Source organism: Paraburkholderia aromaticivorans (genome assembly GCF_002278075.1).
Taxonomy (GTDB): Bacteria; Pseudomonadota; Gammaproteobacteria; order Burkholderiales; family Burkholderiaceae; genus Paraburkholderia; species Paraburkholderia aromaticivorans.
Window position 1 is genome coordinate 918971 of record NZ_CP022990.1, and the last position, 114175, is coordinate 1033145.

Annotated in this window: 104 protein-coding genes and 4 pseudogenes (2 of these 108 cut by a window edge); 56 read left to right on the plus strand and 52 right to left on the minus strand. The window is 64.1% G+C overall.

The genetic code is table 11. The annotated features are described in order from the left end of the window. The 5 genes in view from CJU94_RS23830 to rhaM are tightly spaced (at most 39 nt apart) and all read right to left on the minus strand, a layout consistent with a single transcriptional unit that may run on beyond the window. Positions 1-185, minus strand: the 5' end (the start) of a protein-coding gene (locus CJU94_RS23830; RefSeq protein ID WP_095421134.1) for an ABC transporter permease. Its footprint begins 832 nt before the window's first position; only the first 185 of its 1017 coding nucleotides appear in the window; its start codon is at positions 183-185; its stop codon lies off the left edge, out of view. Further along, a complete protein-coding gene (locus CJU94_RS23835; protein WP_095421135.1) occupies positions 178-1236 on the minus strand; it encodes an ABC transporter permease in 1059 nt (352 codons plus the stop codon). Before CJU94_RS23835 ends, CJU94_RS23830 begins: the two co-directional genes overlap by 8 nt. Beyond that, positions 1233-2792, minus strand: coding sequence for a sugar ABC transporter ATP-binding protein (locus tag CJU94_RS23840; protein WP_095421136.1), 1560 nt, complete (start codon positions 2790-2792; stop codon positions 1233-1235). The genes CJU94_RS23835 and CJU94_RS23840 overlap by 4 nt, the downstream gene beginning before the upstream one ends. A gap of 35 nt (positions 2793-2827) precedes the next feature. After that, positions 2828-3721: an amidohydrolase family protein gene (locus tag CJU94_RS23845; protein WP_095421137.1), complete on the minus strand. Its 894-nt coding sequence runs from the start codon at positions 3719-3721 to the stop codon at positions 2828-2830. Between the two features lie 39 nt (positions 3722-3760). Next, entirely contained in the window at positions 3761-4084 is a 324-nt protein-coding gene (rhaM, locus tag CJU94_RS23850) for an L-rhamnose mutarotase (protein ID WP_095421138.1), read from the minus strand. Between the two features lie 131 nt (positions 4085-4215). On the opposite strand from rhaM, the gene CJU94_RS23855 reads away from it, so the two are divergent. Beyond that, positions 4216-5214, plus strand: a complete 999-nt coding sequence (locus CJU94_RS23855) for a LysR family transcriptional regulator (RefSeq protein ID WP_095421139.1) — start codon at positions 4216-4218, stop codon at positions 5212-5214. A 15-nt stretch (positions 5215-5229) separates the two neighbouring features. On the opposite strand, the gene lra1 is transcribed toward CJU94_RS23855, so the two are convergent. The 4 genes from lra1 to CJU94_RS23875 all read right to left on the minus strand — a co-directional run bounded on the left by lra1 (position 5230) and on the right by CJU94_RS23875 (position 9470). Further along, a complete protein-coding gene (gene lra1 / locus CJU94_RS23860) occupies positions 5230-6012 on the minus strand; it encodes an L-rhamnose 1-dehydrogenase Lra1 (protein WP_095421140.1) in 783 nt (260 codons plus the stop codon). 67 nt (positions 6013-6079) lie between these two features. Further along, positions 6080-7258: an L-rhamnonate dehydratase gene (rhmD, locus tag CJU94_RS23865; protein WP_095421141.1), complete on the minus strand. Its 1179-nt coding sequence runs from the start codon at positions 7256-7258 to the stop codon at positions 6080-6082. 34 nt (positions 7259-7292) lie between these two features. Further along, positions 7293-8621: an MFS transporter gene (locus CJU94_RS23870; protein ID WP_095421142.1), complete on the minus strand. Its 1329-nt coding sequence runs from the start codon at positions 8619-8621 to the stop codon at positions 7293-7295. A gap of 96 nt (positions 8622-8717) precedes the next feature. After that, on the minus strand, positions 8718-9470 hold the full coding sequence (locus CJU94_RS23875; protein ID WP_095421143.1) for an SDR family NAD(P)-dependent oxidoreductase: 753 nt from the start codon (positions 9468-9470) through the stop codon (positions 8718-8720). A 411-nt stretch (positions 9471-9881) separates the two neighbouring features. Between CJU94_RS23875 and CJU94_RS23880 the strand changes: the two genes are divergently transcribed. Continuing rightward, entirely contained in the window at positions 9882-10091 is a 210-nt protein-coding gene (locus CJU94_RS23880) for a hypothetical protein (RefSeq protein WP_095421144.1), read from the plus strand. A 26-nt stretch (positions 10092-10117) separates the two neighbouring features. Here CJU94_RS23880 and lhpH read toward each other — a convergent pair whose 3' ends face one another. Both lhpH and CJU94_RS23890 read right to left on the minus strand, forming a co-directional pair. Further along, positions 10118-11125, minus strand: coding sequence for a trans-3-hydroxy-L-proline dehydratase (gene lhpH, locus CJU94_RS23885; RefSeq protein ID WP_095421145.1), 1008 nt, complete (start codon positions 11123-11125; stop codon positions 10118-10120). A 32-nt stretch (positions 11126-11157) separates the two neighbouring features. Beyond that, positions 11158-12279: a branched-chain amino acid ABC transporter substrate-binding protein gene (locus CJU94_RS23890; RefSeq protein ID WP_095421146.1), complete on the minus strand. Its 1122-nt coding sequence runs from the start codon at positions 12277-12279 to the stop codon at positions 11158-11160. A gap of 388 nt (positions 12280-12667) precedes the next feature. Between CJU94_RS23890 and CJU94_RS23900 the strand changes: the two genes are divergently transcribed. Then, positions 12668-12952 carry a hypothetical protein gene (locus CJU94_RS23900; protein WP_095421148.1) on the plus strand — a complete coding sequence of 95 codons (285 nt, stop codon included), beginning with the start codon at positions 12668-12670 and terminating at the stop codon, positions 12950-12952. Between the two features lie 96 nt (positions 12953-13048). On the opposite strand, the gene CJU94_RS23905 is transcribed toward CJU94_RS23900, so the two are convergent. From CJU94_RS23905 to CJU94_RS23915, 3 genes are all read right to left on the minus strand, one after another. Continuing rightward, positions 13049-13759 carry a lysophospholipid acyltransferase family protein gene (locus tag CJU94_RS23905; RefSeq protein ID WP_095421149.1) on the minus strand — a complete coding sequence of 237 codons (711 nt, stop codon included), beginning with the start codon at positions 13757-13759 and terminating at the stop codon, positions 13049-13051. A gap of 125 nt (positions 13760-13884) precedes the next feature. Further along, the gene (locus CJU94_RS23910) at positions 13885-14259 is read right to left on the minus strand and encodes a lysozyme inhibitor LprI family protein (protein WP_244221062.1); all 375 of its coding nucleotides are present in this window, start codon (positions 14257-14259) and stop codon (positions 13885-13887) included. A gap of 67 nt (positions 14260-14326) precedes the next feature. Further along, on the minus strand, positions 14327-15574 hold the full coding sequence (locus CJU94_RS23915; RefSeq protein WP_095421150.1) for an MFS transporter: 1248 nt from the start codon (positions 15572-15574) through the stop codon (positions 14327-14329). Between the two features lie 405 nt (positions 15575-15979). Between CJU94_RS23915 and CJU94_RS23920 the strand changes: the two genes are divergently transcribed. Beyond that, positions 15980-16252 carry a hypothetical protein gene (locus CJU94_RS23920; RefSeq protein ID WP_095421151.1) on the plus strand — a complete coding sequence of 91 codons (273 nt, stop codon included), beginning with the start codon at positions 15980-15982 and terminating at the stop codon, positions 16250-16252. Positions 16253-16346: 94 nt separating this feature from the next. Here CJU94_RS23920 and CJU94_RS23925 read toward each other — a convergent pair whose 3' ends face one another. Then, positions 16347-16667 (minus strand): hypothetical protein, encoded by a 321-nt coding sequence (locus tag CJU94_RS23925; protein ID WP_095421152.1) that lies wholly within the window; start codon positions 16665-16667, stop codon positions 16347-16349. Positions 16668-17105: 438 nt separating this feature from the next. Between CJU94_RS23925 and CJU94_RS42290 the strand changes: the two genes are divergently transcribed. Further along, positions 17106-17234 (plus strand): hypothetical protein, encoded by a 129-nt coding sequence (locus tag CJU94_RS42290; RefSeq protein ID WP_279636657.1) that lies wholly within the window; start codon positions 17106-17108, stop codon positions 17232-17234. 195 nt (positions 17235-17429) lie between these two features. Further along, the gene (locus CJU94_RS23930) at positions 17430-17762 is read left to right on the plus strand and encodes an H-NS histone family protein (protein WP_095421153.1); all 333 of its coding nucleotides are present in this window, start codon (positions 17430-17432) and stop codon (positions 17760-17762) included. A gap of 189 nt (positions 17763-17951) precedes the next feature. Here CJU94_RS23930 and CJU94_RS23935 read toward each other — a convergent pair whose 3' ends face one another. From CJU94_RS23935 to CJU94_RS23945, 3 genes are all read right to left on the minus strand, one after another. After that, complete coding sequence (locus tag CJU94_RS23935; RefSeq protein ID WP_095422766.1) at positions 17952-18476, minus strand: arsenate reductase ArsC; 525 nt, start codon at positions 18474-18476, stop codon at positions 17952-17954. Between the two features lie 221 nt (positions 18477-18697). Continuing rightward, positions 18698-18898 (minus strand): hypothetical protein, encoded by a 201-nt coding sequence (locus tag CJU94_RS23940; protein WP_095421154.1) that lies wholly within the window; start codon positions 18896-18898, stop codon positions 18698-18700. A gap of 327 nt (positions 18899-19225) precedes the next feature. Then, positions 19226-19915 (minus strand): J domain-containing protein, encoded by a 690-nt coding sequence (locus tag CJU94_RS23945; protein WP_095422767.1) that lies wholly within the window; start codon positions 19913-19915, stop codon positions 19226-19228. A 448-nt stretch (positions 19916-20363) separates the two neighbouring features. On the opposite strand from CJU94_RS23945, the gene CJU94_RS23950 reads away from it, so the two are divergent. From CJU94_RS23950 to CJU94_RS23975, 7 genes and pseudogenes are all read left to right on the plus strand, one after another. After that, the gene (locus tag CJU94_RS23950; protein ID WP_095421155.1) at positions 20364-21023 is read left to right on the plus strand and encodes an NADPH-dependent FMN reductase; all 660 of its coding nucleotides are present in this window, start codon (positions 20364-20366) and stop codon (positions 21021-21023) included. A gap of 328 nt (positions 21024-21351) precedes the next feature. Then, positions 21352-21567 (plus strand): transcriptional regulator, encoded by a 216-nt coding sequence (locus CJU94_RS23955; RefSeq protein ID WP_095421156.1) that lies wholly within the window; start codon positions 21352-21354, stop codon positions 21565-21567. A gap of 140 nt (positions 21568-21707) precedes the next feature. Then, a pseudogene (locus CJU94_RS42550) lies at positions 21708-22016 on the plus strand (ferritin-like domain-containing protein); the annotation flags it as partial. 5 nt (positions 22017-22021) lie between these two features. After that, complete coding sequence (locus tag CJU94_RS42555; RefSeq protein ID WP_425272225.1) at positions 22022-22204, plus strand: hypothetical protein; 183 nt, start codon at positions 22022-22024, stop codon at positions 22202-22204. Further along, positions 22188-23642, plus strand: a complete 1455-nt coding sequence (iaaH, locus tag CJU94_RS23965; RefSeq protein WP_095421157.1) for an indoleacetamide hydrolase — start codon at positions 22188-22190, stop codon at positions 23640-23642. The genes CJU94_RS42555 and iaaH overlap by 17 nt, the downstream gene beginning before the upstream one ends. 55 nt (positions 23643-23697) lie before the next feature. Continuing rightward, the gene (locus CJU94_RS23970; RefSeq protein WP_095421158.1) at positions 23698-24486 is read left to right on the plus strand and encodes a CDP-diacylglycerol diphosphatase; all 789 of its coding nucleotides are present in this window, start codon (positions 23698-23700) and stop codon (positions 24484-24486) included. Between the two features lie 171 nt (positions 24487-24657). After that, entirely contained in the window at positions 24658-25656 is a 999-nt protein-coding gene (locus CJU94_RS23975; protein WP_095421159.1) for a fatty acid desaturase, read from the plus strand. 167 nt (positions 25657-25823) lie between these two features. Here the strand turns inward: CJU94_RS23975 and CJU94_RS23980 are convergent, their stop codons facing one another. From CJU94_RS23980 to CJU94_RS24055, 16 genes and pseudogenes are all read right to left on the minus strand, one after another. Further along, positions 25824-26492 carry a GntR family transcriptional regulator gene (locus CJU94_RS23980; RefSeq protein ID WP_095421160.1) on the minus strand — a complete coding sequence of 223 codons (669 nt, stop codon included), beginning with the start codon at positions 26490-26492 and terminating at the stop codon, positions 25824-25826. Positions 26493-26600: 108 nt separating this feature from the next. Beyond that, positions 26601-27323 (minus strand): 2,3-bisphosphoglycerate-dependent phosphoglycerate mutase, encoded by a 723-nt coding sequence (locus CJU94_RS23985; protein WP_095421161.1) that lies wholly within the window; start codon positions 27321-27323, stop codon positions 26601-26603. Between the two features lie 15 nt (positions 27324-27338). Beyond that, complete coding sequence (locus CJU94_RS23990; protein WP_157763801.1) at positions 27339-27554, minus strand: hypothetical protein; 216 nt, start codon at positions 27552-27554, stop codon at positions 27339-27341. Then, positions 27547-28335 (minus strand): carboxymuconolactone decarboxylase family protein, encoded by a 789-nt coding sequence (locus tag CJU94_RS23995; protein ID WP_095422768.1) that lies wholly within the window; start codon positions 28333-28335, stop codon positions 27547-27549. The genes CJU94_RS23990 and CJU94_RS23995 overlap by 8 nt, the downstream gene beginning before the upstream one ends. Positions 28336-28437: 102 nt before the next feature. Beyond that, positions 28438-28830, minus strand: coding sequence for a cupin domain-containing protein (locus CJU94_RS24000; RefSeq protein WP_095421163.1), 393 nt, complete (start codon positions 28828-28830; stop codon positions 28438-28440). Beyond that, positions 28827-29741 carry an NAD(P)-dependent oxidoreductase gene (locus CJU94_RS24005; protein ID WP_095422769.1) on the minus strand — a complete coding sequence of 305 codons (915 nt, stop codon included), beginning with the start codon at positions 29739-29741 and terminating at the stop codon, positions 28827-28829. The genes CJU94_RS24000 and CJU94_RS24005 overlap by 4 nt, the downstream gene beginning before the upstream one ends. A 22-nt stretch (positions 29742-29763) precedes the next feature. Continuing rightward, on the minus strand, positions 29764-31113 hold the full coding sequence (locus CJU94_RS24010; protein ID WP_095421164.1) for an MFS transporter: 1350 nt from the start codon (positions 31111-31113) through the stop codon (positions 29764-29766). 97 nt (positions 31114-31210) lie between these two features. Then, positions 31211-31606 (minus strand): carboxymuconolactone decarboxylase family protein, encoded by a 396-nt coding sequence (locus CJU94_RS24015; protein WP_095421165.1) that lies wholly within the window; start codon positions 31604-31606, stop codon positions 31211-31213. Positions 31607-31710: 104 nt separating this feature from the next. After that, positions 31711-33140: pseudogene (locus tag CJU94_RS24020) on the minus strand (aldehyde dehydrogenase family protein). A 35-nt stretch (positions 33141-33175) separates the two neighbouring features. Then, positions 33176-34066 (minus strand): NAD(P)-dependent oxidoreductase, encoded by an 891-nt coding sequence (locus tag CJU94_RS24025; protein ID WP_095421166.1) that lies wholly within the window; start codon positions 34064-34066, stop codon positions 33176-33178. A 12-nt stretch (positions 34067-34078) separates the two neighbouring features. After that, complete coding sequence (locus tag CJU94_RS24030) at positions 34079-34405, minus strand: NIPSNAP family protein (protein ID WP_095421167.1); 327 nt, start codon at positions 34403-34405, stop codon at positions 34079-34081. Positions 34406-34468: 63 nt separating this feature from the next. Further along, positions 34469-35380 (minus strand): NAD(P)-dependent oxidoreductase, encoded by a 912-nt coding sequence (locus CJU94_RS24035; RefSeq protein WP_095421168.1) that lies wholly within the window; start codon positions 35378-35380, stop codon positions 34469-34471. A 41-nt stretch (positions 35381-35421) separates the two neighbouring features. Continuing rightward, complete coding sequence (locus tag CJU94_RS24040; RefSeq protein WP_095421169.1) at positions 35422-36837, minus strand: MmgE/PrpD family protein; 1416 nt, start codon at positions 36835-36837, stop codon at positions 35422-35424. Between the two features lie 79 nt (positions 36838-36916). Beyond that, entirely contained in the window at positions 36917-38329 is a 1413-nt protein-coding gene (locus tag CJU94_RS24045; protein WP_095421170.1) for an MFS transporter, read from the minus strand. A 383-nt stretch (positions 38330-38712) separates the two neighbouring features. Beyond that, positions 38713-39492, minus strand: a complete 780-nt coding sequence (locus CJU94_RS24050; RefSeq protein WP_095421171.1) for an SDR family oxidoreductase — start codon at positions 39490-39492, stop codon at positions 38713-38715. 273 nt (positions 39493-39765) lie between these two features. Then, complete coding sequence (locus CJU94_RS24055; protein ID WP_095421172.1) at positions 39766-40905, minus strand: LacI family DNA-binding transcriptional regulator; 1140 nt, start codon at positions 40903-40905, stop codon at positions 39766-39768. A 183-nt stretch (positions 40906-41088) separates the two neighbouring features. Here CJU94_RS24055 and CJU94_RS24060 point away from each other — a divergent pair, with 183 nt between their 5' ends. The 4 genes from CJU94_RS24060 (at position 41089) to CJU94_RS24075 (ending at position 46647) form a co-directional block, all read left to right on the plus strand. Then, a complete protein-coding gene (locus tag CJU94_RS24060; protein WP_095421173.1) occupies positions 41089-41889 on the plus strand; it encodes an N-acyl homoserine lactonase family protein in 801 nt (266 codons plus the stop codon). A gap of 284 nt (positions 41890-42173) precedes the next feature. Continuing rightward, the gene (locus CJU94_RS24065) at positions 42174-45353 is read left to right on the plus strand and encodes an EAL domain-containing protein (protein ID WP_095421174.1); all 3180 of its coding nucleotides are present in this window, start codon (positions 42174-42176) and stop codon (positions 45351-45353) included. Positions 45354-45551: 198 nt separating this feature from the next. Continuing rightward, positions 45552-45830 carry a DUF1488 family protein gene (locus CJU94_RS24070; protein WP_095421175.1) on the plus strand — a complete coding sequence of 93 codons (279 nt, stop codon included), beginning with the start codon at positions 45552-45554 and terminating at the stop codon, positions 45828-45830. A gap of 25 nt (positions 45831-45855) precedes the next feature. Then, positions 45856-46647, plus strand: a complete 792-nt coding sequence (locus CJU94_RS24075; RefSeq protein WP_095421176.1) for a phosphate/phosphite/phosphonate ABC transporter substrate-binding protein — start codon at positions 45856-45858, stop codon at positions 46645-46647. Positions 46648-46656: 9 nt separating this feature from the next. Here CJU94_RS24075 and CJU94_RS24080 read toward each other — a convergent pair whose 3' ends face one another. From CJU94_RS24080 to CJU94_RS24095, 4 genes are all read right to left on the minus strand, one after another. Then, positions 46657-48711 carry an acetyl/propionyl/methylcrotonyl-CoA carboxylase subunit alpha gene (locus CJU94_RS24080; RefSeq protein ID WP_095421177.1) on the minus strand — a complete coding sequence of 685 codons (2055 nt, stop codon included), beginning with the start codon at positions 48709-48711 and terminating at the stop codon, positions 46657-46659. A gap of 78 nt (positions 48712-48789) precedes the next feature. Next, positions 48790-49575 carry an enoyl-CoA hydratase/isomerase family protein gene (locus CJU94_RS24085; RefSeq protein WP_095422770.1) on the minus strand — a complete coding sequence of 262 codons (786 nt, stop codon included), beginning with the start codon at positions 49573-49575 and terminating at the stop codon, positions 48790-48792. Positions 49576-49607: 32 nt separating this feature from the next. Next, positions 49608-51215: a carboxyl transferase domain-containing protein gene (locus tag CJU94_RS24090; protein ID WP_095421178.1), complete on the minus strand. Its 1608-nt coding sequence runs from the start codon at positions 51213-51215 to the stop codon at positions 49608-49610. A gap of 14 nt (positions 51216-51229) precedes the next feature. After that, positions 51230-52411, minus strand: a complete 1182-nt coding sequence (locus CJU94_RS24095; RefSeq protein WP_095421179.1) for an isovaleryl-CoA dehydrogenase — start codon at positions 52409-52411, stop codon at positions 51230-51232. 296 nt (positions 52412-52707) lie between these two features. Here CJU94_RS24095 and CJU94_RS24100 point away from each other — a divergent pair, with 296 nt between their 5' ends. The 3 genes from CJU94_RS24100 (at position 52708) to CJU94_RS24110 (ending at position 55633) form a co-directional block, all read left to right on the plus strand. Beyond that, the gene (locus tag CJU94_RS24100; RefSeq protein WP_095421180.1) at positions 52708-53454 is read left to right on the plus strand and encodes a TetR/AcrR family transcriptional regulator; all 747 of its coding nucleotides are present in this window, start codon (positions 52708-52710) and stop codon (positions 53452-53454) included. Positions 53455-53546: 92 nt separating this feature from the next. Then, entirely contained in the window at positions 53547-54386 is an 840-nt protein-coding gene (locus CJU94_RS24105; protein ID WP_095421181.1) for a DUF72 domain-containing protein, read from the plus strand. Positions 54387-54514: 128 nt separating this feature from the next. Next, complete coding sequence (locus tag CJU94_RS24110) at positions 54515-55633, plus strand: 3-deoxy-7-phosphoheptulonate synthase (RefSeq protein ID WP_095421182.1); 1119 nt, start codon at positions 54515-54517, stop codon at positions 55631-55633. 204 nt (positions 55634-55837) lie between these two features. Here CJU94_RS24110 and CJU94_RS24115 read toward each other — a convergent pair whose 3' ends face one another. Beyond that, positions 55838-56116, minus strand: a complete 279-nt coding sequence (locus CJU94_RS24115; protein ID WP_006049832.1) for an HU family DNA-binding protein — start codon at positions 56114-56116, stop codon at positions 55838-55840. A gap of 350 nt (positions 56117-56466) precedes the next feature. On the opposite strand from CJU94_RS24115, the gene CJU94_RS24120 reads away from it, so the two are divergent. After that, complete coding sequence (locus CJU94_RS24120; protein ID WP_095421183.1) at positions 56467-56850, plus strand: hypothetical protein; 384 nt, start codon at positions 56467-56469, stop codon at positions 56848-56850. A 182-nt stretch (positions 56851-57032) separates the two neighbouring features. Beyond that, positions 57033-59006 carry a putative bifunctional diguanylate cyclase/phosphodiesterase gene (locus CJU94_RS24125; RefSeq protein ID WP_095421184.1) on the plus strand — a complete coding sequence of 658 codons (1974 nt, stop codon included), beginning with the start codon at positions 57033-57035 and terminating at the stop codon, positions 59004-59006. A 157-nt stretch (positions 59007-59163) separates the two neighbouring features. Here the strand turns inward: CJU94_RS24125 and CJU94_RS40970 are convergent. From CJU94_RS40970 to CJU94_RS24135, 3 genes and pseudogenes are all read right to left on the minus strand, one after another. Further along, positions 59164-59275: pseudogene (locus tag CJU94_RS40970) on the minus strand (electron transfer flavoprotein subunit beta/FixA family protein); the annotation flags it as partial. A 30-nt stretch (positions 59276-59305) separates the two neighbouring features. Further along, the gene (locus CJU94_RS24130; RefSeq protein WP_208645404.1) at positions 59306-60445 is read right to left on the minus strand and encodes an acyl-CoA dehydrogenase family protein; all 1140 of its coding nucleotides are present in this window, start codon (positions 60443-60445) and stop codon (positions 59306-59308) included. After that, positions 60438-61721: a CaiB/BaiF CoA transferase family protein gene (locus tag CJU94_RS24135; RefSeq protein WP_244221064.1), complete on the minus strand. Its 1284-nt coding sequence runs from the start codon at positions 61719-61721 to the stop codon at positions 60438-60440. Before CJU94_RS24135 ends, CJU94_RS24130 begins: the two co-directional genes overlap by 8 nt. A gap of 93 nt (positions 61722-61814) precedes the next feature. Here CJU94_RS24135 and CJU94_RS24140 point away from each other — a divergent pair, with 93 nt between their 5' ends. Next, positions 61815-62762 carry a LysR family transcriptional regulator gene (locus tag CJU94_RS24140; protein WP_095421185.1) on the plus strand — a complete coding sequence of 316 codons (948 nt, stop codon included), beginning with the start codon at positions 61815-61817 and terminating at the stop codon, positions 62760-62762. A gap of 7 nt (positions 62763-62769) precedes the next feature. Here CJU94_RS24140 and CJU94_RS24145 read toward each other — a convergent pair whose 3' ends face one another. Further along, the gene (locus CJU94_RS24145) at positions 62770-63498 is read right to left on the minus strand and encodes a DUF899 domain-containing protein (RefSeq protein ID WP_095421186.1); all 729 of its coding nucleotides are present in this window, start codon (positions 63496-63498) and stop codon (positions 62770-62772) included. 238 nt (positions 63499-63736) lie between these two features. Here CJU94_RS24145 and CJU94_RS24150 point away from each other — a divergent pair, with 238 nt between their 5' ends. Beyond that, a complete protein-coding gene (locus tag CJU94_RS24150; RefSeq protein ID WP_095421187.1) occupies positions 63737-64675 on the plus strand; it encodes a LysR substrate-binding domain-containing protein in 939 nt (312 codons plus the stop codon). Positions 64676-64784: 109 nt separating this feature from the next. Continuing rightward, positions 64785-66041, plus strand: a complete 1257-nt coding sequence (locus tag CJU94_RS24155; RefSeq protein WP_095421188.1) for an MFS transporter — start codon at positions 64785-64787, stop codon at positions 66039-66041. 96 nt (positions 66042-66137) lie between these two features. Here CJU94_RS24155 and CJU94_RS24160 read toward each other — a convergent pair whose 3' ends face one another. Continuing rightward, positions 66138-66743: a peroxidase-related enzyme gene (locus CJU94_RS24160; protein WP_095421189.1), complete on the minus strand. Its 606-nt coding sequence runs from the start codon at positions 66741-66743 to the stop codon at positions 66138-66140. A 180-nt stretch (positions 66744-66923) separates the two neighbouring features. Here CJU94_RS24160 and CJU94_RS24165 point away from each other — a divergent pair, with 180 nt between their 5' ends. The 4 genes from CJU94_RS24165 to CJU94_RS24180 all read left to right on the plus strand — a co-directional run bounded on the left by CJU94_RS24165 (position 66924) and on the right by CJU94_RS24180 (position 70507). Beyond that, positions 66924-67340: a cupin domain-containing protein gene (locus CJU94_RS24165; RefSeq protein WP_095421190.1), complete on the plus strand. Its 417-nt coding sequence runs from the start codon at positions 66924-66926 to the stop codon at positions 67338-67340. 311 nt (positions 67341-67651) lie between these two features. Beyond that, positions 67652-68671 (plus strand): VTT domain-containing protein, encoded by a 1020-nt coding sequence (locus CJU94_RS24170; protein ID WP_095421191.1) that lies wholly within the window; start codon positions 67652-67654, stop codon positions 68669-68671. 109 nt (positions 68672-68780) lie between these two features. Then, positions 68781-69314, plus strand: a complete 534-nt coding sequence (locus tag CJU94_RS24175; protein WP_095421192.1) for a MarR family winged helix-turn-helix transcriptional regulator — start codon at positions 68781-68783, stop codon at positions 69312-69314. After that, positions 69311-70507, plus strand: a complete 1197-nt coding sequence (locus CJU94_RS24180) for an MFS transporter (RefSeq protein ID WP_208645405.1) — start codon at positions 69311-69313, stop codon at positions 70505-70507. The genes CJU94_RS24175 and CJU94_RS24180 overlap by 4 nt, the downstream gene beginning before the upstream one ends. 298 nt (positions 70508-70805) lie before the next feature. Here the strand turns inward: CJU94_RS24180 and CJU94_RS24185 are convergent, their stop codons facing one another. Together CJU94_RS24185 and CJU94_RS24190 are read right to left on the minus strand one after the other, a co-directional pair. Continuing rightward, a complete protein-coding gene (locus CJU94_RS24185; RefSeq protein WP_095421194.1) occupies positions 70806-72299 on the minus strand; it encodes an aldehyde dehydrogenase in 1494 nt (497 codons plus the stop codon). Between the two features lie 102 nt (positions 72300-72401). Then, complete coding sequence (locus CJU94_RS24190) at positions 72402-72953, minus strand: cupin domain-containing protein (RefSeq protein ID WP_095421195.1); 552 nt, start codon at positions 72951-72953, stop codon at positions 72402-72404. A gap of 429 nt (positions 72954-73382) precedes the next feature. Here CJU94_RS24190 and CJU94_RS42560 point away from each other — a divergent pair, with 429 nt between their 5' ends. The 14 genes from CJU94_RS42560 to CJU94_RS24260 all read left to right on the plus strand — a co-directional run bounded on the left by CJU94_RS42560 (position 73383) and on the right by CJU94_RS24260 (position 89279). Beyond that, positions 73383-73604 (plus strand): hypothetical protein, encoded by a 222-nt coding sequence (locus CJU94_RS42560; RefSeq protein WP_171983793.1) that lies wholly within the window; start codon positions 73383-73385, stop codon positions 73602-73604. A 305-nt stretch (positions 73605-73909) separates the two neighbouring features. Next, a complete protein-coding gene (locus CJU94_RS24200) occupies positions 73910-74704 on the plus strand; it encodes a gamma-glutamyl-gamma-aminobutyrate hydrolase family protein (protein WP_095421196.1) in 795 nt (264 codons plus the stop codon). 32 nt (positions 74705-74736) lie between these two features. Further along, complete coding sequence (locus CJU94_RS24205; protein WP_095421197.1) at positions 74737-76071, plus strand: glutamine synthetase family protein; 1335 nt, start codon at positions 74737-74739, stop codon at positions 76069-76071. Positions 76072-76098: 27 nt separating this feature from the next. Then, complete coding sequence (locus CJU94_RS24210) at positions 76099-77538, plus strand: aspartate aminotransferase family protein (protein WP_095421198.1); 1440 nt, start codon at positions 76099-76101, stop codon at positions 77536-77538. A 73-nt stretch (positions 77539-77611) separates the two neighbouring features. After that, positions 77612-78733 carry a polyamine ABC transporter substrate-binding protein gene (locus CJU94_RS24215; protein ID WP_095421199.1) on the plus strand — a complete coding sequence of 374 codons (1122 nt, stop codon included), beginning with the start codon at positions 77612-77614 and terminating at the stop codon, positions 78731-78733. Between the two features lie 211 nt (positions 78734-78944). Further along, positions 78945-80108, plus strand: a complete 1164-nt coding sequence (locus tag CJU94_RS24220) for an ABC transporter ATP-binding protein (RefSeq protein WP_095421200.1) — start codon at positions 78945-78947, stop codon at positions 80106-80108. Continuing rightward, the gene (locus CJU94_RS24225) at positions 80105-81076 is read left to right on the plus strand and encodes an ABC transporter permease subunit (RefSeq protein WP_095421201.1); all 972 of its coding nucleotides are present in this window, start codon (positions 80105-80107) and stop codon (positions 81074-81076) included. The genes CJU94_RS24220 and CJU94_RS24225 overlap by 4 nt, the downstream gene beginning before the upstream one ends. Further along, a complete protein-coding gene (locus tag CJU94_RS24230) occupies positions 81073-81984 on the plus strand; it encodes an ABC transporter permease subunit (RefSeq protein ID WP_095421202.1) in 912 nt (303 codons plus the stop codon). The genes CJU94_RS24225 and CJU94_RS24230 overlap by 4 nt, the downstream gene beginning before the upstream one ends. 38 nt (positions 81985-82022) lie before the next feature. Continuing rightward, positions 82023-83591, plus strand: coding sequence for a DUF3138 family protein (locus CJU94_RS24235; protein WP_095421203.1), 1569 nt, complete (start codon positions 82023-82025; stop codon positions 83589-83591). Between the two features lie 68 nt (positions 83592-83659). Further along, on the plus strand, positions 83660-84952 hold the full coding sequence (locus tag CJU94_RS24240; RefSeq protein WP_095421204.1) for an NAD(P)/FAD-dependent oxidoreductase: 1293 nt from the start codon (positions 83660-83662) through the stop codon (positions 84950-84952). After that, positions 84952-86274: an NAD(P)/FAD-dependent oxidoreductase gene (locus CJU94_RS24245; protein WP_095421205.1), complete on the plus strand. Its 1323-nt coding sequence runs from the start codon at positions 84952-84954 to the stop codon at positions 86272-86274. The genes CJU94_RS24240 and CJU94_RS24245 overlap by 1 nt, the downstream gene beginning before the upstream one ends. 344 nt (positions 86275-86618) lie before the next feature. Next, positions 86619-87308 carry a DUF969 domain-containing protein gene (locus CJU94_RS24250; protein WP_095421206.1) on the plus strand — a complete coding sequence of 230 codons (690 nt, stop codon included), beginning with the start codon at positions 86619-86621 and terminating at the stop codon, positions 87306-87308. Next, complete coding sequence (locus tag CJU94_RS24255; protein WP_095421207.1) at positions 87308-88258, plus strand: DUF979 domain-containing protein; 951 nt, start codon at positions 87308-87310, stop codon at positions 88256-88258. Before CJU94_RS24250 ends, CJU94_RS24255 begins: the two co-directional genes overlap by 1 nt. 10 nt (positions 88259-88268) lie before the next feature. Then, entirely contained in the window at positions 88269-89279 is a 1011-nt protein-coding gene (locus tag CJU94_RS24260; RefSeq protein ID WP_095421208.1) for a DUF2891 domain-containing protein, read from the plus strand. Between the two features lie 193 nt (positions 89280-89472). Here CJU94_RS24260 and CJU94_RS24265 read toward each other — a convergent pair whose 3' ends face one another. Beyond that, positions 89473-89898, minus strand: a complete 426-nt coding sequence (locus tag CJU94_RS24265) for a PRC-barrel domain-containing protein (protein ID WP_095421209.1) — start codon at positions 89896-89898, stop codon at positions 89473-89475. Positions 89899-90127: 229 nt separating this feature from the next. Here CJU94_RS24265 and CJU94_RS24270 point away from each other — a divergent pair, with 229 nt between their 5' ends. Both CJU94_RS24270 and CJU94_RS24275 read left to right on the plus strand, forming a co-directional pair. Then, positions 90128-92503: a DNA polymerase II gene (locus CJU94_RS24270; RefSeq protein WP_095421210.1), complete on the plus strand. Its 2376-nt coding sequence runs from the start codon at positions 90128-90130 to the stop codon at positions 92501-92503. 45 nt (positions 92504-92548) lie between these two features. Next, entirely contained in the window at positions 92549-93529 is a 981-nt protein-coding gene (locus CJU94_RS24275; RefSeq protein WP_095421211.1) for an LLM class oxidoreductase, read from the plus strand. A gap of 16 nt (positions 93530-93545) precedes the next feature. On the opposite strand, the gene CJU94_RS24280 is transcribed toward CJU94_RS24275, so the two are convergent. From CJU94_RS24280 to CJU94_RS24295, 4 genes are all read right to left on the minus strand, one after another. Continuing rightward, a complete protein-coding gene (locus CJU94_RS24280; protein ID WP_095421212.1) occupies positions 93546-95021 on the minus strand; it encodes an MFS transporter in 1476 nt (491 codons plus the stop codon). Between the two features lie 123 nt (positions 95022-95144). Next, positions 95145-97094: an aconitase family protein gene (locus CJU94_RS24285; protein WP_095421213.1), complete on the minus strand. Its 1950-nt coding sequence runs from the start codon at positions 97092-97094 to the stop codon at positions 95145-95147. 20 nt (positions 97095-97114) lie between these two features. Next, positions 97115-98107, minus strand: coding sequence for a LysR family transcriptional regulator (locus CJU94_RS24290; RefSeq protein ID WP_244221065.1), 993 nt, complete (start codon positions 98105-98107; stop codon positions 97115-97117). A gap of 235 nt (positions 98108-98342) precedes the next feature. Beyond that, positions 98343-98663 (minus strand): DUF1330 domain-containing protein, encoded by a 321-nt coding sequence (locus CJU94_RS24295; protein ID WP_095421214.1) that lies wholly within the window; start codon positions 98661-98663, stop codon positions 98343-98345. 433 nt (positions 98664-99096) lie between these two features. On the opposite strand from CJU94_RS24295, the gene CJU94_RS24300 reads away from it, so the two are divergent. From CJU94_RS24300 to CJU94_RS24325, 6 genes and pseudogenes are all read left to right on the plus strand, one after another. Beyond that, positions 99097-99837, plus strand: coding sequence for a gluconate 2-dehydrogenase subunit 3 family protein (locus tag CJU94_RS24300; protein WP_095421215.1), 741 nt, complete (start codon positions 99097-99099; stop codon positions 99835-99837). Then, on the plus strand, positions 99837-101615 hold the full coding sequence (locus CJU94_RS24305) for a GMC family oxidoreductase (protein WP_095421216.1): 1779 nt from the start codon (positions 99837-99839) through the stop codon (positions 101613-101615). The genes CJU94_RS24300 and CJU94_RS24305 overlap by 1 nt, the downstream gene beginning before the upstream one ends. Further along, a complete protein-coding gene (locus CJU94_RS24310; protein WP_095421217.1) occupies positions 101612-102982 on the plus strand; it encodes a cytochrome c in 1371 nt (456 codons plus the stop codon). Before CJU94_RS24305 ends, CJU94_RS24310 begins: the two co-directional genes overlap by 4 nt. Positions 102983-103167: 185 nt before the next feature. Beyond that, positions 103168-104361: a porin gene (locus CJU94_RS24315; protein WP_095421218.1), complete on the plus strand. Its 1194-nt coding sequence runs from the start codon at positions 103168-103170 to the stop codon at positions 104359-104361. A gap of 221 nt (positions 104362-104582) precedes the next feature. Then, positions 104583-105179 carry a putative pterin-binding protein gene (locus CJU94_RS24320; RefSeq protein ID WP_095421219.1) on the plus strand — a complete coding sequence of 199 codons (597 nt, stop codon included), beginning with the start codon at positions 104583-104585 and terminating at the stop codon, positions 105177-105179. Positions 105180-105187: 8 nt separating this feature from the next. Next, positions 105188-105704: pseudogene (locus CJU94_RS24325) on the plus strand (LysR substrate-binding domain-containing protein); the annotation flags it as partial. On the opposite strand, the gene CJU94_RS24330 reads toward CJU94_RS24325, so the two are convergent. Further along, positions 105697-107841: a tetratricopeptide repeat protein gene (locus CJU94_RS24330; RefSeq protein WP_095421220.1), complete on the minus strand. Its 2145-nt coding sequence runs from the start codon at positions 107839-107841 to the stop codon at positions 105697-105699. The pseudogene CJU94_RS24325 and the gene CJU94_RS24330 overlap by 8 nt on opposite strands. A 197-nt stretch (positions 107842-108038) precedes the next feature. Here CJU94_RS24330 and CJU94_RS24335 point away from each other — a divergent pair, with 197 nt between their 5' ends. From CJU94_RS24335 to CJU94_RS24355, 5 genes are all read left to right on the plus strand, one after another. After that, entirely contained in the window at positions 108039-108440 is a 402-nt protein-coding gene (locus CJU94_RS24335) for a DUF2946 domain-containing protein (RefSeq protein WP_095421221.1), read from the plus strand. Between the two features lie 82 nt (positions 108441-108522). Next, positions 108523-110901 (plus strand): TonB-dependent receptor, encoded by a 2379-nt coding sequence (locus CJU94_RS24340; RefSeq protein ID WP_095421222.1) that lies wholly within the window; start codon positions 108523-108525, stop codon positions 110899-110901. Positions 110902-110975: 74 nt separating this feature from the next. Next, positions 110976-112478, plus strand: a complete 1503-nt coding sequence (locus CJU94_RS24345; protein ID WP_095421223.1) for a PepSY-associated TM helix domain-containing protein — start codon at positions 110976-110978, stop codon at positions 112476-112478. A 152-nt stretch (positions 112479-112630) separates the two neighbouring features. Then, entirely contained in the window at positions 112631-113425 is a 795-nt protein-coding gene (locus CJU94_RS24350; protein WP_095421224.1) for a DeoR/GlpR family DNA-binding transcription regulator, read from the plus strand. After that, positions 113422-114175, plus strand: the 5' portion of a protein-coding gene (locus CJU94_RS24355; protein WP_095421225.1) for an MFS transporter. The gene runs 413 nt beyond the window's last position; only the first 754 of its 1167 coding nucleotides appear in the window; it begins with the start codon at positions 113422-113424; its stop codon lies off the right edge, out of view. Before CJU94_RS24350 ends, CJU94_RS24355 begins: the two co-directional genes overlap by 4 nt.

A 114175-nucleotide genomic window follows, 5' to 3' on the forward strand; every position in this document is an offset into this window, starting at 1 on the left:
AACGCCATCAAGGCGATCTCGGTGAGATCCGCCAGCACGTTGCTCAGGTTCGCGCCGGTGAGAAAGACCGGAGACAGCAAGCGGCCGAGCACGAGCGAGAGAATCAGCACGATCACCAGCAGCGCTTCCCACTGCAGCGGGGTTTCGCGTTTGCGCGTGAGCAGCGCGGAATCGGGTTTAGCCATGATCGCGTTTCCTCATCATGCGTTTGGCGACGGAACGGGCCAGCAAGGTATCGGCGGTAATCGCGGCGACGATCAACGCGCCTTCGATGGCCTGCTCCCAGAACGGCGACACGTGCAGCACCACCAACGCGATGCTGATCACGCCGAGCACGAGCGCGCCGAGCGTGGCGCCGAGAATCGTGCCGACACCGCCCGTAATCGCGACACTGCCCACCACGGCGGCGGCCACCACCTGCAATTCGATGCCCTTCGCGGTGCTGGCATCCACGGTGCCGAAGCGCGCCAGCCACAACGCGCCCGCAAAACCGGCAATCGCGCCGGAGAGCAGAAAACCCGCCATTACGCGACGCTCGACGTTCACGCCGGCCAGTCGCGCGGCCTCCGGATTCGAGCCGATCGCGTAGTGTTCACGGCCGCCGCGAAACTGCTTCAGATACACGGCGAGACCGGCCAGCACGACGATCGCGATCAGCGCGAGCGTCGGAATGCCGAGCAGCGTGCCGGTGGCAAGCCGGGAAAACGCATCGGGCAGACTGGTGGCGTTGATCTGTCCGCCATGCACCCAGGCATAGTCCGCACCGCGAAAAATGTACAGCGTGGACAGCGTCGCCACCAGCGACGGCACACGCCCCACCGCGACGAGCAGCGCGTTGATGCTGCCCGCCACGAGGCCGATCGCGAGCCCCGCCGCCAACGCGACGATCACCGGCATCTGCGGAAACGCGACATACAGACTGCCGACCGCATACGCGCTGATCCCGACCGTGGACCCGACCGAGAGATCGATATGCCGCATCAGAATGACCACGGTCATGCCGGCCGTCAGCAGACTGATGATCGACACGTTCAGCAGCACGTCGCGCAGGTTCTGCAGATTCAGAAACTGCGGCTTTGCGAGCCCCGTGCCAGCGATCAGCAGAATCAGCACGACGAAGAGCGTCGTTTCGCGGCTCTTCGCAATGCTCGCGGCAAAGCCGCCGGGCGAACTCGCCGCGCGCTTCGCGACCGGCGGATGGACCGGCGCGGGATGGGTGGAAGAATGGCGCATCATGCGGCGTGTCCCAACGGTGGAATCGGTTGACCGGCCGGGCCCGGGCGGCCGACGGTTTGGCCCAGCGCGGCCGCCATGATGCGTTCCTCGTCGGCGTCGGCGCGCGCGATATCCGCGCTGATACGGCCCTCGTGCATCACCAGCACGCGGTCGGCCATGCCCAGCACTTCCGGCAATTCGCTCGAGATCATCAGCACCGCCATGCCGTCGCGCACCAGGTCGGCGAGCGCGCCATACACCTCGGCCTTGGCGCCGACGTCGATACCGCGCGTGGGTTCGTCGATGATCAGCACTTTCGGCCCGGTTGCCAGCCATTTGCCGAGCACCACCTTCTGCTGATTGCCGCCCGACAGCGTGCCGACCGGCGCGTTGGGGTCGCCTGCCTTCAGGCGCAGGCGCGTGCCCCATTGATTGGCGAGCTGCGTCTCGCTGCGCGCGGAGATGAGGCCGTGTTTGACGAGCCGCCCGAGCACCGTCATCGACGCATTGCGCGCGATGCTCAATTCCAGCGCGAGCCCTTGCTGCCGGCGGTCCTCCGGCACCAGCGCCAGTCCGGCGCGCACCGCGGCGGCGGGGCGCCCCGCCGTCAGACGCTCGCCGGCAATCCAGATTTCGCCGGAGTCGAGCGGATCGATGCCGAAGATCGCCCGCGCGACTTCGCTACGCCCCGCGCCGACGAGTCCGGCCAACGCCACGATCTCGCCGGCGCGCACGTCGAAGGAAATATCCTTGAAGACGCCTACGCGCGTGAGGCCGCGTACCGAGAGGCGCACGTCGCCCGGCGGCCGGTCCGCCTTCGGATAGAACGTTTCGAGGTCGCGCCCGACCATTTTCGCCACGATCGATTCGGTGTTGAGATCGGCGGTCTGGCCGTCGAAAACTTTCGCGCCGTCGCGCATGATCGTGACGCGCTGTGTCAGCGCGAATACTTCGTCGAGGCGGTGCGTGATGAAGAGAATCGCCACGTCGCGCTCGCGCAGCTTGCGCACGATCGCAAAGAGCCGTTCCACTTCGGGCAGCGACAACGCGGCAGTGGGCTCGTCCATGATGAGCACGTTGGCGTTCAACGACAACGCCTTGGCAATTTCGATCACCTGCTGATCGGCGATCGACAAACCGCGCACCAGCTGATCGGCACGCAGATCGACGCCGAGCGACGCCAGCAGGCCGTCCACCTCGCTGCGCATCGCGTCGTACTGAATGCGGCCGATCCGGTCGACCGGCTGCCGCCCCATGAAGATGTTCTCGGCGATCGACAGATCGAAGAACAGCGTCGGCTCCTGATAGATCACCGCGAGCCCCGCATCACGAGCTTCGGCGGGTGTCGCAAAGCGGCGCGCCACGCCGTCCACCAGCAATTCACCGGTGTCGGGCTGATGTACGCCCGCGAGAATCTTCACGAGGGTCGATTTGCCCGCGCCGTTTTCGCCGAGCAAGGCATGCACTTCGCCCGGCCATAGCGCGAGATCGCCGTCGGATAGCGCGCGAACCCGCCCGAATGATTTACTCGCATGCCGCAGTTCGAGCCTCGGCACAGCGGATGTGGGTTGCTGCACGGCGTGTCTCCTTCCTGTTCGCGTTTCAATGCCCTTCAGATGCGGTAGCAACGTTCTGCATTCCGGCAAAACAGCGCCTCTTTTTCAGCGACGCTCGCGCCCTCGACAATCGACGCATACGCATGCCACAGATCCGCGTAAGAGCCGAACAGCCGGTCGACCGGAAAGTTCGAGGCGAACATTGCGCGTTCCACGCCGAACGTGTCGATGGTTTCGAGCACGTAAGGCCGCAGGCTTTCAACGGTCCACCGATGATCGAACATAGCGAGTCCGCTGATCTTCACGGCGACATTGGGGCAACCCGCGAGCAGGCGCATGCCGTCTCGCCATGCGCGATAGCCGGCCACGCTGCTGCGGTCCACGAACATGCCCGCGTGGTTGATCACGAACTGCGTGTCGCCATGCGAGCGCGCCAACGCTGCCGCTTCTTCCATCTGTGACGGATACAGTTGCAGATCAAACGACATGCCGTAACGGCGCAGCAACGCGAAGTGCTCGCGCCATTGCGGCTCGCGCATGAAATGACGGCCGACATAATCGAACAGCCTGTTCTCATGCATGTTGAGAATCTGCCGGATGCCACGCGTATTGGCGAACGACGCATGCGCTTCGAGCAAAGCCGGCGCGTTCGGCGCGGACAGGTCAACGGCGGCGACGATCGCGTTCGGCATGCCACGCGACGCGTTGCGATCCGCGATGGATTGCAGCCAGCGTGTTTCTTCGACAGGATCGGCGGGATCGTGATTTGCTTCCACGTGCACGAGTTTCAGCACTTCGATGTCGCCCGCCTCGCCCAGCAGATCATCCAGCAGGTAGTCGTGCTTCAGCTCACGCGCGTCCCCCACGAACGAGACGCCCGGATTCTCCAACCACGGATAACGATGCGTTTTCAGATCCCACAAATGGATATGTGAATCGACCACCTGCATGCGACACCCTCCGTCCGGTGTAGATCGTTTCGAGTCGGATCAGCTCAACGAATTCAGATGAAAGACCGGTTCGAGCGGCTGCTGAAGCGGCGTGTGATCCGGGGCCGTCTGCATGATGTCAGCCATGTAATCCCACCATTTGCGCATCACGTCGAGTTGCGGCAACGCGTCCATGGTGTGATGGGTATTTCGCGTCAGTATGGCGAAAAGGTGGTGCGAGTCCGGGTCGAAGAAGATCCGGTAATCGCGCACCCCGGCGTTGTGCAATGCGTCAACCAGTTCAGGCCAGATTTGCGCGTGACGTCGTTCGTATTCCTCGCGCATGCCGGGGTTGAGCACCATCCGGAAAGCGATTGTTTCCATTGCGGCCTGTCTCCCGTCGTATTCGGGCGCCTTCTCGGAGAAGCGCCTGATGCGACTATAATTCCTGCGTCGATAGCATCTCAATCCGTTGTTGGGATTGGGCGATCCACAAACCGAATCGCACCCGACCCATGAGCCAACCCTCAGCAACTGTCGCACTCGTCAATCGGCTCAAGTTCAAACACCTCGCGTTGCTCGTCGCGCTCGACGACGCGCGCAATCTCCATCAGGCCGCCGAGGCCGTCAATGTGGCCCAGCCGAGCGCGAGCCGCATGCTCGGCGATATCGAAGAAGCGTTCGGCTTCCTGCTGTTCGAGCGCAACGCGCGCGGCATGACGCCCACGCCGCTCGGGGTCGTCACGCTGGCGTATGCGCGGCGCGCGCTGGCCGAGCTGACCCGTTTCGCCGAAGATCTCGACGTCAAGCGCCGCGGCGGTCATGGGCAACTGACGGTCGGCGCGATCATGGGCGCCGCGCCCGATCTGCTCGCCATGGCGGTCGCGGCGCTGAAAACCGAAAGCCCGTTGCTGAACGTGCGCATTCTCGGCGAAACGAGTGACCAGGTCGTGCAATTGCTGCATCGCCGCGAAGTCGACCTGGCGCTCGGGCGCCTGACCAGTCCGCTGCAACACAACGATTTCAGTTTCGAGCCGCTCGCGCGCGAGACCTTGCTGCTGGTGGTGCGTGCTGTGCATCCGCTCGCACAGCGCGCGCGTCTTGGCTTGCGTGAACTGATCGACTGGCCATGGGTCGCGCAGCCTGTCACCAGTCCCGCGCGGGTGCTGTTCGAAGAGGAACTGGCGCGCGCGGGACTCGCCACGCCGGTCAACCTGACCGAATGCGCGTCGATCTTCGCCACGCTGCAATTGCTCGAGAACTACGACGCGGTGGCGATGCTGCCCGAGTCGGTGGTGCGCGATCATTTGCGCGGCAAGCTGCTGGTCGCGCTGCCGCTCGAAATCGGCAAGAGCCTCGCGGGCTTCGGCATTCTCACGCGCAAGGAAGAACCGCTCGCCGAACCGGCGCTGCGCTTCATCGATCTGTTGCGTGGTTTCTCCCACAAGCTCGCGCGCGACGACGCCGCGCCGGCATCGGACGCTCTGATCGCGGCTTCGGCTCCCGTGCACTGAAATCGGCATTGCGCGTTATTGCAGGTTGACGAAGAGGCCGCCGTCCACCAGCAGCGCCGCGCCCGTCACATAGCGCGCGCGGTCGGAGGCGAGGAACGTCACGCAATCGGCGACATCTTCCGGACGGCCCAGTCTGCCAAGCGGAATACGTTTTTCGAAGTAGGCTTTCTTGGCTTCGTCGGCGAGGTCTTGCGCATTCAGATCGGTGGCGATGGTGCCCGGCATCACCGAGTTGCAGCGAATGCCATACGGTCCCAACGCGACCGCGCAGGATTGCATCAGCGAATGCACGCCTGCTTTGGTCGGCGTGTAATGCGTCTGCATGCCGCCGCCCACCAGCGCGCTGATCGAACTCGTCGCCACGATCGCACCGCCCGTGCCCTGCGCTTTCATCTGTTGCGCGGCGGCTTGCGTGACGTAGAACGCGCCATTCAGATTGACCGCCACGGTCGACTCCAGCACTTCCGGCGGCAGGTCGAGAAACGCATGGAACGGACAGATGCCCGCATTGCTCGCCAGCACGTCGACTTTGCCGAAAGCTTCCACCGTGTGCCGCACCAATTGCTGACCGGTTTCGCGCGCGGCGACGTTGCCCTCGACCGCAATCACGCGCCGCCCCAGCGCCTCGATTTCGTCGACCACTTCCGCCACGGCGGAGCGGCGTCCATACGAAGCGTCGTTATCGCCCCAGTAGTTGATCGCCACGTCCGCGCCTTCGGTTGCGCACGCAACGGCTATCGCGCGGCCGATACCCCGCGAACCACCAGTCACGATCACGACCTTGTCCTTGAGCAGCACGTCATTCTCCTTTCATGGTGCGAGATTGCGAGGGCTCACGCACGAGCCGCGCGTCAACCCCGCGCGCTCATCGAGCGTAAGGCCGCACCAATGCGCATTCCGGATTGAGCCTCACGCCGAAGCCCGGCGCGTCCGGCACCTTCATGCGTCCGTTCACCGGTACCGGCTCGTCGAGCAGCAACGGCGTGAACATCGGCACGACCTCGTCGGCTTTGGGCGCCATCATCAGAAACTCGGCGAACGGCGAGTTGTGCCGCGTCACCACGAAGTGATAGCTGTACACCGACGAACCGTGCGGCACCACCATCACATTGTGGGCATCGGCGAGCGCGGAGATCTTGATCAGCTCGGTAATGCCGCCGCACCAGCCGACATCCGGTTGAATCAGATCGCAGCATTGCATCTCCAGCAACATGCGAAAGCCCCAGCGCGTCGCTTCGTGTTCGCCGGTCGACACCATCATGCCGCGTGGCACGTTGCGGCGCAGTTCGGCGTAACCCCAGTAGTCGTCGGGCGGCAGGCATTCTTCGATCCATTTCAGGCCGTATTCGTGCGCCGCTTGCGCGAGCCGCGTCGCATACGGCACGTCGAGACTCATCCAGCAGTCGTACATCAGCCAGAAGTCGTCGCCGACGCGGCTGCGCATGTCCGCGAGCTTTTCCAGATTCTGCTTGAGACCGGCTTCGCCTTCGGCCGGTCCATGCTGCAACGGCAACTTGCCGCCGATGAAACCCATCTCTTTCGCGAGGTCGGGCCGCGCGCCGGTCGCGTAGAACACGAGTTCGTCACGCACCGGACCGCCCAACAACTGGTACACCGGCTCCTTGCGCACTTTCGCGAGCAGATCCCACAACGCGAGATCGACGCCCGAGATCGTATTCAGCACGACGCCTTTGCGGCCGTAGTACAAAGTCGAGAAGTACATCTGATCCCACATTTTCTCGATGTCGGTGACGAGCTGGCCTTCGAGAAAGCGCGCGAGATGTTTCTCGACGATGAACGCGCCGATCTCGCCGCCCGTCGTCACCGCGAAACCGACGGTGCCGTCGCTTGCTTCGATTTCCACCACGAGCGTGCCGAGCACATTGATGCCGAACGACTGGCGGCTCTGGCGATACTCCGGATAACGCGCCATCGGCGTCGAGATGTGATCGTCGATCCAGTGTCCGCCGGGTTGGTCGTGATAATCGGCACCGCCGCCGCGGACGATAAAGGCACGCACGTGCCGGATGGTAGGCATGGCCATGAAGGAGCTCCGTTATGGTGCGTCGAGCGTGCGCCTAGCGGGCGCGATGCAGTAAGGTTTCGAAAGTCTTGCCCGGCTGGGCGGCGTCGCGGCGCAGGAGCGTCCCGATCATGAGCGCGGCGAGCAGACTCGACACGCCGAGCACGACCAGTCCCGCCGACGTCGACGAAAACGCGTGTTCCGCCGCGGTACGCAAGCTGGGCGCGATAAAGCCGCCAAGTCCGCCGAGCGAATTGATCAACGCGATACCGCCGGCCGCGGCGGCGCCTGTGAGGTGGCGCGTGGGAAAGGTCCAGAAAAGCGGCTGCGCGGCAATGAAGCCGCTCGCGGCACAACATAGCGCGAGCAATCCGATGGCAGGGCTGCTCACGAGTCCCGACACGCCGATGCCGAAGCCGGCGACGATCAGCAACGCCACCGCCCAGCGCCGATGCCCACCCGTGCGATCCGCGCGGCGCGGCACGTACCAGGTCACGGCCAGCGCGCACAGCCACGGCAGCGCGGCGACCAGACCCACGCGCAAACCAACCGTCGTTCCCAGGAAAGCCGCCACTTGTTGCGGCAGATAGAAGATCACGCCGTACACGCTCATCTGGATCAGCAGATAGATGGCCGACAGCAGCAAGACGCGCCGGTCCACCAGGGCGGCCAGAATGCGATGCGGGCCATGCGCGGAGGCGGCACGCGCATCGTCTTCGAGCGCGCCGCGCAGGCTGGCGCGCTCCTGCGGTTCGAGCCAACGCGCGTCTTCGGGACGATTGTCGAGATACCAGAACGCCCACACGCCCACCACCGAAGCCAGCGCGCCTTCCACCAGGAAAAGCCATTGCCAGCCGGCAAGACCCAGCGCGCCATGCAATTCGAGCAGCGAACCCGACAACGGGCTGCCGAAAATAAACGCCAGCGGCGCGCCGAAATAAAACACGCCCACCGCGCGCGCTCGGGCCGATTGTGGAAACCAGTGGGTGAGGTAATAGATCACGCCCGGAAAGAATCCCGCCTCGGCAACGCCGAGCAGAAACCGCAGCGTGTAGAACGCGGTTGGCGTATGCGCGAGACTCATCGCGGCCGACACGAGCCCCCACGTCACCATGATCCGGCACATCCAGGCACGCGCGCCGACCCGATGCAGCAGCAGATTGCTCGGGACTTCGAACAATGCATAGCCGACGAAAAAGACGCCCGCACCGAACGCAAACGCCGCATTCGACAAACCGGTATCATGCTGCAAGGCCTTCTGCGCGAAACCGATGTTGGCGCGATCGAGAAACGCCAGCACATACATCAGCAGCAGAAACGGCAGTAGCCGGCGCATTACCTTGCTGTTGATCGCCTCGAGTGAAACGGGCGCATGCGGGTCCATGTCGTCTCCTTCGCCGGGCACGCGCGGGCGGCGGCTCGGTGTTTTCTTTTCGTGTGTGCCGCTATCGAGGCAGCGCGGCGGGGATTGCGCGTTGGCTCAATAAGTCGCGCGGCCGCCGGACAGATCGAATACCGAAGCCGTGCTGAACGCGCAGTCCTCGGACGAGAGCCACAAGATCAGCGACGCGGCCTCTTCGGGCAACAGGAAGCGGTTCATCGGAATCTTCGAAAGCATGTAGTCGATGTGTTGCTGCGACATCGAATCGAAGATTTCGGTTTTGGCCGCGGCGGGCGTGACGGCGTTGACGAGAATGTTCTTCGTCGCGAGTTCTTTGCCGAGCGACTTGGTGAGGCCGATGAGCCCCGCTTTGGAGGCGCTGTAGTGCGAAGCGTTCGGATTGCCTTCCTTGCCCGCCACCGAGGCGATATTCACGATCCGGCCATAGCCCTGCTTGAGCATTTGCGGCACGACCGCGCGGCATGTGAGATAAGGGCCGATCAGGTTCACGTCGATCACGCGGCGCCAGACGTCGGGTTCCAGTTCCCACGTGGTGCCGTTGCCGCCGGTGATGCCGGCGCAATTGATCAACACGTCGATCGCGCCGTGATCGGCGACGGTTTGCGCCACGGTCTGTGCGACGGCGGCTTCCTGGGTCAGGTCGACGGTGACGGCGGTAACCTTGCCCAGTTCGCCCAGCTCACGCCGGCTGCGCTCGAGGCGTTCGGCGTCCACGTCCCAGAGCGCGACCGACGCGCCCGAATTCAACGCCCGCTGCGCCACCGCGTAGCCGATGCCACGCGCGCCGCCGGTAACGGCGACTACGCGCCCCTCCAGATCGATTCGATTCATCGCTGTGCTCCTGTGGCAGGCCTGAGCGGCGTGCCCGAGTGTTGTTGTATGCGGCTGTCTGTGCTGCTGGTCCAGCCAATATACGAGCGCTGCGATGCGCTAACAATTCGAGTATTGGAGAGGGCGATAACAAAAGTGGATCGCGCGGCCGCGGCGTGTCATCAAACCCGGCGCGCGCATGGGTAGTTTCGTCGGAACACCCCCTTCGGATGCAAGGAACCATTGCTGCAGCGGCTTGCCAGCCCACCTTGCCCAGCCGACCCTTTTCACGTTATTTTTTTGCACTTGCACAACCGCGCGCTCGGGCCGGATACTAGATCGGCCCGCCTTATCTCCTCAGCGGGTGCATCAGTCTTCGCCCGCTTCGCGCGGGCTTCTTTTGAACGATGGATGCGAACGTCAGGAGGCGCCATGGAAGTCTGCAATGGATGCTCCGATATCGACGGCCGGCCCGTCGATGTTCAACGGCAGGAAAACCTCACGCTGATCGGTGTGGCCGAGTGCAACGGCACGCTCGTCCTCGAGCACTACCGCTGCGACACATGTCGGGCCGTTATCGCCAGACAATTCACGGGCGATATCAACGAACGGATCTGGAGCGTCATCGAAACAGCCCATTGAACGGCTGGCGCACCCACTTGTCTGCTCTATCGAACCAGGAAGCCATAGGTTAGCGGATCCCGCTCATCGACGATCCAGGTCGCGAAGCCGCAGACAAAAGCGTTTCCTTCGACTTCCGGAATGACGGCCTTGAAATCGCCCACGGTCGTTTCGCTGAGTACGCGCCCTTTGAACACCGTACCGATAATGGACTCGTTCACGAGGGTGTCGTCCTTGCCCAACTTGCCACGCAGATAAAGCTGCGCGACCCGGCCTCCGGTCCCGGAACCGGTCGGTGAACGGTCCACCTCGCGGTCTGCGAATACGCAACAGTTGGCTTGCGTGGACCCCGCGTGCCGCGGTGCATTCGCAATGATGGTGCCGTAGATGTGATTGATCTCGGGGATATGCGGATGCTCGACGGGAAACGCCCGGTTGGCCGCCTCCTTGACTTCGGCGCCGAAGCGAATGAGCTCTTCCACCGACGACTCCCGCACTTCCAGACCGTGCGGCGCTCCGTCAGTATAAAAATAGAACGCGCCGCCGAACGCGATATCGCCGGTCACCGAACCGAACGACGGCGTCTGCACGGTCACGTCCTGCTTCCAGATAAACGATGGCACGTTGACGAAGCGAACGTTGCCCGCATGCTCGCCATCCCACTTCACGAAGGCTTCGATGAACCCGCACGGCGCATCGATGCCGACGCGCGTTTCGGGTATCCGGCGCTGAACCCAGCCCAGTTCGACCGCGGCCGTGGACAGCGCAATGACACCGTGGCCGCAATGGTCGCTGTACCCTTCGTTATGAAGAAAGATAATGCCGAAATCGGCGCCGGGGCTGACCGGCTCCGTCAGATATCCGCCGTACATGTCGGCATGCCCGCGCGGCTCGAACATCAGGGCCCGGCGGATATCGTCGGCGTTTTCCTTCAGCCACGCGCGCCGCTTGACGATGGTGTCGCCAGGCAGACGCGGCAAACCGCTGGTGACAATGCGGAATGCCTCTCCGCCGGTGTGGACTTCGACAGTCTGGATCGTGCGTGAAATTTTCATGTTTGCTTCGTGAAGTTGCCGGGTCGCTTGCGTTATTGGCCGTAGGGGACCGGCAGGCCGTTCTTGATGGTGTACACGGTGGTCGGAGCGCCCTTCAGGTCGCCGTACTCGTCGAACGAATAGGTGCCCGCGACGCCCTTATAGTTCTCTTTCGCGAGCTGTGCGGTCAGCTTCGCCTTGTCCGTCGTCGTCCCCGCCTTCACCATGGCGTCGGCGAGCAACTTCACGCCGTCGTAATAGCTCACGGCATAGACCTGGGTATCGACGTTGTACGCGGCCTTGTACTTCTGCAGGAATTCGCGACCGGCCGCCGTCTTCTCCAACGCAATGCCGCCCTGCGCGCAATAGACGATCGATGCCGCGTCGCCGGCAACCTTGCCCATGTCGGCCGAACAGATGCCGTCGCCGCCGAGCAGTTTCGCCCTGAGCCCGCGCTGGCGCATCTGTTTGGCCATTGGCGCGCCTTGCGCGGCGTAGCCGCCAAAGAAAATCACATCAGGATTCCTGGATTTGATGTTCGTCAGAATGCCGAGAAAGTCGGTGGCCGACGAGCTGGTGAATTCCTGATCCACGATCTGAATGCCGTTCGCCTTGGCGACTTTCGTGAACTGCTCCGCCACGCCTTGACCGTACGCCGTGCGGTCGTCGATCACCGCGGCCGTTTTGGCCTTCAAGGTCTTCGCGGCGAATTGTCCCATCGTGCCGCCCAGTTGTTCATCGCTCGCGCCGATCCGGAAGATGTTCTTGAAGCCCTGTTTGGTCAGCGCCGGGTTGGATGCGACGGGCAGCATCGGCACGTTTCCAGCGTTGTAGACGCGCGAAGCAGGAATCGCCACGCCCGAGTTATAGGGCCCGACAACAGCGACCACCCCGCTATCCACCAGCTTCTGCGCAACCTGCACGCCGATTTTCGGGTCGGCCTGGTCGTCTTGCGAATCCAGCTTGAACGTGACCTTCTGGCCGGCGACGCTCACCCCTGCCTTGTTCAACTCGTCGATAGCCAGCCGCGCCCCGTTCTCGTTGTCCTTGCCATTCGGCGCCTGCGGGCCCGTGAGCGGAGCCGAATGACCGATGGTGACGACGACCTGAGCGGCCGCGGACAGGGTGAAACCAGCGGCCATCAAGGCGGCCGCAGTCATTGCAAGGCGTCGCATACCGAACTCCGATTGGACTGGGGAGCAATCACCTTATGCCGAATCCGGTTCCAATTCAATCTGACGTCGACACCGACGGCCGCCCCCGCATCGCGTCGCGGGTGATTTTCGAATCCAGCCACGACTATCGCGCGTATATCAGCCAAGCCGGCGCATTTCCGGCTGCGGCGCTGTTCGGTCCTATGCGGTCCTATGCGGTCCTATGCGGTCCTGTTCAGCGCCGACCCGCGGTTGACTCACTGGCTTGCGGCTGAACGCGGCGAACCTCCGCGTCATTCAGGCCCGAGCAGCTGCTTGCGCTTCGCCGCTGCGCAATCAGTCAGGCCTTAGCGGTCGATGAAGCTTCGGCGCGTGCCCAAGCGCGCGCTTAAATCGCTGGAGAAACATCATGAAAAAGTTGACGCTCGAAGTTCTGTTAGCGCGTGTCACTGTCGCGTCGCTCTGCGCGTGCGCCGCTACGTTTGCGCAGGCAGGAGGCAACGGCAATGGCGGAAACGGCAGCGGCGGCGCTCACGGCGCGGCCACGGCAGGAATGACCTATCACAGCGAACCTGTCTCCAGCCCCTGGAACCGCGTTCCCGGCGACATGACAAGGCATGCCGAAATGGGCGCCCCGACTATGCCGAACATGCCGCCGGACAACGGCACTCAATCGCCCAGGACCGGGCAGTAAAGGCTCACGGGAACGCAGGTGCCGGGCGTCGCGGGGGTATGCGCCCGGTGCCGGGTGGCCAGACAATCGGCTCGTCACGCGCAGGGCGGAAAATCGTCAGAGCCGCAGCAATTCGTTTTTCATCCAGTCGTGAACCGCATGACTCAACTCTTGCTGCGTCATCTCGCGAGGAGAGAACGCTGGGCCGATCACCACGCGAATATGGCCGCGGCCATCCGGCCAGCCTTTCGTCGGCCAGACCTTGCCCGCGTTCAATACCACGGGGACAGCGGGCACGCCGGTCGCGCACGCCAGCCGAACGCCTCCCGAAGTCATCCTGAGCGGGGCATCGTGAGCCACCCGTGTGCCTTCCGGAAAAATGACGACGACGTCGCCCTTTGCCAGCCTCTCCGCGCTTTCCTTGGTGACAGCCTGGTGAGCCTGTCGAGCCGAGCCACGGTTCAAACTGACCATATCGAGACCGCGCAGCACCCAGCCAAAAAACGGGATGCGCAGAAGATCTTCCTTGAACACGAAACTGATGCGGCGCGGAATCAGCGCCAGAAATGCAAGCGTTTCCCACGTCGATTCATGACGGGACAGAATGATCGCCGGCCCTTCGGGAAGATGTTCGAGCCCGTCTACCGAACACGACACGCCAGGCAGCCAACGCATGACGAAAACCAGCGCGCGGCACCACTGTTTCGCCAGCCAGTATCGTCCAGCCCGTCCGACGAAAGGAAACAGCAGCAGAATGACGATGGAATACAGCGTCCCGCTACCGAGCAGGTAGACGATAAACAGCCATTTGGTGATAGTTGAACGCATCGGGACCTGACTCGGATTGGAGGGCGGCGCAAGAATATCACCGTAACCCTTTGAGACTGCGACGTGAACGATACGTTCGGCCGAACCTCAGGCGGCGGATCGGTCCGGCTTAGCGCCCGGCACGCTCAAAACGGTCCACGGTTCGCGAGGTGCGCGTATTCGTCCTTGAGCGTGCCGATGCGCCGCCGGTAGGCACTGAGCAGACACGGCTCATTGCCGCCACATGCTCGTCTGGTCGTCAGCCAGGCCTGCTGTTCGTCCTGCATGTCGCCCCGCGTGCCCATTGCAACCAGGCCTGTGAGCATCTGATAGCGCACGGCCATTTCGACATCCAGTTCGCTCAGTTGCCGCGACGCACACACCGCCTTTTCGTCAGGCAGCCGCGCGCGGCCGCAAGCGAAGCTGGCCGCAGCCGCCGAGCCCGAGCCTAACGCGAACAATGCAAACGACACCCATTGCACGTAACGACTGACGCGGTAATTGCGTTGTCCATGCATCATCTTCTCTCGTTTCGATCGAATGGTTCGGCGTGCGCCTGCAACCGAACCCGAGCCGCCGCGCAGGCCATCACTCCGTGCACGCCGGGCAAGCCAACGCCTCAGCCGCCACCTGCTGCTCGCCGCGGCCGAAGCTCGCGAGCGCGGCGAGCCCCAGCAACGCGAGAGCGCTGCCGAGCAGAAAATCGGCCGAAATACCCACGTGGTCGACCACCACGCCGCCCACCAGCGACCCCAGCGCAATCGCAACCTGAATGATGCTCACGAACAATGCCGAACCCGCTTCGGGCGAGTCCGGCGTCGCCCGCTGAATCCAGATGCTGAAGCACAGCGGCAACGCGCCGAAGGAGATGCCCCACGCGAGCACCAGCGCCGTGACGCCGAGCGTCGAATGCTGCAGCAGCGGCAGCGCCAACAGCGCGGACATCAGCAGCGAAACCATCACCGCTAACGACACTTTCAGATTGCGCGTCACCGTCGACGAAACGGCGAAGTTCGAGAAGAACCCGATGACGCCGAAGCCGAGCAGCAGCCACGTGATCGTCGACATGTCCAGATTCGCATTGCGCAGCAGGAACGGCGTGACGTACGTGTACGACGAAAAATGTGCGCCGAACACGAGCGCCACCATCAGCATGCTTCGGCGAGGATGCGGCCGGCGCAGCAGCACCACCAGATCGCGCAGGCGCAACGCGGCGCTCGACGGCAAAGACGGCACGAAGAAGAACTGCGCGACGAGCGCGATCGCGACCAGCACGCCGGTTGCCATGAACGACACGCGCCACGACGCGAAACTTGCGATGAACGTGCCGAGCGGCACGCCGATCACCGTGGCGCACGTCACGCCGGTGAGGATCGTCGCCATGGCCCGCGCCGAATCCCTCGGCTTCACGAGCCGCACCGACGCGGCCGTGGCCAGCGTCCAGAAACCGCCCAACGCGGCGCCGAGCAGCGCGCGACCGAGCAGCATGACGAGAAAATTCGGCGCGAGAGCCGAAATCGCATTCGAAGCCAGCAGCAAAGCCGTAAGTAAAAGAAATACCCGCCGACGGTCCATGCGCCCCGCCACCAGCATCAACCCCGGCGCGGAGATGGCCGCAATGACGCCGGGCACCGTCACCATCAAGCCGGCCGTACCGGGCAGCACGCCGAGATCCGCGGCAACCCGCGGCAAGAGTCCGACCGGCAGAAACTCCGTCGTCACAAAAGCGAAAGCGCCGACGGCGACGGCGAGCACGGCGAGCCAGGAGCGCAGGGACGACGGCGCCCCGTCGTCCAGCAGGGCACTGCTGGCCGGGAGATTATCTTCGATCAACATAGGATTGTTTGCGAGTCTCTAAACAACGGATGGGATTGGAGCGGCCGCACCGCGCTAATCCATTCGCAAAGCGCTCGCCGGATTAAAAAAGCAGGCCATATTGGCCTGCCTTCCCGGCGAAGAAGCGAATGCGTTCTGGAAAACCAGCGAGTGAAAACCCGAATGGAATACACCATAACATCGTATTAATTCGCTCGCTGAAGACTCCGGAAAAATGCGGTCGGGCGTGGGGTTATTGCACAGCGCCAGCGCATGCACTCATGCATGCACTCAGCGTGCGCTGGCCGCAGCAGGAAGCGGCAAAACCCGGCGAGGCGGCACAGGCGCTCGGGCACAGCGCTTGCTGACGGCCTCGTCGGCAGTTCGCGCAACTTTAACCGCTCATCCCTAACGAGGACATCGCCCATGGTTACCACCCGCCCCTGCACCGCCACTTGCGTGATCGACGGCATGCCGGTCACCGTCACTTTCTATCCGGACAACGGCGTGTTGCGCATCGCGGATTCATCGGGAACGTGCATCCGCGAAACGCGCTGGCATGCCTCGTGGCGCGCGCTGCTGGACGAATTGCGCGGATTCACCGCACGCGCCGCGGTGCAATGGCACGATCTCGGTTCCATGGCGGGAGCTCCTGGCGAACGCGCCGATCATGCGCTGCACGGCATGGCGCTGGCTTGAAGCCGCAGTGCGGCTCAACGGAGAGGGGAAATCGCGGCAGAAGATTGAGAATACGGTGCTTGCATTGCGCACCGCATTCCCAACGATAGACCTGTCACCGCCCGAAGTAGACCCGGCATTGCGGTTCTGAAGAAAAGCATGGCTGGCTTTGCCGTGTTCCCGACTCCGACTGCCCCGCTGCCGCGCCGCCGTAGGACAGGTTCTGTGCCGGCTGGGCGCCGGGCGCCGTGCCCTGTGCCGCTTCACCGAACGAAATATCGGTCGTGGCCTGCGCCGATTCGTTGGCGTTGCGTTGCATCATCGCGTGGCCCGACATGCCGGCGCTCTGTGGGCTCTGCATCTCCTGCGCGCTCGCGGTTCGCGGCGCGAGAAAGAGCACGGCGCTGGCCACCGCCATCAATAATCGTAGTTTCATGTCCAGACTCCTTGAATCCGGCGCGGCAGTTCTCGTCCTCCAAACAATTGATCCGTAAAAAAACCGCCGAATTGCCCGATGAGGCTGACGGACGAGTCGATGTCGATGCGAACTGCCGCGGCGAGTCATCGAACTAAATGCGTGAAGAGTTGCCAGACCCGTAACCGATGTCGGACGCGTTCTCGCGACTGGCCGGAATCAGTCGCCACAGGTCGGCAGCGCGGATTTTGGCTCCGCTGTTTCTTTATAGCTCGGCCGCCCAGGAATTCAATCGCGGAACACCAGGCCGGTCCATCCCGGCCGGCTAGTTCGAAAAAGTGCTTTTGAAACAAAATCACCCGAAGCGGCGCGTGCTTTGGCCACACAGTGCGTTATGATGCTGGCATAACGTAAATAATCGGCCCCGCGCGAGGCACCGGCGAGAGACGGAGCGTGGAGATGAAACCGGTCATCCGTAATCAATGCATCGTCAATACCGTTTTTTCCCTCATGGGCATGAGGCTCACCCAGCCTTGTCTGCCGCGCAGCGGAGCGCTTGAATATTCATTGGTTGATAACCTGGTTTGATAGGCGGCCGGACCGGACATATGCTGCGCCGCGATATAGGGAACGACGTTTTTTCTGACGCTGCCTTTGGAATTTCCTTCAATCGATAACCACACTGCGGGCCGTCCCCATGAATATGGGCTCGATGCTGTCGCGGTTTCCCCTTGCAATCTGTAACTGACAGAACGCTGGACGTTTTAGAAGGACGAATATCTTATGGACGAAAGGAAGCGAGATAGCATGATTGCGTATCTCCGCCATCGCATGGAAGAGTTTGGTATCAAACCAGAAGACCTTGCCGCCGTGTTGGCGTCCGAGCCGGCAGCGCAAAAAGCGGAACGCTACCGTAGCGCGACCGGAGATAGCTGGGACGGTCAGGGTGAGATGCCCCAATGGCTGAAGCAGGCCATCAGCGCAGGTCAGTCTATCGATCACTTTGAGTTGTCGGCCGCGCCTGCGCCGGCGCCCGCCCCGCAGCCGAAAAAGCGTGTGGACTGGCAGAACGACCCATTCGCAGGCAGTCCGCTCGCGCGCTCGAACGACCGCTAGACCACCGCACCATGCAGGCTCAGGCACGTCGCCGGGCGGCCTCGCGCCATGAGAAACAGGGCTTCGCCCCGTAGCGACCTGCAGCCGACGGCGCATCGCGATCCAATGACTATCGGGTCAATCACGCAATGACTTTCCGTGGCGTTTCGCTTCGGGCTTAATCGAGTCCGGGGCTATGCCGGTGCGCGCTCACGCGTCGCACGTGGTCGCCCCGTGCGACGAAGCGACGGCGGCGGGGATCGTCGCAGCACAGGCGGCGGCGCATGGCGGAACGGCGTACTCCGGCCGTTCGATAAACGCGCTGACCTGCCGCACGATTTGCCAGAACACCTTTTCGAACAGGCGCGCGCGGTCGAACTCGCGCAGGCCCTCGGCGAGCGGATCGGCAAAGTGCCAGGCGCACGACGGTGGTGCACCCGGAAACGCGGGTGCATGCCGTGCGTCGACGGCTTCATCCAGCGCAACCACGAGGTCCATGCGCGGCGCCCATTCACCGGTGAATTCCAGCCAGCTTTTCGGACTGAGCACACCCAGATCCGAGATGCCGGGGCGCAATTGCGCGATCGCGAATGGATCAACCCGCGCGGCCGGCTCCGGCCCCGCGCTGAATGCGTTGAACCGGTGTCCCGCCAGTTCCCGCAATAAAGCTTCGGCCATGATGCTGCGTGCTGAATTCTCGCGGCAGAGAAACAGCACCTTGTATTTTCTGGTCACGCTCACCCCGTACCCTGTTTTTTTGTTTCTGTGTGCAATTTTGCCGGTTCAGTCTTGCGCCCTCGTGACACTACGATGATCAAATTTGTTGCGCCACGAGAATTTGTACCAGGGAACGTCGGCTCACGGACAGCGCGCGTTGCGCTGGGCCCGAAGTGTACCAGCGCGGCCGCACAGCTTTCATTGACCCTTCACGGAAGATCGGGCGAAGCGCGAGCGCTTCAGACCGAAGCGCCGGTCTCGCGCTGGCCGGACACGATGCGGTTGGCGGCATCGCTGCCGTCGGCCGCCGCTGCGGGCGGCGTATCGAACAACATCGCCGCGGGCGGCGTGCTGATCGCCTTGACGCCATTGACCACGGCGGGTGCCGCGACGTAGGGAATAAACGCCGCCACCGCGACGACTACGATGAAAGTGAACATGGCCGTCGTACCTCGAGGGATCGACTGCGTGAAACTCGAGCGAAGCGGTTCGCATGACGACGAGCAGGCATCGCTCTTACTTGCCGTGTTCGAACGACGCGTGTCACGGCCATGTTCTTGATTCTAGAAGCGCACATTCGAGCGCTAAAGCCCGCTTTCTATATCAATTCGGTCTACGTCTATGGTCTAGCGGCCAGGGCACGCGATTCCTCACACGGCTGTCGATTCGCGGGCTCGGCATTCGGCCTGAAACACGATCGTTGCCGCCGGCATGGCAACGTTCGGCTGGTTGCCCGGCTCGAGTCGCCGGGCAAGCACCGTGACATGTCAAAACCGTAGTCCGTTGAGAAACTGAAACCACAGACCTTCGAATACGCCGGCCGGATGCGTCTCGGCTGCCGGTTCCGCGCGCTTGTCCGGGTTGGCGCGGTGGGTCTGTGCGTCTTGCGCAGCGGCGGCCTGTTTCCCCGATGCCGCCTCGGGCCCGGCCGGGACATCGGCAACCTCGGCCGCCTCGGACACCCCCGGAGTATTCGCCGCATCGGCTTCCGCCTTCGCCGCTTCGCGGCGTGAGGCCTGCAACGCCGACACACTATCCGCGATCTGCGCGGCTCGACCCGCCTCGCATCGACGCCCGAGCAGCACGCCGAACAGCACATCGCGATTGTGGCCCTCGTCGGCGAAACGCATGGCGAGCGAGACCATCTCCGCATACGCGGCCTCGTCCGCGGCACGCGCCGCCGCTTCGCGCTCGGCTTGCGCCTGCTGCTGGCGCGCGCGTTGTGCTTCCCAGCCGCGCATCTGCTCGGCGTAGACCGAGTCGTAAACCTTGCGCTGCGTGGCGTCGGAGAGGATCGCGTACGCGTCCTTGATTTCCTGGAAGGTGGCGCGCGCAACTTCCTCGGCGCCGCCGTTGCGATCGGGATGCCATTTCATCGCGGCCTTCCGGTACGCCCGCTTGATTTCTTCTTCCGTGGCGTGCGTGGGCACGCCGAGGGTGTCATAAAGAGTTGCCATTGCTTGCTCGACCTCGCCGTGATTCGCTTCGCGGACCATCGTAGCATGCAAAAAACGGCTTTATGGTGAAGCGGCTCGCACGGACGCCAAGCGTTCGCCGGACAAAAAAACGGCCCCGCCACTGGCGTGGCGAGGCCCAATCCCATGTCAAGGAGATGTCATGGAGGAGACGCTTCGATCATAGCCGCCCGCTGTCGCGCTCCCAAACAATGCTTCGCCATATGCTTATCCGGCACGGCCTCGAGTGCATTGCAGCGCCCGCGCCATGCCGACTGCGGACGCGCCGGGCCGCGCCAACGCCCCGCGCGGTTATATCGTTAGAACAAAAAGTCGCTTCGTGCCGCGCCCCGCGCTCATTAAGATGACACTTCAAAGTCCGGTTCGCCCCGGTTCGCCGCGCGCAGCCCCGCGCCGGCGCATCGTGAGCCGCTACCGAAGGAGCATTTCGTTGACCAGTTTCGATCATTCTCGCCGCCCGCTCGTCGTCGGCATCGGCGGCACGACGCGCGCCGCTTCGTCGACCGAGCGCGCGCTCGGCTTCGCGTTGCGCGGCGCGCAGGCTGCCGGCGCGAACACCCGCCTGTTCGGCGGCACCTTCCTGCATAGCCTGCCTCACTATGCGCCGGAACAGCCCCACCGCACGGATGAACAGCTCGAACTGATCGAGGCCGTGCGCCACGCGGACGCACTGATCATCGCCACGCCGGGCTATCACGGCGGCGTCTCCGGTCTCGTCAAGAACGCGCTCGACACGCTCGAGGAATTGCGTGCCGACGAGCGCCCGTACCTGGACGGCCGCGCGGTCGGCTGTATCGTCACGGCGTATGGCTGGCAGGCCGCGGGTTCGGTGCTGACTTCCTTGCGCTCGATCGTTCACGCGCTGCGCGGCTGGCCCACGCCGTTCGGCGCCGGCATCAATACACTGGAAACGCGCTTCGACACGGTCGACACCTGTTCCGACGCGAAGGTCGTCGATCAGCTCGCCACGGTCGGCCGGCAAGCCGCGCAATTCGCGCTGGCGTTCAACGCGCATCGCACGCCCGACGCCGCGCCGCTCGGCAACGCGCTGAAGGACGCACAACCCGCACGCCTGCTGCACGCGGTTTAATCCCCTAGTCCGCGTCCCCTCTCACGACGCCGTGAATCCGCCCGGGCGGCCCACGGCGTGCGTCGTCGTTGATACAAACCGTGCGGCACATAACAGACCCGCGATCCACTACGCCGGATAGTGTGCTGGAACACAGCGCTTATGATCCGATCGGGGCTCTTCCAAACCTGCGTGCTGATTTGCTTTCGACGATTGATTGGTTCACCCGCTGCGCAGCGCGGCCTACGCTTGACCTGCCCGCTGATTTACCGGCCGCGTGACGCTCCGGGTCGCGTCCGATGTGCCGGCCTTCTCGCACGCACGCGGGGACATTGACTGCCAAAAAATCATGAACGCACATATTCGCTACAAGGGTTACGAAGTTGCTCCGGTCGCGCAACGGCTGCCCAATGGCCTGTTCGCCGCCAACCTGACCATCGAGAAAACTTCCGCGAACCACGGTCAGGCTTATTCATTCGACGCGCTCGATTACTTCTTCGACGAAGAGCACGCGCTCGCCTATGCATTCCGCTGGGGACGCATGTGGATCGATAACCACCAGTGAGCGTCACTCGCTTCTATCGCAACATGCGAGCCTCACTCGCGTCAGAAGACGCGCTGTGAGGCTTGCGCGGCCCGGCGTCAGGATTCGAACGGTTATGACAGAATACGCGACACATCGAGTTCGCCCTCTGTACGCCTGCCATGTCCGACACACTGACAGATGTTGCTGAAGACCGCGCCCTGCGCCACGCGACATTGCGCGGCCCCGCCCGCGTAAAGATCGGCTCCGAGGCTCACAGGCAGACGTTTTGCCGCATGCGGCCTGACACCCACAACCCCCACAAGCCGGCCGTGCTCGACTGGCCGGCATTGCCGCCGGATGCACTCGAACGGCAGCGTTCGCTGCCGATCCGGGACATCGCGGGGCAGACCGGAGGCCGCGCGTCGATCGCCGTGCATACCTATGCGGCGAAATTGAGCGATCCGCTGCCGCGCGCAGTCATCTCGGTGAAGCCATGAACACGCGCGACCCGTTCGCGCTGTGCCTCGCGGAAAACGACCGGCGCATGAGCGGCTACGACGCAAGACTGTTGCGTCCCAAGCGGATGCCCACGCTGGCGCGTCTCGCGTTACGCTTCATGAAACCCTCGCGCCGCAAAACGACACCAGGAGACGCCGGCCATGACATGGACCGTTGATGAACAACTCGCGTTGACCGCCACCCAGGCCGTCGCCGCGATCCAGTCCGGCCGCCTGAGCGCCGCCGACTATGTGGCCACCCTGCTCGCGCGCGCGACCGCGCTCTCGAGCCTCAATGCGCTCACCACGCTCGATCTCGACGGTGCGCTCGCCGCGGCGCGGCGCATCGACGCATTGCCCGCGGAAGCGAAGGCTCGCTTGCCGCTCGCGGGCCTCGCCGTGGTGGTGAAGGACAACATCAACACTGCCGGCTTGCAGACCTCGGCGGGCACCCCGGCGCTCGAGGGCTTCGTGCCGAAGACCAATGCGCCCTCGGTGCAGCAGCTTATCGACGCCGGCGCGATCGTGCTCGGCAAAGCCAACATGCACGAACTCGCATTCGGCATTACGAGTACAAACCTCGCCACGCATGCCGGGCCGGTGCGCAATCCCTACGACCCCACGCTGATTCCAGGCGGCTCTTCGGGCGGCACGGCCGCAGCGATCGCCGCGCGCATCGCGCCGGCGGGGCTGGGCACCGACACCGGCGGCTCGACCCGCATTCCCGCCGCGTTGACGGGCACTGCGGGGTTTCGTCCGTCGGTCGGCAACGGCGGCGCCGAACGGCGCTATCACGATCCGGACGCCGTGGTGCCGATCAGCCATACGCGCGACACGGTCGGGCCGATGGCGCGCACCGTCGAGGATATCGCGCTGCTCGACGGCGTGATCACCGGCGCCGGCGCGCTGCCGGCGATCGCGTTGAACGGCTTGCGCATCGGCCTGCCCGCGCCGCTGTGGGAAGGGCTCGAGCGGCGGGTGGAGGACGTCGCGCGAATCGCGTTGAAGAAGCTCGAAGCGGCGGGCGTGGTGTTCGTGCCGGTGGCGATGAGCGAACTGGACGATCTGAACGGCATGGTGGGCGGCCCGCTCGCGATTCATGAGGCGCGCGAGGACGTGCTCGCCTGGCTGATCGCCAACGACGCACCCGTCAAGACCGTCGCCGGGATGGCGGCCCGCATCGCCAGCCCGGACGTGCGCGCGATCTACGACGGCGTACTCGCCGATGTCCTTGGCGAACACTACGACGCGGCGCTGAATGAATGGCGGCCGCGCTTGCAGCAGTACATGGCGGCGACGTTCGCCGACGAGCGCCTCGACGCGCTGCTGTTTCCGACCACGCGCCTCGCCGCCGTGCCGATCGACGACGTGAACGGCTCGTCGACGGTCTGCATCGACGGTTCGGCGCCGATCGACACCATGGACGCGTTCCTGCGCAACACCGATCCGGCCAGCACCTCGGGCATTCCGGGACTCTCGCTGCCGGCGGGCATGACGGCGGGCGGCCTGCCGGTCGGTCTCGAACTGGACGGCCCGCTCGGCGAAGACCGGCGCCTTCTGGCAATCGGCGTCGCCTTCGAGCAGCTGCTCGGCCCACTGCCGGCGCCCTCGCTCTGATACCAAAACCAAGACAAGCTTTGCGACTCCCCTGAACAATTCGACTCTGCCGCCAATGACAACACCGCCGCCCGCCCAGCCTCAGCGGGTCCTCTCGCGCCGCGCCGCGCGAATTGTCGCGACGTTGGCCGTCGCGCTGGCCGCCGGCGCCTGCGCGCGCCTCGCCGCGGTCGACTCGAATGCGCTGTGGAAAATCGTCGACCTGCGCTGCGTGCCGTCGCAACAGGCCACCGGCACGCCGGGCCAATGCACGACCGTCGATCTCGATCAACGTTACGCGATCCTGAAGGATATTGTCGGACGGTCGCAGTATCTGCTGATTCCGACCGACCGCATCACCGGCATCGAAAGCCCGCTCGTGCTGGCGCCGCATGCGCGGGATTATTGGGTCGACGCGTGGAACGCACGGAGCTATGTCGGGAAGTCGGTCAAGCGCACGCTGCCCGACAATCAACTCGGACTCGAAATCAACTCGCAATACCGCCGCTCGCAAAACCAGTTGCATATTCATATCGATTGCATGCGCGGCGATATCAGCGAAGCGCTCGCGCGCCACGCGAAAGACACGCCTGACGAATGGCGGTGGGATACGCTCGACGGCAACCGTTACCGCATCATGCGCGTGACCGCGCTCGCACAGGCGGACAACCCGTTTCGCCTCGTCGCGCGGGACAATCAGGGCGCCGGGACGATGGCCACGCAAACCATCCTCGTGACGGGCGCGGGGCCGTCCGCTGAAAAAGACGGCTGGCTGGTGGTGAACAGCGGGATCGACGTGAACGACGGCAGCGGCTCGGCCGAAGGCCTGCTCGATCACGCCTGCCGCGTGGCGGACGCGCGCTGAGTAGCTGAACGTGCCCGAACGTGCCTGAGCGACGCGAGCCCGGCGGCGCGCTCCGCGCAAGCTGGCGCCGCTATGCACGTTTTAGCAGATGCATTGCTGAACAAAATGGTTCTGGCAACGCGCAGGGGTCCGTAGGATCGGTCTGAATCTGCATTCCGACCGATCCCGCAAATGGCGATTTACCTCGACGACACGCAACGCAACACACTCGCCCGCCTCGCGACAAGCTGGACATGGCGCACGCAATGGCCGACCTGGGCGCTGATCACGACGATCTACGGCGGATGGTTCAGCGTGGCGACGCACGCGCGCGACCTCGGCTTACCGCTCACTACGCTGCTGCTGGCTGTGCTCGGCACGTGGTACATGTCGTTGCAACATGAACTGCTGCACGGCCATCCCACGCGCTCGCCGTTCGTCAATGCGCTGCTCGGTTGCGCGCCGCTTGCCGTGTGTTTTCCGTACGGCGTCTACCGCGATTCACATCTTCAGCACCATGACGATCCGCATCTCACGCACCCCGAGCGCGACCCGGAGAGTTACTTCGTGAGCGCATTCGCGTGGCAACGCGCGGGTTGGGCAATTCGCGCGCTGCTGACCTTCCGTAATACGTTTTTCGGCCGCCTGCTGGTCGGGCCGGCGTTCGCGATTGCCGCAACCGGCGTGAACGCGCTGCGTCGAATCAAAGGCGGCGACTGGCGCGATGTCCCGGTGTGGCTTGCGCATTTCGCCGCGCTCGCCGCGCTAACCGCCTGGCTGCAACACGCGTGCGCGATTCCGGCGTGGGTCTTTGTTGTCGGCGTGGGCTATGGTTCGCTGTCGCTCGGTTCGGTGCGCTCGTTTCAGGAACATCGTGCGGCGCAGGCGCACGAGCATCGCACTGTCATCAACGAGGCGGCGTGGTTCTGGCGCCTGCTGTTTCTGAACAACAACTACCATCTGGTTCATCACGACTTGCCGCATGTGCCGTGGTTTGCACTTCGGAAGGTCTATGAAACATCGCGCGAGCAGTACGTGGAACGCTCGGGAGGCTTTCTTGTACAGGGTTACGGCGAATGGTTGAGGCGCTATGCGTTCGCTGCGCTCGCGCATCCGGTGCACGGCAATGCGGCTGAGTTCGCCCCGAGGCATCCGCCTGCTTCCGCCGGCTTCGCGAGAGAATGGCGGTAATCCCATTCAATGCAGCGCCAGCCATTGCGCAGGCGCTTCGATATCCGTCCCGCCAGCATCGATTCGCGATACACAACCACGAGCACACGTCGAGTCGAATCGTCGCCATGACGGGCCGCATGCGACATGCGTGCCCGGCAGGCCGCGATCCAATGCGGCGCGCGTCTCTATTCCGCGCTTTCCAGCATCCGCAGCGCGGCCTTCTCGGCATTGGCGACGTGCAGACGCGCGATCTCCTGCGCCGCCTCGCCGTCGCGCGCCTTCAACGCCTTATACAGCCGGTCGATTTCGCGCAGGCTGTCCGGCAGCCGCTCCGGATGCATCAGCGAGGTGGTGCGCAGCAGATTGATGCGCGAATAGAGACTGTTGAGGATTTCGCGGACCAGCGCATTGCCGCAGTTCTCCAGCAGCAGATCGTACAGCGCGGTCTTTGCGCGCAGAACGCCCTCCTGGTTCTGCGCCGCGGCCTGGGCGCGCAGGTCCTTCGCCACTTCGCCAAAGCGCGCGATCGCGTCGTCGTGGGCCAGGCGGGCAAATTCGTGGGCGGCAAAACCTTCGAGCAGCCCGCGCAGCGCATACAGCTCGACCGCTTCCTCTTTGGACATCACCGCGACGATGGGGCCCTTGTGCGGCACGCTGCGCACCAGTTTTTCCGCTTCGAGCTTGCGCAGCGCCTCACGCACCGACGTACGGCTCACGCCCAGCGACTCGCACAGCTCGCGTTCGATCAGGCGCGCGCCAGGCGCGAAACGTCCGCTCACGATTGCCTGCCGCAGCACGTTCTCGACGTGATGCCGCAGCGTCTCGGGTCTGATCAACCCCATGTCTGTTGACATTATTGTATTCCCGTCCGACAAGATTCAGCCTCCATGATACGTGAGCGGCTTCGTCACCGGCAGTCTTTGACGCGCGCAGGGCGGAAAAACCGCAAGCCGGCATGCGGTTCAGCGGCCGGGCGGCAGTGCGGCGAGCGGTGTGCGCGAAATCACGGAGAGCGTTGCATCGAATCTCATGACCAACGGCTCCGCGTGCGCGACTTCGAGCGAGGCGATCGCGTGGTCGCCGATGTCGTCGAGTTGCTTGAACAACGCGCGCAACGAATTGCCGTGCCCCACCATCAGCACCGACTGGCCGCGTGTCAGGGCCGGCGCAACGGATTCGTCCCATAGCGGCAGCACGCGCCGCAACGTGTCGCGCAGACTTTCGCTGCGGGGCAACGCGTCGGCATCGGGCATCGCGTCGTCGCGCAAGGCGCGCACCAGCGCCGCGTGCAGGTCCGCATCGAGCGCCGGCGGCGCCAGGTCGAAGCCGCGCCGCCATTGCCGCACGCGCTCCGCGCCAAACGCGAGCGCCGCCTCGTTTTTCTCCATGCCCGTCAGCATGCCGTAGTGGCGGTCGTTCAACCGCCACGAGCGCACGATTCTGGGCGGTGGTTGCCCGAGGGTCCGCAGCGCATGCGCAAGCGTATCGGTCGCGCGCAACAGCGCCGAGCTCACCGCCAGATCGAAGCGAAAGCCCGCCGCGCGCAGCCGCTCCCCGACGCGCCGCGCATCCGCCACGCCCTGCACGGACAGACCGACGTCGCTCCAGCCGGTAAAGCGGTTGGTGCGATTCCATACCGACTGGCCGTGACGCAGCACGACCAGGGTGCCCGGTTGACGAGTCATGTCGATCGCCTGGCTTTAGTTGTAGCCGAGAATCGCAACGGCCAGCACGTGCGCATGCTCGCTGCTGTTCGACGCGAGCACCGAAAGCGGCGGCGCTTGCATCGCCCGCCACGCCGAAGCGCCCAGCTCAGGCTTCGCGTTGGCCGGCAAAGACGGGACGCGTGGCGCAGCGCGCTCGCGCGGCGCCGGACCCATGAAAAAAACGGACTCGCGCATGGCCGGATTACGCATGCGCATCTCCCGCCGCCGCGCCGCCGCGCTTCAGCGCGGCTTCCAGCAGCGGCGCGCCCAGCTCCGCGCCGTGAATCCCCGTCACGCTGACGATCTCCAGCAACTCCATCAACTCTTCGGCGGTGGCGCCGTAACGCAGCGCGTTGCGGATATGCAGTTTGAGGCCCGGCACATAGAGATGCGTCGCCGAGGCGTCGAACGCGCAGTACATGAACTCCTTGATTTTCGGGCTCAGCACGCCGGTGCGCCACGGCACCGACGAGAACTCGACATACGCTTCGAACAGGTCAGGATCGAGTTCGAGCAGGCCTTCCCACGTCGGATGCCAGTAGCCGCGATTCGTCTCGAACTCCGCTTTCAACTTTTGCCTCCGGTCGTCGAGCGGCGGCGCGCCATGCCGCAAACCCTCTTCTTCCAGCACTTCGAGCAGCACCGGCACGCCGACGTTGCTGGTGTGAATGCCGATCGTGCTGATCAACTCCAGCACTTCGATCAGCTCCTCGCGCGTCGCGCCAAAAGACAGCGCGCGGTCGATATGACGCGCGACGCCCGGCGCGTACAACTGCGTCGCGCAGGCATCGGCGGCCAGCGCGATGAACGCGCGCGTCTTGTCGTCGAGATGATTCCTGCGCCGCGGCACGCCCGCGAACTTCAGGTAGGCATCGACGAAACGAGGGTCGAGGCGCACGAGGCTGTCCCACTCGGGACTCGCCTTGCCGTGCAGGCTGACGAGTTCGTCACGAAGACGGGACGCGTCGGGCTGCGGTGTGGTCTGGGTCATGATCTGAATTCCCTTGTTGGCCATCCAGCGCGTAATGCTTCGGCGCGTGCGGGAGGTTCGCTCAGAACGCCACGCCACCGCACGCGCTGTCACTGCTGCGCGCTAGCGCGCGGCGCTCGTCGGATAATCCCGTTCCGCCACCTCTTCCTGCCAGGTGCCCTTACCGATCGAGGTCGCGATGTGCACCATGTAGCTGCCTTCGCTCGCGCCGTGCCAGTGCCGCTCGTTCGGCCCGATGAACACCATGTCGCCCTGGCGGATCGGCTGCGGCGCTTCGCCGTCCAGACAGATCCATCCCTGACCGGCCGTGACCTGCAGGACCTGGCCGTGCTCGTGCGTGTGCCAATACGTGCGTCCGCCCGGTGCGAAGAACACCGTGTTGATGGTGACGCCATCGGTAGCCGGCATCACCGGGTCGGCCCAGACGGTGCCGGTAAACGTGTCGCTGCGGCGCTCGGATAGCGCGCCTGCCGCTCTGCCGTGAAAGACCTTCATGCGTTTTTCTCCTTGTGTGTTCCGTCGAACAGCCGCACGCCGCCCGACACGTCGCCGATCGCATCGACGACACGGTTGCTGATCACATCGCCATAACCGAGCGCCGTGCCGAGGCCGAAGCTCGCCAGCGGGCCGGCCGAATTCAGCGAGACCACGCCGAGTTCGCGAATGCGGTCGACGTACAGCACGACGTCCTTGGTCATCAGCTTGCCGGTCAGGCCACCCTCCAGATAGTCGCCGTCGACGATCTTCGGGAACCGGTTGAGCGTGGCGAAGTTGACGCCGCTGCTGCTGTTCAGCACGTCGAGCAGCAGATGCAGGTCGAGCCCCGCCTTCTTGCCCGCCACCATCACTTCGGCACTCGCGGCGAGGCTCACGGCGTTCAGAAAATTGTTGAGCAGCTTGGTGGTGTGGCCGGCGCCGCTCTGCCCCATGTATGCGACTTTCGAGCTGATCGGCGCGAACGCCCATTGCAACGCGGCGACCGCATCCGCATCGCCGCCCACCATCAGCGTCAGCGAGCCCTTTTCCGCCGCGGCCGCGCCGCCCGAAATACCCGCATCGACATAACGCACGCCGCGCTCGGCGAAGCGTTGCGCGAGGCGGATCGTCGAACTGGCAGCGGCCGTGCTCAGATCCACGACGATCTGTCCTGCGCGACAGTGCGCGAGCACGCCGCCCTCGCCTTCGACAACCGCTTCGACCACCTTGCTGTCCGGCAACGACATCATCACGACGTCCGCGAACGCGAGCACTTCGCCCAGCGTGCCCGCCGCCTTCGCGCCCGCCGCGTCGATGCGTTCGCGCGCGGTGTCGTAGCCGAGCACCGCGATGCCCGCATCGACGAGGCGCCGTGTCATGCGCCCGCCCATGTTGCCGAGACCGATAAAGCCGATCCGTTCCTTGTTCATGAATTGCATTCCTCCTTCAAAATCAGAAATCGACATCCTTCGTTTCCGGGCCCATCAGCGCGCCGATCATGCCGATCAGTCCGCCCACGCACAGCAGCACGACCGAGGTCAGCCGCAGCGGCATGAAAGCGCCGAGCCAGTTCATATAGAACGCGTAGAACGAAGGGATAATCACCGACAGACTGAAGCCGACGCCGAAACCGGTTGCGCGCACATCCGTCACGAAGCGCTCGTTGATGTACGTGACGATCACGCCCCACGGCGACGTGACGAGCACCGCGAGCACACACACCAGCGCCATGATGGCCGGCAGCGACAGCCCGTCGACGTTCGCCAGCACGTACAGCAGCACCGCGCCGACCGTGGCGATCAACGGGCCGACGATCACGAAGAAGCGGCGCCGTCCGATGCGCTGCGCGATCAGCCCCGCGCCGATGTAGCTGAAAAACAGCACGAAGTACGTGAGCATGAGCGTCGCGCTCATCTGGAAGCCGCTCAGATGCAGCGTCTTCACCAGCAAGCCGGTCGGCAGATAAATCGTGATGATGTTTTGCGTGAGCCAGAAGCCCGTCATCATCACCAGCACCTGCAGCAGGTTGCGCCCGCTCTTGCCGCGCAGCAGGTCGGAGAGCGGCAGCTTGTCGGCGACGACCGCCTTGTCGGCCGCTTCGCTCTTCCAGATCTCCGATTCGGCGACCTTGCGCACGTAGTACATCGTCAGCAGGCCGGCGAGCGCCGCGCCGAGCACGAACGGAATACGCCAGCCCCATTGCGCGTACGGCGAATGCATGCCGTTCAGCGGAAAGAGCGCGAACATCAGCATCGCGACGAGATTGATGGTCACGTAGGCGGCCGGAAAGCCGGCAATGATGAAGCCGCCGACAAACCCGCGTTGCTCTTTCTTCGAGTACTCGATCGCGAGCGGCATCGCCCCTGTATAGCCGCCGCCCAGAAAAATCCCGTCGACGAAACGCAGCAGCACCAGCAGCCAGTACGACACGATGCCGATGCTTTCATAGCCCGGCAGCAATGCGATCAGCAACGTCACCACGCCGAAACCCGAGACCGACCAGATCGACGCCTTACGCCGGCCGATGCGATCCGCGACCATGCCGAACAGCAACGAGCCGACCGGGCGGCCGAGCAGCGTCGTGATGAACACCAGTGACGCGAGGATCGTCTCCATGCCGCTCGACAGATGCGGCGGCTGGAAATATCCGAGTACCGGTGACAACACCACCACCGGCAGATAGATGTCGAACATGTCGATGAACTCGGAGAAGAACGCGCCCTTGATCGCGTTGTGTCTCTTCGTTTCGATCGACTGCTCGCCCTCCGACATTACAACGTCATTCCCAGTCAACGCTTTCATCTCTGTCTCCGTTTCGTTGTTCGCACCGTGCGGCGATGCGGTTCTCTCTGTGCTTGCCCGTGCTGTCAGCCGTTAGCTGTCCGGATGGGTCGACGGCTCAGGCCGCGCCTGTTTCCGCTTCGTACGCCTTGATCGCCTCGCTCGCGACGCGAAAGGCCGCGAGCGCGAGCGGCGCGCCGCAATAGACGGCCGCCTGCATCAGCACCGCACGGATCTCTTCCTTGCTCACGCCGTTGCGCAGCGCGCCCTTCACGTGCACCGACAGTTCGTGGTGCTGGCTCATCGCGGTGAGCATGCCGAGGTTCAGCATGCTGCGCGTCTTGAACGACAGCGTCGGGTCGCCCCAGATGTCGCCCCAGCAACTTTCGGTGACGAACTTCTGCATCGGCCGGTTGAAGTCGTCGGCGTTGGCCCACGATTTTTCGACGTGGGCGGCGCCCAACACTTCCTTGCGATTGTCGAAACCTTTGTTGAAGCGGTCGTTGTTATCCATCGTGTTTCCTCTGTGGTTCAAATCCATGGTTGATTGCCTGACCGGATGATTGTCGGACAGGTCAGGCGCGGAAATTTTTTTGCGGCAGTGCCGGCCGCCGCGCTTCAATCCACGCCGTAGCCGACCAGCGCCTTGGTTTCCAGATACTCGCGCAGGCCCGCTTCGCCCCATTCGCGGCCATTGCCCGAGCGCTTGTAGCCGCCGAAAGGCGCGCCGAAATCGGCGGGCGGGTAATTCAGGTGCACACCGCCGGCGCGCAATGCGCGGCCGACCTTGCGCGCCCGCGCCACATCCGCGGATTGCACGTAGGCCGCGAGGCCGTAATCAGTGCCGTTGGCAATCTCGATCGCCTGCTCCTCCGAGTCGTACGGGATCATCGACAACACCGGCCCGAAGATTTCCTCGTGCGCGATGGTCATCTCCGGCGTGACATCGGCGAATACGGTCGGGCGTGCGTAATAGCCCTTGCCGATGCCGTCCGGGCGGCCCGTGCCCCCCGTGACAAGCCGCGCGCCTTCGTCGATGCCCGTCTGGATCAGCGCCTGGACGCGCTTGAACTGGTTCGCGTTGACGAGCGGTCCAAGCTGCGTGGCCGGGTCGTCGGTCGGTCCGAGCCGATAGGCTTGCGCGGCACGCCTCGCGATCTGCGCGGCATCGTTCATCAGATGACGCGGACCAGCATGCGGGTCGGAATCGAGCACGACTGGCCCGAATTCGTGAAGCACCCGGCAACGCCGCGCGTGACCGCCTGATCCAGATCGACGTCGTCGAGCAGAATGTTGGCGGATTTGCCGCCCAACTCCTGAGCAACGCGTTTGACCGTTTCCGCAGCGGACTGCGCGACCAGCACGCCGGCGCGGGTCGAACCGGTGAACGACACCATGTCGATATCCGGATGGCTCGCGATCGCCGAGCCGACGCCCGGCCCGTCGCCGTTGACGAGATTGAATACGCCCGCCGGCACGCCCGCTTCGTCGAGCACCTCGGCAAAGAGCAGCGCGCTTAACGGCGAATACTCGCTTGGCTTGAGCACCATCGTGCAGCCGGCCGCGAGCGCCGGCGCGATCTTCACGACGATCTGATTGACCGGCCAGTTCCACGGCGTGATCAGTCCGCACACGCCGATCGGCTCGAGCACCACGCGCGTGCTGCCGCGCTGCTCCTCGAATTCGAAGCGTTCGAGCACCTCGATCAGCGCATTCAGATGCGCGGGGCCGCGCGCCGCCTGACCGTTGCGCGCGAACGTGATGGGCGCGCCCATTTCGCGGCGCATCAGCTCGGCGAATTCGTCGTAGCGGCGTTCGTAGATCATGACGATGCGCTTGAGCAGCGCCACGCGTTCGGCGACGCTCGTCGCCGACCATGCCGCAAACGCGCGGCGCGCCGCCACGACGGCGCGATCGACATCTTCGGCATTGCCCATCGCGAGCTTTTCGAAGGGCGTTTCGGTCGCTGGATCGACGACGTCGAACCAGACGGCGGACGCGGGTTCGACCCAACGTCCGCCGATATAAAACTGGGCTGCATGTGACATGACAGGTTCCGGAATCAATGAATCAGAATGCGGGTTCAGGATGCGGCGCCGGGCAGGAGCCGGTACAGCTCGGTGTGATCGGTGGCGGGCGTGGAACGCCGCGCCGCTTCGTCCCACACCTCGGCGCAGGTCGCGCCGAACGTCATGGGATGCCCCACCGCCCGCGCGAGCGCGTGAGCGATCTTCAGGTCCTTGTTCATCAGCTGCAACGCGAAGCCGGAAGCGAAGGTGCCGCTCAGCATGAACTGCTTCGCCTTGTTTTCCGAGGTATTGCTGCGGCCCGTCGACGCATTGAGCACGTCCGTCATCACCTGCGGATCGATACCGAAGCGGCTGGCAATCTGCAGCGCCTCGACCGTGGCCGCAACGCTCGCCGCGGACACGTAGTTATTGAGCGCCTTGGCCGCATGCCCGGCGCCCGCCGTGCCGATATGCAGCACGTTCGTGCCCATCGCGCCGAGCAGCGGCTTGCAGCGCGCGAGCACGTCCGCATGGCCGCCGGCTAGAATCGCCAGGGTGCCTTCCTTCGCGCGCTTGACGCCGCCCGACACGGGCGCATCCAGATACGCGAGACCCTGTGCTTCGAGCGTCCTGCCGAGTTCGCGCGAGCGCTCCGGTTCCGACGAACTCATGTCGATGACCACGGCGCCTTGCGCGAGCCGCGCGGCCCAGCCGTGGTTGTCCGCGTCGCCGAGCACCACGGCCTCGACGATCGCCGAGTTGGGCAGCATGGTGATCAGGGCGTCAAGCGATGCCGCGTGGTCCGCGCTCAGGCGGTGCGAGCCAGTCTGATCGGCCAGCGCCTCGGCGCGAGCGGCGTCGGCGTCGTCGATGAACAGTTCGAAGCCGGCCTTGCGCAGGCGCTGCACCATCGGCGCGCCCATCATGCCGAGGCCGATGAAACCGACCCGTTTGGCTTGTGTCATGAGCCCGCTCTCCTAGCGCAGCGCCGAGAAGGCGGTCGGCGTGAGGAAGTGGTTTTCGATGCGCTCGACGATCGGCTTGTCGGCTTCCGTCGCCGCCCGTTTGGCGATCCACTCGGGATCGGCCTGAAACGCGTTCCACTTCTGCTCGCGCTCCGCGAGGCTGTCCCACTTCACCATATAGGTCAGCGCGTGATTGCTCGGACCGATCAGCGTGGTCCAGAAACCGATCTGTTCGATACCGTACTTTTCGAAAAAACCGAGCGTGGTCGACGTGAAGCGCTCGAGCAACGCCGGCAGGCGCGTCGGCGCGCAATGGTAAATACGCATTTCAACGATCATGTACGTCTCCTTGTCAGATGATCAGATGGCCGCAGCCAATGAGTTTTTTGCCCGCGACGGTTTTCAGTCCGCCAGCCCTTCGCCCGACGACCAGCGTTCGACGTACCTGACGAGTTCGGTCATGTCGCGTTTCGCGCCGTCCTGCATCGCCGCGTAATTCCACACCTGACGGGCCACACTGCCGACCCACATCGGCACGCCGAGCGCCTGACATTCGTCGACCGCGAGGCCGATGTCCTTGCACACGCTGCCGACCGGAAAGCCGAAATCGAAGCTGCCCGGCAGCACATGCTTGGGGAACTTGTCCATCGTCGCGCCGTTCTTGCCGCTGCCCGAATTGATCACCGACATCATCACTTCCGGATCGAGGCCGCCGCGCACGCCGGCGACGAACGCTTCCGACGTGATCGCAAACGCGGTGGACGACAGCATGTTGTTCAGCAGCTTGAGCAACTGCCCCTGGCCCGGCTGGTCGCCGACCACGAATACCTTGCCGAGCGCCTCGAAAAGCCCGCGCACCTGATCGAGCGCAGCCGGCTTGCCGGCCATCATGATCGCTAGCGTGCCCTTCTTCGCGCCGGCGGCGCCGCCGCTCACCGGTGCATCGACGGTGTCGATGCCCTTCGCGAGCAGGCCGTCGGCCACTTCCTTTTCCATGCGCGATCCGACCGTGGACAGATCGACGAGAATCTTCACCGCGCCGCCTTCGCTCAGTCCGCCTTCGCCGAGCGCGACCTGCCTGAAGATGGCCGGCGTAGGCAGGCTCGTGAATACGATGCGCGCGGAGTCGGCCACATCCTTCACGGAGGTCGCCGCGCGCGCGCCGATCGCCGTCAATTCCGCGACCGCCCGTTCATCGCGATCGAACACGACGAGCGTGTGGCCCGCCTCGATGAGACGGCGCGCCATGGGCCGCCCCATCACGCCTACACCGATAAAACCGATCGTGTTGTTGCCTTGTTCACTGCTCGACATGACTATCCTCATCTGTTTGAAAGCTGTTTCGTTACGCCGGCTCAGGCCGCGCGCGCGAGCCGCATCAGCGCCGCGGCATCCGTTTCGCTGTCGAATCGCCACAGCGCATCGAGCAGCGGCTGCGGGGCCACGCCCGAGCCGCCGTAGGCGGCCAGATCGCGCAGTTTCGCCGCGAGTTCGACATCGGCGAGCGGCGCCGCGAGACTGCCGCGCGCCGCCTGAATGCGCCGCGACACCGTTTCGCCCGAGCGCAGCACGACGGCCACCTGGGCCGATTCCACCGGCCACGACGCATCGTCGATAAAGCGCAGGCGCGCGCCGAACGCACGCAGCGACGGGTTGGCGACCGCGCTGTCGCTGAACTGCGCGAGGCCCGCTTTGCCGGTCGCCAGCACGACGGCGACCGCATGCTGGGCGCTGACCTGCGACTCCCGGCCGCTGCGCACGTTCGGCCGGTCGGTGCGTTCGCGCAGCAACGGATGTCCGGTCAGCTCGACCCGCTCGACCTCGTCCACGGTCCAGTGCGCGTCGCGGCGCAGATCGAGACACGCATCGATCACCGGGTTCAGCACCACGCCGCACGGATAGGGTTTATAGGTGTTCGACAACAGCGCCCATTCGCGGCCGAGTTCACGCGTCAGTGCCTCGACATCCGGCTTCGCTGCGGTGACACGCAGGAAACCGTGCGTGCCTTCGAGCGGCGCATCGGGGCCGGAGAAGTCGTCGGCGGCGAGCAGCGCGGACAGCAAACCATTGCGCGCCGCGTTGCCGACACTGATGCTCTTGGCCATCGTGCCGAGCGTTTCCACCAGACCGCCGGCCTGCGCCGACGCATTACCGAGTGCCCACCCGATCTGTTGCGCGCTCAGACCCTGCGCTTTGGCAAGCGCCGCCGCCGCGCCGAACACGCCGCAGGTCGAAGTGATATGCCAGCCGCGCCGATAGTGCTCGGGCGAAACCGCGTTGCCGATCCGGCACTCCACTTCCACGCCGACGACGAACGCGAGCAGCAGTGCTTCGCCACTCAGCGGGCGGGCGTGCGGATCGACCTCCGCGAGCGACTCGGCGAACGCGAACAGCGCGGCGGCGACCGGTGCGCTCGGATGGATGATCGTCGGTATATGCGTGTCGTCGAAGTCGAACACGTTCGCGCTCATGGCGTTGAGCGCCGCGGCATTCAGCATGTCGAAGCGCTCGCGGCGCCCGATCACGCCCGCCCCCTCGCCTGCGCTAAAGCGTTGATAGGTGCGCACGGCCTTCGCGAGCGTCGGGTCGGAGCAGCCGGCCAGCGCGACGGCCACATAGTTGACGAGCGAGCGCTTTGCTTCGTGGCGCACGGCGGCGGGCACGTCTTGCCAGGTCGTATCCGCTACCCATTGCGCGACTTGCTGCGTCACCTGGGCGGCATCGCCGATCGGGCTGGTCCGGCTTGAACTGCTGTCTGACTGTGCTGCCATGTGCGGAGTCGTCCTCTACCAGATGTCTCTGTTGATTCGCTGCGCCGCCGCGTGCGGATGCACCGCACGCGGGCCGCGCTTACACTTTTGTGGCCGAAGCCGCGCGGGTGTCGACGGCCGCGCCGGACGCGTCGATCGGGTCGCTGACTTCGGCGGCGATCGATTCGAGCGAACGCTTCCTCGTCTCGGCGCCGAGCACGCCGACAATCACTGCCTGCACGAGCAGCGTGCCGACGATCAGCGTCAGCACGCCGGCGATGCCGAAGCCCGTGAACGCCCACGCCACGACATACGGCACGGCGATGCTGACCGCGCGCCCCGCCGTATTCGACACGCCCGAGCCACGCAGGCGCAACTCGGTCGGAAACAGTTCCGGCACGTAGGTCGCGACGCTGAACGACGACAGCACATAGATACAGCACGTAATCGCGAAGCCGAGCGCTGTGATCGTCACTTCCGACTGCGCGAACGGATAGGCCGCGCCAAAGGCCGCGCATATCAGCGAAAACAGTACGATGCCCCACTTCCGGCCGACACGCTCGGCAAGCCCGAAGGCGATCAGGGAGCCGACCGGGCCGCCCGCGAACATCACGCTCGTCAGGCCGAGCGAATTCGATACGCTGTGCCCCTGCTTGACGAGAAAGGTCGGAATCCAGCTGACGAATGCGTAGTTGACGATAAAGAGCGCGACCAGCACGGTGATGCCGGTAATGGTGCGCGTGAGGAGACGGCGTGAGAACAGATCGCCGAGACGCCCATTGCCCGGCGCCGCGCGGCGCGGCTGTTGGGCCGCCGCGGCGATCGCCGTGGCGGAATCGACGCCGCATGCCGTTTCGATGCTCGACACGATCCGATCCGCTTCATCGGCGCGGTCGCGCGAAGCCAGCCAGCGCGGCGACTCCGGCATCGACTTGCGCAGGAACCAGACGAACAGCGCGCCGCAGCCCGCGATCGCGAACATCCAGCGCCAGCCGTATTGCGGCACGATCAGCCAGCCGAGGAAAGTCGACAGAAACAACGAGGTGTTGATGATCAGATTGAGGATCGTGCCGAAGCGGCCTCGCCAGGCGGCCGGAATGAATTCGCTCAAGGTACCGTAGCCGACCACGATTTCGGCGCCCATGCCGATTCCCATCACGAGACGGAAGAAAATCAGCCAGTACATGGACGGCGCGAGCGCCGCGGCGATCGACGCGAAGCCGTAGATACCCAGGTTGAACTGGTAACAGAAGCGCCGCCCGAAACGATCGCCGAGCAGGCCCGAGAGCCACGCGCCCGACATCATGCCGACGAACGTGACGGACACGAACATCGCATTGAGCTTCAGCGTGGATTCGCCGCTATGGATCATCGCGGCAAGCACGGTGCCGGCAATGTAGATATCGAACGAGTCGAAGTACATGCCCGCGGCAATCAGCCCGAGCAACCGCCAGTGATAACCGGACAGCGGCAGGCTGTCCAGCCGGTATCCAATCGTCGCTTCGTTCTGCATGGATGCTGTCTCCGTCAATGTCTTTGTTCTGGTTCCGTAGCTTCCACCACCGCGCTCGCTCGCTCAATGTGAGCGTTAACATGAAAGTGGATTATATTCCTGTCATACAATCGGTCAAGACGAGATTGCCTGTTCCACAGCTTCTTTTGTGTTGCAGTGCACGAGGTTCGGAGGCGCGGTGGCACGACAAATCCGCGCGGCCATCCTTGCGACAAGCAGGCTTAGATAGCGCTATCATTCGAAGCGCTCGGGAGACGGCGAAACGGCACTCTCCCCGACATCTCCCGCGAACAGACCAGGCATCAGTCAGTCTGCTCGCGACGCGTCGTTGCAGGAAGCCGGTTCAGGCCACGCCGGCACTGAGCCAGGATGACTCCTGCGACTTAGGTGGCGAGCCAGCCGCCATCGACGGGCAGCATCGCGCCCGTCATCTCCGCCGCCGCATCGCCGCACAGGAACACCACCAGATCCGCGACATGCGAGGCCTGCACAAAATGGCCGGTGGGCTGTTTGCCGGCCAGAAAGCGCTCGATGGCCGTTTCGCGATCCAGTCCCTCCACCGCCATCAGCGCCCGGATGCGATTCTCGCTGGTCGGCGTATGCACGGCGCCCGGACAGATCGCGTTGCAGGTGATGCCCTGCCCCATGGTTTCGGCGGCCACCGCGCGCGTTAGACCGAGCAGTGCGGACTTGGTCGTCACGTAATCGACTCGATTCACTGTGCCGCGCATGCCGTACACCGAAGTCATGTTGAAAATGCGGCCCCAACCGCGCTCGCGCATGCCCGGCAGCGCCAGACGGATCGCATGGAACGCCGCGCTCAGATTCACCGAGAGCGCCTGCTCCCATTTGTCGACGGGAAACGCTTCGATCGGCGCGAAATGGCGCACCACCGCATTATTGATCAGCACGTCGATGGCGCCGGCGCGTTCGATCGTGTCGAACATCATCCGCTCGACGGCTCTCGCATCGCCGAGATCCACCTGCAGATAATCGGCGCGATAGCCGTGCTTGCGCTCGAACGCCACGCGCGCCGGCTCGACCGCCTCGGGCGTTTCGACACCGTGCAGCACGACCCGGCAGCCCGCGGCTGCAAGCGCATCGGCCATCGCCAACCCCAGCCCATGCGACGAGCCTGTTACGAGTGCAATTCTCCCCTTCATTCGGCAATTTTCCCTGTCGAAAGCAGGCCCGTTGCCAGGCCGTAGCGAAACAGCAGCGTTTGCCGTTTCTGAATGATAGCGCTAACTTAACCGAAAAGAACTGGCGCCGCAACATAGGAAATTGCCCGGGAACGGGCAGAGGAAGTCGAGCGAAACCAGCTGCGGCGCCGCTGGGTGGGCATGACCGAGCAACGCCGGCAAGCGGTGCGAACCGCACAAAACGCAAGGGGCGCATTGCGCGCCCCTGTGTTCATCTGCAATAAAATGGCAACGTCAGGTGCTTTCGCGCTGAATGATTTCGAAACCGAGATCGAGCCTCGCCGGTTCGACCGGCTCGTTGCGCATGCGTTGCAACAGCGCCTCGGCACTGCGCCGGCCGATCTCGAGGCGAGGCAGGTTCAGGCAAGTCAGGCGCGGCACCGTGTGGCGCAGGATGTCGAGATCGTCGAAACCGGCAATCGCGACGCGTTCCGGCACCTTCCAGTTGCGCCGCTGCGCTTCGAACAGCGCGCCGACGGCGAGCACGTCGCCCGCGAAGAATATCGCGTCCACTTCAGGCGCGCGCTGCATCATGTCCACCATTGCATGGGCGCCGGAGGTCAAACCGCCCTCCACTTCGCGCACCAGCGCGGGGTTGCGCTCGCGACCGAGCGCGGCGAGCGCCGCGTGGTAGCCCTTCAGGCGTTCACGGGCGCGCATATTGTTCCTGGTGGCGAGGCAGACAAAGCCGATCGACTTGTAGCCGCGTCCCGCCAGATACAGGGTCATTTCCTTGGCCGCGTTGAAATTCGAGTAGCTGACGGCCATGTCGAGCGGCGCGCGCACGAGGTCGCCCGTCTCAACAATGGGAATGCCGGCGGCGCGGATCAACTGGACCGCGCGCGGCGTATGCACGGTGTCGTGCAGCACGAGGCCGCACACGCGCTGCGCGATAAACGCATCGATCAGCGCCTCTTCTTCTTCGAGCGAGTAGCCGCTGTCGGCCAGCAATAACTGCATGCCGGCGCCGCGCAACACGTCGGCGCAACCTTTGATGCTGTGCGAATACAACGAATTCTGGATGCTGGGGACGATCTGGCCGACCACATTCGAGCGGGCCGACGCGAGGTTCGACGCGATGTGATTCGGAACATAGCCGATGCGGCGCACCGTATCGAGCACCAGCTTGCGGGTTTCCTTGGAAAGCCGTTCAGGTTCGTTGAGCGCGCGCGACACGGTCATCAAGGATACGTTGGCCGCCTTCGCAACGTCGATCATGCGCACCGCCTGCCCGCCCGGGCGTGTCTTGCCCACGCTCCCGCCCGTTTTCCGCACGGTTTTCGACGCGGCTTTCGACGCGGTTTTCACTTCGCCTCCCGGCCCGCCCGCCAACCTGATCTTGCCGTCCTCGACGGCCGCCACACGCTTTTTCACTCGCCCATCCAGCTCTTTGATTTGATGGCTGATTGTAGCGTAAGCGAGGCGTCGTTCCGGGCGGTCCCGCAGCAACCGACGAAGCGAAACACCGCTCGGACCGCGCCCGCGACATCGCAACACAAGCCGCCGGCCACTTGTTATGATAGCGCTCTCATTCCTTGGGAACAGGAGACAGCCGCCATGACAGCCGCACCCGAAAATTACAGGATTTACGCCATCAAGTACGCCCATCACGACCGTCCGGCCCGCGACAACTTCATTGGCGGCGATCCGCACGACGTGAACATGCCGCTCGACTATTTCGTGTGGGCGGTGGTCGGAGAAAGCCGCACCTTTCTCGTCGACACAGGTTTCGACGCCGAAGTGGGCGCGAAGCGCCGCCGCACCATCACGCATTCGGTCGAAGAGGGACTTGGCGCAATCGGCATTCGCCCCGACGCGGTCGAAGACGTGATCGTCACGCATATGCACTACGACCACGCCGGCAACCGTTCGTTGTTCCCGAAGGCGCGCTACCACCTGCAGGATCGCGAAATGGCGTATTGCACGGGCCGCTGCATGTGCCATGGCGCACTGAACCACCCGTTCGATCCGGAAGACGTCAAATCGATGGTCGGCCGCATTTTCGACGGCCGGGTGGCGTTTCACGACGGCGCGTCGAACCTCACCGCGGGATTGAGCGTGCATCGCGTCGGCGGCCACACCGACGGCCTGCAGGTGGTGCGCGTGCATACGGAGCGCGGCTGGGTCGTGCTCGCTTCCGACGCATCGCACCTGTACGCGAACATGGAACAGAGCCGCCCGTTCCCGGCGGTGTACAACGTGGGTGACATGATCGAGGGCTTCCATCGCGTGCACGAACTGGCGGACTCCGCGCAACACGTCGTGCCGGGCCACGACCCCGCCGTGCTCACGCGTTATCCCGCGCAAAGCAAGGAAACCGAAGGCTGGATCGTGCGGCTCGACGCCCCGCCACGGTGAGGGTGCCGCGCGAGCGTCGGCGGCGGTTCTTCATCGGGCGGCCGGCACGGTCCATACGGCCGGCCGGCTTCGCTATTCGCACTGATATGAAGCGTTTCCAGCACCGTATTGGTGAGTTTTAAGCAAAGACTAAAGAAGTTCTCCAACCGGTCGATAGTCTGATCAGGGGGTTTTCCCGCCTTCGGACCTGACCCAGGTCCGGCGTTCCCCGCATGGAGAATCGCAGTGAAACGTCTGGCTTATGGCGTCCGTGACAAAAGCTTCGCGGTCGAGCGGCGGCGCCCATGAAACGCAACCTGTTCTTCCGGTTTCTCGCGCGCCTTCGCGTCGGCCGTAAGCTGCTGCTGATCTATCTGCTCGACCTGAGCGCCGTGCTGTATATCAGCGGCATCCTGATCCACGAGAAATACATTGCGATCGACTTCTCCGATAAGGAGCTGGTCGGCAATGCCTACGTCGCGGCCGCGCACGACGCGCTCATCGACTTCTCGCTGGCAGGCGCCGGGCAGCCGCGCATACCCGCCCAATTGCAGCGCACGGCGAGCGGGCTCGCCGACGCGGAACGCCGCTATGGCGCGAACATGCAGAGTGCCGAGCTCAATGCGCGCGTGCTCGCGGCGCTCACAGCCAGCGCCGCGCCGCATGCGAGCGCCGCCACCGTGGACGGCGGCCTCGAAGCGACGCGCGAACTGGTGACGCGGGTCGGCAACCAGTCGAACCTGATTCTGGATCCGGACCTCGACAGCTATTACTCGATGTCGCTATCGATCCTGCGTTATCCGGAGTTGCTCGGCGACGTCAACCGGATGGGCCGCCACCTGCACGATGCCGGCGCGAGTGGCCGGACGGCACGGATGAGCCACGACGAAATGCGCACCCGCTACCTCGTGCTGGAGGGGCAACTCGACGCGGTGCTGCAGGGGCTGCACTCCGACTATGCGGAGGCGGCGGCCACGAACGGCAAGCTGACCGAGACGATCGGCCCGCCGGTCGCGCGCATGCTCGCGGCGATCGACGCGTACCGCCGTGTGGCCGGCGCCGCGGTCGATGCCGGCTCCGGGGACGCCACGCTCGCCGCGCTCGATGCCGCGCAGCAGCGCGTGGTGCTGAGCGTGAGCGACGCGTGGAGCGCGACGGGCAACCAGCTCGAAAGACTGCTGCATGAGCGCGTGCGCGGGCTCTTCGAGCGGATGTGGCTGCATCTGGGCACGGCGCTATTTCTGCTGTGCGCGATCCTGAGCATGGTGTATTTCGTCGCACAGCAGATCTCGCGCCCCCTGCGCCAGCTCGCGCGCGTGATGGACACGGTGCGGCGCACGGGCGACCATTCGCTGCGCGCCCGCTGGCATAGCCAGGACGAGATCGGGCAGCTCGTGCGGGGCTTCAACGACATGCTCGCGCAGCTCGATCGCGAGCGCGACGTGCAGAAGGAACTCGCGGCAACCGCGCGCGCGTCGGCCGCCCAGTACGCGCTCGTCGAGGCGACCCCGGTGCCGATGGTCGTGACCGCGATTCCGGGCCACGAGGTGTTGCACGCTAACAAGCCCGCGCTTTACTGGCTGAACGGCTGCACGGTCGACCCGTGGGCCGTCGGTCTCGACTCGGAGGTGCGCGCGCGTTTCTTCCAGCAGCTCTCCGACCGCGAGGAAGTCGACGAATTCGAGGTGCACTGGAAAGCGGCCCGGGAATCCACCTGGGCCATGCTGTCGGCGCGGCGTCTCGACTTTCAGGGGCGCGACGCCGTGCTGACCGCGTTCACGCCGATCAACCAGATCAAGCTGATGGAGCAGCGTCTCGAGTTGTGGGGCAAAGTATTCGAGGCCTCATCCGAAGCGATCCTGATTCTCGACGCGCAACGACGGCTCGTCACCGCCAACGCCTCGTTCTATCGTGCGACGGGCTATCGCGCCGACGACGTGACGGGCAAGGAGCCCGCTTTCCTGTTCGGCTCGCAGGAGAACGACGACATTCTGCCGGCCGCGATCGATTCCGTCGATCGCCGCAGCACATGGCATGGCGAAGCGCACGTGCGGCGGCGCGCGGGCAGCGACTATCCGGCGTGGCTGATGGTGAGCGCGGTGCGCGACCGGCGCGCGAATCTGTCGCACTACATCTGCACGCTGATCGACATCACGGACCGCAAGAAGAGCGAAGCGCGCATCCAGTTCCTCGCCGAACACGACGTGCTGACGGAGTTGCCGAACCGCGAGCTGTTCGTGAAGCGCCTCGGCGTCGTGCTCGGCAACGCGCGCCGCACGGGGCAGCGCGTCGCGGTGCTGTTCATCGATCTCGACCGCTTCAAGAACATCAACGATTCGCTGGGCCATCACATCGGCGACAGCCTGCTGCGCTCCGTTTCGCGGCGCCTGTTGCAGGCCGTGCGCAGCAACGACACGGTGAGCCGGCTCGGCGGCGACGAGTTCACGGTGATCCTGAACGGCGTCAGCAACGCGGCGGATGTCACGCGCACGATCGAGGAGCGTTTGCTGCCGCTCGTGCGCCAGCCGCACGAGGTCGGCGGCGTCACGCTGCAGGTGTCGTGCAGTGTCGGCGTGGCGCTGTTCCCTGACGACGGCGAGGACATCGAAACGCTGATGCAGAACGCCGACGCCGCGATGTATCAGGCGAAGGGCGCGGGGCGCAATCTCGTCAAGTTCTTCGCGCCCGATATCGCCGAACGCACCCGCTACCGGCTGACGCTCGAAGCCTGCCTGCGCTGCGCCATCGCGATGCACGAGTTCCGGCTGGAATATCAACCATGCGTCGATGCGCACACGGGCGAACTCGTGGCCGTCGAAGGGCTGCTGCGTTGGAACAGCCCGCAGATCGGCATCGTCTCGCCCGCGCAATTCATTCCGGTCGCGGAAGACACGCGGCTCATCATTCCGATCGGCGCGTGGGTGATCGACGAAGCATGCCGGCAGATCGCCGCGTGGGACGCGCAAGGCCAGATGCCGCTACGCGTGTCGATCAACCTGTCGGCCATCCAGCTGCGTGACGCGGACCTGATCGGCACGCTCGCAGGCAGTCTCGCGCGGTATGGCGTCGAACCGGGGCGGCTCGAACTCGAAATCACCGAGACCGTGCTGATGGACAACGCGGAGAACTATCTCGCCACGATCAACGCAATCCGCGCGCTCGGGGTCAAGCTCGCACTCGACGATTTCGGCATCGGCTATTCGAGCCTGAGCTATCTGAACCGCTTTCCGCTCGACCGGCTCAAGATCGATCGCGCGTTCGTGCTCGACATGCTCGATGCCCGCGCGGACCTCGCCATTGTCCGCGCGATCATCGAACTCGGCCACGAGCTGGGTCTGCGGGTGGTCGCCGAGGGCGTCGAGAGCGAACACCAGGCTCGCATTCTGCGTACGATTGGTTGCGACGAACTGCAAGGCTTCCTGTTCTCCAAATCGTTGTCGCCGGCCGATTTGTGGTCGTGGACTCAGGCTCGCATGGTGGCGTGAGGCGCGGCGCGCTCTGTCAGGGCCGCGGGTACGGTGTTTTCGCGGCAACGCCGGCGCGCTCGACGGCCGCCCGCGACGTTGCCGCTCGCCGGACCGGATAAAGTCGCGGCCATTTTCGCTGCAAATGCCGGTTTTCCCACATACCGCCAGCTTACGACTTGTCATCCTGATGACTCAGGCGTGCGGCGGGAGAATGCCATGTCGGTCTATGTGGATGAAGGGTTCAGGCCCTGTGTCACGGAATGCGCGACGGTCGCGTTCCGGGTGTGCTGTGATGATCGGGCGCAGATTTTCGAGGTCAGCGCCGAAGCACTCGTGACTTTTTGCGGGGCGGCGAGCAAGCGCAAGCAAGACCTGCTCGTCGCATTCGAAGATGCGCAGCTGGAAATTCTCTCGGTCGCCGCGCAGAAGTGGACTTTCAGACCGACCGAGCCGGTGCGTCTCGGCCTCGACGAATTCCGAATGGTCAGACATTAGATAGCCGTCGTGCCAGAATAGCGTCATGACCTGGATCGCCGCCCTGCCGATGTATAACGTCACGCCCGCGCTCGCCTTCGAGTGGCGTGAGTGGCTCGCCGACGTGCTGCGCATGGTCAAACCGGCGTGCCGCATCGTCGAACCGGACGAGGAGTTGCATGGCTTCTGGCGGCGCCCCAACCTGCTGATCTCGCAGACCTGCGGCTATCCATTCATGCACGGCTTGCACGAACAGGTGCAACTGATCGCGACGCCGCGCTTCGACGCGCCGGGTTGCGAGGGCGCCCATTATTCGAGCGTGCTGGTGACGCGCGCGGATGCGCCGTTCGATACGCTCGCGGCGTGCCGCGGCGCACGGGCCGCCTACAATCAGGACGACTCCAACAGCGGCATGAACGTGTTCCGCCACGCGGTGGCGCCGTTCGCGCGCGCCGGCCTGTTTTTCAGCGCGGTGTTGCGAACCGGCTCGCATCTCGGCTCGTTGCGCGCGGTGGCGGAAAATCGCGCGGATGTCGCGGCGATCGATTGCGTGACCTTCGCTTTCGTGTGCGACGAAATGCCGGAACTGGCCCGGCAGGTTCGCCGCATCGGCACCACGGCGCCCTCGCCGGGCCTGCCCTTGATTGCATCCGACACGGTGCCCGCGGCGACAGTCGAAGCACTGCGCGAAGCGTTGAACGAGGTGCTCGTGATCCAGCCCGAGCGGGCGAAACGCCTGCGATTGCAGGGGTTTTCCGTGTTGCCGCGCTCGGACTACGACCGCATCGAGCAACTCGAAAACGAAGCGCGCGCCGTCGGCTACACGCGCCTCGGCTGAGCCGCAGCTTTACGGCTGCTGCACTTCCAGCACCAGAAGCTGCGCGCCGTCGCTCACCTGATCGCCGACTGCATACAGCACCTCCGAGACCGTGCCGGCAGCCGGCGCACCGATGGTGTGCTCCATCTTCATCGCTTCCATCACGATCAGCGGCGCACCCTTCTCCACCACCGTGCCCGGTTCGACCAGCACCGCGATCACCTTACCCGGCATCGGCGCGGTCAAACGGCCTTCGCCGCCTTCGGCATCCGCCGCGTGCGCGAGCAGGTTTTGCCACTCGAACGCCAGCGATTCGCCGAGGCAGAACACATGGAACGTATCGCCGTCGACGAACACACGGCCGGTTGCGCGCGCGTCGCCGATGATCGCGCGCAATTCGTGCGGCCCGCTGCCGTCCGACCACTTGAAGTCCTCGCGCACGCCGCCGTGTTCGAGCGTTTGCGTGGCGCCGTCGCGCGCGAATGTGACCGTGAAGTGGCTGTCGCTGTCGTTCCCCGTGCTGCCGCCGTCCAGATTGCGCCAGCCGAGCGTCTGCGTATAGCCGCCATTCAGGCGCCAGTGCGACAATGCATCCCACGGCGACGCGCCGTGCGCGGTGCCGCCTTCACGCGTGAGCAACGCCGCGCAGGCGAGCGCCAACGCTTCCTTGAACGGCTTCTTGCGCGGTGCGAACAAGGCGTCGTGGTGCCGTTCGATCAACCCCGTGTCGAGATCCGCTGTTGCAAACGGCTCGCTCGCGACAATGCTCTGCAGGAACTCGACGTTGGTGTGCGGACCGACCACCTCGCACGCATGCAACGCGCGGCTCAAACGCGCGAGCGCCTCTTCACGCGTGGCGCCGTGCACGATCAGCTTGGCGATCATCGGATCGTAGAACGGCGTGATGGTGTCGCCCTCGCGCACGCCGCTGTCGATACGCACCGGCGCTTTACGGCCCGGCTCACCGAGACCAGACGCATCGATCGCGAATTCCACGCCTTCCGGCATGCGCAGATGCTTGAGCGTGCCGGTGGACGGCAGGAAGCCGCGCGCCGGATGCTCCGCGTAGATACGCGCTTCGATTGCGTGACCGTCGATCTTCAACTGTTCCTGCGTGAGCGGCAGCGGTTCGTCGGCGGCGACGCGCAGCTGCCATTCCACCAGGTCCTGTCCCGTGACCATTTCCGTGACCGGATGTTCGACCTGCAGGCGCGTGTTCATTTCCATGAAATAGAACTCGCCCGTGCTGGTCATGATGAACTCGACGGTGCCCGCACCCACGTAATTCACCGCGCGCGCGGCGGCCACCGCGGCCTCGCCCATTTCGCGCTTGATTTCAGCGGACAATCCGGGCGCCGGCGCTTCTTCCAGCACTTTCTGGTGACGCCGCTGCACCGAGCAATCGCGATCGAACAGATACACGGCGCCGCCGCGACGATCCGCGAACACCTGCACTTCCACATGACGCGGCCGCGTCAGGTATTTTTCGATCAGCACGCGATCATTGCCGAAGCTGCTCGCGGCTTCCCGCTTGCACGACGCCAGCGCCGCCACGAAATCCTCACTGCGCTCGACCACGCGCATGCCCTTGCCGCCACCGCCGGCGCTGGCTTTGAGCAGCACCGGATAACCGATCGCATCCGCCTCGCGGTGCAAAAGCTGCGGGTCCTGGTCGTCGCCGTGATAGCCTGGCACGAGCGGCACCGCGGCCGCATGCATCAGCGCCTTCGCGGCGGCCTTCGAACCCATCGCGGCAATCGCCTCGACCGGCGGTCCGATAAAGACGATGCCGGTCGCCTCGCACGCATGCGCGAAAGCTTCGTTTTCCGACAGGAAGCCGTAGCCAGGATGCACCGCCTGCGCGCCGGTGGCGCGCGCGGCTTCGATGATGCGCTCGACGCGCAGATAGCTTTCGGCGGCAGTCGAACCGCCGATATGCACCGCCTCGTCGCAGGCGGCCACGTGTTTCGCGTCGGCGTCCGCATCGGAATAGACGGCCACGCTCGCAATGCCGAGCCGCTTGCAGGTTGCGGCGACGCGGCACGCAATCTCGCCCCGGTTGGCAATCAGGATCTTGTTGAACATGAAGTGTCTCGATGAAGTGTGCCGTTTTTGCGGGGCTGTTGTTCTGGTCAAGGCGCTGCGCGCCTTGGAATCGATGTGTCAGTTGCGCCAGGAAGGCGTTCGTTTTTCGAGGAACGACGCGACGCCTTCGCGGCCTTCCGCGCCGGCACGCGTACGCGCGATGCGCGCCGCCGTGTCTTCGATCATTGCCTCGTTCAACTCACGGCCCGCGATATCCTGCACGAGCTGCTTGCACGCGCGCACGGCTTGCGGACCGTTGACGCAGAGCGTCTCCGCAATCTGCCGCACGATGGCGTCGAGTTGCTCCATGCCCACGGCTTCGCTGACGAGTCCGAGACGCAAGGCCGTCGCGCAATCGAACTGCTCGGCGGTGGTGAAATAGCGGCGCGATGCCTGCTCGCCCAGCGCGCGAATCACGTACGGCGCGATGGTGGCGGGAATCAGCCCGAGCCGCGCCTCCGAAAGGCAGAAGCGCGCGCTTTCGACGGCCACCACGATGTCGCACGCCGAGATCAAGCCCATGCCGCCCGCGTACGCGTCGCCGTTCACGCGCGCGATCACCGGCTTGTTGCAGCGATAGATCGACGACAGCATGTTCGCGAGCAGCATCGCATCGGCACGGTTCTCGTCGTCCGAGTAACCGGCCATCTTCTTCATCCAGTTCAGATCGGCGCCCGCGCAGAACGCCTTGCCGTTCGCGGCGAGCACCACCGCGCGCACGTCGTCGCGATCGTTGAGCGCCGTGAAGGCCGAGGTCACCTCCGCGATCATCGTTTCGTTGAACGCATTGCGCACGTCCGGGCGATTCAAGGTGACCGTGGCGATCGGCCCGGCGAATTCGACAGTCAGTGTTTCGTATTGCATACGTCGCTGCTCCCGCGCTTCGTCGCGCATCGTCACATTCTGAACACACCGAAACGCGTGTCTTCGATCGGCGCGTTCATCGCGGCCGACAGGCCCAGACCGAGCACGTCGCGGGTTTGCGCCGGATCGATCACACCGTCGTCCCACAGCCGCGCGCTCGCGTAGTACGGATGGCCCTGATGTTCGTATTGATCGCGGATCGGCTGCTTGAACGCCTCTTCTTCTTCCGCGCTCCACGTGCCACCCTTGCCTTCGATGCCGTCGCGCTTCACCGTGGCCAGCACCGACGCCGCCTGCTCGCCGCCCATCACCGAGATGCGCGCGTTCGGCCACATCCACAGAAAGCGCGGCGAATACGCGCGGCCGCACATGCCGTAGTTGCCCGCGCCGAACGAGCCGCCGATGATCACCGTGAACTTCGGCACCCTGGCCGTGGCCACCGCCGTCACCATCTTCGCGCCGTTGCGCGCGATGCCTTCGTTTTCGTATTTGCGACCCACCATGAAGCCGGTGATGTTCTGCAGGAACACCAGCGGAATCTTGCGCTGGCAGCACAGCTCGATAAAGTGCGCGCCCTTGAGCGCGGACTCCGAAAACAGAATGCCGTTGTTGGCGATGATGCCGACCGGATGCCCCCAGATATGCGCAAAGCCGGTGACGAGCGTGGTGCCGTAGCGTGCCTTGAATTCGTCGAACGCGGAGTCGTCGACAATGCGCGCGATCACCTCGCGAATATCGAACGGCTTGCGGGTGTCCACGGGAATCACGCCGTACATGCTCTTCACGCCGTAGCGCGGCGGCTTCGGTTCCTGCAACGCGACCGGCACCTGCTTGCTGCGATTCAGATTGCCGACGATGCTGCGCGCAATCCCCAGCGCATGCGCGTCGTTCTGCGCGAGATGATCGACCACGCCCGACAGACGCGTATGCACGTCGCCGCCGCCGAGATCTTCCGCGCTCACCACTTCGCCGGTCGCGGCCTTCACCAAAGGCGGCCCGCCCAGAAAAATCGTCCCCTGATTCTTAACGATGATCGACTCGTCGCTCATGGCCGGCACGTAGGCGCCGCCGGCGGTACATGAACCCATCACCACGGCGATCTGCGGAATGCCCGCGGCGGACAGATTCGCCTGGTTGTAGAAGATCCGGCCGAAGTGATCGCGATCCGGAAACACGTCGTCCTGATTCGGCAGATTCGCGCCGCCCGAGTCGACCAGGTACACACAGGGCAAGTGATTCTCAGCGGCGATTTCCTGTGCCCGCACGTGCTTTTTCACGGTGACCGGATAGTAGGTGCCGCCCTTGACCGTCGCATCGTTGCAGACGATCACGCATTCCTGCCCCGCAATACGGCCAATGCCCGTGATGACACCCGCACCCGGCGCATCGTTGTGATACATGCCATAGGCCGCAAGTTGCGAGAACTCGAGAAACGGCGTGCCCGGATCGAGCAGTTTCTCAATGCGATCACGCGGCAGCAGCTTGCCGCGGCCCGTGTGTTTGTCGCGCGCCGCCTGCCCGCCGCCCAGCGCGAGTTTCTCCACTTTCGCGCGGAGGTCGGCGACCAGCGCTTCCAGCGCCGCCGCGTTGGCGCGGAAGTCGTCCGAGCGCGGATTGAGCTTCGATTCGATGATCGGCATGACGGGCGTCTCCTTCAGGCCGTTTCGGCAAACAGTTCACGGCCGATCAGCATGCGCCGGATTTCGCTCGTGCCGGCGCCGATTTCATAGAGCTTCGCGTCGCGCCACAAACGGCCGACCGGATACTCGTTGATATAGCCATTGCCGCCGAGAATCTGGATCGCCTCGCCCGCCATCCACGTGGCTTTTTCCGCGGTGTAGAGGATCACGCCCGCGCAGTCCTTGCGCACCTGGCGCACGTGGGCCGTGCCGAGCGTATCGAGTTGCCTGCCCACCGCGTACAGATACGCGCGGCATGCCTGCAACGTGGTGTAGAGATCGGCCACCTTGCCCTGAATGAGCTGGAACTCGCCGATCGGCTGACCGAACTGCTTGCGGTCGTGGATATACGGCACGACCGCGTCCATGACCGCGACCATGATGCCCGTCGGCCCGCCCGCAAGCACCGCGCGTTCGTAGTCGAGGCCGCTCATCAGCACCTTCGCGCCGCCGTTCAACTGGCCGAGAATGTTTTCTTCCGGCACTTCCACGTCCTGGAACACCAGTTCGCCGGTATGCGAGCCGCGCATGCCGAGCTTGTCGAGTTTCTGCGCAACGGAGAAGCCCTTCATACCCTTCTCGACGATAAACGCGGTAATGCCGCGTGAATTCGCTTCGGGATCGGTTTTGGCGTACACCACCAGCGTGTCGCAATCCGGGCCGTTGGTGATCCACATCTTTGTGCCGTTGAGCACGTAGTGATCGCCCTTCTTCTCGGCGCGCAGCTTCATGCTGACCACGTCCGACCCCGCGTTCGGCTCGCTCATGGCGAGCGCGCCGATGTGTTCGCCCGACACGAGCTTGGGCAGATACTTCTGTTTTTGCGCTTCCGTGCCGTTGCGATGAATCTGGTTCACGCACAGATTCGAATGCGCGCCGTACGAGAGACCGACCGAAGCCGACGCGCGCGAGATCTCTTCCATGGCGATCATGTGCGCCGTGTAGCCCATGTTCGCGCCGCCGTATTCCTCCGAGACCGTCATGCCCAGCACACCCAGATCGCCGAACTTGCGCCACAGGTCCATGGGAAACTGATCCGTGCGATCGATTTCCGCGGCGCGCGGCGCGATTTCTTTGGCAGCGAATCCCGCAATGCTGTCGCGCAGCATTTCGATTTCTTCGCCGAGCGGGAATTGCAAACCGGGCAGGTTGCTCATTGCTGTGTCTCCAGAGTTCGTTGGCGGGTGGCCTTGGGTAGGCGCCGGCTGGTCCGGATGCGGCTCCGCGGACGGCGGCGGCGCTGTGGACCCGCCCCTGTCGTCCCGCACGAGGCGCAACGTTCAAGCCGCATTTCACGCCAGATTTACGTAAGCGTCAATAGGTATTTTTGAGTATCACTCAGAAACCGTTTCAACCATCAAAAAACCAGCCATAGCGTGATAGGATTGCCATAATGGGACCATTCCGCACGCTTTCGTATCGAACTCTCGAACCAAATCTGAACTGGACTCATATGACGGTTGCCACCAAGGCCGAGTTACCCGCCTCGCGCCGCCAGCCCGCCGGACGCAAGTCGCAGCAACGCGTGAAGGAGATCCTTCAGGCGGGACGCGACGTGTTCTCCGAAAAAGGCTACGAGCGCGCGACCACCGCCGAGATCGCGCAGCGCCTGGGGATTTCCGAGGCGACCGTGTTCAGCTACTTCCGCGGCAAACGCGAGTTGTGCGCGCGGGTGATCGGTGACTGGTACGACGAGATCATCGAAGCGATCGAATCCGGCTTGCCGCGCGAGGGCAATGTGCGCCAGCAGTTCGCGTTTATCGTTCGCACGCATTTGCGGTTGATGCTCGTGAACGGCACGGATCTCTGTGCACTGGTGTTGTCCGAAGGACGGGCCCGCCACCATGAATTGAGCGAGGCGCTCACGGAGTTGCAGCGGCGCTATACCGCCCCGTTGATGCGCGTGCTCGCGCAAGGCCAGGAGAGCGGACAGATTCGCGCCGACATGCCCTTGCGCTTGCTGCGCTCGATGGTGTTCGGGCCAATGGAGCACGTGTTGTGGGATGCCACGCTCGCGAACCGGCATATCGATATCGACGCGACGGCGGATCGGCTCATCGACGTATTGTGGGCCGCGCTCACGCCGCCCGACCTGGCGGTGAGCGCGTTGCAACAGTTCAGAGTGGAAGTGGCGGAAGCGAACCGGCGGTTCGAAGAGGCGGCGCGCCGTGCGGCAGGCACACCGGGAGACGGCGAATAGCAGGCGCGCTTTCTGGTTTTCGAAGCTTGAGTGACGCGGCAAAAAAGCGGCTACTCTACAGCTTCCCCGGCGAAGCCAGATGGAGAACCCAAGTGCCGAAAGAACCCACCGCAAAAACTGAAAAAGCCGCCAGGCCGGCCAAAACGGCCAACATCCGCATCGGTATCGGCGGCTGGACCTATGCGCCGTGGCGCGGCACTTTCTACCCTTCGGACCTCACGCAAAGCCGCGAACTCGAATACGCGAGCAGGAACCTCACGTCGATTGAAATCAACGGCACGTTCTACGGTTTGCAGAAACCCGCGAGCTACGAAAAGTGGTATCAGGAGACCCCGGACGATTTCGTCTTCTCGCTGAAAGCGCCGCGTTACGCGACCAACAGAAAAGTCCTCGCGGACGCGGGTGAAACGATCGAACGCTTCTTCGGCAGCGGCGTGCTGCTGCTCAAACAGAAGCTCGGCCCGATCAACTGGCAATTCGCGCCCACCAAGAAATTCGACAAGGAAGACTTCGAAGCCTTTCTGACATTGCTGCCGGCCAGTATCGAAGGCCAGAAGCTCAGGCACGCTGTCGAAGTCCGCAACGACACCTTCAGGACGCCGGAATTCGTCGCGCTCGCCCGCAAACACAAAGTCGCCATCGTTGTGGCCGGCGACAGCGACTACCCGCAGATCGCGGATCTCACGGCGCCTTTCGTCTACGCCCGCATCATGGGCACGACGGACAAACAGGCCAAAGGCTACTCGACCAAAGCACTCGACGCGTGGGCCGAACGCGCGCGGCAATTGGCGGCCGGCACGACACCGCCCGACCTGGAAACCTGCGCGGCAGCGCCCGCCAAAGCGGCCGCGCGCGACGTTTATCTGTACGTCATCAGCGGCTTCAAGGAACGCAATCCGGCCGCCGCCATGGCGCTGATCAAACGCGTCTAGCGCGCGCCATTCCGGCCGCCGCACGCGAGTGTCATAATCCCGGCAGCGAAGACACCCACCATCAACGCCACCACACTCATGCAGCCGGGCCGCGAGGCCCCTTCATCACCAAGGTCCGGGAGAACATTTTGAGCGCCATCGACAATCCTTTGCACGATCAGGAAGTCGGCTCGGCCGACGCCACCCAGGACACCACGCGCATCGACGACGTTCGGATCGGTGCGGTACGTCCGCTGATTTCCCCTGCCCTGTTGCAGGACGAATTGCCCACGCCGCCTTCGGTGCAGACGCTGGTCGAGAAAACCCGCGCGGAAATCGCCGATATCCTGCACGACCGTGACGACCGGCTCGTCATGATCGTCGGGCCGTGCTCGATTCACGACCACGACCAGGCGATCGAATACGCGCGCAAGCTGAAGGCCGCCGCCGACACCTACAAGGACGACTTGCTGATCGTCATGCGGGTCTACTTCGAGAAACCGCGCACCACGGTAGGCTGGAAAGGCTATATCAACGACCCGCGGCTGGATGGCAGTTTCCGCATCAATGAAGGCCTGCGTCTTGCGCGGCAACTGCTGCTCGATATCAACGGTCTCGGCTTGTCCACTGCCACGGAATTTCTCGACCTGCTGAGCCCGCAGTACATCGCCGATCTGATCGCCTGGGGCGCGATCGGCGCGCGCACGACGGAAAGCCAGAGCCATCGCCAACTGGCTTCGGGGCTGAGCTGCCCGATCGGGTTCAAGAACGGCACGGACGGCGGCGTGCAGATCGCCGCGGACGCGATCGTCGCCGCGCGCGCGAGCCACGCGTTCATGGGCATGACCAAAATGGGCATGGCCGCGATCTTCGAAACGCGCGGCAACGACGACGCGCACGTCATCCTGCGCGGCGGCAAGAAAGGGCCGAACTACGACAGCGCGTCGGTGGAAGCCACCTGTGCGGCGCTCAGATCAGCGGGATTGCGCGAGCAGGTCATGATCGACTGTTCGCATGCGAACTCGGGCAAGTCGCATTTGCGTCAACTGGAGGTGGTGCAGGATATCGCGCAGCAATTGTCGCAGCGCGAGCGCCGCATTATCGGCGTCATGCTGGAAAGTCATCTGGAAGAAGGCCGCCAGGATCTGAAGCCCGGTGTGCCGTTGCGTCACGGCGTATCCATCACGGACGCCTGCGTCAGTTGGGCGCAGACCGAGCCGGTGCTCGATACGCTCGCCGAGGCGACCCGCAAACGCCGCGCGAGCTGAACGCGCGCCGGACCGCGGGCGCGGCATTTTGCACGCCTTGCGGGAAGTCCCGTTGGGGACAGCCCAAAAAAACACACGCGCCGCACCATCCGCCGGTGGATCCACTTACCGGGGTTGGGCAGCGCGTGATTCCTCACACCCGATGCATTGCTCTCCGCGCGCCACGCTAGCGCGCGTGAATGCTCCGGCGTGAAGCGCGTTGCATTACGACGCGTTGACGGCTTCCTTGAACGCCTTGCCAGCGGTGAACTTCACCGTCTTGGCAGCCGCGATCTGGATCTCCGCGCCCGTGGACGGATTGCGGCCCACGCGTGCTGCGCGCGCGCCAGTCGAGAAAGAACCGAAACCGACCAGTTGCACCGTATCGCCACCCACCACGGCCTTGGTCACCGCTTCGACGATCGCGTCGATGGTTTGGCCGGTGGCCGCTTTGCTTTCGCCCGTCGCTGCGGCGACTGCATCAATCAGTTCCTGTTTGTTCATAGCACATCCCGTATGGTAATCATGGAACCGGCGCCACATCTGTCGCGCCGGGACCGACACACTAACGCATAGGCCCGTGTTCGCGCAAACCTTGGGTGTAAGGCTTGTATCACCCGCCCACAGGGATTTTGACGATTTTTTCCTGCAAAGTGCCATAAGAATCGAGCGCTTAGACGCTTCTCGCGCTCGATATGTGTTCTCGCGCTATCACAATCCGTTGCAATTTCAGTGGTTTAGCGCAGCGCAAAGCCTGACCGGCGGGCTTTTTTACTATGTTATGGTGGATTAGAGAGTTTCATAAATTGTCACGACGCGGCGCCCACAAATACAAATCCGGGAGGAATAAAAAAATGAAATTTCGCCATATTGCAACATGTGCGCTCCTCGCCGCGACGTCCTGCGCGACCCTCGCAGCCGACGACACAGCCTGCGCGACCCTGGTCGGCGCGGCCCATTCAGGCCCGCCGCAGAGCTTTCAGGTGCGTGACGGCGAGCCGGTCGACCTCGTGAGCGGCGCCGCAACCGTCCACGGCAAACTACTGGTTTTCGGAGATAGCGGCGTTTTCCGGGTGTATTGGCAACCCGAAAACAGCCCCGAAAAATACGTGCTGGCAAATGCCGGCGTCAATGCCGTGCGGCTCATCTCGACCCCGCCGCAAGGCACACCCGCCCAGAACGGCCAACCCGGCACGGCTCGGGAGCCTCAACGCGTGCTTTCATGTCCGGCGCTCTGACGCGTGAATCCGTCGTTGATCCGTTTCGACACGGCATAAATGACAGATAAGGCAGCGCATCCCGGTCGTACTTACCGCCCGAGCGCTTTGGCAATCAATCCCGCCCGCGACGCCTCAAGATCCAACCTGTCCTGCCGATATACAAAGCTGCTTGTGCAGCGCAAACGTTTAAAAGGACGGGAATGGTTCTGATAACCAGATTCAGGGATGCGCTGTCTGTCGCGAAACGCGACCCCGAACTCGTGCGTTCGCAGCTCGATGCATTTGCCCACCAGGTCCCGCTTCTCTACTTCATCCTGCTGGTCAACACGGCGACGGTCGCCATCACGCATGTAAGCTGCGCGCCCGCGTGGCTGTCGATCTACGTTCCGGTGGCGCTGTGCGCCCTGTGCGTGGTCCGCTGCATAAGATGGTGGCAATGCCGGCACCGCGTCCTGAGCGACGACGAGGCCATGCCCGAACTGCGCAAGCTGACCTGGCTTGCCGGCCTCTTCGCCATTGCATTCAGCGGCTGGTCGTTGCTCCTGTTCCCTTACGGCACCGCCTACGAACAGACGCAAGTCGCGTTCTACATGGCGACCACGGTAGTCGGCTGCGTGTTCTGCCTGATGCACCTGCGCGCGGCGGCCATGTTGCTGCTGTCCATCGTCATCCTAAGCTTTTCGACCTTTCTGGTTTTCACGGGCTATCCGGTGTTCATCGCCATGGCCGTCGACATGACACTGGTCGGCGTCGCGCTCGCGTTCATCATTCAGCTGTATTGCCGGACTTTCGCCGACGTGGTGCACGCACAGCGCGAGTTGCAGGCGAGCCAGCAGAAAACCCAGCGCCTGAGCGACGATAACTTCCGGCTCGCGAGCATCGACAGTCTGACGGATCTGCCCAACCGCCGCAGCTTCTTCGCCTCGCTGCGCGCGCTATCCGAACACGCATCCGGCAATGGCGGCGGTTTCAATGTCGGACTGATCGATCTGGACGGCTTCAAACAGGTCAACGATATCTACGGTCACGCCAGCGGCGATCTCGTGCTTCAGGAAGTCGGCTCGCGGCTGTTGTCGCTTGCCGAGCCCGGTATTTTCTTCGCCCGCCTCGGCGGCGACGAGTTCGGCGTGCTCGCCCAGCACAAGCTGGCAAACGCCACGCTCGTCGAATTGGGAGAGCGCATTTGCGAAGCGCTCCGTCAGCCCTACCGGGTTGCCGGCAATGTCGCCGAACTGTCGGGCACGATCGGCTGGGCCGCATTCCCCGAGGCCGGCACGACGGTGACGCAAGTATTCGAACGCGCCGACGCGGCGCTCTATGTGGGCAAGGAAAGCCGCCGCGGCACCCCGGTCATTTTTTCGACCGAGCACGAAACGCGGATCCGGCGCTCGAGCCTCGTGACCCAGGAGCTTCGCCACGCGGACCTCGAGTCGGAATTGTTCCTGGAGTTCCAGCCCATCTACGACGTGCTCACGCAGCGCACCATCGGCATGGAAGCGCTCGGCCGCTGGCATAACGCACGCCTCGGCGCCGTCAGGCCGGAAGAATTCATCAGGATCGCCGAGCGTACCGAACTGATTCTGCGCATCACGGAAATACTGCTGCACAAGGCGCTCGGCGAAGTGGCGCGCTGGCCGTCGGAGCTCTATCTGTCGTTCAACCTGTCGGCAATCGATATCTGCACGTCGGCACGCTCGCGCCGTCTGATCGATATCGTGATGGCAAGCGGCGTGCCGCCGCATCGCGTGTCGTTCGAAATCACCGAAACCGCGGTGACGCGGGACTTCGAGCAGGCCCGTTCCTCGCTCACCATGATCAAGAAAGCCGGCTGCCGGGTGTCGCTCGACGATTTCGGCACCGGTTATTCAAGCCTTAGCTACGTGCATCGCCTGCCCTTCGATACGATCAAGATCGACCGCAGCTTCATGACGGACGTGGATTCCAACAGCGCGTCGAAGAAGATCGTCAAGTCGGTGCTCGACCTGTGCCGGAACCTCGGCCTCGAATGCGTGGTGGAAGGGCTTGAGACAGCATCGCAAGTCGAGGTCGTCAAGGCGCTCGGCGCCCGCGCGGTGCAAGGCTATCTGTTTAGCCGGCCCATGCGGGCAAGCGCCGTTGCCGTGTATTTGCAGACCGCGCGCGGGCACGACTACGCCGTGCACATGCTGCCGTAGGCGGATTCGCGCGTCTCGGCGCCCTGCCCTATTGCCCCCCGCGGTCCGCATTGCCGGCTTCATGCGGCAGAATCATCCGTTCCGGAACGTCAGCCTTTTTTGCCCGCGCGGCAAAGAAGTACAGCAAGGCGGGCGCGGCCAATCCGACGATCCACGACGGATTCATCGACATTTTCACATTCGCGATGTCGACGCTCATGCCATCCGACTTCACCCGAACCCTTCACGTTGTAATCCACCACCCGCTTCACCGCCGCCAACACCTTCATTTCCCTCTCTTCTCGCAACCGCTCCATCGATCAGGCCAGCACCATTCGCGCAATCACGGTGCGCTGAATCTCCGACGATCCCTCGTAGATCCGCAAAATTCTCGCGTCGCGCACGAACCGCTCGAGCGGCATCTCACGCGTGAACCCATAACCGCCATGCATCTGCAACGCGGTATCGGTGACGAAGCCGACCGTCTCCGATGCATACAGCTTCGCCATCGACGCGCAATCGGTGAACGGCTCGCCCGCCGCGCGCCGCACGGCCGCCTGCAAGGTCAGAAGCCAGGCCGCTTCGAGCCGGGTCTTCATGTCGGCGAACATCCATTGCAGACCTTGTTTGCGCGACAGCGGCTCCCCGCCCACCTGACGCTGTTTTGCCCAATCCACCGCGCTCGCGAGCGCGGCCTCCGCGATGCCCAGACTCGTTGCGGCGACATCGAGCCGGCTGTTGTCGAGCACCCTCATCGCCGTGCGAAACCCCGTGCCTTCGGCGCCGAGCCGACTCGCGGCCGGCACGAAACAGTCGAATGCGATCTCGTGCGCGGGCGCACCGCGAATACCCATCAGCTTTTCGGCCGGCGCCACGTCCACGCCCGCGCTGTGCCGGTCCACCACGAACGCGCTGATGCCGCGCGCGCCCGCGTCCGGATCGGTCTTCGCATAGACGACGATGAAGTCCGCCGCCGCCGCGTTCGAGATGAAATGCTTCACGCCACGAATCCGGTAGCCGTCACCTTCGGGCGTGGCGCGGGTCGCCATGTCGGCCGGATTCGACCCGGCGCGCGGCTCGGTCAACGCAAACGCGCCGAGCTTCGTGCCCGCGGCGGCTTCGGGCAAATAGCGGTCACGCAAACTGTCGTCGCCGCCGATCAGAATCGAATCGGTCGCGAGATAGTGCGCGCCGATCATCGACGACGTGGACGCGCACGCCTTCGCGATCTCGACCAGCGACAGGATGATCGCCACCGGCGACGCGCCGATACCGCCCCACCGTTCGGGCAGGTTCATGCCCATCACACCTAGGTCGGCGAGTTGCGCGACATAACGCGTGGTCGAAATTTCATCGCGGTCCACCTCGGCCGCGCGCGGCGCGAGTTCGCTTTGCGCAAAGCGCTCGATCGCTTCGGAGATCTCCAGATCGTTCTGTTGCACACCCATTCGTTTAAGCACGGCCGGTCTCCTCGTTAAGTGCATCGGATTGCGCGAATGGCGCGCTGTCGGCGGCATCGGCGTCTCGGCCGAACACGCCTTGCATGCGCAACCCGGCGATGCGTGCTGCGTCGAGGCCGAACGCATGCAGTATTTCAACGGTGTGTTCGCCCAATCGCGGCGCGGCAGTGACACGGTTGCCGGCGTACGCCGAAAATTTGACGGGTTGTGAAGGCAAACGCAGCTCGGGGCCCGCAAGGCCGTTCGCGCGGGGCACTTCCGTGAGCAAGCCGCGGAAGGCCGCCTGTTCGCTTTCGAGCGCCTGCTGCACGTTGCGGATCGGCGCGACCGGAATGCCGGCAGCGCCGAGAATCCGGTTCACTTCGGCCACCGAACGTTGCGACGACCACGCTTCGACACACGCGCGCAACTCGGCTTCGTGCAGGCAGCGCGACGCATCGTTCGCATAGCGGGGATCGCTCGTCAGTTGCGGCTCGCCGATGGCCCGAGCAAAGCTATCGAACAGCTTGTTGTTGAGCACGGCGACCACGTAGAAGCCGTCCTCCGCACGAAACGCGCCGAACGGCGCCGACGAAGGATGCCGATTGCCCACCCGCCGCGGCGCGATGCCGGTGGCCGCAAAGCGGGCCACCAGCGTTGCGCTCAGGCTCAGGGTCGCGTCGAACATCGACACGTCGACGTGCGTGCCTTTACCGGTCTTCTCGCGCGATAACAGCGCGGCAAGCACCCCCCACGAGGCGAACAGCCCGCTCACCACATCCGAAACCGACTCTCCGATCAAGGTGGGCGAACCGCCCACGGAACCGGTGGCGTCCATCAGGCCGCACATGGCCTGCAAAATGATGTCGTAAGCAGGACGATGCGATTCGGGGCCGGTTTGGCCGAAGCCCGACACGCTCGCATAGACGAGCGCCGGGTTGCGCTCCGCCAGTTGCGCGTAACCGATGCCGAGTTTGTCCGCCACTCCCGGCCGGAAATTCTCGACCACCACGTCGGCGCCGGCACACAGCGTCTGCGCCAGTTCGCGGCCCGCGACGGTTTTCAGATCGATCACGATGCTGCGCTTGTTGCGGTTCATCGCGGCGAACAGGCCACTCTCGCCCTCCGCAAACGGACCCACCGAGCGGTAGTCGTCGCCGCCGGGCGGCTCGACCTTGATGACGTCGGCGCCGAGATCGCTCAGCAAAGCCGTGCAGAACGGCCCGGCGAGTACACGCGAGAAATCGACAATACGCACGCCGCTGAGCGGCAGATCGGGTAATTCTGGCAACGTCACGGCGAACTCCTGTTGAAGACGATGCACCGATTCTCGTCGCGCCAACCTATCAAGTAAAATATTGGAATAAATTAGCCGCTATAGGATTTATTAATGCGTATCTCACTGCGGTTGTTGCGTTATTTCGCGGCCGCCGCGCAAACCGGCAGCACGACGGCGGCGGCGCGACAGCTCAACGTCTCGCAGCCGTCGATCTCCGTTGCGATCCGCGAGCTCGAAGCGCTCTTCGAACAAGCCCTGTTCGCGCGCGATGCCGGGGCGAAGATGACGTTGACGCGCTTCGGTGTGCGCAAGCTAGCGGAAGCGCGGCAGCTGCTCGCCGCCGCCAACGCGTTCGAACTGGACGACAGTGGCGACGCCGCGTCGGGAGAAGTTCATATCGGCGTGTTCAGCACGCTGGCGCCGGTGTATCTGCCGGTGTTGCTGCGCATTGCACGCACACGTTTTCCGCAGCTGACGGTACGCTTCGTGGAAGGCAATCTGGTGGAACTGGAGGAATGGCTGAACAACAGCCATATCGAACTGGCGCTGACCTACGACGTAGGCTTACCCGCCGAACTCGAACTCGAGCCGCTCGCATCCTTGCGCCCGTATGGGCTCGTGCCCGCCGGTTCGAAGCTGGCCAAAGCGCGCGGCGGCATTTCGCTTGCCGAGCTGGCGAGGGAACCGTTGATCCTGATCGATCTGCCGCACAGCCGCGAGTTCCTGATGGCGCCGTTCTGGCAATACGGGCTGACGCCGGAAGTCCGTTATCGCGCGACTTCGATCGAACTGGTGCGCAGCATGGTGGCGAACGGGCTGGGGGTGTCGCTGCTGATCACGCAAAGCCCGGCGGCGGCGGTAAGCAGTGCGGTTGCCGAGCGGCCGATCCGCGAGGACACCGTCCGTCAGCCGCTGGTGATCGCGCGCTCGAAACGGGCGGCGCGCACGCAAGCCTCGGAGTTGGTTGCGCAATGCATCCGCGACGCGGTGCGCGAGGCGATGGCCGCACGCGCGGGCCACGGCCGAAAGACACGGCGAGTCGACTCCACGCAGCCCTGATGGCGGCCTAACCCGCAGCGCTAGCGTATTCCAGCTGCGGATACCAATCCGTACCCCGGCCGCCGGGCGTCATGTCGAGCACCGTCCAGAGCGGCATCACATCGGGCGCGCCGCGTGGATCCTGGCCGGGGTCGGCTGTCGACGGGCCCATCTCCTCCGCCCAGAAGTGGCGCACCGTGCCGCCTGAGCGGGTGAACACATTGAAGGCGGGATGATCGTCGCCGGCCGGGTCTTCCGCTGCGTAATCGCGATTGAAAGTGTTGCCGCCCGACGAATACAGCCGCAAATGCCGCCAGCCACGCTCCTTCTTGAACGCAACCAGCTTTTCAATTGGCGAACGGCCAATCACGGCGAACGCGACGCGCTGCAGCATGTCGGGCATCTCGCCGTCGTACGCGCTCAACAGCGACGTGCACATCGGACACGGCCGCGTGCGCTGCGGGCCGAACATCCAGTTGTAGGTGACAAGCGTGTCGTGCGCGCCGAACAGCTCCGATAGCGTGACCGGGCCGGCCTCGCCCATGAACAGGTAATCCTCGGGCACGACGCCACCGGGCGGCAGCGCACGCCGTTGCGCGGCGACCCGCTCGATATGGCGGCGCAATTCGATTTCCTCGGCGAGCAGGTCGTTGCGCGCGCGACGATATTCCGCGCTCTCGCCGGGGAACCGGCTCGGCGCCTCGGCCAGCAGCTTCGCCGGCTTCAGCGTCTGGGTGGATGTGCGTGCGTCAGTCATCAGCCATCTCCTCTTACGAAACAAGGATGAAGAGCGCGAGCGGCCCGCCGTGGCGGCGTGCGCGTTCCGTCCTCCATACAGGCACGACGAACCGCGCGGCGGCAAATCGACAGCATCGGCGAAATTTTTCTGGCGAGGCTCCCGCATGCACGCGCGGCAAGCGAAACCGCCCGGCAAGGTATCCTTGAGCGCAACAGCACGCGCGCCTCGCCTTGCGCGCCGTCCATGGGGATGCAACATGCCGCTTCGTCTGCCACCGCTGCCGGCGCTTCGCTTTTTCGAAGCGGCCGGCAGACATCAGAGTTTCAAACTCGCCGCCGCGGAACTGAATGTCACGCCGAGCGCGATCAGCCACGGCATCGTCGGACTGGAACAGGCGCTCGGCGTCGAGCTGTTCGTGCGCGAGCCGCGCGGCATTTCGCTCACGGCAAGCGGTGCGGATTATTTGTCCTACGTCGCCGAGGCGTTTTCGTTGATCGCCATCGGCACGCAACGTCTGCCGAATCACCGTGCCGACCGGCCGATCGCGCTGAGTTGCGCGCCGACCTTCGCGTCGCGCTGGCTGCTGCCGCGCCTCGCCGTTTTCCGCGCGCGCTGGCCGAATGTGAACGTGAGCGTCGACACCTCGCATCGTCAGGTGGGCTTTCCCGTCGACGGTTTCGACTTCGCAATCCGCATGAGCCGCGCGCCGGTTGCCGGCACCGCATGGACGCGCCTGTTCGGCGAACGCTTCGTGCCGGTGTGCAGCCCCGCCTATCTGGAAACGCTGCGCGACGAGCACGGCAACGCGGATCTGCGCCGCGCGACGCTGATTCACGTCAACGCCGCCAGCGAAGACTGGCCGGTATGGCTGGACGCGACCGGCACCGAGGGCACGGACACGACCGGCGGCTTGCACGTCGACACGATCCAGCTCGCGTTCGAAGCGGCCGGCATGGGCCTCGGCGTCGCGCTCGGCAGAAAGCCGCTGGTGGATCGCGATCTCGACAGCGGCATGCTGGTGGAAGCGAGTTCGGCAACCATCGCCTCCACCACGGCCTACTGGCTGGTGAGCGCGGAAAACGCGGAGCGCCGGCCGGAGCTTGTCGACTTCAAGCGCTGGCTGGTGAGCGAGGCCGAACCACTGGACACACGCGCCGACGCGGCCGACCACGCAGCGGTCCGCGCCGCCACCTGAACCGCGCGCCCCACGCCCACAGGTGAGCCGCGCTCACCTGTCGCCGAAATCTTTTCTTTTGCCGCTTCTGATGCTCGCTGCGACCATGGTGTCAAAGGAGATCAGAACCATGTCGACAGCAAACGGCAGCAAGCGCTTCGCCCCGGCCTTCAACCAGACGACGCTCGTGATCCTCGCCGGCGCGCTCATTCTGAGCGCCGCGATGGGCATCCGGCAGACCTTTGGCCTGTTCATCGGACCGTTTTCGTTCGACCGCGGCTTGCCGGTCACGCTGATCGCGTTCGCGATTGCGCTGCACAATCTGGTGTGGGGTTTCGCCCAGCCGTTCGCGGGCGCCGCCGCGGACCGCTACGGTTCGGCGCCGGTGGTCGCGTTCGGCGCGACCACGTTCGCGGCCGGACTCGGTCTCGCTGCCGTGGCGCCCGGCGGCGCCATGCTGATCGTCGGCATGGGATTGCTGGTGGGCATCGGCGTGAGTTGCACGACCTTCGGCGTGGTGTTGCCGGCGGTCGGCCGCGTCGCCTCGCCGGAACAACGCAGCATGGCGATGGGTCTGGTGAGCGCCGGCGGTTCCGCGGGCCAGGTGCTGATGGTGCCGCTCGTGCAAGACATCCGTCTCAGTTCGGGCATCGCCACATCGCTCTTCGTGCTGGCTTTCCTGATGCTGCTGATCGCCCCGCTCGGCATGGTGCTCGACCGGCGCGCGCGGGTCGGCGCGCCGGCTCATCAGGAAGCGCCGGCCGCGCCGCTACGCAAGGTGCTTGCCCTCGCCGCCCGGCATCGCGGCTACCGGCTGCTGACGCTCGGCTTCTTCACCTGCGGTTTCCAGCTTGCGTTCGTCGCCACGCATCTGCCCGAATATCTGTCGCTGTGTCATATGCCGGTCGGACTCGGCGCCACGGCGCTCGCGCTGATCGGCCTGTTCAATATGGCGGGCAGTTGGGCCTGCGGCTGGCTGGGCGGCCGCTTCCGGCAGCATCATGTGCTCGGCTGGCTGTATCTGATTCGCAGCGTGACGATCGGCGCGTTCTTCCTGTTGCCGAAAAGCCCGATGTCGGTGGTGATGTTCGCGGCCGTGATGGGTCTGACCTGGCTCGGCACCGTGCCGCTCACGAGCGGACTCGTCGCCAAAGTGTTCGGCACGCGTCACCTTGGCAGCCTGTTCGGAGTCTGCTTTCTGAGCCATCAGATCGGCTCGTTTCTCGGCGCGTGGCTGGGCGGTCTGGTGTTCGATCTCACCGGCTCGTATTCCCTGCTATGGGAAGCGACCGTGGTAGCAGGCCTCGCGGCCGCGATGCTGCACTTCCCGATCGACGACACCGCGGTCAGCACGCCCACCCCTCAAGCCGAACCGGCCGCGGCGTAAGTATGCATGCGATGGTTGCGGGCGCAGCCATCGCATGCTCGCAACCACCCGCGCGAGGCGTAGCGAGGAAAACGGCGAGCGGCAGGCGCCTCGCCGCTATTTTCGCGGCGTATCCCCGGCGGCTTTCGGCACACGTCCCATCAAATAGAACTCGTCGTTCGGACGCATGGAAATGACGTTGGCCATACGGTTCGATAAACCGAAAAACGCCGTAATCGCCGCGATATCCCAGATGTCTTCATCGGAAAAGCCGTGCTCGCGCAGCGTTTGAAAATCGGCGTCGCCGACCGTGCCGGACTCGCTGCACACCTTGACCGCGAAATCGAGCATCGCCTTCTGACGCGGCGTGAGATCCGCCTTGCGATGGTTGACGGCGACCTGGTCGGCGAGCAGCGGTGCCTTTTCGTAGATGCGCAGAATCGCGCCGTGCGCGACCACGCAATACAGGCACTGGTTGATCGCACTGGTGGCGACCACGATCATCTCACGCTCGCCTTTGCTGAGGCCGCCCTCTTTCAGCATCAACGCGTCGTGATAGGCGAAGAACGCGCGGAACTCGTCCGGGCGGTGCGCCAGCGTCAGAAATACGTTCGGCACGAAACCGGATTTCTCCTGCACTTCGAGAATGCGAGCGCGGATGTCGTCCGGCCACGCGTCCGGCTCGGGCACGGGGTAGCGGCTGATCGGCTGAGTTTTTGCCATGCGGTGTCTCCGTCGTATCTGTATGGGTATGACGACGATTCTAGCAAGCCGCACCGCCGCAGCACGTTCGCGCGCGACAAGGTTCGATATCGACGCCCATATCGCCTAGACTTTCCACTCAAGGGCGCTTGAGCCACGACGCGACGACCGGCAGCGGCCGGATTTCGGCAGGAGTTGACCATGTCTGACGTTTTGCACGACGCCCGGGCGCCCGTCGTCAAGGTGCGCCCCGACCGGGAAATGATGACGAGCCAGCGGTTGCCTTACTTTGTCGGCATCTCCGCCGGCACCGCGGGCGCCACGGGTTTGTCGATGTATATGGTCGTGGTGCCGCCCGGCGGCCATGCCGAGCCTCATTTTCACGCCGGCTACGAAACAGCGATCTACATGCTCGAAGGCAAGATCGAAACGCGTTATGGGCCCGGCTTGCGCGAGTCCGTCATCACCGAACCCGGTGATTTCCTGTTCATTCCACCCGGCGTGCCGCATCAGCCGTTCAATCTGGACCCCACCACCCCGGCGCGCGCGATCGTGGTGCGCAACCAGCCGGACGAGCACGAACGCGTGGTGCCGTACGATCCGGCCACGGACGCCTGATCCGCCGTGCGACGCGCGGCGGCGCTCGTGCCGGTCTTGACCGCACGGATCTCGTCGGCAAAGCCGGCCGCGCACGTTTTCGCGCCCCGTCACCCTGCCTGAATCCCCCGGCACCTGGCCGCTTTCGGAGCGGCCTTGTGCCACTTGTGCTTAAATCCGCCTTTCACGCCTTTCTTGTACTATTGCGCCCGTCAGCCGACCCGGCATGACGCCCGCCGTCGTACGGGAACGGAACACGCGCTGTCTGCTCGCAACGCGCCACCCGGGCGCGGACATTTCGAATCCTTTATCGCCTTCTGAGGAGCGCGGTTGTGTGGCATTTTCCGGTTGCTATTCCACCCTCGCTGGGCGTATGGGCCGTGTTCATGAGCGTGCTCGTCACGCAGCTCGGCGTGCCGATTCCGGCCGCGCCGATGCTGATCCTCGGCGGAACCATGGCCGCCATGGGGCAAACCTCCTATGCGAGCGTCGTGGGCGCGGCGGTCGGCGCCACGCTGATCGCCGACTCGCTATGGTTTTTCACCGGACGGACCTACGGCCGCCGCTTGCTGAACTCTCTGGTGCGCTTTTCCCTCTCGCTCGACACCACGGTCCGTGTCGCGCGCAATACTTATGAGCGGTATGGCGCGCCGATTCTCACCATCGCCAAATTCCTGCCCGGACTCGGCCTGATTTCCGCGCCGCTGCTCGGCACGACGGCCATCAATGCCGGCGTGTTTCTGCTGTGGGATTTTGTCGGCGCCGTGCTGTGGGCCGGCGTGTGGGTGATCGGCGGCGGCGCCCTGCACGACCAGATCGTGCAGTTGATGCTGCTCGTGCGCCACAACGGCGGCACGATTTTCGACGCGTTCGCGGTGATCTTCGTGGCGGTGCTGCTGTATCGCTGGGTGCGCCGCTGGCAGTTTCGCCAATGGCTCGCGCATACGCGCATTTCGCCGGAGCAACTCGACGAACTGATGAAGTCGAACGAGCCGCCGCTGATTTTCGACGCGCGTCCACGCAGCGTGCGCGAAAAGGAATCGCACCGGATTGCCGGCGCGCGGCGGCTGGATCTCGACTCGCCCGAACCAATCGATCCCGCGCTGCTGAAAAGGCCGATCGTCGTCTACTGCGTGTGTCCGAACGAAGCGACGGCCAAACGGATCGTGAACCAGTTGCATCGCAAGAATATTCACCATATCCGCGCGCTCAAGGGTGGCCTCGACGCCTGGGAAAAACGCGGCTATCCGGTAGAACCGCTGCCGCCCGACTTCCACACGGCGAAGGCGCACATGCTGGAAGACGAAGGCGAAGAAGGCGAATACACGGTGCGGGCGCGGCTGGCAAAGTAAGGGCTCCGTTCTTTCTGGCTCACGTTACGCCCGTCCAAAAACCGCTTGCGCATCACGCTCAATGTGTGCAACATGCATATATGCACGTTGCACACATTGAGGTGTCGCCATGACGCAGCGCACAGAAAATCTGCTGGGCGTACTTGCCTTGCTGGTCACCGACGAAATGAATGCGCAGCCCACCGTGGCGGCGCTCGCCGGCCCTACCGCCCGCGCCATGCTCAACGCGGTCGGCCAATATCCCGATTCATCGATCGAAATACTGCGCGAGGCAGTCGATCTGTCGCATCCGGCCGCCGTGCGCGCCGCGGCGGGATTGGTCGACGCGGGTCTCGTCGAGAAGAAATCGGGCGCGGACAAGCGCGCCGTCGCCCTTGCCTTGACCGCTGCCGGCAAACGCGAGGCCAAACGTCTGCAAACGGCGCGCGACAGGATGCTGAAACGCATTGTCGGTCGGCTCGACGACGGTGAGCGCGAGGTGCTGGAAGGCCTGCTGATCAAGATCTTGTGGAACGAAACGCGCGATCCCGCGCACGCCATGCAGCTGTGCCGCCTGTGTGACGACGGGCCGTGCCTCAAAGCCGGCTGTCCAGTCGAATGCCGCGAACAGGGGCTGCCCATGCCCGCCCGGAGCCGTGCGTGACAGCGGCCGCGCCGGTGCGCTGGCCGGCAATCGCTGCATTGACCGCGGTGTCGGCGCTCGCGCAGGTCGGGCAGTTCGGCATCGGCTTCATGGTGCTGCCGGTGTGGCTCGCCCATCGCGGCCTGGATGCGCCGCGCGCCGGCCTTTTTTCCGCCGCGCAATGGACCGGCATGCTGGCCGGCCTGCTGATCGCGCCATGGCTGGTGGCGCGCATCGGCGCGAAACGCACGGTGTCGCTGGGCCTGCTGGCTACCCTCGTGGCGTTCGCGGCCTTGAGCGCCTTGTCCTGGCCGCTCTCGCTCGTGCCCGGCCTGCTGACGGGGCTGGGCATCGGCCTGCGCTGGATCGCCAACGAGACCTGGCTCTACAGCCTGGTGCCCGCTGAATCGAGCGGGCGCGTGGTCGGCGTGCACGAGGCGCTGATCGCCACGGCGGGCGTCATCGGCCCGGCGCTGGCGGTATGGTGCGACGTCGACGGGCGCATCACGTTCGCGGCCGGCGCGGCCTTCACGTTCGCCGCGGCGGTGCCGCTGTGGCTGACGGCCGCGGATGAGAAGCGGCCTGCTTTGGCAGTAGCACAGCCCGCGCAAAGAAAAAGCCTCGAGCGGCGCTTGCCGATCGGCCCGCTGGTGAGCCTCGGCATGGTGGTCGTCGCGGCGGGCGGCATCGGTGACGGCGCGCTTTATGGCCTGTTTCCGCTATTCGCCGACGCGCACGGCCTTAACGCCACGCAAACCGCCACGCTGCTAACGCTCTTCGGCGTGGGCGGCATGGCGCTGCAATTTCCGGTCGGCTGGCTGGCCGATCGCTCAGGGCTCGCTGCCACGGTGATCGTCTGCGCCGCGCTCAGCACGCTGGCCATCTGCGGCTTTGCGCTGGCCGCCCCCGCCTCATGGCTCGCGGCCGCAAGCGCACTGTTGCTCGGCGGCATGAACAGTTCGTTCATCACGCTCGGCATGTACGCGGCGGCCTGCAGCGACAAGGCCGCGCTCACGCGCAACATGCGGCTGGTGTCGCTCACCTTCACCGCCAGTTCGATCATGGGCCCGCTTGTTGCGGGCTTCGCGATGAAAGCGCGCGGCAGCGACATGCTGATGTGGCAACTGGCGCTCATGAGCGGCGCGCTGGTGATCTACTCGCTCGGATTGCGCGAAGGGCGGCGCCAGCCCGAACGCTCGTCGTCGTTGGGGTGAGCCGGCTCAATGCGATCGAAACGGTCGTTGAGCACGCCCGAGCCACTCGTTGCGCAATCTTGGCGCCGCCGCCAGAAAAAGTAGCTCGCCCGCAATGACACACCAGCGCGCGGCGGCAATCGCCGTGATCTCGCTCTGAGCGCCCCTGGGCGCGACTACCACGACATCCGCGCCCACTCGCACAGACAGGCCAGCGGCGCGTGAAGCGTCAAGGAGGCACGCGCAACGGCGGACCAGAATTGATTGGCAACGCGGCGGCACGCGTGAAGCGCGCCGCCGCGCCCGCTTCGCGAATCCTTCAGCGCAGCCGCACCAGCGTGGACTTCAGCTCGGTGTATTTTTCCAGCGCGTGCAGCGACTTGTCGCGGCCGTTGCCCGATTGCTTGTAGCCGCCGAACGGAAAGTTCATGTCGCCGCCTTCGTCGTAGCAATTGACCCATACCGTGCCGGCGCGCAGCTTGCGCGACACTTCGTGCGCGGTGGTCAAGTTCGAGGTCCAGACCGCGGCGGCAAGACCGTACTCGCTGTCGTTAGCGATCCTGATCGCCTCTTCCACCGTGTCGAACGTGATCACCGACAACACCGGTCCGAAGATTTCCTCACGCGCGACCTTCGCACCGGAAGCCGGAATCTCGAAGATGGTCGGCTCGATATAAAAGCCGCCGGTTTCCTCTTTCACGCGCGCGCCGCCGAACAACAGTCTGGCTTCGGCACGCCCTGCCTCGATATAGCCGAGCACGCGTTCGAGCTGCACCTTGTCGACGATCGCGCCCATCGACGTCTTCGGGTCGAGCGGATTGCCCGGCGTATAGCCGCGCGCCGCCGCGATCAGCTTGTCGAGGAACACGTCTTTGATGTCGCGGTGCACGAGCAGACGCGAACCCGCCGTGCACATTTCACCCATGTTGTAAAAAATCGCACCGGCCGCCGCATTCGCCGCGCGGTCCAGATCGGGGCAGTCCGGCATTACGATGTTCGGCGACTTGCCGCCGAGTTCGAGCCACACACGCTTCAGGTTCGATTGGCCGGCGTACTGCATGATCAGCTTGCCGACGTTGGTCGAGCCGGTAAACGCGAGGCAATCCACGTCCTGATGCAGCGCCAGCAGCTTGCCGGGCTCGCCCGCGCCCGGTACGACGTTGAACACGCCGGCGGGAATGCCCGCGTCCAGTGCGAGTTGCGCGAGGCGGATCGCGGTGAGCGGCGACTTCTCCGAAGGCTTGAGCACGACGCTATTGCCCGCGGCCAACGCCGGGCCGAATTTCCACGACGCCATCAAGATCGGGAAATTCCACGGCACGACCGCGGCCACCACGCCGATCGGTTCGCGCGTGACGAGTCCGACCAGATGCTGATCGGCCGGCGCGACTTCGCCGCCGACCTTGTCGATGGCTTCGGCAAACCACTCGACGCAATACGCGGCGCCCGGCACGTCCACGCTGGTGGTGTCGGCGATCGGCTTGCCCGCGTCGAGCGTTTCGAGCAGCGCGAGCTCGTCCATGTGCTCGCGAATCGATGCGGCCCAGCGCAGCAGAACGGCTTTGCGCTGGCGCGGGTTGAGGCCCGACCACACACCGGAATCGAATGCGCGGCGCGCCGCCGACACCGCCGCGTCGACGTCGGCGGCGCCGCTGTCGGCTACTTTGGCGAGCAGCTTGCCGTCGATCGGGCTCAGGCAGTCGAACGTGCGGCCGCCTTCGGCGTCACGGTATTCGCCGTCGATAAACGCGCGGCCTTCGATAGAAAGCGTAGCGGCTTTGTCTTGCCAGAAAGCGAGCAGTTTCTTGTCCATCAGGATGCCTCAATGTTATGCGCTCGACGCAAACCTGCATCGACTTGATGCGGCGCTGAACTGCGGCACTAAGTTGAGTCGAGGCGCGTTGGCGCGGAGTCTTCAGAAAGTGGGCGGCGAATTGGCCGACACGATCTCGCAGAGATGCTCCGCGCTGGGATTGCGAAAACGGTGCGGAAGACGGCTTTCGAAGTAGTAGCTGTCACCGGGGTCGAGCAGCCACGTGGTGCCGTCCACCGTCAGTTCGATCTGACCGCTGACCACCACCCCGCCCTCGTGCCCTTCGTGCTCCAGCATTTCCGGCCCCGTGTCCGAGAGCGGCTGATAGACCTCGCGCAGAATTCCCATGTTGCGGTCCTTCACGCTCGAACCCGCGAGATAGAACTCGATCGACTCGTTGCCGAGGTTCGGCATATCCGCTCGGCGCGACACGACCGAACGCTCCGCTTCGACTTCGAAGGTGAAAAACTCGGCGAGGCTCATGGGAATGCATTCGAGCAGTTTCTTCAGCGAGCCGACCGAGGGGCTCACGCGATTCTGTTCGATCAGCGAGATGGTGCCGTTCGTCACTCCCGCCCGTTTCGCCAGTTCACGCTGGGACAAGCCGTGCTTCTTGCGGATGTATTGCAGACGGGTTGCTACTTCTATGGACATCGCTAGGTTCTCTGACATGGAAGACGGTCGGCGCTGAGTGACGACGTGACTCGGACAACGAGGTGCCCGCGAGTGTTGAATATTCTAATCACTTTAATCGTCGCGCCGCTGGGGAAAACCCTGAAAGGATTCCGAAATGTGAATGACGCAACGAACGTTCCCAGCAGGCAGGATTCTAGCCAGACCTTCGGGAAAGCCCTGATAAATGTTTTATCAAAAAGGATTTGACGGCTTTATTGGCTCGTATATGCTGATTCTCAGGCGGTCGTCATGCCGGCGTCGAGAAGCACCCAAGCGTGTTTTGCGGCGCAGCGAATTCAGTTCGCATCGGTTCGAGACGATTTTCCCAGCGTCCTGTTTCTTTAAACGCCCCGGGCGGATTTCGAGCAGGCCGTTCAATACTTTCAACGTCGCTAGTCGAGTGTAATCGTGAGAGTCCGAGGCCCTTTGGTGAGATGGAATCGTAGTCAGGCGAGTTGTCCTCGCGCTGACGGCGCCATCGCCGACGGCAGCAACGGCAGCCTTGCGTTCCGCCGCTTTCTGTCCGTCTTCACGATCCTGTCCCGCCGTTCAGTTCGACGTCACAACTCCATCTCCGCGCGCGCCTTCATCGCCGTGCGCACGGATGAAGTCGCCTCGCTGCTGCCGTAGCGCCTCCCACCTTTTCGCCGTTCGATTCATCCGTTTGCGTGAGCGCGCTCTTTCGAGCCGTGCGTTCCTGCATGTGCGGTGCCGTCTGCCGCCCGCGCGTGTCATGCCCATCGGATCGGTTGCGCACCGCAGCGGATCGAATCGAACAGCCCATCCGATCACCACGCGCGGCGCGTTTCTGTTGACGACGGCCGCCTGCACTACCCCGGTGGCTTTGCGCGCGGCGCACGGCTGCGGAGTCGTGCCGCGCTGTGTTTAACGTTGTTCATGCCGCGTCCCGCGGGGAACACACACGTCTATTCGTTATGCGAACCAAACCCCTCGTCGGCATCAGCGCCGACAGAACGATGATGGGAGTCCACCCGTCGCACGTGGTCGGCGAGAAGTACATCGCCGCGATCGTGGACGGCTCACAGGCGCTGGCCATGTTGCTGCCGGCGCTCGGCGAGCGGCAGTCCGCCGCGGACGTGCTCGCGACGGTCGACGGCCTGCTGTTTACCGGCAGCTATTCGAACGTCGAGCCGCACCGCTACGGCGGCGCGCCCAGCACGCCGGGTACGCTGCACGACGCCGCTCGCGATGCGACGACGCTGCCGCTCATGCGCGCGGCGATCGCCGCCGGTGTGCCGGTGCTGGCCGTCTGCCGGGGCTTCCAGGAAATGAACGTGGTTTTTGGCGGGACGCTGCATCAAAGCGTTCACGCGGTGGCCGGCCTGAACGACCATCGCGAGAACAAGGAAGACGACCTCGACGTGCAATACGCACCGTCGCATTCGATCACGCTGACGCAGGGCGGCTTGTTACAGCGCCTCGCGGGCGGCACGAATGAAGCGCGTGTGAATTCATTGCACGGTCAAGGCGTCGAGCGGCTGGGCGTCGGCCTCATGGCCGAAGCCACCGCGCCGGATGGCCTGATTGAAGCGGTGAGCGTGAAAGATGCGCGCGCCTTCGCGCTGGGTGTGCAGTGGCACCCGGAGTGGAAGCATGCCACCGACGCGCTTTCCACCGCGATCTTTCGTGCGTTCGGCGACGCCTGCCGCGATCGAATGCGCACCAAGGCCGGCTATGGCGCGGCATCCGCCGCTGCCACGCATGCCTGAGCCGGTCGCGCACCAAAACAGAGAGAACAATCATGCATGACATCGACGAATTTCTGAAGAAGAACCGTGTCACCGAAATCGAAGCGATCATTCCGGATATGGCCGGGATCGCGCGCGGCAAGATCATTCCGCGCAGCAAATTCGAGTCCGGCGAGTCCATGCGCTTGCCGCAGGCGGTGATGATCCAGACCGTCACAGGGGACTATCCGGAAGACGGCACGCTCACCGGCGTCACCGATCCGGACATGGTCTGCGTGCCCGACCCGAGCACCATCCGCATGATTCCGTGGGCCGTCGATCCGACCGCCCAGGTGATCCACGATTGCGTTCACTTCGACGGCACACCGGTCGCGATCTCGCCGCGCCGCGTACTGCGCCGCGTGCTCGAACTCTACAAGGCCAAGGGCTGGAAGCCGGTCATCGCGCCCGAGCTCGAGTTCTACCTGGTCGACATGAACAAGGATCCGGACCTGCCGCTGCAACCGCCTATCGGCCGTACCGGCCGCCCGGAAACCGGCCGTCAGGCGTATTCGATCGAAGCGGTCAACGAATTCGATCCGCTCTTCGAAGACATCTACGAATACTGCGAGGTGCAGGAGCTGGAAGTCGATACGCTGATTCACGAAGTCGGCGCCGCGCAGATGGAAATCAACTTCATGCACGGCGATCCGCTCAAGCTCGCCGACAGCGTGTTCCTGTTCAAGCGCACCGTCCGTGAAGCCGCGCTGCGCCACAAGATGTACGCGACCTTCATGGCCAAGCCGATGGAAGGCGAACCGGGTTCGGCGATGCACATGCATCAAAGTCTCGTCGACGAAGAAACCGGCCACAACCTCTTCACCGGCGCCGATGGCAAGCCGACCACCTTGTTCACGAGCTATATCGCCGGTTTGCAGAAGTACACGCCTGCGCTGATGCCTATTTTCGCGCCGTACATCAACTCGTATCGCCGCCTGTCGCGCTTCATGGCCGCGCCGATCAACGTGGCATGGGGTTACGACAACCGCACGGTGGGCTTCCGGATTCCGCATTCGGGGCCGGCCGCGCGCCGCATCGAAAACCGCATTCCTGGCGTGGACTGCAACCCGTATCTGGCGATTGCAGCGACGCTCGCCGCCGGCTACCTCGGCATGACGCAGCAACTCGAAGCCACCGAGCCGCTGCTCAGCGACGGCTACGAATTGCCGTATCAGCTGCCGCGCAATCTCGAAGAGGGCCTCACGTTGATGGGCGCCTGTGAGCCGATCGCCGAAGTACTCGGCGAAAAGTTCGTCAAGGCGTACCTCGCCCTGAAAGAAACCGAATACGAAGCGTTCTTCCGCGTGATCAGTTCGTGGGAACGCCGGCATTTGCTGCTGCACGTGTAAGGCAAACGCAAAATTATTGGAGGCAGTATGAGCTACAGAACAGAAGAAGTCGCTTACGTGCAACCGGCGCAACCCGGCGCAAACGCACAAGCCACGCAACAGCAACGCAGCACCGCCGAATATCGCGCGCTCGACGCCGCGCACCACATTCATCCGTTTTCGGATATGGGCGCGCTCAATCGCGCGGGCAGCCGTGTGATCGTCAAGGCACAAGGCGTGTACCTGTGGGACTCGGACGGCAACAAGGTGATCGACGGCATGGCCGGCCTGTGGTGCGTGAACGTGGGTTATGGCCGCAAGGAACTGGCCGACGCCGCGTACCGGCAGATGATGGAACTGCCTTTCTACAACACCTTCTTCAAGACGACGCACCCGCCGGTGATCGAGCTGTCGGCGCTGCTCGCGGAGCTGGCGCCGGAACCGTTCAATCATTTCTTCTACTGCAACAGCGGTTCGGAAGGCAACGACACGGTGCTGCGCATCGTCCACCACTACTGGGCCACGCAGGGCAAACACTCGAAGAAATTCGTCATCTCGCGCAAGAACGGCTATCACGGTTCGACCATCGCGGGCGGCACGCTCGGCGGCATGGGCTACATGCACGACCAGATGCCCTCGAAAGTCGAGAACATCGTGCATATCGACCAGCCGTATTTCTTCGGTGAAGCAGAAGGCAATCTGACGCCGGAAGAGTTCGCTCTGGCTCGCGCGCAGCAACTGGAAGCGAAGATTCTCGAAATCGGTGCGGACAATGTCGCCGCATTCATCGGTGAGCCTTTCCAGGGAGCGGGCGGCGTGATCTTCCCGGCTTCGACGTACTGGCCGGAAATCCAGCGCATCTGCCGCAAGTACGACATTCTGCTCGTCGCCGATGAAGTGATCGGCGGCTTCGGCCGCACCGGCGAATGGTTCGCGCATCAGCACTTCGGTTTCGAGCCGGATCTGATCACGATGGCCAAGGGCCTGACGAGCGGCTACGTGCCGATGGGCGCGGTCGGCCTGCATGACCGCGTCGCCAAGGCGATCATCGAAAACGGCGACTTCAACCACGGGCTCACGTACTCCGGGCATCCGGTCGCCGCCGCCGTCGCGGTCGCGAACCTCAAGCTGCTGCGCGACGAGAAGATCGTCGAGCGCGTCAAAACCGATACGGGTCCGTACTTCCAGAAGAAGCTGCGCGACACGTTCGGCGCTCACCCGATCATCGGCGAAATCTCCGGTGCGGGTCTGGTGGCCGGCCTGCAACTCGCGCAAGACCCCAAGACACGCAAGCGTTTCGCCAATGGCGGCGATGTCGGCACGATCTGCCGCGACTTCTGCTTCAACGGCAATCTCATCATGCGCGCCACCGGCGACCGGATGCTGCTGTCGCCACCGCTGGTCATCAACAAGCTGGAAATCGACGAGATCGTCTCGAAGGCCAAAAAAGCCATCGACGCAACGGCACAACAACTCGGCATTTCGTAACGGCAGTTCGTACCGGCATGGGCACACCCACACATCACGCTCATGCCGGCTCTTCACATCAAGGGAAAAAACCATGAGCGTTAGTCATCTTCGTCATGCGGTCGCGGGGGCCGCGCTTCTCGCCTTCACCGGTTTTGCGGCGCTGTCGGTGACGCCGGCCCTTGCGGCCGACACGGAACTGAATGTGTACAACTGGTCGGACTACATCGCGAAGGACACGATTCCGAACTTCGAGAAGCAGGACGGCATCAAGGTCAAATACGACAACTACGATAGCGACGACACGTTGCAGGCCAAGCTGCTTGCCGGCAGTTCCGGCTACGACATCGTGGTGCCGACGTCGAATTACATGGCCAAGCAGATTCAGGCCGGCGTGTACCAGAAGCTCGACAAATCGAAGCTGCCGAACCTCGCCAATCTCGACCCCGTGCTGATGAAGATGATCGCGGACGCGGACCCGGGCAACCAGTACGGCGTGCCTTGGGCATACGGTACGGACGGCATCGGCTATAACGTGCAAGCCGTGCAGAAAGCGCTCGGCGCCAATGCGCCGGTGGACAGCTGGGCACTGATCTTCGATCCGGCCAATCTCTCCAAGCTGAAAAGCTGCGGCGTATCGATCCTCGACCAGGCCGTCGACGTCTTCGCCGCCACGCTGCAATACATGCACAAGGATCCGAACAGCACGAATCCCGCCGACTACCAGGCCGCATTCGAAGTGCTGAAGAAGATCCGCCCGTATATCACCCAATTCAATTCGTCGGGCTATATCAACGACCTCGCCAACAACGACGTATGCGTCGCATTCGGCTGGTCGGGCGACGTCGGCATCGCGAGCCGCCGTACCGAAGAAGCCAAGCGTTCGTACCAGATCAAGTTCTCGAACGTGAAGGAAGGGGGCCTGCTCTGGTTCGACGTGATGGTGATTCCGAAAGATGCGCCGCATCCCGAAGCCGCGTTGAAATGGATCAACTACATTTCGGACCCGAAGGTCAACGCCGCCATCACCAACGAGGTGTTCTACCCTACCGCGAACAAGGCCGCGCGCCAGTTCGTGACGCCTGCTGTCGCACAGGACAAGACCGTTTATCCGGGCGATGAAGTGTTGAGCAAGATGACGCTGATGAAGCCGATGCCGACCGACATTCTGCGCCTTGAAAACCGTCTTTGGGCCCAGCTCAAAACCGGCCATTAATCAGGCCGACGATATAAAGCATTGATCCCGCGCTCAGGGATCGCTCGAACCCCGAGCGCATGAATAGCAGTCACGGTAGTCAGCCTGCGCGCCTCCAGCGTCCCACCGGTGCGCAGTCCCATGTTTTCCGATCGCAGCGCACGTTGCGAAGCGCTTCCCGCGCCTCGTATGGAGACACTTGCGCCCGCGATCCGCAAGGAATGGTTACATCATGAACTCGACGACCTTAAACAGTGCCGCCGGCGCCACCCAGATGGCTCGCCCCGCAGCGACGGCAAAATCGAAAGCGGACGAATTCGTTCGGATCGAAAATGTCGTGAAGAAATTCGGCGACAGCACCGCTGTCGACAACGTCAACCTGAGCATCGCCAAGAACGAGTTGTTCGCGCTGCTCGGCAGCTCCGGCTGCGGCAAGTCCACGCTCCTGCGCATGCTCGCGGGGCTCGAGACGGTCACGTCCGGACGCATTTTCGTCGACGGCGAAGATCTCGCCGCGATGCCGCCGTACAAGCGGCCGGTCAATATGATGTTCCAGTCGTACGCCCTCTTCCCGCACATGAGCGTGGAGGCGAACATCGCCTTCGGCCTGAAGCAGGAAGGCACGCCGAAAAACGAAATCAGGGAACGCGTGGCCGATGCGCTCAATCTCGTGCAGATGAGCAAGTACGCGCAACGCAAGCCGCATCAACTGTCAGGCGGCCAGCAGCAGCGTGTGGCGCTCGCCCGTTCGCTCGTCAAGCGCCCCAAGCTGCTGCTGCTCGACGAGCCGATGTCGGCGCTCGATAAAAAAATCCGCCAGAAGACCCAGCTCGAACTCGTGAACATCATCGAAAAGGTCGACGTGACCTGCGTGATGGTCACGCACGACCAGGAAGAAGCGATGACCATGGCCGGACGCCTCGCCGTGATGAGCGAAGGCCGCATCGTGCAGATCGGCTCGCCGAGCCAGGTCTACGAGTTTCCGAATAGCCGCTTCTCCGCCGAATTCATCGGCTCGACCAACCTGTTCGAAGGCACGGTGGTCGCGGATGAGCCAGACCACATCTTTGTGGAAAGCGAAGACCTCGAATCGCGCATTTATGTGAGCCACGGCATTACCGGGCCGCTCGGCATGCTGGTCGGCATCTCCGTGCGTCCGGAGCGCATCAAGGTCTCGCTCGACAAGCCGTCCACACCGCACAACTGGGCGCGCGGCGTGGTGTCGGATGTCGCGTACATGGGCAGCTATTCGCTGTATCACGTGCGTCTGCCGAGCGGCAAAACCGTCGTGTCGAATCTCTCCAGCTCGCATCTGATGGCCGAAGGTGCGCCCTCCTATAACGACGACGTGTTCGTCTACTGGTCGCCGGCTAGCGGCGTGGTGCTGACGCAATGAGCAATCCCACTACCTCCTCCGCGGCGCTCGGCGCGCCGTCCGGCAGCCGTGTGCCCGGCTCGCTGAAAAAACGCCTGTCGATGCTGCTGCCCTCGGGCCGCGCGACCGTGATCGGCGTGCCGTTCCTCTGGCTCGCGGTGTTCTTCGCGTTGCCGTTCGTGCTGGTGCTGAAGATCAGTTTCGCCGATCTGCGTCTGGGCATTCCGCCCTACACGGATCTCGTGACGGTCAAGGACGGCATGGTGCATTTCGCCATGCAGCTCAGCCACTACGCGTTCCTGCTGCAGGACGATCTGTACGTCGCCACGTATATCAGCTCGCTGAAGATGGCCGCGGTCTCGACCTTCTTTTGCCTGCTGATCGGCTATCCGATTGCGTACTACATCGCCCGTTCCGAGCCGACCAAACGCAACCTGCTGATGATGGGCGTGATGCTGCCCTTCTGGACCTCGTTCCTGATTCGTGTCTATGCATGGATCGGCATCCTGAAGGACGACGGACTGCTCAATCACACGCTGATGGCGATCGGCATGATTCATTCGCCGTTGCGCCTCTACCACACGGATATTGGCGTCTATATCGGCATGGTTTATTCGTACCTGCCCTTCATGGTGATGCCGTTGTATGCGCACCTCGTGAAGATGGATCTGACGCTGCTCGAAGCGGCCTACGACCTCGGTTGCAAACCGTGGACGGCCTTCACGCGCATCACGTTGCCGCTGTCGAAGAACGGCATTATCGCCGGCAGTCTGCTGGTGTTCATTCCGGCGGTCGGCGAGTACGTGATTCCGGAACTGCTCGGCGGCGCCGACACGCTGATGATCGGCCGTGTGATGTGGGATGAATTCTTCAACGATATGGACTGGCCGATGGCATCCGCAGTGACGGTCGCCATGGTTCTACTGCTGCTCGTGCCGATGGCCGTGTTCCAGTACTACCAGGTCAAGGAACTGGAGGGCGCGAAATGATCAAGCCTAATAAGACGCTGTCCAATAGCGTGCTGACATTCGGATTTCTGTTTCTTTACATTCCGATCATCAGCCTGGTGGTGTATTCGTTCAACGAATCGAAGCTCGTCACGGTGTGGTCCGGCTTCTCGCTCAAATGGTACGGCGCGCTGTTGCACGACGGCGAACTGCTGAATGCCGCATGGCTTTCGCTGAAGATCGGTCTGTTGACCGCGTGCGCTTCCGTTGTGATCGGCACATGGGCCGGATTCGTGCTCGCGCGCTTCGGACGCTTTCGCGGCTTCACGCTGTTCGCCGGCATGATCAACGCGCCGCTCGTGATTCCGGAAGTGATTCAGGGTATCTCGCTGCTGTTGCTGTTCGTCGCGCTCGAACAAATGCTCGGTTGGCCGAAGGGCCGCGGGCTCTTCACGATCTGGATCGGCCACGTCATGCTGTGCGTGTCGTATGTGGCGATCATCGTGCAATCGCGTGTGAAAGAGCTCAACAAGTCGCTCGAAGAAGCCGCGCTCGACCTCGGCGCCACGCCTTTCAAGGTGTTCTTCCTGATCACGCTGCCGCTCATCTCGCAGGCGCTGATGTCGGGCTGGCTGCTGTCGTTCACGCTTTCTTTCGACGACCTCGTGCTCTCCGCGTTCCTGTCCGGCCCCGGCTCGACCACGCTGCCGCTCGTCGTGTTCTCGCGTGTGCGTCTCGGCCTGAATCCGGAAATGAATGCGCTCGCCACGATCTTTATCACCACCGTGACAATCGGCGTGATTGCCGTGAACCGCTGGATGCAGTTGCGCGAGCGCAAACGCAACCGCGACATGCAAATGGCTTTCGCCCTCGCCGAAGCCGCCGATCCCCTGCCCTCCGCTCCACAACAAGCCGCCGTACGGAAGTCGCTCGATACGGCACGTGCATAAGCAGTGATTTTGCAGTACGACCAATAAGGAGAATTTGAATGAGAAAGAAACTCATCTGTCTGTTGGTGGCGGGGAGTCTGCCTGGCATTGCCATGGCGGATGCCACCAGCGACCAGATCAAGGCGCTTCAGGCTCAACTGAATGCACTGCAAAAGGAGGTCAAACAGTTGCGCGCTGAAGTCGCCACCAAACCGAAGGCAGCCGCGGCGGCGAGCGCGCCCCCTGCCCCGGCGGTGGTGGCGGCGCCCGTGGATATCTCGTCGCCTGAATACGGCAAGGCTCAGGCAACGCTGACCAACGACGACGTGACGGCGATGAAGCAACAGATCGCCAATCAGCAGTTGAAGGTCGATTCGCTCGAAGACGCGGCGCAGACCGGACCGATCGCCGGTCTGTCGGTGACGGGCTATATCGATCCGACCTATATCTATAACCGCGCGCAGAGCAGTTCGTCGTTCCTGTTCGCGAACCACGAAAGCAGCTACAACTACTTCAACAGCACGTTCGGCGACCTGTACCTCGACATCAAGAAGACTTTCGGTGTCGGCCCGATGGCGCCGTCGGCGGAAATCACGTTGATGCCCAATCGCGGCAACGGCATTACGCTGCTGCAGAATTCGCACGGCAATATCGGCAACAACATCCTGAATACGGCGGTGGTCAACGTGCCGCTGACGGCGAGCACGACGCTCGTGGCCGGTTTGATTCCGAGCTTCGGCGGCTATGAAGTGCAGCAGTCGAACCAGATGCTCACGCTCACGCACAACCTGCTGTACGACTTCTCGGATCCGGGCAGCTATGTCGGGATCGGCGCGAACTACACGGCCGGCAACTGGGCGTGGAAGTTCTTCCTCGGCAACGAGCAGTACCGCACCTATGGCGCGACGACGCAGATCGGCACCAACGCGCTGGGCGACCCGATCACGACCAGCAACAAGATCCCGACCTTCACCGCGCGTACCGACTACACATGGTCGAGCGCGCTGGATATCGGCGGATCGTTCAATATCGGGCGTCAGACCTTGCCTAGCGCGATCGACGCGAACGGCGTGGTCAGCTACGGCGTAGGCGGCCAGGCGCCGAGCTCGGGCGGTACCTTCTTCTTCACCGAAGCCGACCTGACCTATACGCTCGCCGACGTGCAGTACAACGCCGAGATCGACTACGGTCAGCAGCAAAACGCCGCGTACAACGGCGGCCAGGCGCAGTGGTACGGCCTGTCGCTGCTCGCGCACCGCAAGTTCAACCTGCCGGTGGTGGGCCGCATGGGCGCGACCCTGCGCTATGACCTGCTGGTCGACAGCAAGAACGGCGGCGGCGGTGGCGGCATCGCGTTGAACGGCAACGGCATGGACACGGCGAACGGCTTCGGCATCGGCGCGGACTGTCTGGCCAATTCGCAGGCGAACGGCGGCCTTGGCTTCGAGTGCAAGGGCGCAACCCGCCAGGACGTGTCGCTCGACCTGCTGTTCTATCCGACCCAACAGATCACGGTCAAGGTGGAATATCGCCACGACTGGGCCAACAAGCAGGTGTTCCTGAAGAACGACGGTTCGTACGGCAAGTCCAACGACCTGCTCGCGACCCAGTTCATCTACTCGTTCTAATCCGCTCTGCCGGCGCGTGGCCTTGCAGGAAAGGCCACGCGCACAGGCTCATTCCGCACGCACTGCCTATGCTCCGATTCTCGAACCAGCCTCACGTCGCCTCGTACTACGCCGCCACCGCCAACGACACCACCCGCTATCCCGCGCTCGAAGAAACGATGACCGTCGACGTCTGCGTGATCGGCGCAGGCCTCACCGGCATTTCCACTGCGCTGAACCTTGCCGAACGCGGCCATTCGGTCGCGGTGCTCGAAGCATCGAAAGTCGGATGGGCGGCGAGCGGCCGCAATGGCGGCCAGTTGATCGGCGGCTTTGCGTGCGATATCGATACGTTCGCGAAGTACATGCCCGCGGACGACGTGAAGCGCGTTTGGGACATGGGGATCGAAACCCTCGATATCGTCAAGGAACGGGTCGCGAGGCATCAGATCGATTGCGACTTGACCATCGGCTATCTGACCGTTGCCAATAAGCCGCGCGATACCGACGCGCTGCAGAAATGGCGCGATGAAGCGCAACGGCGCTTCGGCTACGACCGCTTCAGTTATGTCGACGCCGACGGCGTGGGCAACTATGTCCAGTCCCAGCGCTACCTGGGCGGCCTGTTCGACGCGGACAGCGGCCATCTGCATCCGTTGAATTACACGCTTGGCCTCGCGCGCGCGGCACGCGAGGCCGGCGTGCGGATTTTCGAAGACAGCTGCGTCACCGCCTTGCGTGAAGAAAACGGCCTGCATGTCGCGCAGACCGCGCGTGGCGACGTGCGCGCGAAATTCGTCGTGCTCGCCTGCAACACCTACCTCGGCAAGCTTGCGCCGGAGGTGGCGAGCAAGATCATGCCGGTCGGCACCTACGTGATCGCCACCGAACCGCTCGACCCCGATCGCGCCGAAGCGCTGATGCCCGCCAAAGCCGCCGTGTGCGACAGCCGCTTCGTGCTCGACTATTTCCGGCCCGCGCCCGATCACCGCTTGCTGTGGGGCGGCAAGGTGAGCTACTCGACGTTCGCACCGCGCAACCTCGGCGAAGCGATGCGCCGCGATATGCTCAAAACCTTTCCGCAACTCGACGATGTCAAAATCGCCTATGCGTGGGGCGGTTTCGTCGATATCACCATGAACCGCGCGCCGCATTTCGGCCGGCTCTCGCCGACCGTGTATTTCGCGCAAGGCTTCTCAGGGCACGGCGTGAACACGACCGGTCTCGCGGGCAAGCTGATCGCCGAGGCGATCGACGGCCAGGCGTCGCGCTTCGATCTGTTCGGCAAGATTCGCCACCGCGACTTTCCTGGCGGCGCTACACTGCGCACCCCTGCCCTCGTCCTCGCGATGGCGTGGTATCGAATGAAGGACCTGCTTTGATGAATGCTCCGACGCCTGGCTTCAACACACTCGATCTGCGCGCCGACGCGCTGATCGCCAACTCCTACTATGAGGCGAGCGCAGTCCGTCCGCTCACCGACGACCCCGCGCTCGACGGCACGCTCGAAGCCGACGTGTGCGTGATCGGCGCGGGCTTCTCCGGTTTGTCGGTGGCGCTGGAGTGCCGCGCGCGCGGGCTCTCGGTGGTCGTGCTCGATGCGCACCGTCCCGGCTGGGGCGCGTCGGGCCGCAACGGCGGGCAGACGCTCGTAGGTTTCGCGAAAGACGAGATCATGGAGCGCCAGCTCGGTCTCGACGGTGCGCGAGCCGCGTGGGCAATGTCGGTGGAAGGTGTAGCGCTCGTGCGCGAGCGCATCGAGCGTTATGGCATCGACTGCGATTTCACGTCCGGCTATCTGACGGTCGCCACCAAACCGAAACGCGTGCCCGATCTGCGTGCGTGGATGGAATCGGCTTCGCAACGCTGGGGGTATGCCAGGCTCGCGTGGCTCGATACCGACGAAATTCGTGCACGGGTTGCGTCGCGACGCTATCTGGCCGGTGTCTACGATCCGTTTTCCGGCCATCTGCATCCGCTCAAATACTGTCTGGGTCTCGCCGCTGCGGCGCGCCGCGAAGGCGCGCAATTGTTCGCCCATTCGCCCGTCATCGAAGTCGTGCGCGGGGCGCGCCCCGTGGTGCGTACCGCGCGCGGCGAAGTGCGCTGCCGCTTCGTCGCGGCCTGCGGCAATGCGACGATCGGCGAGGTGCTGCCCGTGCCGGTCGCCGCGCGCATCGCGCCGATCGCGTCGTATATCGTCGCCACCGAACCGCTCGGCAAGGAACGCGCGGATGCGTTGATCAAAGGCCGCGAAGCGATTTGCGACAACAACTTCTTTCTCGACTACTTCCGTTTGTCGGCGGACCATCGCGTGCTGTTCGGCGGGCGGGCGAGTTCGACCGGCGCATCGCCCGTGCAACTCGGTGAAGAGATTTGCCAACGCATGATCGCCGTATTCCCGCAACTCGCCGATGTGAAAATCGACTATGCGTGGGGCGGCTTTGTCGACGTGACGCGCAATCGTGCGCCTGATTTTGGCTCGATCGATCCGAATTACTTCTACGTGCAAGGGTTTTCCGGGCACGGCGTCGCGCTGACAGGCATTGCCGGGCGCGTGGTGGCCAAAGCGATGGCGGGCGAGACGGCCGCTTTCGATCTGTTCGCGCGCTTGCGCCATGCGCGTTTTCCGGGTGGTCCGGCGTTGCGGGGGCCGGCGCTGGAACTCGGGATGATGTATCACCGGATCCTCGAGTTGTTCTAGCCGTCGTTGCTCGTCAGGAACAGCACACGCGCGCGCCGCTGTGCCGTCTTTCCCTTCTCCACGCTTTCGCCACGCCTAACGCGCCGCCGGGTCGACGCGTGAGCCTGGCTCGCCTTTCCCTCCCCTGCGCCTCGACCCGATTTTCTCTTTTAAGCGTTTACCCGCAAAACCCAATTTGTCGACTATTTATCGATAAATTCTCGTGTTAGATTGCTTCGCCTGTGAGCCAGTGCAACCTGGCGCAACCAACCGGCGCCCACGTGCAACCCGTGCGCTCCGGAACAAAAGCACGCATCCGGCAGCACACAATAACGACACATCAGCGACGCAGCAAGGAGAACAGCATGGGGGTTTTAATCGGCGTGCCGATCGTCGTATTCGGCTTCGCAATGCGCTTTAACGCGCTACTGGTCGTGACGATCGCGGGGATCGTCACGGGCATCGCCGGCGGCTTGCAGCCGGTCGAGATCGTCAGCGCATTCGGCAAGGCATTCGCGGATAACCGCTACATGGGGCTGATCTGGCTGACGCTGCCGGTCATCGCGCTGCTGGAGCGCAACGGCCTGAAAGAACAGGCGAGGCACCTGATTTCGCGCCTGCACGCCGCCACCACCGGCCGTGTGCTGATGCTGTACTTCGTGATCCGCCAGATCACGGCGGCGCTCGGGCTGACATCGCTCGGCGGCCACGCGCAGATGGTGCGTCCGCTGATCGCGCCGATGGCGGAGGCCGCCGCCGCGAACCGCTACGGTGAACTACCGGACGCGGTGCGCCAGCAGATCCGCGCGAATGCATCGGCGGTCGACAACATCGCCGTGTTCTTCGGCGAAGACATTTTCATTGCGATCCAGTCGATCCTGCTGATCAAGGGCTTCCTCGAACAGAACGGCATCGCGGTCGAACCGCTGCAGGTGTCGGTGTGGGCGATTCCCACGGCCGTGGCCGCGCTTCTGATTCATGTCGTGCGCCTGATCCTGCTGGACCGCAATCTCTCGCATAAGATGACCGCGTACGGCCGAGGTATCGCACGATGATGGTCAAACTCGAATCACTCTACGTGCTGGCCGGTTTGATGTTTGCCGCCTTCGCCCTGTTCAATCTGCGGGATCGTTCGAATCCGCGCCGCATCGGCAACTTCCTGTTCTGGGGGATCTACGCGATCACTTTCCTGTTCGGCGGAGAACTGCCGCACTTCGTGACAGGCTGCCTCGCCATCGCACTTGCCGTGATCGCCGGTTCCGGCAAGCTCGGCAAGGGCAAGACGGACAACAATACGGAAGCCGCCGCCACGCGCCGCGAAGCGAATGCGCAGCGCTTCGGCAACACGCTATTCATTCCGGCGCTGCTGATTCCGTTCATCACGTTGCTCGGCACGTTGGCGCTCAAACACGCGCCATTCGTCGAAGCGAAGAACGTCACGCTGATTTCGCTCGTATTGGGCACGCTGGTCGCGTTCGGCGCGGCGCTCTTCATGCTGCGCGACTCGCCGGTGCACGCATTGAAAGACGCGCGGCACACCATGGACACCGTCGGCTGGGCCGCCATTCTTCCGCAGATGCTGGCCGCCCTCGGGGCGCTGTTCGCCGTCGCGGGCGTGGGCCACGTAGTGTCGGATCTGGTGAAAACGTGGATTCCGCTCGACTCCGCCTTCGCGGTGGTGGCCGCTTATACGTTCGGCATGGCGATCTTCACGATGATCATGGGCAACGCATTCGCCGCGTTCCCTGTCATGACCGCGGGTATCGGCCTGCCGTTGATCGTGCATCAATTCCACGGCAACCCCGCCATTCTGGGCGCTATCGGCATGCTGTGCGGCTTTTGCGGCACTTTGATGACCCCGATGGCGGCCAACTTCAATATCGTGCCGGCCGCGCTGCTGGAGCTGAAAGATCAGAACGGCGTGATCAAGGCGCAATGGCCGACCGCTTTACTATTGTTGATCGTCAACACCATACTGTTATATCTGTTCGTATTCCGCTTTTGAGGAGGCGCCGATGACTACTCTGCTCACTCGCGAATTCGCGTCGAAATTCGCCAATCTCGCGCTTGCCCATCTCACGCGCGAATATCCGAACAAGCTGACCCACTCGCTCGCCGGACCGCAAGACGTGCAGGGCCCGCGCGCGCTGCACCCGATTTTTTACGGCAGCTACGACTGGCATTCGTGCGTGCACGGCTACTGGTTGATTCTGCATCTACTGGAACGCTTTCCCGATCTGCCTGAAGCGGCGCGCATCGTCGCGGTGGTCGACGAGCATTTCACCGCGGCGAATGTGGCCGGCGAGATTGCCTATCTCGATCTGCCGCATAACCGTGGTTTCGAGCGCCCGTATGGTTGGGCCTGGTTGCTCGCCCTCAGCGCGCAAATCGATTCGCTGAAACTCTCGGAAGCCGCGCGCTGGTCGAAAACTTTCGCGCCGCTCACCAAGGTGTTTGTCGAACGTTTCGAGGAATTCCTGCCGAAAGCGACCTACCCGTTGCGCGTGGGCACGCACTTCAACATGGCCTTCGCGTTGGCGCTGACGCTGGATTTCGCACGGCAAACGTCGCGCGAATCGCTGGAAGTACTGGTCGTGAATACCGCGGAACGCTGGTTCGTGGACGACGTCGCGTGTCAGGCGTGGGAGCCGGCCGGCGACGAATTCCTCTCGCCTTCGCTGATGGAAGCGGAGCTCATGCGCCGGGTGTTGCCGCCCGCGCAATTCGTCGACTGGTTCGGCCGCTTTCTGCCGAACCTCGGCGCGAAAAAACCCGCTACGCTGTTCGAGCCCGTCACCGTAACGGATCGCACCGACGGCAAGATCGCTCACCTCGACGGCCTGAATCTGAGCCGCGCATGGTGCCAGCGTTCGCTGGCGCGCGCGCTGCCCGCCGGCGACATTCGCCGCACAGTCCTGTTCGACGCAGCCGAGCGCCATCTGCAAAGCGCACTACCGCACGTGGCCGGTGATTATATGGGCGAGCACTGGCTCGGCACATTCGCCACGCTCGCGCTGCAAGCCTGATAAGGCCTGATTCAAGGCTCCAAATCCAATTTTTATGGGCGGCCTCGTCCGCTGAAACGACGAAAGCGGCGCCGCACGCGCGAAACGGTTTCTCTCACCAACCGTTTCGCACCGCGAGCGCCGCTTTGTCATGATCGCGCCCAACTCGAGCCGCTTCTTGCGGCTCAGCCGGCGACCACGCCGGCTTTCTGCATCACTGCCCCGTCAGCTTCTTCGGCTTCGGCGGCGCTTGAACCTTGTTGTACTGGAATGCGGGGGTCGCCTTCAAGGCGTCTTTGGTGGCGCCGGCCAGATAGAAATTGCCCTGGCGGATATCCAGTGCCGCGATGGGCACCGCAACGTCGTGCGAGGCCACGCCGAGGAATCCACCGGCGGAGACGATTGCGGCGGACAGCGAGCCGTCCGGCGCAACCACCAGATCGCGGACCGTACCGATCTTCTCGTTCTGATCGTTGTACACCGTCTTGCCGAGAATGCTCTTCTTCACACTCCAGCCGCTCAGCAGTGCGGTCGACTGTTCGACGGTGACGCTCAGCGGTTGCGTGCCGGCGACTTGCGCCTGCGCACCCAGGCTGGTTGCAGCTACTGCGACGACAACAACTAGTTTGCCCAAAGTCATATGGTTCACTCCGTATTTAAAGACTTGATCGGCACATGGCCTGCGCCAAAAGGAATCGCTGCAGCACGATCATACAGATTGCGCCGCGCGGCTGCATCCAGCGTGGCGCAAGGCCGCATGCGCGCCACTTCACGCGCCTGCGTTGCCACGCCCGGCGCTGGCGTCACGACCCGAAGCGCATGGCGGTAAAATCGTGCAAGGCGATCACGCCCGCTTTAGAGGTGGCAGTTTGACTGAGCTTGAACAGGGTTTCATTTTGACCCGACATTGGCGGGATACGCCCGCCGGCACGGAAGTCGATTTCTGGCTGGCAACGCACAGCGGGCCCCGTCACATCCGTCTGCGCCCTCAGCCTTCGGTCGCGTTCATTCCCGCGGAGCACCGCGAGCGGGCCGAAACGATCCTGCGCCGCGAAACACCGCTCGATCTGCGCCCGCTCGATCTCCGCGACTTTCAGCATCGGCCGGTAATGGGACTTTATTGCCTGCAGTACCGGCAATTGACGGGGTTCGAAAAACGCCTGAAGCAAGGCGGGGTCGATGTCTACGAAGCCGACATCTTCCCGCCTGAACGCTACATGATGGAGCGCTTCATCACGGCGCCGGTATGGTTTACCGGCGATGCGCCGGGCAACGGCAACCACGGCCCGCTTCTGAACAGCGAACTCAAGCCGGCCACGGGTTATCGCCCGCCCTTGAAACTCGTTTCGCTCGATATCGAAACCAGCGCTCATGCCGAGCTGTATTCGATCGCGCTGGAAGGTTGCGGGCAGCGCCAGGTGTATATGCTGGGGCCGCCCAACGGCGACGCGAGCACGCTCGACTTCGACCTCGAATACTGCGAAACCCGCGCACAGTTGCTGGAAAAACTGAACGTGTGGCTGGAGCGGCACGATCCCGATGCGATCATCGGCTGGAATCTGGTGCAGTTCGATCTGCGTGTGCTGCAGCAGCACGCCGAACAATATCGCGTACCGCTGCGGCTCGGCCGCGGCGGCGCGGTCATGGAATGGCGCGAGCACGGGCTCAAACAGAACCATTTTTTTGCCGGCGCCGCGGGGCGGCTGATTATCGACGGCATCGAGGCGCTGCGCTCCGCGACATGGAGTTTCCCCTCGTTCAGTCTCGAACACGTCGCGCGCTCGGTGCTCGGCGAAGGCAAGTCGATCGACAACCCGTATCAGCGCATGGACGAAATCCAGCGCCGCTTCGACGAAGACAAGCCCGCGCTCGCACAATACAACCTCAAGGACTGCGAGCTGGTCACGCGCATCTTCGCCAGAACGGAGCTGCTGCCGTTCCTGCTGGAGCGCGCGAGCGTCACCGGTCTGCCGGCGGATCGCAGCGGCGGATCGGTGGCGGCGTTCACGCATCTGTATATGCCGCGGATGCATCGGCAAGGCTATGTCGCGCCCAATCTCGGCGACGTGGCCGGCGCCGCGAGCCCCGGCGGCTTCGTGATGGATTCGCGGCCCGGCCTCTACGACTCCGTGCTGGTGCTGGACTACAAGAGCCTGTATCCGTCCATCATCCGCACCTTTCTGATCGACCCGGTCGGCCTGGTGGAAGGCATGCTGAATCCCGCCGACGATCAGTCGGTGCCCGGCTTTCTCGGCGCGCGCTTTTCGCGCACGCGCCATTGTCTGCCATCGATCGTCGGGCAGGTCTGGCAAGGCCGTGAAACCGCCAAACGCGAGAACAACAAGCCGCTTTCGCAGGCATTGAAGATCATCATGAACGCCTTTTACGGCGTGCTGGGATCGACTGGCTGCCGCTTCTTCGATCCGCGTCTCGCCTCGTCGATCACCATGCGCGGCCATGAAATCATGCACACCACGCGCGAATTGATTCAAGGCGAAGGCTACGAGGTCATTTACGGCGACACGGATTCGACCTTCGTGTGGCTCAAGCACGCGCATAGCGAGGCGGACGCGGGGCGTATCGGCCGGGCGCTGGTCGAGCATATCAATGCGTGGTGGCGGCAGAATCTGCGGCAGCGCTTCGGACTCGACAGCGCGCTCGAACTGCAATTCGAACGGCATTATCGGCGCTTCTTCATGCCGACCATTCGCGGCGCCGAGGAAGGCAGCAAGAAACGCTACGCCGGGCTCACGGTTTTGCCTGACGGCAGCGAGGACATCGTCTATAAAGGGCTCGAAACGGTACGCACGGACTGGACGCCGCTCGCGCAACAGTTTCAGCAGGAACTCTACCGGCGCATCTTCACGCAGCAGCCGTATCAGGATTACGTGCGCGACTATGTGCGCGATACGCTCGAAGGCAAGCTCGACGATCAGCTCGTGTATCGCAAGCGCGTGCGCAGGCCGCTCGGCGAATATGAGCGTAACGTGCCGCCCCATGTGCGCGCGGCGCGTGTGGCGGACGAATTCAACCGGCGGCAGGGACGCCCGCTGCAATACCAGAACGGCGGCTGGATCAGCTACGTGATGACGGTTGCCGGGCCTGAGCCGCTGGAAACGCTGCGCTCGGCGATCGATTACGAACACTATCTGACGCGGCAACTGCAGCCCGTCGCGGACGCGATCCTGCCGCTGCTGCGCGATGATTTCACCACCTTGATGTCAGGGCAACGGCCCTTGTTTTAAGGCAGTGCTAGCATCGGGCGAATCGACGCAAAGCAAAGCTCACGCATGAAGGAGGCGAAATTGAACGCGGCAGGCGAGCTGAAGGACGAGGCGCACACCCCTATCAATCGCGTGTTTTCGAACGGTGCGCTCAGTATCGGGCTCACTTTGCCGATGTTGCGCGCCGGCGCCGTCGTGGCCGATTTCGACGAGCAACTCGCGCTCGCGCGCCTCGCCGACGAACGCGGCTTTCGCGCACTCTGGATACGCGACGTGCCGTTGAACAGCGCGGATTATCCGGACCCTGTCGGCCATCTCGACCCGTGGGTGCTGGTCGGCGCGCTCGCCATAAGCACTCGGCGTATCGCGCTGGCGAGCGGCGCCATCGTGCTCACGCTGCGTCATCCGCTGCATATCGCCAAGGCGGCCGTGTCCGCCGGCTCGCTCAGCCACGGGCGCTTCATTCTGGGGCTGGGTTCAGGCGACCGCCCACCGGAATATGCCGCGTTCGGCCAGAACTCCGACGAGCGCCGCGAACTGTATCGCCGTCACTGGGAAACGGTTGCTGCCGCGCTCGGCGAACCGTCTCGCGTGATTCCCGATCGCTCGCCAGAAGGCGCGCCGAGCTTTCGGCTGCTGCCCGAGAACTCGCATGCGGTGCCGATGCTCGCCGTGGGTTCGGGCGGACAGAGCGTCGACTGGATTGCGCGCCATTCGCTGGGGTGGATGACCTACCATCGTGAACCGGACGCGCAGCGGGCACGCTACAGCATGTGGCGCGCCGCCGCCGAACGCGTGGCGCCCGAGGCCTTTCGCGCGTTCGGCGTCGCCATGCGGCTGGACCTCAGCCGCGATCCGCATGAACCGGCGCAGGCCGTTTCACTGGGCTACCGGACCGGCCGGCATGCGTTGATCGACGTACTGACGCAGATGCGCGCGGACGGGACGCATCATGTGACGTTCAATCTGTCATCGGAGCGTCCCGTCGCCGAGGTGGTCGGTGAATTGGCCGACGAAGTGTTGCCGCAGTTTCACCAAGAGAAGTGAAGCGCGCGCCGCGCCTCTACTTCGAAATCTTTTCCAGCTCGAGCCCTTTCGTGCGCGGCCCGATCAATCCAATCGCCAGCATCACGATCAGCATCGCCCCGGCGATGAACACAAAAACGCCCACCGTACCGAACTGTTTTAACACCGCTGCAATCAGAAACGCAGTGAAAATCGCGGAAAAGCGGCTCCACGAATAAACGAAACCCACCGCGCGCGCCCGAATGCTGGTCGGAAACAGCTCAGTCTGATACGCGTGGTAGCTGTACGAAATGATGTTGCCCGCGAGCGTCAGACACACGCCGAGACTCACCAGCAATACGGCCCCCGATGCCTGGCTGAACCATAACCCGCAGACGATGTTCACACCCGCCATCACCACGATCACCGTCTTGCGCTCGAAGCGGTCGCCGATGAAGAGCCCGATGATCGGCCCAAGCGGCGCGGCCAGCGCGATCACGCTCGAATACATCAGACTCGTGGTAATCGTAATGCCCTGCTTGATCAACAGCGTCGGCACCCAGTTCGCAAAGCCGTAAAAGCCCACTGTCTGGAAGATATTGAAGATCGTCATCATCAGCGTGCGGCTGCGGTACGGCCGCACCCACATATCGCGGAAGCTGCCGCGCGGGGCGACCGGCACCGCCGGCGCGGGCGGCGGCAGTTCGCGCCCGTACTCGCGGCGCACTTTCGCTTCGAGCTCGGTCATCACGCGATCGGCCTCGGCGAGACGTCCTTGTTGGGCAAGCCAACGCGGGCTTTCCGGCAAAGCGCGGCGAATCCACCACACGAACAGCGCGCCATGTGCACCGATCAGCACGACCCAGCGCCAGCCGTCAAGGCCGAGCAGCGTGCGCGGCACCAGCAGATACGAAAGAAACGCCACCACCGGCACGGCCGTAAAGCCGACCGCCTGCTCGCACGCGAATGCACGGCCGCGAATCTGCTTGGGCACCAGCTCGGAGATATACGTGCCGATCGTCACGAGTTCGACGCCGATGCCGACGCCCGCCACGAAGCGCCAGAAGTTCAGTCCCGTCGCCGTTTCCTGAAACGCCATCACGACGTTGGCCGCCGTGTACCACAGCAGCGAATACGTAAACACCGCACGGCGTCCGAAGCGATCCGCCAGAAAGCCGCACGCGATCGTGCCGATAAAAAGGCCGCTGAACAGCGCGGCGATAAAGCTCGCGACGCCGGTCGAGCCGAACAGGCCATGCGTGGTCGCGGTGAGCAGGCCGCTTTTGACGAGACCCGGCGCGACGTAGCCTGAATACAGCAGATCGTAGAGTTCGAAGAAGAAGCCGAGGCTTAGCAGCACCACCAGCTTCCAGATGGAACGCGTGGCGGGCAGCCGGTCGAGGCGCGCGGAAATGCTGCCGGCGTCGAGCGGCGCGGCCGCGGCCGCTGCTGTCGCCGCTGCGATTGCCGCGTGATCGGAATATGCCGCGCCGCCGCTCTTCGCGACGGAGCCGGCATGATCTGGGGATGCCATGTTGTCTGTCTCCTCATGAGGCGGGCGAAAGTTTGGGGCTCGCCAGGCCGGTCTCGTGCCGGCCTCTCGTACTGTCGCAAGTCAAACGCGCAATGAAGCCGGGCCCAAGGTCCGGCCAGCATTCTAGCCGTGCGCGCGCTTCAATTGTTCGAAGGTCGTGATTTTTCCGGCCAGCGCGCTTGCCGCCACCGTGTAAGGACTCGCGAGCCACACATTGCCCGGTCCCGAGCGGCCCGGAAAATTGCGGTTGATCGCGCTGATCGTCACCTCGTTCGCATCGGCCGATTGCCCCGGCCCGCAATTCGCGCAGGATCCGCAGCCCGGCATGACGAGCGTCACGCCCGCGCGCTCGAAGACCGGCAAATAGCCCTGTTCCTCGCAATACGCGCGCACCGCCATGGTGCCGAATTGCAGGAAAAGACGCGTACCCTCGGGCACCCGAATGCCCTGCTCGACGCCCCAGCGCAGCACCTCGTGATAGAAATCGAAGTCCTCGCGCTTGCCCGCCGTGCATGAGCCACCATAAGCGATGTCGATGGCGACGTCCCGCTCCAGTTGCAACGCCGGCACGCCATTGCCGGGATCGCCGGGACGCGCGAGCATCGGCTCGATGGCGCTCGCGTCGATGTGAATCGTGTCGCGATAGGTCGCGCCCGCATCGCTTTTCATCCAGCTTTCAAGGCTGAAATCGACGCCGCGCCGCGCTTTCAGAAACGCCACCGTGCGCTCATCCGGCTCGACGATTCCGGTGAAGCCCCCCAGTTCCGCGACCATGTTGGTCAAGGTCGCGCGTTCGTCGATCGACATGGCGCGCACGGCCTCACCGCCGTATTCGAACACCAGTCCGATCGCGCCGCCCGAGCGGATCGCCTCCATGTGCAGCAGATGCAGCACCACGTCTTTCGCGGTCACGCCGTCGCGCAATTCACCGCTGATTTCGATGCGCAAGGTCTCCGGCACTTTGCAGCGCACGTAGCCCGTCACCCAGCTATTGGCAATTTCCGTTGCGCCCGCACCGAATGCGAGGCAGCCGAGCGCGCCCGAATGCGGCGTGTGCGAATCGGTGCCGCACGCCACCTGACCCGGCAACGCGTATTGTTCGGCCATCAGCGCGTGACAGATGCCTTCGGAGCCCGGCATACCGTCGAGCGCGCCGTGCGAGCGCACCGGATAGTCGCGCGAGAACGACGTATGCCCTTCCATCAGATTGGCGACGCCCGGCAGCAGACCGTCGCGCACGTGCGGAATGCTTTGCGACGCAAGCACCAGATGATCCTGGAACGCGATGATGTGATCCGGCGCATGCAACGGCGCAGGCTTGCCGAACGCGCGGTGCATCAGGTGCGCGCACATGCCGGTAAAGTAATCGTGGCTGAAGCGCCAGTCGGCGGCAATGAATACGCCGTCGCCGCGCTGCGCGCCCACGCTGCCCGGATGCAGGTGCCGTTCGATGATCTTCTCGACCAGCGTCTTCGGCGCCGCGGCTTGCGCAACATGGCCGCCCTCGGCCACGCGCGGCGCGGGCCAGTCGGCGAACCTGCTATATGCGAGCAGGCCGCCGCTGCGAATGATCTGCTGCGTGAGCGCGTCGCGGCCTTTGAGAAACTCGTCGATAGGCACCGCTTCTCCCGCGCTCAACCGATCGAGCACGGCGAAATCGGTCGTGGTGAGAATGCCGATGTTGTCGCAATTCTGCTGATAGATCCGCTCGAAACTCTCCGCGACGATCAGCCGGATACCGGCGGAAAGCTCCGCCAACGGGCTCGATTCGCGCGACGAACCCTTGCCATAACGCTTGCCGGCCACCGTCACCTGAAAGCCGCCGTTCTTCACCGCATCGCGGCCGATCGGCATGCGCTCGCCGGCCTTGAGACCGACGTACGGATACTGCCCGAGGCGTTCGTCGTACGTGAGCATGACGGTGACCGGCGTGATCTCGTCGGTGGAGACGTTCTCGCGCAACGGGCCCGCGGTGGCGAGCGTGAAATTTTCGCCGGCGAGTTGGGCCTCGATCACCGCGGGGTCTTGAGACAGGTACAGCACGCGGCCGTCCAGACGAATCGTATCGCGCATGGGCATTCTCCTTGCGCTCACTATACGGCGCGCGCGGTCGATGCCGAAGTGCCGGTGCGGCAACGCAGACCTCTCGTTTGGCGACGCTCGGCGCCCGCCGCCGTTGCAGTCACACGCCCTTGCCGAGAAAGCCGACCAGCGCCGCCGCGCTCGCGCTCAACTGGTCGCGTGCCTTGAAAGATCATGATGAGGCGGCGCACCGCCCACGCGTCGCTCAATGACAGCAGGCTCACGTCGAGCGCGTTCAGATAGAGCAGCCCGACCTGCTCCGGCACGATCGCGATGCCGAGCCCGGCGTGCACCATCCTGCATAGCGCGTCGAGGCTGCTCACGCGAATCTTCACATCCAGTTGCCGCCCGGCGCTGGCCGCCTGTTGCGTGAGCAGTTGCGTCAGCGCGCTCTCGCTGCGCAGGCCGACGAAACTGTCGTCGAGCAATTCGTCGAACCTCACGCGCATCGCGCCGGCCAGACGATGGCCGCCCGGCACCAGCACCGCCAGCCGGTCCTGCCGGTACGGCACCTGCTCGAACGATTCGCTGCCGGCCACCGCATTGCAGATGCCTAAGTCCGCGCCATGTTCACCGACGATCCGCAGCACGTCGGCGCTGTTCTCCTCTTCAAGTTCGATCGACACTTCAGGAAACGCGCGGCCGAACGCGGCCACGTCTTCCGGCAGGAACTGCACGATGGAAGACAGATTCGCCACCAGCCGCACGCGCCCCTTTGCGCCTGACGAAAAGCGCGACAGCTCCGCGCTCATCTGTTCGATATTGCCGATGATCGCCAGCGCGTAGCGCAACACGGTCTCGCCAACCGGGGTCACGGCGATGCCGCGCGACTGGCGCTGGATCACGGGCAAGCCGATCACCGCTTCGATCTCGGCGATGCGCCGGCTCACCGCCGACGACGCGATGAACTCGCGCTCCGCCGCGCGCGCGATGTTGCGCTCCTGGCAGACCGCGACGAACAGGCGCAACGAAGTGAGGTCGAGCTTCTTGAGAAGGTTTTCCATTGTTGTGCCTTCACGCCCGGTGAGGCCGAGGCACGCGAGGGCGAACCCGGCGGCGGGACGAAGGAACCCGGCAAACGAGATGGGCAAGTGTAACGCAGGCGAATGCGTGCACCGGCAGCGCCCGCGCGCCGCGCGGCGTCGATCCGGCAATACGACGCGGCCTCGGCGCGAGGCGAGCATGCCGGCGCTTGCCCGGCACATTCAGCGCTGTGGAGCCCTCTCCGCATCCTGGCGCTCACCTCAGGATGTCAGTGGCGCGATGCCGCTCGTCCACACCATCGATCAGAATCACCGGCCCACGCGCATGTTTCGTTCGCAACGGCAGAATCCGCTGATACGCATGCGACTCGTACCAGGCACGCGCGGCATCGAGATCGGGGAACGCAATGGCGATCAGATCGCCGCGCCATTCGCCTTCGCGCACCTCCGGCCGGGCGCCGTGCACGATGAAATGGCCGTCGAACGGCGCGAGCGTGGCGTCGATGCCGTTGAGATAGTCGACGATGTCGTCGCACAGTTCGACGTCGTGCAGGTGGGCGATGGCATACGCAGTCATGGCGTGGCTCCGGGGAAGTGGCTCCTGGGAAGGGATGGATGCGAATCGATGACTCGCATACCGCCCATGGTCGCCGCGTGCGTGACGCCCGTCGATTACCTGCCAGGTAAAGAATCTGCGGCTGCGCGCCCGGCGCCGCCACCCAGCGCCACCCATCGCCGCCCATTCACCGCCCATTCGCCCCGTGTTGCGCGCGCGCCGCAACGGGATCGCCGAAGCCCCCGCCCCGAGCTCGCCAGCGCCCCGCGCCGCTGCTGAAAACCCTTGATTAAAAAGATGTTTCCCCGGAGGAGCGGGATTGGATCACTTCGCGAAACAACTTATTGTAAAAAAGTTAAAAGACTTTGGAACCGGTTCCATTTACTATACCGCCGGCAATCCGATGACTGCCCGGGGGCGCAATGGCGCGCTCCAATCTGGTGACTAGAACAATATGCCTTCATCCCCTCTCAGCTCTCGCCGCGGCTTTTTACGCACGGCTATCGCCCTGGTTCCGGCCGGCACGCTTGCCGGTTGCGAGGTCAAACAATCCGCGACCACCGCCGCGGCGGGCTCGAACGAAGGCGCGAATGCGTCCGCGGACCACGCGCCGCGCGCCCACTACCAGCCGCATTTCTTCGACGCGAAGGAATGGGCGTTCATCCATGCGGCGGTCGACCGTCTGATTCCGCCGGACAGCGAAGGCCCCGGCGCAGTCGAAGCGGGCGTGCCCGAATTCATCGACCGGCAGATGGATACGCCGTACGCGCACGGCGCGCTCTGGTACATGCAGGGTCCATTCGCCCAAGGCGCGCCGGAACTCGGCTACCAGTTGAAGCTCGTGCCGCGCGATCTCTACCGGCTCGGCATCGCGGCGCTCAACGCATATTGCGCGAAGACCTACGCGCATCCCTTCGACGCGCTCGACGCCGCCACGCGCGACACCGTGCTTGCCGCGCTCGAGAAAGGCAGGATCGAGCTCGCCGACGTGCCCGCCGCGACCTTCTTCGGCCAGCTTCTGCAAAACACCCGCGAAGGCTACTTCTGCGACCCGATCCACGGCGGCAATCGCGACATGGCCAGCTGGAAGATGATCGGCTTTCCCGGCGCGCGCGCCGATTTCATGGACTTCGTCAATCAGAACGGCGCGGCCTATCCGTATGGCCCGGTGTCGATCGAAGGAAAGCGCAGCTGATGTCTACTCAAACCAAACCCCATGTGGACGCGGTGATCGTCGGCTTCGGCTGGACCGGTGCGATTCTCGCGAAGGAGCTCACCGAAGCGGGCCTGCAAGTGCTCGCGCTCGAACGCGGCGAGTATCGAGACACCTACCCGGACGGCGCGTATCCGAACACGATCGACGAGCTGACCTACAACGTCCGCAAGAAGCTGTTTCTCGATCTCTCGAAGACCACCGTGTCGATCCGTCATAACGTCGGCGATACGGCGCTGCCATACCGGCAACTCGCGGCGTTTCTGCCGGGCGAAGGCGTGGGCGGCGCGGGTCTGCACTGGTCGGGCGTGCATTTCCGCATCACGCCGGAGGAACTGCGCTTGAAGAGCCATTACGAAGAACGCTACGGCAAGCGCTTCATTCCCGAAGGCATGACGATTCAGGACTACGGCGTCAGCTACGAAGAACTCGAACCGCATTTCGACTTCGCCGAGAAAGTGTTCGGCACCTCGGGGCAGGCGTATAAGGTCAACGGCAAAGTGGTCGGCGACGGCAACGTGTTCGAAGCGCCGCGCAGCGACAATTTTCCGCTCGCCGCCCAACTGAACACCTATTCCGCAGAACGCTTCGGCAAGGCCGCGCGCGAACTCGGGCTCAATCCATACCGGCTGCCGTCGGCGAATACGTCGGGTCCGTACACGAACCCGTACGGCGTGCAGATGGGTCCGTGCAACTTCTGCGGATTCTGCAGCGGCTACGCGTGCTACATGTATTCGAAGGCGTCGCCGAATCTGAACATTCTGCCCGCGCTCAAGCAGTCGCCGAACTTCGAATTGCGCTCGCGCTGCCACGTGCTGCGGGTCGAACTCGACGACACAAAAAAGCGCGCCAGGGGCGTGACCTATGTCGATCCGGCGGGCAACGAAGTGTTCCAGCCGGCCGATCTGGTGATCGTCGCGGCGTTCCAGTATCACAACGTCCATCTGCTTCTGCTGTCGGGCATCGGCAAGCCGTACGACCCGATTTCGGGCGAAGGCGTGGTCGGCCGCAACTTCGCGTATCAGAACCTCTCCACGATTACCGCGTTCTTCGACAAGGACACCTTCACCAATCCGTTCATCGGCGCGGGCGGCAACGGCGTCGCGGTCGACGACTTCAACGCCGACAACTTCGATCACGGCCCGCTCGGCTTCGTCGGCGGTTCGCCGTTGTGGGTGAACCAGGCGGGCACCAAGCCGATCAGCGGCATCGCGACGCCGGCGGGGACGCCGAACTGGGGCGCCGACTGGAAGAAGTCGGTGAAGGATCACTACGCGCACACCATTTCGATGGACGCGCACGGCACCAACATGTCGTACCGCGACGTGTTCCTCGACCTCGATCCGACCTACCGCGATTCATACGGCCAGCCGCTGTTGCGCATGACCTTCGACTGGAAGGACAACGACATCAAAATGGCCCGCTACGTGACCGGCCAGATGCACAAGATCGCGCAGCAGATGGGTCCGAAGTCGATCAACGTCTACACGCGCGAATTCGGCGCGCACTTCGACTCGCGCCGCTATCAGACCACTCACCTGGTGGGCGGCGCGGTGATGGGCACCGATCCGAAGACGAGCGTACTGAACCGCTACCTGCAAAGCTGGGACGTGCATAACGTGTTCGTGATGGGCGCGTCTGCTTTCCCGCAAGGTATCGGCTATAACCCGACCGGTCTTGCCGCGGCGCTCGCTTACTGGTCGGCGCGCGCCATCCGCACGCAGTATCTGAAGAACCCCGGGCCGCTGGTGAGCGTATGACGAAGAAGATCGATATCCAACGCCTCACGCGGGCACTCAAACGCGCGGGCGCGGCCTCGTTGTGCGCAGCCGCCGCGCTCGGCACGACGCCGCTCGCCGCGCACGCGGCGGCGCCTCACAACGCGAACGACGCGGCGCTGATCGCGCGCGGCGAATACCTCGCGCGGGCCGGCGACTGCATTGCGTGTCACTCCGCGAACGCGGGCAAGCCCTTTGCCGGCGGTCTGAAGTTCGACACGCCGATCGGCGCGATCTACTCGACCAACATCACGCCGGAGCGCGGCACCGGCATCGGCGCGTGGAACTTCGCGCAGTTCGACCGCGCGGTGCGCGCCGGCGTGAAGCCGAACGGCGACACGCTGTATCCGGCCATGCCGTACCCGTCGTATGCACGATTGAGCGAAGACGATATGCACGCGCTGTACGCGTATTTCTCGCAAGGCGTCGCGCCGGTAAAACAGGCGAACCGTCCGGTCGATATCGTCTGGCCGCTATCGATGCGCTGGCCGCTCGGCATCTGGCGCCACCTGTTCGCGCCCGAGCCGGTTTCGTTCGACGCGAAGCGCTACGCCGACCCCGTCATCGCGCGCGGCGCCTACCTCGTGCAAGGGCTCGGCCATTGCGGCGCGTGTCATACGCCGCGCGCGGCAACGATGCAGGAACGCGCGTTGAGCGACCTCGACGGTTCGGCGTTTCTCGCGGGCGGCGCGACGATCGACGGCTGGACGCCGTCGAGTCTGCGCGGCAATCCGCGCACCGGCATCGGCGCCTGGAGCGAAGCCCATCTCGTGCAATTCCTGAAGACCGGACGCACGCAGCACAGCGCGGCCTTCGGCGGCATGACGGACGTCGTGCAGCACAGCATGCAGCACATGAACGACGCCGACCTCACGACGATGGCACGCTACCTCAAGACGCTGCCGTCGACCGATCCGAAGGAAGCGCCGTACGTGTACGACGACACGGCCGCGCACGCGCTGCGCTCGGGCGACGCCACCGCGCCGGGCGCCGCCGTCTACCGGGACAACTGCACCGCCTGCCACCGCAGCGACGGCCACGGCTACAACCGCGTGTTTCCGGCACTGAGCGGCAATCCGGTCGTGCAGGGCAAGGACGCGACCTCACTGATTCACGTGCTGCTCACCGGCAGCACGCTTGAAGGCACGAAGACCGCGCCCTCCTCGTTCACGATGCCGGCCTTCGGCTGGCGCCTGAACGATCAGGAAGTCGCCGACGTAACCAACTTCGTGCGCAACAGTTGGGGCAACACTGGTTCGACGGTCAGCTCGACGGATGTCGCGAGAGTCCGCAAGACGGTCACGGTGCACACGCCCGAGATGCCACGAGGCGCCGCGTTGAGCCATTGATCGCACGCCGCCTTGCGTGACGCGTCCGGTTGCGGGGCGCGCCGCAAGCACCGCATCAGTACCCCTTTCCCCGCTTCACGCGGTCCGCTCCGATGGTCGGGAGCGGGTGCTCGCGTGCGCGGAAAAAAGAGAAATCGCCAATCAGGTGACCTGAGATAGACGTTCCAACCAGACTGAATACAACGATGAAAAAGCCATGGATTGCCGCCCCCCTTTTGATGTCTTTTGCCGGCATTGCGTCCGCGCAGAGTTCTGTCGTGCTGTACGGCATCGTCGATGCGGGCATTTCGTACCGCAGCAACGAGCGCACCGGCACCACCGGCAACTATAGCGGCCACTCGAATGTCGCCCTGACGAGCGGCAACCTGTCCGGCAGCCGCTGGGGCATCAAGGGGCAGGAGGACGTCGGCGGCGGCTGGAACGCACTGTTCCAGCTCGAGGACGGCTTCGACGTCACCAACGGCAAGACGGGGCAGAACGGGGGCCTGTTCGGCCGCCAGGCGTATGTGGGGATCGGCAGCCGGCAGTACGGCACGATCACGCTGGGCCGGCAGTACACGTCGCTGAACGACTTCGTCTCTCCCGTCGCGCCGGTGGCAATGGTCGGCGGCTATGGCGCGCATCCGGGCGACATCGACGATCTCGATCAGACCGCGCGCGTGAACAACTCGGTCAAGTACACGAGCGCGAACTATTCCGGCTTCACATTCGGTGCGCTGTACGGTTTCGGCGGCCAGCCCGGCAGCCTGAAGCAGCAGAATACGTGGAGCGTGGGCGCCGCCTATGGCAACGGTCCGCTGCATGTGGGCGTCGGCTACGAGCGCTCCGACAACAGCAAGACCGGCACGCGCGACGCCACCTACGGCAAGTGGAGCGGCACGGACGACGGCCTGTTCAATTCATCGATCAACGAAGGCTACGCGAGCGCGCAATCGCAGCAGATCATCGCGACGGGCGCCACGTACGACTTCGGCCCGGCCGTCGTCGGCGTCAATTACAGCAACGTGCAATACCGCTCCGGCGCCGACTCGCTGTTCAAGGGACACGCCACGTTCAACGTCGCGGGCGTGTTCGGCCAATGGACGATTCGTCCGGCCGTGCAACTGTTCGCGGGTTACAGCTACACGCGCGGCGGCGAAGTGGATGGCGTGGATGAGCGCGCGCAGTATCACAACGTGACGCTCGGCGCGCAGTACGCCCTCTCGAAGCGTTCGACCGCCTATCTGATGGGCGGCTATCAGCACGCATCGGGCGGCACGCTGGATGCGCTCGGCAATCCGGTCGCGGCCACCGCGTCGGTCAGCGACAAGGGCAACGGCCATTCGTCGTCCGCGCAGTCCCAGGCGATCGTCAGCATCGGCTTGCGGCACAGGTTCTGATGCTGCGGGGCGGCGCCGCAACGCGCCGCCGGCGGATCCGCCGCTCACGGAGGGAGTCGCTCCTCGTTCGTTTGCGCGGCGGGTGAGGCACCCGGCTCGTCCCGCAACGCCGGCGTCCGATCGTCGAGCATGCGCCCACAGCCCGTGGTATTTGGCCGACAATGGAGACCGCGACGCTCTGATCAACGACATCGCCCTCTCATTGTCCGGAGACCACGCTCATGAACAAACGCCAGTTTCTCGGCAGTGCGGCGCTGCTGAGCGCGGCTGCCGCGCCCGCATTCGGCAGCCAGCACGCCCGTAAATCGGCCTGCGCGGCATCTCCCGTCATGCTCACGATCAGCGGTGCGATCAGGCGCCACAATCGCGGCGCGCTCGATCCCGCGTTCGACCCGTTGCTCGCCAAGCACCAGGTGAAGTTCTCCGAAGCCTATGGCGTCGATCTGGCGCTGATCGCCGGCATGCCGGCCGTGACCATCAACCCCACCACCGAATACGATTCTCGCCAGCACAGCTTGAGCGGCCCCTTGCTCACCGGCGTGCTCGAACACGTCGGCGCGCCTGCCGCGGGCAGCACGCAAATCGTCATGCACGCGGTGGACGGCTACGCGGTCGCCACGACACTCGACAAGGTGCGCGCCTATCGTTTCATCGTGGCGACGCACATGGACGGCAAGCCGCTGCCGCTTGGCGGCGTCGGCCCGCTATGGGCAACCTACGACGCGGACCATATCCCCGAGTTGTCGAACAAGCCGCTCAAGGACCGCTTCGAGCTGTCGCCGTGGGGTCTCTATCACATTCAGGTCGCCGAAGGCTAACGGTACGGCGCCGCAAGCCGCCGCCCGGCGTCGTGGAGGTGCGCGCGTTCGCGCAGCCTCTCGGGCAGGTCACGCCGCCGGGCCATCCGCTCACGAAGCTCCAGAAGCGTCCACGCCTGCGCGATTGCCTCGACTACCCGCTTATCCTGATGACGCCGGACACCTAATTGCGCGCGATGGTGGGCCAGATCGATCACCGCGAACGGCGCAAGGCGCGTCCGCTGGTGGAAACCAGTTCGGTTTCGATGGTGCGCCGGCTCGTGGCGGATGGCGTCGGCATCGGCATCGGCTTTCTGATCGCGGAGAACGTTGCGGAAGACGTCACGCAGCGTAAGCTGGCGTGGACACCGCTCGCCGATGCGGAACGCGCAATCGTCCAGTTGCCTGTATCAACGCTCGGATTTGACGACCACCGTCGCGATGAGCATGTTCCTGCAGTTTCTCGGCCAGGCGATCGAGACGATCGAAGACCGCTTTTACACAGCGACGCAAGCCGCCCGCAAGCGCCGCGCGCGGCTCACGTGAGCGCGCGGCCAGCCGCGGCGAATCGCTGCACGCAAGCCTGCCGCACGCGCTCGACCGGCATCGACCAGTCCTCGACCGGCGCGCGCCGGAACAGGCGCAGCGTGTGCGGATACCACGCCGAATCGTTGCGTTCGTGCAGCCAGCGCCAGTCGATGTCTTTTTCCGGCAGCATCACCCAGCACGGCTTGCCGAGCGACGCGGCCAGATGCACGGTGGATGTGTCCACGGCAATCACCAGATCGAGTTGCGCGATGATCGCGGCGCTGTCCGCGAAATCCGTCACACGCGATCCGAGGTCGAGCAGCGGCTGACCAGCGGGAGGATTGGCCGCCTCGTCTTCGCCGCGCCCTTTTTGCAGACTCACGAAACTCACGCCGGGCACGCTCCAGAGCGGCGCCAGCACGGCGAGCGAAGGAATCGACCGGTTCGCGTCGTTATGATGGTTCGGGTTGCCCTTCCACACGAGACCGATCCTGCGGCCGGGTGGCAATGCGTCCAGCAACGGCCGCCACTGTTCGACCAGCCCCGGCTCGGCCGTGAGACGCACGGCGCGCGGAATCGTATCCACTCTCGTGCGCAGATGCAGCGGCGCGCTCAGCAGACTGGTCCAGCAGTCGTAAGCTCGCGCGTTGGCGCGAGCGGTGTCATGATCGAACACGGCGTCCACGCCATCGACGCGAGCCATCAGCCGGTGCAGCGACGGCGCGCAGGCGAAGGCGATATGCGAGGCGCCCTGAGCCTTTAACAAAGCGAAATAGCGGCTGAACTGGATCATGTCGCCGAGGCCGTCTTCCTGCCACACCAGCAAGGACTGGCCCGCGAGCGGAGCGCCTTGCCACCGCGGGCAGCCTAGCATCGACGCGCTCGCGTGATGGACGAAACCGGGATGTTCGTAGCGGCACTCGTACAGACGCCACCCTTCCTCGAAGCGGCCCATGCCGAGCAGCAGGACGGCCAGCCCGAACTTCGCATCGCCATAATCGGCACGTAAAGCAAGCGCCCGGCGATATGCGCTTTCGGCCTCGGGCAGTTGCGTGAGCTGCGCCAACGCCGCGCCGAGGTTGTAGTGCGCCTCCGCCAGATCCGGACACACGCTGAGGGCCTGCTCGAAAGCCGCGACAGCCGCGGGCAGACGATCGAGCCGTCGAAGCACACAGCCCAGGTTGTTATGCGCACGGGCGAGATCGGGCCGCAGGCGGATCGCCTCGCGATAAGCCGTTTCGGCCTCGAACAGCCGCTCCAGTTTGCCCAGCGCCGCGCCCAGGTTGTAGTGTGCTTCGGCGTAGTCGGGGCGTTGCGCGATGGCTTCGCGGTAGGCGGCTTCGGCTTCGGGCAGGCGTTCGAGATCCGCGAGCACCGTGCCGAGATTCAGATGGGCTTGCGGATAGTCCGCACGAATGGCAATCGCGAGGCGAAAAGCCAGTTCGGCTTCGGCGAGACGGAACGTGGCCTTGAGCACGCCACCGAGGTTGTTGAGCGCCTCGGGATACTGCGGCCGGATTTTCAGCGCTTCGCGGTACGCGTCGTCCGCCTCGGCGAGACGTCCCAGCTCCATCAGCACGTTGCCCAGGTTGTTATGGAGTTCGGCGCGATCCTGCAGCCCCGGCAATGCGCGGCGAAACGCCGCTTCCGCTTCGTGCAGGCGGCCCAGCTCGTGCAGCACGATGCCGCGGTTGTAGTGGGCTTCGACGTAGTCGGGACGAAGCGCCAGCGCCTCGCGATAGGACGCCTCCGCCTCCTCCCTGTAGCCGAGGCCGTGAAGCACGGCGCCAAGATGATTGCGGGCGTCGGCGTGGCCAGGTTGCAGCGCGACCAGTTGCCGGTACATCGCCTTGGCCGCCGACAGCCGCCCGAGCGACTTGAGCAGCATGCCGAGCGTGCCGTACACCTCCGCGTAGCCGGGTTTGATGCGCAGACAGCGGCGCCAATGCTCTTCCGCAGCGGCCGGCCGCTGCAAGGCGAACGCACACGCGCCGGCGATATTCAACGCGTCCGCCCGCGCGTCGTCCGGCAGTGCGTCGGCCTCCAGCAGCGGCATCACCATTGACAAGGCCTCGGCGAATTGTCCGGCTGAGAACAGCGAGACGGCCTGTTGGTTGATATCGTCGATCGGGAATGCGAGCTGCGTGTCGGTCATGAGTCGTGGCTACTGGGATCAGTGGCGATCCGGCCGGGAAAGCGGAACATGTACCACGCAGCTTACGCGAATCGGCGCGCCTGTAACGCGGCGAAATGCACGGCTTTCAGGCTTCTAATCCCACGCTATAACCAGGATCACGCGCGAAAAGAGCGCGCGGCGATGTTAGAATCGCCCGCGTCTTTAAGCCCACCATCATGACTCTACGCGCCCGCAACCGCATGACCGCCTGGCTTGGCCTGTTCGCCATGTGCCTCGTCGTGTTCGCGCCGCTCGTGAGTCAGCTGCTGCTGTCCAACCGTGCGCACGAACCCATTGCCGCGCTCTGTTCGGCGCTCCAGCCGCGCGACTTCAGCATGGCGAGCGCGGCGACCCAGGCCGCTGCGGCACCGGTCCATTTGAGCCATGACGACGCGTTCGGCGCGTGCGGCTACTGTCACCTGCTCCAGCACCACGTCGCCATGCCCACGGTCGCCGTGGTCGCGTCGCCGCCCGCCCTCGCGCTTGCCGGCACCGCGCCGCCCACGCTTTCCACCCGCTTCACGCCGCTCGGCGCATTTCCATCCGGCCGTCCCAGAGCTCCACCCGTCGTTTCCTGATCGCTGCCAGTCCTGATCGCGCATTCGCCGCACCCGTCGAGGGGGCGCACGATCGCCTGTTCCATGCATCAAGGAAACGTTCATGTTCAACTTCGTTGTGCGAAGGCTGTCTCTTTGCGCCCGCCACGGCGCGCGCGGCTTCTCGCTTCAAGTGCTGCCCCAGTCGTTAGTCCCGGCCTGTTTGCCCGCCATCGTTCCGGCGTTCGTGCCCGCCTTCATCGCCTCGCCCGCTCATGCGCAGAGCGCGAGCGCCGAAGCCACGCTACCTGTGGTCAGCGTTAGCGCGAGTGCCGTCGCCGCGCCGCGCGCCGTCGATCCCAACCTGCCGGCTTCAGTCGAAACCGTCACGCCCGAGCAGTTCGACAACTGGAACGTCGTCAATACGGAAGACGTGCTGAAGTACATGCCGAACCTCGCCGTGCGCAAGCGCTTTATCGGCGACCTGAATTCGATCATCGCCGTGCGCGGCACCAGCAACACGCAAAGCGCGCGCGGTCTCGTCTACGCGGACGGCCTGCTGCTCAGCAATCTGCTCGGCAACAGCTATGCGTTTCCGCCGCGCTGGTCGATGGTGTTTCCTGATGAGATCCAGCAGGTCGATGTGATCTACGGGCCGTATTCGGCGCTCTATCCGGGCAACTCGCTCGGCGCGACCGTCCTGATCAGCACGCGCATGCCGAAACAGTTCGAAGCGAGCGCGGACCTCAAAGGCTTCACCCAGCACTTCAGCCTGTTCGGCGTGAACCAGAATTTCAACGGCAGCGAGGCCAGCGCGACGATTGGCGAGCGCATCGGCAAATTCTCGTATCTGCTCGGCGTAAATCACCTGGAAAACACCAGCCAGCCGCTGCAATTCGCCACACTGGCCCAATCGCACACGCCCGCGAAAGCCGGCGACATTCCGGTCACCGGCGCGTACTTCTACAACAACCAGACCAATACGCCGACGGCGGTGCTCGGCGTGAACGGCGAAGGCATCGAACATACGGTGCAGGACCAGTTCAAGCTGAAGATGCAGTACGACTTCACGCCGACACTGCAAGGCGGCTTCACGCTCGGCTACTGGCATCAGACCTATAACAGTCAGACATCGAGCTTCCTGCGCGATGCGAACGGCAATCCGGTCTACAGCGGCAAGGTCGCGATCGACGGCTATGAATACACGATTCCCGCGGCCGCACTCGCCCCGAGTCTCGGCCATAGCGAGAACTGGCTCTACGGCGTGTCGCTCAAAACGCGCAATGCCACCGGCTGGAACGGCGAAGCCATTGCTTCGTATTACGACGTCGGCAACAGCGTGGCGCGCACCGCGAGTTCCGGCGTGCCGGGCAACGGCCCAGGCACCGTGATCTTCGGCGACGGCACCGGCTGGAAAACACTCGATCTGCGCAGCACCTATACACCCGTGACGCAACAGGCCGGGCTCGCGAATCACGCGCTGAGCTTCGGCTACCACTACGACAACTACTTTGTCGATAACGAGAGCTACAACACGCTGAACTGGCGCGACGGCGCGGCCACGTCGTTCGCCAATGCGTTCGCCGGCAAGACGCGGACTCAGGCGCTCTACGCGCAGGACGCGTGGCGCTTTCTGCCGCGCTGGAAGCTCGTCTACGGCGTGCGCTACGAAGACTGGCAAGCGTACGGCGGCTCGCAGTCGCTCGCCGGCACGACCCTGCCGTACAGCGACGTGAGCCAGCATCACTTCTCGCCGAAAGCATCCCTGTCGTTCGACGTCACCGACGACCTGACCTTGCGCGCGTCGATTGGCCGCGCCTATCGCTTCCCGACGGTCAGCGAACTGTTCCAGGGGCAAATCAACGGCTCCGCGATCGTCAACAACAATCCGAACCTGAAGCCCGAAGACGACCTCTCGAAAGAACTAACCGCCGAATGGGCGCACTGGAACGGCGTCTTCCGCCTCTCGCTGTTTCAGGACGACGTGAAGAACACGATCTTCAGCCAGACCGATACGACCGTGATTCCCAACGTGACGAACTTCCAGAATATCGGCAAGGTCCGCTCGCGCGGCGTGGAGACGAGCTACTCGGGAGAGAACGTGCTGGTGCACGGCCTGGACCTGCTCGCGAGCGTGGCCTACACGCAGTCGAAGATTCTCGCCAACGCGCAGAACCCCGCCACGGTCGGCAAGTACTTCTACCGGATTCCGCTGTGGCGCGCGGATCTCGCGGCGACGTATCACATCGACGAACGCGCGGCGTTCACGCTCGCCGCGCGCTATTCGGGACGTCAGTACAACACGCTCACCAACACCGATACGAATCCGGACGTGTTCGGCGGCACCAGCTCGTACACGGTGGCCGATGCGAAATTCACCTACAAGCCGACCAGGTTGAGTGAAGTCGGCATCGGCGTCGACAACCTGTTCGATGCCCGCTATTTCGTCTATCACCCGTACCCCGGCCGCACGTTCTACGTGGAAGCGAAGCTGCGCATGTAGGCGCGCCGAAGCCGCTGCACGCATCAGCATGCGGCTCGCCCCGATCGATTCAATTTCTGCTCCAGGAGGATTCCATGTCCACCACCACTGTCGAGACGTCACGCGTGACGAGCGCCGCCAACGCGGGCTATCGAACGCTCTGGCGCTGGCATTTTTATGCCGGCCTCTTCGTGATGCCGTTTCTGCTCGTGCTCGCGATCACCGGCACGCTGTATTGCTTCCAGCCGCAAATCGAGCCGCTGCTGTATCCGCAGCGGCTGATCGTCGCACCACAAGCCGTGCCCAGGCTGCCTGCGGAAGCGCTGCTTGCCCACGCGCGTTCGGCCATGCCGCCGAATGCGACCGCGGTGACCGCGGTCGTCGCGAACGACCCGCGGCGCAGCGCCGAATTCGTCTTCCGTCTCGCACACGGCGATAAACAGAGCGTCTATGTGAACCCGTACACGGGCGCGGTGCTGGGCACGCTGAGCGTCGAGCGGCGCTTCATGCAAGTGGACCGGATGCTGCATCGCAAGCTGCTGCTCGGCAAACCCGGCGAACTGCTGATGGAACTCGCCGCATGCTGGACGCTCGTGATGATCGGCACCGGCGTCGCCTTGTGGTGGCCGCGCGAGAAAACCACGGCGCGCAACGCGCTGCTGCCGCGTTTCGCGCTGAAGGGCCGTCCGTTGTGGAGGAACGTTCACGCAGTCATGGGCATCTGGCTCGCGCTCGGCGCGCTCCTGTTCGTGTTGTCAGGACTGCCGTGGACGGGTTCGTGGGGCAAGCAGTTCAAGGCGCTCGCGAGCGCTGCGAATCTTGGGGCGCCGCCGGGAGCGTGGGGCGGTTTGCCGCTGCAATCCGGCGTGCCCGCAAAAGGCGGCAACGGTATCTCCGGGCCGGACACGCATGCGGAAAATGCGTCGAACGATGAACACGCCGCACACGAAGGCCACCGCGCGCATACGGGCAACACGGACTCGATGCCCGGCATGGTGATGGACGACTTGCCTCTGCCGCTCACGCCGTGGGCCGTGGGCAACGCCCGCGTGCCCAACTCCGGCGCCAACACCGGGGCGCACCCGCTGCCGCTCGGCCACGTCGTCGCGCTGGCCGCATCGCTCGGCTTGACTGAGGGCTACAACATCGCGCTGCCGGCTTCCGCGACCGGCGTCTACACCGTCTCGTACTTTCCGGGTGATCCCAAAGACGAACGCACGCTATACGTCGACCAATACAGCGGCGCGGTCCTGAAGGACATCCGCTATGGCGATTACGGCGCGGTATCGAAAGCCGTGTCGTACGGAACGTCGCTGCATATGGGCCGTTATTTCGGTCTCGCCAATCAGCTTCTCTGCACCGCCATTTCCCTCGGGCTTGCGGCGATGGCCGTCACCGGCTGCGTGATGTGGTGGAAGCGGCGGCCGCAACGCTCGCTCGGCGCACCGTCGCGTGAACGGGCCGCGCCACCGATGCGCGGCTGGAAAACCGGCCTCGTGCTGCTCGGCATCGTGTTCCCGTTGATGGGCGCCACGCTGGTCGCCGTGTGGCTCGCCGATCGGGCGATGGTTGGGCGAGGCGCGCGGCGCATCGCGTGACCCGCGCGGCGTCCGCGGAACCGTGAGCCGTCCGCGATTTTCGTGGAACGCAGGCCGCCCATGGCCCAAGAAACGCACGTTGCACGCTTTGTGCGTTTACGATACATTTTGCTCGTTTATGATCGATTTATCGAACCGGGCAAGGTGAAGACATGCAACGAACGCGACAGGAAGCCATCGAAGGGCTCTTGCCCGAGCAGCGCGAGGCGCTGATTCTGGCGCGGCTGCGAGCGCACGGGCGCGTGCTGGCATCGGAACTAGCCGCCGAACTTCAAACCTCGGAACACACGGTGCGCCGCCACCTGCGGGACCTCGCCGACCAGGGCCATTGCAAGCGCGTCTACGGCGGCGCCCTGCTGATCTCGCCGTCCGACAAACCGGCGGCGGAGCGCATGAACGAGGCCATGGATCGCAAGGCCTGTCTCGCCGCCGCCGCGGTGTCGATCGTCCGCCCGAAGCAGATCATTCTGCTGGACGCCGGATCGACCAACGTCGCGATCGCCGCGGCCTTACCCGCCAACGCGGAGTTGACGGTCGTCACCAATTCGCCCGAGGCCGCCGTGCGTCTGCTGAACCGGCCGGGCTTCGAAGTGCTTCTGATCGGCGGGCGGATCGCGCGCGGCGCGGCGGGCTCGCTCGGCGCGACCGCGTTGCTGCAGATCCAGCAGATCCGCGCCGACCTGTGCTTTCTCGGCGCCTGCGCGCTCGACCCGGAGGAAGGCGTCGCCGCGTTCCACGCCGAAGACGCCGAACTCAAACGGGCAATGGTCAAGGCAAGCGGCCAGATCGCCATCGCCATGACCTCGGAAAAGCTGATGACGGCGGCGCCGTTCTCGGTGGCGCCCGCTGCCGACGTCGACTACCTGTTCGTCGAAGCCGACGTGCCCGCCGCGCGGCTCGCCAGTCTCGAAGCAGTCTGCGACAACGTGGTGGTGGCGCGCTCATGACACCATCCGCTACGTCCCCACTCAAGCCGGTCAAGGAACGCATTGCGACGCTGGGCGTGTTTCTCGCCAACGGTTTCGGCATCGGCGCGTGGGCCGTCGAAGTCCCGCGCATCAAGGAAAGCCTCGCGCTTGGCGACGCCTCGCTCGGCATTGCGCTATTCGCCTTCGCGCTCGGTGCGATCGTGGCCATGCCGCTGGCGGGACAACTCGCGCCGCGCTTCGGCAGCGGCCGCGCCACCGCGCTGCTCGGCGCGGCGTTCGTCATCGCGCTGCCATTGCCGGCTTTTGCGCCCGGCATGGCCGCACTGTGCATCGTGCTGTTTCTGCTCGGCGCGGCAAACGGCGCGCTCGACGTCTCCATGAACGGCCACGCCAGCACCATCGAAACGCAGTGGCATGCGCCGATCATGTCGTCGTTTCATGCGGCGTGGAGCGCGGGCGGCCTGCTCGGCGCCGCCACGGGTGCGATGCTGCAAAAAGGTGGGGGCGGCGTAACCGGCGGCCTGCTGATACCGGACCTGTGCATCGCGGTTCTGATCGCCGCCGCCGCGTGGCTTGCCCTGCGTGACCTCGGTCCGAGAGCGGCTGCCGCGTCGAGCGGCCTCGCGTGGCCTTCGCCCGCCGTGATGAAACTCGCCATGCTCGCGTTTCTGTGCATGCTGGTGGAAGGGGCGGTCGCCGACTGGAGCGCCGTGTATCTGCGCTCGGCGTTGAACCGCGAGGCCAGCGTCGCGGCGCTCGGCTACTCCG

What these genes read in the sequence shown, in the direction of transcription:
- CJU94_RS23835 (WP_095421135.1), bottom strand. Translation starts at nt 1,236, where the DNA reads ATGATGCGCCATTCTTCCACCCATCCCGCGCCGGTCCATCCGCCGGTC.
- CJU94_RS23845 (WP_095421137.1), bottom strand. Translation starts at nt 3,721, where the DNA reads ATGCAGGTGGTCGATTCACATATCCATTTGTGGGATCTGAAAACGCAT.
- rhaM (WP_095421138.1), bottom strand. Translation starts at nt 4,084, where the DNA reads ATGGAAACAATCGCTTTCCGGATGGTGCTCAACCCCGGCATGCGCGAG.
- CJU94_RS23855 (WP_095421139.1), top strand. Translation starts at nt 4,216, where the DNA reads ATGAGCCAACCCTCAGCAACTGTCGCACTCGTCAATCGGCTCAAGTTC.
- rhmD (WP_095421141.1), bottom strand. Translation starts at nt 7,258, where the DNA reads ATGGCCATGCCTACCATCCGGCACGTGCGTGCCTTTATCGTCCGCGGC.
- CJU94_RS23870 (WP_095421142.1), bottom strand. Translation starts at nt 8,621, where the DNA reads ATGGACCCGCATGCGCCCGTTTCACTCGAGGCGATCAACAGCAAGGTA.
- CJU94_RS23875 (WP_095421143.1), bottom strand. Translation starts at nt 9,470, where the DNA reads ATGAATCGAATCGATCTGGAGGGGCGCGTAGTCGCCGTTACCGGCGGC.
- CJU94_RS23880 (WP_095421144.1), top strand. Translation starts at nt 9,882, where the DNA reads ATGGAAGTCTGCAATGGATGCTCCGATATCGACGGCCGGCCCGTCGAT.
- lhpH (WP_095421145.1), bottom strand. Translation starts at nt 11,125, where the DNA reads ATGAAAATTTCACGCACGATCCAGACTGTCGAAGTCCACACCGGCGGA.
- CJU94_RS23890 (WP_095421146.1), bottom strand. Translation starts at nt 12,279, where the DNA reads ATGCGACGCCTTGCAATGACTGCGGCCGCCTTGATGGCCGCTGGTTTC.
- CJU94_RS23900 (WP_095421148.1), top strand. Translation starts at nt 12,668, where the DNA reads ATGAAAAAGTTGACGCTCGAAGTTCTGTTAGCGCGTGTCACTGTCGCG.
- CJU94_RS23905 (WP_095421149.1), bottom strand. Translation starts at nt 13,759, where the DNA reads ATGCGTTCAACTATCACCAAATGGCTGTTTATCGTCTACCTGCTCGGT.
- CJU94_RS23910 (WP_244221062.1), bottom strand. Translation starts at nt 14,259, where the DNA reads ATGATGCATGGACAACGCAATTACCGCGTCAGTCGTTACGTGCAATGG.
- CJU94_RS23915 (WP_095421150.1), bottom strand. Translation starts at nt 15,574, where the DNA reads ATGTTGATCGAAGATAATCTCCCGGCCAGCAGTGCCCTGCTGGACGAC.
- CJU94_RS23920 (WP_095421151.1), top strand. Translation starts at nt 15,980, where the DNA reads ATGGTTACCACCCGCCCCTGCACCGCCACTTGCGTGATCGACGGCATG.
- CJU94_RS23925 (WP_095421152.1), bottom strand. Translation starts at nt 16,667, where the DNA reads ATGAAACTACGATTATTGATGGCGGTGGCCAGCGCCGTGCTCTTTCTC.
- CJU94_RS42290 (WP_279636657.1), top strand. Translation starts at nt 17,106, where the DNA reads ATGAAACCGGTCATCCGTAATCAATGCATCGTCAATACCGTTTTTTCC.
- CJU94_RS23930 (WP_095421153.1), top strand. Translation starts at nt 17,430, where the DNA reads ATGGACGAAAGGAAGCGAGATAGCATGATTGCGTATCTCCGCCATCGC.
- CJU94_RS23940 (WP_095421154.1), bottom strand. Translation starts at nt 18,898, where the DNA reads ATGTTCACTTTCATCGTAGTCGTCGCGGTGGCGGCGTTTATTCCCTAC.
- CJU94_RS23945 (WP_095422767.1), bottom strand. Translation starts at nt 19,915, where the DNA reads ATGGCAACTCTTTATGACACCCTCGGCGTGCCCACGCACGCCACGGAA.
- CJU94_RS23955 (WP_095421156.1), top strand. Translation starts at nt 21,352, where the DNA reads ATGAACGCACATATTCGCTACAAGGGTTACGAAGTTGCTCCGGTCGCG.
- CJU94_RS42555 (WP_425272225.1), top strand. Translation starts at nt 22,022, where the DNA reads ATGAACACGCGCGACCCGTTCGCGCTGTGCCTCGCGGAAAACGACCGG.
- iaaH (WP_095421157.1), top strand. Translation starts at nt 22,188, where the DNA reads ATGACATGGACCGTTGATGAACAACTCGCGTTGACCGCCACCCAGGCC.
- CJU94_RS23970 (WP_095421158.1), top strand. Translation starts at nt 23,698, where the DNA reads ATGACAACACCGCCGCCCGCCCAGCCTCAGCGGGTCCTCTCGCGCCGC.
- CJU94_RS23975 (WP_095421159.1), top strand. Translation starts at nt 24,658, where the DNA reads ATGGCGATTTACCTCGACGACACGCAACGCAACACACTCGCCCGCCTC.
- CJU94_RS23980 (WP_095421160.1), bottom strand. Translation starts at nt 26,492, where the DNA reads ATGTCAACAGACATGGGGTTGATCAGACCCGAGACGCTGCGGCATCAC.
- CJU94_RS23985 (WP_095421161.1), bottom strand. Translation starts at nt 27,323, where the DNA reads ATGACTCGTCAACCGGGCACCCTGGTCGTGCTGCGTCACGGCCAGTCG.
- CJU94_RS23990 (WP_157763801.1), bottom strand. Translation starts at nt 27,554, where the DNA reads ATGCGTAATCCGGCCATGCGCGAGTCCGTTTTTTTCATGGGTCCGGCG.
- CJU94_RS23995 (WP_095422768.1), bottom strand. Translation starts at nt 28,335, where the DNA reads ATGACCCAGACCACACCGCAGCCCGACGCGTCCCGTCTTCGTGACGAA.
- CJU94_RS24000 (WP_095421163.1), bottom strand. Translation starts at nt 28,830, where the DNA reads ATGAAGGTCTTTCACGGCAGAGCGGCAGGCGCGCTATCCGAGCGCCGC.
- CJU94_RS24005 (WP_095422769.1), bottom strand. Translation starts at nt 29,741, where the DNA reads ATGAACAAGGAACGGATCGGCTTTATCGGTCTCGGCAACATGGGCGGG.
- CJU94_RS24010 (WP_095421164.1), bottom strand. Translation starts at nt 31,113, where the DNA reads ATGAAAGCGTTGACTGGGAATGACGTTGTAATGTCGGAGGGCGAGCAG.
- CJU94_RS24015 (WP_095421165.1), bottom strand. Translation starts at nt 31,606, where the DNA reads ATGGATAACAACGACCGCTTCAACAAAGGTTTCGACAATCGCAAGGAA.
- CJU94_RS24025 (WP_095421166.1), bottom strand. Translation starts at nt 34,066, where the DNA reads ATGACACAAGCCAAACGGGTCGGTTTCATCGGCCTCGGCATGATGGGC.
- CJU94_RS24030 (WP_095421167.1), bottom strand. Translation starts at nt 34,405, where the DNA reads ATGATCGTTGAAATGCGTATTTACCATTGCGCGCCGACGCGCCTGCCG.
- CJU94_RS24035 (WP_095421168.1), bottom strand. Translation starts at nt 35,380, where the DNA reads ATGTCGAGCAGTGAACAAGGCAACAACACGATCGGTTTTATCGGTGTA.
- CJU94_RS24040 (WP_095421169.1), bottom strand. Translation starts at nt 36,837, where the DNA reads ATGGCAGCACAGTCAGACAGCAGTTCAAGCCGGACCAGCCCGATCGGC.
- CJU94_RS24045 (WP_095421170.1), bottom strand. Translation starts at nt 38,329, where the DNA reads ATGCAGAACGAAGCGACGATTGGATACCGGCTGGACAGCCTGCCGCTG.
- CJU94_RS24050 (WP_095421171.1), bottom strand. Translation starts at nt 39,492, where the DNA reads ATGAAGGGGAGAATTGCACTCGTAACAGGCTCGTCGCATGGGCTGGGG.
- CJU94_RS24060 (WP_095421173.1), top strand. Translation starts at nt 41,089, where the DNA reads ATGACAGCCGCACCCGAAAATTACAGGATTTACGCCATCAAGTACGCC.
- CJU94_RS24065 (WP_095421174.1), top strand. Translation starts at nt 42,174, where the DNA reads ATGAAACGCAACCTGTTCTTCCGGTTTCTCGCGCGCCTTCGCGTCGGC.
- CJU94_RS24070 (WP_095421175.1), top strand. Translation starts at nt 45,552, where the DNA reads ATGTCGGTCTATGTGGATGAAGGGTTCAGGCCCTGTGTCACGGAATGC.
- CJU94_RS24075 (WP_095421176.1), top strand. Translation starts at nt 45,856, where the DNA reads ATGACCTGGATCGCCGCCCTGCCGATGTATAACGTCACGCCCGCGCTC.
- CJU94_RS24080 (WP_095421177.1), bottom strand. Translation starts at nt 48,711, where the DNA reads ATGTTCAACAAGATCCTGATTGCCAACCGGGGCGAGATTGCGTGCCGC.
- CJU94_RS24085 (WP_095422770.1), bottom strand. Translation starts at nt 49,575, where the DNA reads ATGCAATACGAAACACTGACTGTCGAATTCGCCGGGCCGATCGCCACG.
- CJU94_RS24090 (WP_095421178.1), bottom strand. Translation starts at nt 51,215, where the DNA reads ATGCCGATCATCGAATCGAAGCTCAATCCGCGCTCGGACGACTTCCGC.
- CJU94_RS24095 (WP_095421179.1), bottom strand. Translation starts at nt 52,411, where the DNA reads ATGAGCAACCTGCCCGGTTTGCAATTCCCGCTCGGCGAAGAAATCGAA.
- CJU94_RS24100 (WP_095421180.1), top strand. Translation starts at nt 52,708, where the DNA reads ATGACGGTTGCCACCAAGGCCGAGTTACCCGCCTCGCGCCGCCAGCCC.
- CJU94_RS24115 (WP_006049832.1), bottom strand. Translation starts at nt 56,116, where the DNA reads ATGAACAAACAGGAACTGATTGATGCAGTCGCCGCAGCGACGGGCGAA.
- CJU94_RS24120 (WP_095421183.1), top strand. Translation starts at nt 56,467, where the DNA reads ATGAAATTTCGCCATATTGCAACATGTGCGCTCCTCGCCGCGACGTCC.
- CJU94_RS24125 (WP_095421184.1), top strand. Translation starts at nt 57,033, where the DNA reads ATGGTTCTGATAACCAGATTCAGGGATGCGCTGTCTGTCGCGAAACGC.
- CJU94_RS24140 (WP_095421185.1), top strand. Translation starts at nt 61,815, where the DNA reads ATGCGTATCTCACTGCGGTTGTTGCGTTATTTCGCGGCCGCCGCGCAA.
- CJU94_RS24145 (WP_095421186.1), bottom strand. Translation starts at nt 63,498, where the DNA reads ATGACTGACGCACGCACATCCACCCAGACGCTGAAGCCGGCGAAGCTG.
- CJU94_RS24150 (WP_095421187.1), top strand. Translation starts at nt 63,737, where the DNA reads ATGCCGCTTCGTCTGCCACCGCTGCCGGCGCTTCGCTTTTTCGAAGCG.
- CJU94_RS24155 (WP_095421188.1), top strand. Translation starts at nt 64,785, where the DNA reads ATGTCGACAGCAAACGGCAGCAAGCGCTTCGCCCCGGCCTTCAACCAG.
- CJU94_RS24160 (WP_095421189.1), bottom strand. Translation starts at nt 66,743, where the DNA reads ATGGCAAAAACTCAGCCGATCAGCCGCTACCCCGTGCCCGAGCCGGAC.
- CJU94_RS24165 (WP_095421190.1), top strand. Translation starts at nt 66,924, where the DNA reads ATGTCTGACGTTTTGCACGACGCCCGGGCGCCCGTCGTCAAGGTGCGC.
- CJU94_RS24175 (WP_095421192.1), top strand. Translation starts at nt 68,781, where the DNA reads ATGACGCAGCGCACAGAAAATCTGCTGGGCGTACTTGCCTTGCTGGTC.
- CJU94_RS24185 (WP_095421194.1), bottom strand. Translation starts at nt 72,299, where the DNA reads ATGGACAAGAAACTGCTCGCTTTCTGGCAAGACAAAGCCGCTACGCTT.
- CJU94_RS24190 (WP_095421195.1), bottom strand. Translation starts at nt 72,953, where the DNA reads ATGTCCATAGAAGTAGCAACCCGTCTGCAATACATCCGCAAGAAGCAC.
- CJU94_RS24200 (WP_095421196.1), top strand. Translation starts at nt 73,910, where the DNA reads ATGCGAACCAAACCCCTCGTCGGCATCAGCGCCGACAGAACGATGATG.
- CJU94_RS24205 (WP_095421197.1), top strand. Translation starts at nt 74,737, where the DNA reads ATGCATGACATCGACGAATTTCTGAAGAAGAACCGTGTCACCGAAATC.
- CJU94_RS24210 (WP_095421198.1), top strand. Translation starts at nt 76,099, where the DNA reads ATGAGCTACAGAACAGAAGAAGTCGCTTACGTGCAACCGGCGCAACCC.
- CJU94_RS24215 (WP_095421199.1), top strand. Translation starts at nt 77,612, where the DNA reads ATGAGCGTTAGTCATCTTCGTCATGCGGTCGCGGGGGCCGCGCTTCTC.
- CJU94_RS24220 (WP_095421200.1), top strand. Translation starts at nt 78,945, where the DNA reads ATGAACTCGACGACCTTAAACAGTGCCGCCGGCGCCACCCAGATGGCT.
- CJU94_RS24225 (WP_095421201.1), top strand. Translation starts at nt 80,105, where the DNA reads ATGAGCAATCCCACTACCTCCTCCGCGGCGCTCGGCGCGCCGTCCGGC.
- CJU94_RS24230 (WP_095421202.1), top strand. Translation starts at nt 81,073, where the DNA reads ATGATCAAGCCTAATAAGACGCTGTCCAATAGCGTGCTGACATTCGGA.
- CJU94_RS24235 (WP_095421203.1), top strand. Translation starts at nt 82,023, where the DNA reads ATGAGAAAGAAACTCATCTGTCTGTTGGTGGCGGGGAGTCTGCCTGGC.
- CJU94_RS24240 (WP_095421204.1), top strand. Translation starts at nt 83,660, where the DNA reads ATGCTCCGATTCTCGAACCAGCCTCACGTCGCCTCGTACTACGCCGCC.
- CJU94_RS24245 (WP_095421205.1), top strand. Translation starts at nt 84,952, where the DNA reads ATGAATGCTCCGACGCCTGGCTTCAACACACTCGATCTGCGCGCCGAC.
- CJU94_RS24250 (WP_095421206.1), top strand. Translation starts at nt 86,619, where the DNA reads ATGGGGGTTTTAATCGGCGTGCCGATCGTCGTATTCGGCTTCGCAATG.
- CJU94_RS24255 (WP_095421207.1), top strand. Translation starts at nt 87,308, where the DNA reads ATGGTCAAACTCGAATCACTCTACGTGCTGGCCGGTTTGATGTTTGCC.
- CJU94_RS24260 (WP_095421208.1), top strand. Translation starts at nt 88,269, where the DNA reads ATGACTACTCTGCTCACTCGCGAATTCGCGTCGAAATTCGCCAATCTC.
- CJU94_RS24265 (WP_095421209.1), bottom strand. Translation starts at nt 89,898, where the DNA reads ATGACTTTGGGCAAACTAGTTGTTGTCGTCGCAGTAGCTGCAACCAGC.
- CJU94_RS24275 (WP_095421211.1), top strand. Translation starts at nt 92,549, where the DNA reads ATGAAGGAGGCGAAATTGAACGCGGCAGGCGAGCTGAAGGACGAGGCG.
- CJU94_RS24280 (WP_095421212.1), bottom strand. Translation starts at nt 95,021, where the DNA reads ATGGCATCCCCAGATCATGCCGGCTCCGTCGCGAAGAGCGGCGGCGCG.
- CJU94_RS24285 (WP_095421213.1), bottom strand. Translation starts at nt 97,094, where the DNA reads ATGCGCGATACGATTCGTCTGGACGGCCGCGTGCTGTACCTGTCTCAA.
- CJU94_RS24290 (WP_244221065.1), bottom strand. Translation starts at nt 98,107, where the DNA reads ATGGAAAACCTTCTCAAGAAGCTCGACCTCACTTCGTTGCGCCTGTTC.
- CJU94_RS24295 (WP_095421214.1), bottom strand. Translation starts at nt 98,663, where the DNA reads ATGACTGCGTATGCCATCGCCCACCTGCACGACGTCGAACTGTGCGAC.
- CJU94_RS24300 (WP_095421215.1), top strand. Translation starts at nt 99,097, where the DNA reads ATGCCTTCATCCCCTCTCAGCTCTCGCCGCGGCTTTTTACGCACGGCT.
- CJU94_RS24305 (WP_095421216.1), top strand. Translation starts at nt 99,837, where the DNA reads ATGTCTACTCAAACCAAACCCCATGTGGACGCGGTGATCGTCGGCTTC.
- CJU94_RS24310 (WP_095421217.1), top strand. Translation starts at nt 101,612, where the DNA reads ATGACGAAGAAGATCGATATCCAACGCCTCACGCGGGCACTCAAACGC.
- CJU94_RS24315 (WP_095421218.1), top strand. Translation starts at nt 103,168, where the DNA reads ATGAAAAAGCCATGGATTGCCGCCCCCCTTTTGATGTCTTTTGCCGGC.
- CJU94_RS24320 (WP_095421219.1), top strand. Translation starts at nt 104,583, where the DNA reads ATGAACAAACGCCAGTTTCTCGGCAGTGCGGCGCTGCTGAGCGCGGCT.
- CJU94_RS24330 (WP_095421220.1), bottom strand. Translation starts at nt 107,841, where the DNA reads ATGACCGACACGCAGCTCGCATTCCCGATCGACGATATCAACCAACAG.
- CJU94_RS24335 (WP_095421221.1), top strand. Translation starts at nt 108,039, where the DNA reads ATGACTCTACGCGCCCGCAACCGCATGACCGCCTGGCTTGGCCTGTTC.
- CJU94_RS24340 (WP_095421222.1), top strand. Translation starts at nt 108,523, where the DNA reads ATGTTCAACTTCGTTGTGCGAAGGCTGTCTCTTTGCGCCCGCCACGGC.
- CJU94_RS24345 (WP_095421223.1), top strand. Translation starts at nt 110,976, where the DNA reads ATGTCCACCACCACTGTCGAGACGTCACGCGTGACGAGCGCCGCCAAC.
- CJU94_RS24350 (WP_095421224.1), top strand. Translation starts at nt 112,631, where the DNA reads ATGCAACGAACGCGACAGGAAGCCATCGAAGGGCTCTTGCCCGAGCAG.